This window comes from Pseudomonas sp. ok272 (genome assembly GCF_900109995.1).
GTDB lineage: Bacteria > Pseudomonadota > Gammaproteobacteria > Pseudomonadales > Pseudomonadaceae > Aquipseudomonas.
Map to the genome: position 1 here is coordinate 57,022 of NZ_FOCB01000007.1, position 113,946 is coordinate 170,967.

A 113,946-nucleotide genomic window follows, 5' to 3' on the forward strand; every position below is an offset into this window, starting at 1 on the left:
TGCCGTACAGGCAATGCCCGGCGTCGAGGTCCAACTGGCATCCGCCGTGGCGACCACCGCCGGGTCCGCGTGAGCCACGGCAACGCCGTGAACCTGCTGCAACCAGGCGGGTTGGACGGCGAAGTGCTCGGTCAGGCGCCGGCGATTCTCAGCCACGGCCTCGGGACTGTCCTCGACGTGATCGCCCAGGTTGAAGCTGTCGAACGGCGCCCGGCTGACGCCGCCCGCACGCGTGGTCACACAGGCCTTGACCCCGGCAGGCGCAGGCCAGTCGGGAATCAGCCAGTCCATCATCCGATGAACGCCTCACGGTCTTGCTTGAGCAGGGTCAGCAACCAGACGAAGTCTTCTGGCAGCGGCGATTCCCAGCTCATGCGCTGACCGGTCGTCGGGTGATCCAGTTCCAGGAAACGCGCATGCAGCGCCTGACGCGGGAAATGTTTCAACGACTCGACCATGGTCACACTGGCTGCCGGCGGGATACGGAAGCGACCACCGTAGGCAGGGTCTCCGACCAACGGGAAGTTGATGTGGGCCATGTGTACGCGAATCTGGTGGGTACGGCCGGTTTCCAGCTTGACCCGCACATGGGTGTGGGAGCGGAAGCGCTCAAGCACGCGGTAATGGCTCACCGCCTGCTTGCCGCCTTCCATCACCGCCATGCGCTGGCGCTGCTGGCCGTGACGACCGATCGGCGCGTTGATCTTGCCACCCGCCGTCACCACACCGATCACGATGCACTCATAGATGCGACTGACACTACGGCTCTGCAACTGTGTAACAAGTTGCGTCTGCGCCTGGATCGTCTTGGCCACCACCATCAAGCCGGTGGTGTCCTTGTCCAGGCGGTGCACGATGCCCGCACGCGGCACATTGATAATGTCCGGCACGTGGTGCAGCAAGGCGTTGAGCAAGGTGCCATCGGCATGACCGGCAGCCGGATGCACCACCAAGCCCGCAGGCTTGTTGATCACCAGGATGTCGTCATCTTCGTAGACGATGTCCAGTTCGATGTCTTGAGCGATCCATTCGCCCTGAGCTTCCTGCTCGGCAGTCAACTCAAGGACGGCACCACCATGGACAATGTCTCGCGGGCGGATAACCGCTCCATCCACAGTCAGGCGGCCGTCTTTGATCCAGGCGGAAAGGCGCGAGCGCGAGTGCTCAGCGAATAATTGTGCGGCGACTTGATCGAGGCGTTGGCCGCCCAATTCGGACGGCACCTCTGCGCGGAGTTCAATTTTATCGGACATGCTCAGACTAGGCGTCGGCACAGCCTTTGGTTTCGGCTGCGCGCTTGTGGTTAAATACGGCGTCTTTTGCCCCGAGGCTTTGCAACGGGGCGCCCATCATAACAGGACGGCCCCGCCCAAGACAGCGGCCGTCATAGGGACGCAAGCCGCCATGCAAGTGAAACACCTGCTGCTGATCGCCATCCTCGCATTGACCGCTGCTTGCTCATCGAAGGAAGTCGTAGACGAAAACCTGAGCGAAGTTGAGCTGTACCAGCAGGCTCAGACCGATCTGGACAATAACAGCTACACCAGTGCCACAGCCAAGCTCAAGGCCCTGGAGTCGCGTTATCCCTTTGGTCGCTATGCGGATCAGGCTCAACTCGAGCTCATCTATGCGAACTACAAGAACGCCGAGCCTGAAGCGGCCAAGGCAGCTGCCGAGCGCTTCATCCGCCTGCACCCGCAGCATCCCAACGTCGATTATGCGTACTACCTCAAGGGCCTGACCTCCTTTGACCAGGACGTCGGCCTGCTGGCGCGTTTCCTGCCGCTGGACATGACCAAGCGTGATCCGGGCGCCGCACGGGATTCGTACAACGAATTCGCCCAGCTCACCAGCCGCTTCCCCAACAGCCGCTACGCGCCGGATGCCAAGCAGCGCATGATTTACCTGCGCAACCTGCTGGCCGCCTACGAGATTCACGTAGCCGACTACTACCTGACCCGTCAAGCGTACGTGGCCGCAGCCAACCGGGGTCGCTACGTGGTGGAGAACTTCCAGGAAACCCCTTCGGTCGGTGACGGCCTGGCGGTGATGGTCGAGGCCTACCAGCGCCTGCACCTGGACGAGTTGGCCAACACCAGCCTGGAAACCCTGAAGCTGAACTACCCCGACAGCCCAAGCCTGGTGGATGGCCAGTTCGTGCCACGGGTTGCCGAAGCGGACAACCGCTCGTGGGCCAGCAAGGTCACGCTCGGCCTGATCGAGTCCAGCGCACCGTTGCCACCGGGTGAAACCCGCGCCAACCAGGACATCATGAAGCAGTACCAGGACGCCAAGGACGCCATCCCCTCCGATCTGAAGCCGGCAGATGGCGACGCCGCCCAGGAAGAAGATCACGAGGCGCTGGGCAACAACAGCGACCGTTCGTGGTTCAGCTACATGACCTTCGGCGCCTTCGACTGAATGCCCGCCAGGTAACCCAAAGGGAGACTTTCGAGTCTCCCTTTTTATTTCCGCGTTTTATTGCACTGTGCGCCTGTCGCGTCCTTGGCTAAACTGGCGAATCATTCGTCGAAAAGCCGCCTGCCATGCTTCGTTTACTGTTCTGGATTGCCCTGATTGCTGCTGCAGTATGGTTCTGGCGCAAGTTCAAGCGCCCCGCCAGCGCTGTTCGCCCCCCAAATGAACACGATGCCCCACCCATGGTTCGGTGCTCCCACTGCGGCGTACACCTGCCGCGCGACCGCGCCCTGAGCCTGCAACAACAGTGGTATTGCAGCCAAGCCCATCTCGAGCAGGGCCCAGGCTCCAGCCACCGCTGAGCCATCGACCACAAACGTTAGCCCAAGGATGGACACAACGTTGAAGACCCACCGCCCTCCCCCGACCGAGCGATGCCTGCTCGGCAACTCGCCCGCCATCTGCCGCCTGCGGGCGCAGATCGACAAACTGGCCCCGAGTCTGGCCTCGGTCTACATCAGTGGCGAATCAGGCAGCGGCAAGGAGCGCGTGGCGCGCTTGATCCACACGCAAGGACCACGCGCCAGCCAGCCATTTGTCGCGATCAACTGTGGGGCCATTCCCTCGGAACTGATGGAAAGCGAGTTTTTCGGCCATCTAAAAGGCAGCTTCAGTGGTGCCATCGAAGACAAGCCGGGGCTGTTTCAGGCGGCCAGCGGTGGCACCCTGTTGCTCGATGAAGTGGCTGACTTGCCACTGTCCATGCAGGTCAAGCTGCTGCGGACCCTTCAAGAGAAGACCATACGTTGCATCGGAGGACTGCGCGAAACCGTGGTCGATGTCCGCGTCCTCTGCGCCACCCACAAGGATCTGGGCGCAGAAGTGGCCGCCGGGCGCTTTCGCCAGGATTTGTACTATCGCTTGAACGTGATCGAGTTGCGCGTCCCGCCGCTGCGCGAGCGCCAGGACGACCTTGAGTTACTCGCCAACCATGTGCTCGAGCGGCTCGCGGCAGAACGCGACCTGCCAACGGCTCGCCTGCAAGCGCAAGCCCTGGAGGCGCTCAAGGACTATCCGTTCCCCGGCAACGTGCGCGAGCTGGAGAACATCCTCGAACGCGCGCACACCTTCTGCGAACAGCAACGGATAGACCTCGCCGACCTGGGCCTGGCCAGCGGCAATCGCCGTGCCCCCCCTCCGCTGCCGGACCTGGTGCAGGTCGACAACCTCGAACACTACCTGGAGACCGTCGAGCGCCAGGTGATCCTCCAGGCCCTGGAAGAGACCCGCTGGAACCGTACGGCGGCCGCCCTCCGACTGAATGTCTCGCTACGTTCGCTGCGTTACCGGCTGCGAAAACTCGCGCTCGATTGAGCCATCCGTTCAGATTCGTCCCGCCGGCGCATACGGCGCGGGGTCGATCACCGGCGTGCGCGCCAGCAGCACATCGGCAAACAGTTGGCAGGACGCGGGCGCCAGCACCAGGCCATTGCGGTAATGCCCGCAGTTCAGCCACAACCCGTCGACCCCAGGCACCGCGCCGATGTAGGGAATGCCTTCCGGCGAGCCCGGCCGCAACCCTGCCCAGTGCCCAACCACCTGTGCCTGGGCCAACTCGGGAATTAATTCCACGGCCGATGCCTTGAGGCTTTCCAGGGCGTTTTCGGTTGGCGTCTTATCGTACCCCTCATGCTCCAGGGTACTGCCGATCAGGATGTGCCCATCGCGTCGCGGGATAGCGTAGCGACCCTTGGCCAGAACCATGCTCGGCAGAAAGTCCGAAGCGCACTTGTAGAGAATCATCTGGCCTTTGACGGGCTCCACCGGCAACGTCAGCCCCAGCGTCTTGAGCAGTTCGCCGCTCCAGGCACCCGCGGTCAGTACCACATGGTCGCCATGGATCGGCCCGTCTGGCCCCTGGACCCCGACCACCCGCTCACCCTCACGAATGAAGCCGCTGACTTCGCACTGCTCGTGCACGGTCACGTTCGGTAGCGCCAGCAACGCCGCCTTGAGCGACTTCACTAGGCGCGGATTGCGCACGTTGGCCACATTGGCCATGTAGATCGCCCGGGAAAACCCTTTGCCCAATACCGGCACGGCATCGCGCACAGCGCAAACATCCACCGGGCTCAACGGACGGTTTTCCCGCCGGGCCCACGCCAGCGCCTGGGCCTCATCTTCCAGGTCCAGCCAGTACAGCCCCGTGGTGTGAACTTCGGGATCGATACCGGTAGCGGCAAACAACCGCTGTGCCAGCTGTGGATAAAAGTCCTGCGACCAGTGTGCCAGCGCCGTCACCGCCGGGCTGTAGCGCCACGGGTAGAGCGGCGAAACAATGCCACCGCCCGCCCAGGACGATTCCTGGCCAACGTGGGAGCGATCCAGCAGGGTCACGCTTTGCACATGGGGCGCCAGGTTAAACGCCGTCAGCAGGCCGATGACCCCGCCGCCGACAATCACCACTTGTTGTTGCTTGGCCATCATCTGATCCAGAACTAAAGAGACCGTGGGCGCAAACACGCCCGAGAAGAGAACTCAGCGCCCCCAGCATTCCTTGCTGGTCACGCCTTCCGCCGCATTGCTCATACCCAGCACTCCGGTGTTGGTGAGCGTGAGGTCGCCACACTTGTCACCGGCCATGCGTGAGTCAGCCTTGCGCACGGCCGTCAGCACGAAGCCCTGGTCGGCCAGGGTCGCGGTGATGGCGTACTGATCATTACCGGCACTCAAGCCCGTCGCGCCGGTGTAGGTATTGCCCTTGGAGTAGAACCGCTCCAGGACCTGCGCCTGCTCGGACAGCAACCCCGCGATCTCAGCGCGCTGGCCTTTCTTCACATACTCGGTAATCAGCGGAGCCGCTATGGTCGCCACAATACCGATGATCGCAATCACGATCATGATTTCGATCAGGGTAAAACCTCGGTTGTATCTGCGCATTGCTTCACGTCTCACTTACTGTATTTGTCGCCACATGATTCGGCGGCCGTTGTTGCCGCCCGTATTTTTTGCGCCATCGACGGAGGTCATGACATCGCCTGTGGACGTCTCAACCCGGCCGTCGCCTTGGGAGGCGAGTATCTTACCGTCGAACGTGGCATAGATGCTCTCCAGTACCGTTCGCGAGTGACCAACCCGGCCAACGGCCGTAATCCGGTACAACGTCACCGGCGTATCCGCAGGAAGATTCACCGCATTTGACGCACGCCCCACACTGTCCACGCGGTAGGCACCATCGCCCGCGGCAGCCCAGCTCGCATCAGCATCGTTCGGCGGGACGCACGGCGGGACACCGACACACCCCAACACGCGATGGGCGCCGCGCTGGACAGTCCCCTCCCCCGTTCTCAGCGCCGCTTCGGCACGCTGGAAAGACTGGTTGCGCCGCATGACACTGCCGGCCAGTTTTTCCTGGAGCGTGGCGCTCTGCATCGACGACACACCGATCAAGCTCAGCAACAACACCAGTACCAGGCTCATCAACAGCGCCATGCCCTGCTGATCAGCGCGCGTCAACGCCACCATCGACCGCCCACCTACAGCAACCGATTACGCAGGGCCGCGACCAGGCTGTACGTCTGGTCGCGCACACGCCCTTGCGGATCACTCAGGGTCAACCCCAACCGCACGCTGCGGATATGTGCCGGATCGACGGGATTACTGCTGTAGCGGGAGACCGCATTGTCGCTGGCGCCCACCGCCAGGCCAAAACTCACCTCGAATGCACTGACGTTATCCACCAAGACTGCGGTTGTGGCTCCGTTATCGCTCACCCTCAGTATTTGCCCGTTGTTGAAGCGATAGGCCAGTCGCCGGATCGCAAACCCCCATTGCCCGACAGCCGGTGCACGCGAGCCCGTGTAGGCGGTTGCCGTGGTTTGGCAGTCGGTAACCACTGTCCATGTCGGCGCCGTACCTGGGTTGCCTACGTCCGCAGTGACCAGGGTCAACTTGCGGGCCTGTTGATCCCAACGGATGGGCGCCAGATGACTGGCCGTGAAATCACCCGCCGAACTGGCATCGGTGACCACCCGCAAACAGCCGAACATTCCCACCATGCGGATCTCCTGTAGCAGTTTGCCCAGGACAAATCGCGCGTCTTCCTGCATGCCGGCGGCGAGACGCTGACTGACGTAGGTACTTTTCGCCGCAATAAACACCTGCACCATGCCCACCACCACACTCAGGCTGATCGCGAGTGCGAGCATCAATTCGATCAGCGTAAACCCACGCTGGCAACGGCTCATCGCGCCGCCTCGGAATCGACGCCAGCGCGACTGCTCAGGAGTAAGCTGCGACGCCCCCCAGCGGTGCCGGCTGCCCGCGAGTCATCCCAGGTGATCGCGAGCGTATACAGGCCCTGGTCCTGGCGGATGTGGCCCGTGGCGCTCGGACCACCGAAACCCAGGACACTCTGGTTAAAGTCATGCACGTCCTGATGATGGACGGGCGCCTGTCCCCCCGCGCCGGGTGACGCCAGGGCGTAGTCGGCCCCCGAGTTGGCGCGGATCCGGTCCAGCATGGCGTAGGCTATGAAACTCGCCTGGGTACTCATCAACGCACTGTCGGTGTACTTCAGCGCCTTGAGCTGGACCGCCGCAGCGCCCAGCAACCCCACGGAAAAAATCACCAACGCCACCAACACTTCGATCAGTGTCATGCCGTCCTGTGTATGCGCCCTTGCTTGTGTCATCCGTAACATCCACATGGCTCCAGAAGTCCCTCGACCCAAGACTAGTTCCAGCCCCCCATCGCTGCTGCCCCTCGGAACAAACCGAAATACATTGCCCCGATGCGCCCACGGTCCAGGGCTGCCTCACCGCCAGCGTGAAATGTTTTGCATGAAGATTGATCGCCGCGCATCACGGCCAACCGCTACACCTGAAGGACGCCCTCACACATTCAACCTCCAGGGAAGGAGTCCGTATGCTTGAAAAAGGCTTTAGCCTGATCGAACTGCTGGTGGCGCTGGCCATTGCCGCCATCGCGGTACAACTGGCCAGCCCGACGTTGAGTCGATACCGCGACTCGCTACGCCACGCGCATGCCGCACAAAGCCTGGCCGGTGCCTTGCGCTATGCGCGCACTGAGGCGTTGCTGCGCAATCAGAGGTTGGTGATTCATGGCTTGAACGGTGACTGGAGCCAGGGTTGGCGGATCACGCTGGACCTCAATGGCCGGGGGCACGAGGACACAGACAACCCACTCCTGCTCGAACATCAGGCCGCGTCCGGCGTGTCGATTGTCGGCAATCAATCGGTGAGAGACTTTGTACGGTTCAGCAGCCTGGGTGAGCCGTTGCTACCCAATGGCGGCTTTCAGGCCGGGACGCTGCACATCTGCGCGCGCCGCGAAGCGGTCAGCCAGCATCAGGTGGTGCTGTCCAGGACCGGCCGCGTCAGCGTACGCCACGACAAGGCCAAGCAGGCCTTGTGTGCGGGAAGCGACGCGTCAGATGGCGCGAACGCGTAGTTCCTTGGGCATGGAGAAGGTGATGTTCTCCTCGCGGCCCGCCAGTTCATCGGCCCCCGTGGCGCCCCAGGCGTGCAGTTGCTGGATCACGCCGCGCACCAGCACTTCCGGGGCCGAGGCACCGGCGGTGATGCCGATGCGCTCAACGCCATCGAACCAACTGCGCTGCAGGTCTTCGGCACCATCGATCAGGTAGGCCGGGGTCGACATCCGCTCGGCCAGTTCGCGCAGGCGGTTGGAGTTGGAGCTGTTCGGGCTGCCCACCACCAACACCACATCACATTCGTCAGCCAACTGCTTGACCGCGTCCTGGCGGTTTTGCGTGGCGTAGCAAATGTCATCCTTGCGCGGTCCACCGATCGCCGGGAAGCGCGTACGCAAGGCATCGATCACACGACTGGTGTCGTCCATCGACAAGGTGGTCTGGGTGACAAAGGCCAGGTTTTCCGGGTGACGCACCTGCAAGGAGGCCACGTCTTTTTCGTCTTCGACCAGATAGATCGCCCCACCCGTGCTGGCGTCGTACTGGCCCATGGTGCCTTCGACTTCCGGGTGGCCCGCGTGGCCGATCAGGATGCACTCGCGGGCGTCGCGGCTATAGCGCGCCACCTCGATATGCACCTTGGTCACCAACGGGCACGTGGCGTCGAACACTTTCAGGCCACGACCTGCGGCCTCGGAGCGCACGGCCTGGGAAACGCCGTGGGCGCTGAAGATCACGATGACATCGTCTGGCACCTGATCCAGCTCTTCAACGAAGATCGCCCCACGGGCGCGCAGGTCTTCGACGACAAACTTGTTGTGCACCACTTCGTGACGCACATAGATAGGCGGCCCGAATACTTCCAGGGCACGGTTGACGATTTCGATCGCCCGGTCCACGCCAGCGCAGAAGCCACGGGGGTTGGCGAGTTTGATTTGCATGCGGTGCCTCGTGTCTTGCGCGCAAGAGATAGCGAAAACAGTGAAAAGCTAGTCGTGGGAGCGAGCCTGCTCGCGAAAGCGTGTATCCGCCAACATCAACACTGGATGCGACAGCTGACTCGCGAGCAGGCTCGCTCCCACACTGGACTTGCGTTGTTGCCTAGAGCGCCTTGACGCCGATGATTTCGACATCAAAGGTCAATGTCTTGCCGGCCAGCGGGTGGTTGAAGTCGATGGTCACGTGCTCATCATCGAACTCTTTCACCACACCAGGCAGCTCAGTATTGGCCGCATCGTTGAAGATCACCAGCAAGCCCGGGGACAATTCCATGTCCTGGAACTGTTTACGCGGGATGATCTGGACGTTCTGCGGGTTGGGCTGGCCGAATGCGTTCTCGGGCTCGATGCTCAATGTCCGCTTATCGCCCGCCTTGAAGCCGAACAGCGCCACCTCGAAACCTGGCAGCAGGCTGCCATCACCGACCTTGAAGGTCGCCGGGGCTTTATCGAAGGTGCTGTCGACCGTGTCGCCGTTCTCCAGGCGCAATGCAAAATGCAAGGTGACTTCCGTGTTCTGACCGATGCGTTGCTCAGCCAATACCTGTTCAGTCATGAACGGTTTCTCCGGTTTTCTTACTTTTGAACATATCCAGCGCGAGCATCACGGCCCCGACGCTGATGGCGCTGTCGGCAAAGTTGAACGCTGGGAAGTACCAGCGGTTCTGCCAATGCACCAGAATGAAATCGATCACATGGCCCAGGGCAATGCGGTCGTACAGGTTGCCCAGTGCGCCACCGAGGACCAGCGCCAGCGCGACCGCCAGCCAGGTTTCGTTGCGCCCCAGGCGCTTGAGCCAAACCACCAGCACAGCGCTGACCACGATGGCGATCAGGGCGAACAACCAGCGCTGCCAGCCGGAGCTGTCAGCCAGGAAGCTGAAGGCCGCGCCCGTGTTGTAGGCCAGGGTCCAGCTGAAGTAATCGGGGATCACCACGATCTGCTGGTACATGCTCAGCGAGCCTTCGAAGTAGAACTTGCTGGCCTGGTCGATGACCAGGACCAGCAGGCTCAACCAAAGCCAGCCCAACCGTCCGAAACGGCTAGCCGCGTTAGGCATAGTGACGAACCTCGCCTGCGCCGCTGATGTTGTCGACGCAACGGCCGCAGATTTCCGGGTGCTCAGGGTTCACGCCGACGTCTTCACGGCAGTGCCAGCAACGGGCGCACTTGGCGAAGCTCGACTTGACGATCTGCAGCTTCAGGCCGCTGACTTCAGTCGCCACCGCATCCGCCGGGGCTTGCGCAAAGGGTGCAATGCTTGCGGTCGAGGTGATCAAGACGAAGCGCAGTTCGTTGCTCAGCTTGGCCAGGTCGGCGCCAAGCGCCTCCTCGGCATACAGCGTCACTTCGGCTTGCAGGTTGCCACCCACGGCCTTGGCCGCGCGCTGGATTTCCATTTCCTTGTTGACTGCCACCTTGACCGCCATGATCCGCTCCCAGTAGGCACGGTCCAGCTCGAAGCCTTGCGGCAACTCGCTCAGGCCTTCGTACCAAGTGTTGAGCATCACCGATTCATTACGCTCGCCCGGCAGGTACTGCCACAGTTCGTCGGCAGTGAAGGCCAGGATCGGCGCGATCCAGCGCACCAGCGCTTCAGAGATGTGGTACAGCGCGGTTTGCGCCGAGCGGCGCGCCTTGCTGTTGGCGCCGGTGGTGTACTGGCGGTCCTTGATGATGTCCAGGTAGAAACCGCCCAGCTCCTGCACGCAGAAGTTGTGCACCTTGGAGTAGACGTTCCAGAAGCGGTATTCGCCGTAGTGCTCTTGCAGCTCGCGTTGCAGCAGCAAGGTACGGTCCACGGCCCAACGGTCCAGCGCGAGCATTTCTTCAGCCGGCAGGATATCGGTGGCCGGGTTGAAACCGCTTAGGTTGGAGAGCAGGAAGCGCGCGGTGTTACGGATACGCCGATAGGCGTCCGCACTGCGTTGCAGGATCTGGTCGGAGACCGCCATCTCGCCCGAGTAGTCGGTGGAGGCCACCCACAGGCGCATGATATCGGCGCCCAGCGTGTCATTGACCTTTTGCGGCGCGATCACGTTGCCCAACGACTTGGACATCTTGCGGCCCGCTTCGTCGACGGTGAAACCGTGGGTCAGCAATTCGCGGTACGGCGCGTGGTTGTCGATGGCGCAACCGGTCAACAAGGACGAGTGGAACCAGCCACGGTGCTGGTCCGAACCTTCCAGGTACAAGTCGGCACGTGGGCCGCTTTCGTGGCCCATCGGGTGCGAACCGCGCAGGACGTGCCAATGCGTGGTGCCGGAGTCGAACCAGACGTCCAGGGTGTCGCTGATCTTGTCGTACAGCGGTGCTTCAGCGCCCAGCAATTCGGCGGCGTCCATCTTGAACCAGGCTTCGATGCCTTCGACTTCGACGCGCTTGGCAACTTCTTCCATCAACTCAACGGTGCGCGGGTGCAGTTCGCCGCTTTCCTTGTTCAGGAAGAACGGGATCGGCACGCCCCAGTTGCGCTGGCGGGAGATGCACCAGTCCGGGCGGTTGGCGATCATCGAATGCAGGCGCGCCTGGCCCCAGGCCGGAACGAACTGGGTGTCTTCGATCGCCTTGATGGCGCGCTTGCGCAGGGTGTCACCCGTCGCCGGCTCTTTGTCCATGCCGATGAACCACTGCGCGGTGGCGCGGTAGATCAGCGCGGTCTTGTGGCGCCAGCAGTGCATGTAGCTGTGTTCGATGACGGTGGTGTGCAGCAGCGCACCGACTTCGGTCAATTTGTCGACGATGGCCGGGTTGGCCTTCCAGATGAACTGGCCGCCGAAGAACTCCAGCGAAGGCACGTAGACGCCATTGCTCTGCACGGGGTTGAGAATGTCGTCGTTGACCATGCCGTAGGCTTTGCAGGTCACGAAGTCGTCAACGCCGTAGGCCGGGGCGGAGTGAACCACGCCCGTGCCAGCGCCCAGTTCAACGTACTCGGCCAGGTAAACCGGCGACAGGCGGTCGTAGAACGGATGGCGGAAGTTGATCAGCTCCAGCGCTTTACCGGTGGTGGTCGCGATGACCGAGCCTTGCAGGTCGTAACGCGCCAGGCACGACTCGACCAACTCTTCAGCCAGAATCAGCAGCTTGTCGCCGACATCGACCAGGGCGTAGTTGAATTCCGGGTGAACGTTCAACGCCTGGTTGGCCGGGATGGTCCACGCGGTGGTGGTCCAGATCACGATCGACGCCGGCTTGGCCAGCGACGGCAGACCGAAGGCGGCCGCCAGCTTGGCTTCGTCGGCAACCGGGAAGGCAACGTCGATGGTCGAGGACTTCTTGTTCTCGTACTCGACTTCCGCTTCGGCCAGGGCCGAGCCACAGTCGAAGCACCAGTTGACCGGCTTCAAGCCCTTGAACACGAAACCGCCCTTGACGATCTGCGCCAGGGCACGGATTTCACCGGCTTCGTTCTTGAAGTCCATGGTCTTGTACGGGTTGGCCCAGTCGCCCAGCACACCCAGGCGGATGAACTCGGACTTCTGGCCTTCGATCTGCTCGGCAGCGTAGGCACGGCACAGTTCGCGGGTTTTATCCGCGCCCAGGTTCTTGCCGTGGGTCACTTCGACCTTGTGCTCGATTGGCAGGCCGTGGCAGTCCCAGCCCGGGACATACGGCGCGTCGAAACCCGACAGGGTTTTCGAGCGCACGATCATGTCCTTGAGAATCTTGTTGAGCGCGTGACCGATATGAATGGTGCCGTTGGCATACGGAGGACCGTCGTGCAGGACGAACTTCGGACGATCCTTACCAATCTCACGCAACTTCTGGTACAGGCCAATGCTGTCCCAGCGCTGCAGAATCTGCGGTTCGCGCTGAGGCAGGCCGGCCTTCATTGGGAAGGCGGTGTCCGGAAGGTTTAGCGTGGCTTTATAGTCGGTCATTTAAGGCTCTTCATTAGCGATTGGCGCTAGGTGCGGCATAGGCACGGGCGGCGGCGACATCCGCATTGATCGCCGTCTTAAGCGCCTCCAGAGAGGCGAAACGCTGCTCTTCACGCAGCTTGTGGTGGAAAACCACCGTCAAACGCCGGTCATACAGATCGCCGGCAAAATCTAGAACATGCACTTCGAGGTGAGCTTTACCGTCACCCGCGACCGTTGGCCGAACGCCAATATTGGCAACCCCCGGCCAGGTCTTGCCGTCAATGTCGACGCTCACCAGGTAAACCCCGGTCAGCGGCACCCGACGACGCTTGAGTTGCACGTTGGCCGTTGGCGTGCCCAATTGGCGCGCCAGCTTCTGCCCGTGCAGCACCCGCCCGGCAATCCGGAACGGACGACCGAGCAAGCGCTCGGCCAATGCAAAATCAGCCGCCGCCAAGGCATTACGCACTTGGGTGCTACTGACACGGATACCTTCCAGCTCGACGGTCTGCGCCGCTTCGACGGTAAACCCCTGGACGATCCCGGCTTGTTGCAGGAAGTCGAAATCCCCTACCCGGTCACAGCCGAAGCGGAAGTCGTCACCGACCTCCAGATGCTGCACACCCAGGCCATCGACCAGGATGGTGTCGACGAACTCGGCCGCGCTGAGCTTGCTCAAGCGCTGGTTGAAGGCCAGGCACAGCACCCGGTCGACACCCGCTTCGGCCAACAATTGCAGCTTGTCGCGCAGACGGGCCAGGCGCGCCGGTGCGGTCTCGGGCGCAAAGAACTCACGGGGTTGCGGTTCAAAAATCACCACGCAGCTGGGTACACCCAACTCGAGCGCACGTTCACGCAGCCGGCCCAGGATAGCCTGGTGACCACGGTGAACACCGTCAAAGTTGCCAATAGTGGCGACGCAGCCCCGATGCTGGGGGCGCAGATTGTGGAGGCCTCTAACCAGCTGCATAACGCGCTTCTTGCTCATAAAGTGGCCGATTATAACCACACCCGGCGGCGTACGACAGGCAACACCGTAACCCAAAGTGATCGAACCGACAAAACCGACACTTGTCCCGCGATCAATGGCTCAGCTCAACGCCTTGCGATTGAAGTCGCGCAGACGAAAACCCAGCGCCGCCAACATGCCGAAATACGTAACGACACCGGCCGCCACCAACGCGCCCAGGCGCAGGAAACGCTCCAGCATGTGCCCCTCGCTCCAGGCCGGCATGAAGTGCATCACGCCCAGCAGCACCGCGGACATCACCGCCACCGCCAGCACCAGTTTGAGCCCGAACAGGCCCCACCCTGGCTGCGGCTGATACATGTTTTGCTTGCGCAACTGATAGAACAGCAGGCCGGCATTCAAGCAGGCACCGGCACTGATGGCCAGCGCCAGGCCGGCGTGTTTCAGCGGACCGATCAAGGCCAGGTTGAACAACTGGGTCGACACCAGGGTAAAGATCGCGATTTTCACCGGCGTGCGGATGTTTTGTTGCGCATAGAAGCCTGGAGCCAGCACTTTGATCACGATAATGCCGAGCAAACCAACCGAATACGCCACCAAGGCATGCTGGGTCATCAACGCGTCGTGCGCGCTGAACTGACCGTACTGGAACAACGCAACGGTCAGTGGCTCGGCCAGGATCCCCAGGGCCAGGGAGCACGGCAGCACCAGCACGAAACACAGGCGCAGGCCCCAGTCGAGGATGCGCGAGTACTCATGGCGGTCCTTGCTGGCGTAAGTCTTGGCCAGGGTCGGCAGCAGAATCGTCCCCAACGCCACACCCAATACCCCCGACGGAAGCTCCATCAAGCGGTCGGCGTAATACATCCAGGACACCGAGCCCGCTGCCAGGAACGAGGCAAAAATAGTGTTAATGATCAGGGAAATCTGGCTGACCGAGACCCCGAGGATCGCCGGCAGCATTTGCTTCATCACCCGCCACACTCCGCTATCACGCAGGTTCAGGCGCGGTAGCACCAGCATGCCAATCTTCTTCAGGTGCGGCAGTTGATAGAGCAACTGCGCCAGGCCACCCACCAGCACCGCCCAACCCAGCGCCATCACGGGCGGATCGAAGTACGGCGTCAGAAACAGCGCAAAGACAATCATGCTGACATTCAGCAGGGTCGGCACGAAGGCCGGCACCGAGAACCGGTTATAGGTATTGAGGATCGCCCCGGCCAGCGACGACAGGGAGATCAGCAAGATATAGGGAAAGGTCACTCGCAGCAGGCTGGAAGTGAGCTCAAACTTCTCCGGTGTAGTGGTAAAACCAGGGGCCGTGGCCCAGATCACCCAAGGGGCCGCGAGCATCCCCAGCACCGTGACCACCGCCAGCACCAGCGTGAGCAGGCCCGAGACATAGGCCACAAAGGTGCGTGTGGCCTCTTCGCCCTGCTGGCTCTTGTATTCCGCCAGGATCGGCACGAACGCCTGTGAAAACGCGCCCTCGGCAAAGATCCGGCGCAACAGATTGGGCAGCTTGAACGCGATGAAAAAGGCGTCCGTGGCCATGCCAGCGCCAAATATCCGGGCAATGAGGGTGTCACGAACGAATCCCAGAACCCGGGAAAGCATCGTGATAGAGCTGACGGCGGCCAACGATTTAAGCAAGTTCATTGAAGAGTTTTTTGCCTGTCGATAAACAGCAGGCGAACAACGCGCCCACTTATGCGATACTCCGCGCCGCAACAAACAGCACAGAGCCAAAGCTCGCGAGTTTACAGGTCACGCGCCGGAATGAAATATCCCAGCGCTTGATACCTACCACTTAGCGGAACGTCTCACCTGCCCTTGACAAGACTTCAACTCATCGGCATGATTCGCGGCCTATTTTGTTTGCTATTTCCCAAAAAGTCTTTCGAGGAGCTCGACGGTGGCCAACACACCTTCCGCCAAAAAACGTGCAAAACAGGCTGAGAAGCGTCGCAGCCACAACGCCAGCCTGCGTTCCATGGTTCGTACTTACATCAAGAATGTAATTAAAGCCATCGACGCAAAAGACGCTGAAAAAGCTCAAGCAGCTTACGTTCTGGCTGTGCCAGTTATCGACCGCATGGCCGATAAAGGCATCATCCACAAGAACAAGGCAGCTCGCCATAAGAGCCGTCTGAACGGTCACGTCAAGGCTCTGAACCTTGCTGTTGCCGCATAAGCGATAAGCTTGTGAAAAAAACCGACCTCCGGGTCGGTTTTTTATTGCCTGCGATTTAGTGAGCAGCGCAAAAAAATGTGGGAGCGAGCCTGCTCCGAACAAAACCATCAGCCGACATCAATGCGACTGACAACCCTCTTCGCGAGCAGGCTCGCTCCCACACATTTTGAGCTACGTTGTGATTAGTGAGCGCCCGGCCACGGCAAGATCGGAATCGCCGTCACCGCATTCTGCGGGCTGCCCTCGATCACGCGATCGCTATAGACCAGGTACACCAGGGTATTGCGCTTCTTATCGAGGAAACGCACCACCTGCATGGTCTTGAACACCAGCGACGTGCGCTCCTTGAACACTTCGTCGCCATCCTTGAGCTGACCCTTGAAGCTGATCGGCCCGACCTGGCGACAAGCGATGGACGCCTCCGCACGATCCTCGGCCAGGCCCAGGCCACCCTTCACCCCGCCCGTCTTGGCGCGAGACAAGTAGCACGTCACGCCATCAACCTTGGGATCATCGAAAGCCTCGACCACGATGCGGTCATTGGGGCCGACGAACTTGAACACCGTCGATACCTGACCAATCTCTTCTGCCGACGCCAGTAGCGGCATCGCCACCAGCAGGCCCAGCAATCCTTTTGCTATGCGCATGTGCATCTTCCTCAAACCAGAATCAGGTTATCGCGGTGAACCAGTTCCGGCTCCGCCATATACCCCAACAGACCGACAATCGCCTCAGACGATTGACCAATGATTTTTTGCGCTTCCAACGCGCTGTAGTTGGCGAGGCCACGGGCAATCTCTCGACCATCCGGCGCCACGCAGACCACCATCTCACCACGACGGAAGCTACCCTGAACCAACTTGACGCCAACCGGCAGCAAGCTCTTGTTACCCTGTGACAACGCAGAAACAGCGCCCTGATCCAGCACCAAGGTGCCACGGGTCTGCAGATGCCCCGCCAGCCACTGCTTGCGTGCCGCCAGCATGCCGCGCTCTGGCGACAACAGGGTGCCGATGCGCTCGCCCGCCTTCAGGCGATCCAGCACGCGCTCCAGGCGCCCACCGACGATGATGGTGTGCGCACCGGAACGCGCCGCCAACCGTGCCGCGCGCAATTTGGTCTGCATCCCGCCACGACCCAGCGCACCCCCGGTACTGCCTGCCACAGCATCCAGGGCCGGATCATCGGCGCGCGCCTCATAGATCAACTTGGCGTCGGGATTGTTGCGCGGATCGGCATCAAACATGCCATCACGGTCCGTAAGGATCACCAGCAAGTCAGCCTCGACCAGGTTGGCCACCAGCGCCGCCAGGGTATCGTTGTCACCGAAGCGAATTTCGTCAGTGACCACCGTGTCGTTCTCGTTGATCACCGGAATGACCTTGAGCTCGACCAGGGCACGCAAGGTGCTGCGGGCATTGAGGTAGCGCTTGCGATCAGACAAGTCGTCATGGGTCAGCAGAATCTGCGCGGTATGCCGGCCATGCTCGGCAAAACTCGACTCCCAGGCCTGGACCAGGCCCATCTGGCCGATGGCCGCCGCCGCCTGCAACTCATGCATCGCACTGGGTCGTACGGTCCAGCCAAGACGGCTCATGCCCGCGGCCACCGCCCCGGAGGACACCAGCACCAACTCAACACCCGCCTCGTGCAGCGCAACCATCTGCTCAACCCAGACACCCATTGCCGCGCGATCCAAGCCCTTGCCGTCAGCCGTCAGCAAAGCGCTGCCGATCTTCACGACCCAACGCTGCGCACCTGTCACCTTGCTCCGCATCATCTTCCAACCTATGCCGGCGAGCAGCGCGACCCAGCGCCACCCATGCGATTATTCGTAGTTATTTTTTTCAGATACTAAAACGCCGCTCAGTGAGCGGCGCTTGTAGTTTACTGCAACGAATCAGTCGCGGACGTAAATGATTTCCGGACCGTCTTCGTCATCCACATCTTCCTCATCCCAGTCATCATCACCGATGTCATGGACCGACTTCACGCCGCTGCGGCGCAGGGCACGCTGGTCGTCCAGCGCCTGCAACTGAGCCCGCGCTTCATCTTCGATGCGCTGATCGAGATCGGCCAACTCTTCACGGTAGACCGGATCGTTCGCCAGGCGATCGGCACGATCTTCCAGGTAACGCATGATGTCGCGGGTCAGGCGCTCGGTGCCTTCTTTGGCAATCGCCGAGATCACGTAGACCGGACCGGTCCACTCTAGGCGATCAACGATCTCCTTGACTCGCTCCTCATGCTCTTCTTCGAGGATCTGGTCGCACTTGTTCAGCACCAACCAGCGATCGCGCTCCGCCAGGGACGGGCTGAACTTGGTCAGTTCGCTGACAATCACTTCAGCCGCATCCGCAGGACTGGTTTCATCCAGCGGCGCCATGTCGACGAGGTGCAACAGCAGACGGGTACGCGACAAGTGCTTGAGGAAGCGAATCCCCAGGCCCGCGCCATCGGAAGCCCCTTCGATCAGGCCTGGAATGTCGGCAACGACGAAGCTTTTCCAGCGATCGACACTGACTACGCCCAGGTTGGGCACCAACGTGGTGAACGGATAGTCAGCCACTTTCGGCTTCGCCGCTGACACCGAACGGATAAACGTACTTTTACCCGCGTTCGGCAGACCCAACAGGCCCACGTCCGCCAGCACTTTCATTTCCAGCTTGAGGTCACGCTGCTCGCCAGGCTTGCCCGGCGTAGTCTGGCGTGGCGCACGGTTGGTACTGGATTTGAAACGGGTGTTGCCCAGGCCGTGCCAGCCGCCATGAGCCACCAGCAGGCGCTGACCGGCCTTGGTCAGGTCGCCAATGATTTCCTGGGTAGCCGAGTCGATCACCGTGGTACCAACCGGCACCCGCAACACCAACTCCTCACCTTTTTTACCCGTGCAATCGGTACTGCCGCCATTGGAACCGCGCTCAGCATCAAAGTGACGGGTGTAACGGTAGTCCACCAGGGTGTTGAGGTTTTCGTCGGCGACCATGTAGACCGAGCCGCCATCACCCCCATCACCGCCGTTAGGACCACCATTCTCGATGAATTTTTCCCGACGGAAACTCATGCAGCCATTGCCGCCGTCGCCAGCCTTTACTCGGATCGATACTTCATCAACAAACTTCATAACAAAACGCCTCTCGCCATACGGACGAGCCGAAAAACACTAAGACATAAGACTCTTGCAAAAATGAGCGCAGCGACCTCAATCAACGACCGAAAATCCAGCGCCGGAGCCCATTACAAACAGCTTTGCAAGAGACTCACCCCACAAACGAAAAAGCCCCGTCGCAAGACAGGGCTTTTCCAGCAACTACGTAATTATGCCGCGACGACTGGAGTCTTCGGGACAATGCTCACGTAACGGCGGTTGAAAGCGCCTTTTACTTCGAACTTGATCACGCCGTCGATTTTCGCGAACAGGGTGTGATCTTTACCCATGCCAACACCGTAACCGGCGTGGAATTGGGTGCCGCGCTGACGCACGATGATGTTGCCCGGAATGATAACCTGGCCGCCATACATCTTCACGCCAAGGCGTTTGGCTTCTGAGTCGCGACCGTTACGGGTACTACCACCAGCTTTTTTGTGTGCCATGAGTCAATTCTCCTAGTGAGGAATTAGGCTGAAATTAAGCCTGAATACCGGTGATTTTGATCTCGGTGTACCACTGGCGGTGGCCCATACGCTTCATGTGGTGCTTACGACGACGGAACTTGATGATGCGGACTTTATCGTGACGACCTTGGGAGATCACTTCAGCCACAACGGTAGCGCCAGCAACAACTGGAGCGCCGATGTTCACGTCATCGCCATTGGCGACCAACAGAACGCGATCGAAAGTCACGGATTCGCCGGTAGCGATTTCCAGTTTCTCGATCTTCAGGTATTCACCTGGGGCGACCTTGTATTGCTTGCCACCAGTAACGATTACTGCGTACGACATGGTATTTCTCCGATAATCCTGCTCACCCAGCGCTTTATAAGAAAAAGTATTGGCTGGCATGGCTGCATGGGATGGACGCCCCAAATGCAATTGCGTAAGGCAGGTGCTGCCCAGGAAGTTCAGGGTGCGCGATTGTACGCAAGGCACGAGCGCCTTGCAAGGGGCCGTCCATCGCGCCTTGACACCCGCGGGTGTGGGTCCTAGCATGCCGCGCAACCCTTCTGGAGCAACTGTCGCTGATGCAACCCCAAGCTTTCTACCGCGCGGTGGCGGACGATTTTAGCGCCGTCGACGGCATTATCAAGAAGCAGCTGACTTCCCGAGTACCGCTGGTATCGAAAATCGGCGACTACATTACCTCGGCCGGCGGTAAGCGCCTGCGTCCTTTATTAGTGTTGCTGTGTGGCAAGGCCCTGGGTCGCGAAGGCGACGACATGCGCCTGCTGGCCGCCACTATCGAGTTCCTGCACACCGCCACCCTGCTGCACGACGACGTGGTCGACATGTCCGGCATGCGGCGTGGCCGCTCGACCGCCAACGCCATGTGGGGCAACGCCCCGAGCGTGCTGGTGGGCGACTTCCTCTACTCGCGCTCCTTCGAGATGATGGTCGAACTGGGTTCGATGCCGGTGATGAAGATCCTGTCGCAAGCTACCCGGATCATCGCCGAGGGCGAAGTGCTGCAACTGTCCAAGGTACGCGACGCCAGCACCACCGAAGAAACCTACATGGAAGTCATCCGCGGCAAGACCGCGATGCTTTTCGAGGCTTCGACCCACAGCGCCGCGGCCCTGGCTGGCGCCACGCCGGAACAGAGTGAAGCGCTACGCACCTTCGGCGATCACCTGGGCGTGGCCTTCCAACTGGTCGACGACCTGCTCGATTACCGCGGCGACGCCGAGACCCTGGGCAAGAACGTCGGTGACGACCTGGCCGAAGGCAAGCCAACTTTGCCGTTGATCTACACCATGCGCGAAGGCACCCCGGAACAAGCCGCCTTGGTCCGCCAAGCCATCCAGAAAGGTGGTATCGAGGACCTGGAAAGCATCCGCGCTGCCGTCGAGGCCTCGGGCTCGCTGGACTACACCGCGCAACTGGCCCGCGATTACGTGGCCCGCGCGATCCAGTGCCTGGAAGCGCTGCCCGCCAGCGAGTACCGCGATGCCTTGGTCGAACTGAGCGAGTTCGCGGTCGCACGTACACACTGAAGCACTGCAAAACCCCGTGGGAACGAGCCTACTCCCCACGGGTTATCCCCCGCTACGCCCTCTCCCCGCTAAAACCCTATATAATGTGCGCTTTTAGCGATCCTGAATCCAAGGAGCCTTAGTGAGCACGTTGCCACCCTGCCCGAAATGCAGTTCCGAATACACCTACGAAGACGGCGCCCAACTGATCTGCCCGGAGTGCGCCCACGAATGGTCCGCCACGGGCGAAGCCGACGCTGCGTCCGATGAAACAGTGAAAAAGGACTCGGTCGGCAATGTCCTGCAAGATGGCGACACCATCACCGTGATCAAGGACCTCAAGGTCAAGGGCACCTCGCTGGTGGTCAAGGTCGGCACCAAGGTCAAGAACATCCGCCTGTGCGATGGCGACCATGACATCGACTGCAAGATCGACGGTATCGGCCCGATGAAACTCAAATCCGAGTTCGTCAGAAAAGTCTGAGCCCGCTGCATTCCATCCCACGCCCTGCGCGGGATGGAACCTACCCCCTCCTCCCCCTACTCGCACCCCGTCGCAGATCGCCAGACCCATTGATCTTGCCCAACTCCCGGGCACAACCCCGCAGAAACCGCCAATAGGCACTTGCTATTAATTGAATAAGAATTATTCTCATCGGACCATTCAAACGGAGATGAGCATCATGACTTACTTGATCGATGCCTGGCTGGACCGCCCACACCCTTACCTCAGGATCCTGCATCGGGAAACCGGGGAAGTCTGTGCGGTACTGGAAGAAGAAGCGCTAAGCGAGTTGCAAGACCAGGGCGACCTTGACCTCCACAGCCTGAGCTCCAGCGAGCCGGTGGTACTCAAGGAACTGGTGCGCAACCTGTTTCTATTCTGCTACGCCCGAGCCTTGCGCCCGGTGAGCGATTTGAACAGCACATTCCAGATATGAGCCACACAACACCCTGTAGGAGCGAAGCTTGCTCACGATGCAGGCGACTCGGTCTGGCTAGCAGATCGTATCGATGCGTTCGCGGGCAATCCCCACGCCTACAGGGTTAACGCAATTACAGAACGTCGAGCAGTTCGACGTCGAACACCAGAACGCTGTGCGGCGGGATGCTGCCAACGCCTTGAGCGCCGTAAGCCAGTTCGCTCGGCACGTACAGGCGCCATTTGCTACCGGCATTCATCAGTTGCAGGGCTTCGGTCCAGCCAGCGATCACGCCGCCAACCGGGAATTCTGCAGGCTGGCCACGATCGTAGGAGCTGTCGAACACAGTGCCGTCGATCAGGGTGCCGTGGTAGTGCGTACGCACGGTGTCTTCACGCGATGGCTTGGCGCCTTCGCCTGCGGTCAGGACTTCGAACTGCAGACCCGAAGCCAAGGTAGTGATGCCGTCACGCTTGGCGTTTTCAGCCAGGAATGCCAGGCCTTCGCCAGCCGCGGCTTCAGCCTTGGCTGCCGCTTCGGCTTGCATGATTTCACGGATAACCTTGAAGCTGGCAGACATCGCTTCCTGGCCAACACGGCTTTCCTTGCCGGCGAACGCGTCGGTCAGGCCGGCCAGGATCGCATCCAGGTTAACGCCCGGCGGGGGGTTGTCGCGCAGTTGGTCGCCCAACTGACGGCCAATGCCGTAGCTGACGCGCGTTTCGTCGGTAGACAGATTTACTTCGGACATGACACTGCTCCGCTGTGCGGACGGCCCGAGAGAGTACCGTGCGAGCACAGCCCATCCCGGAGCGCCCGGAACCAAAAGGGCGAGCAGACTAGCACACAAGCCCCGTCTTTGATCAGGGGGTGCCCTGTCAGGCCGAACCACACCGCGCGCCACCCACCTAGAGCGGCACCTTCAGGCTCTCTTCCACACTGGCCACCAGGCCGCACATCTCGTCATGCACCAAGGTGTGGATCAGATTGAATGACAACTTGGGGAAGGCATGCAGCACCTGCCGTGCATGCTCCACCGAACGCAGGCTCAACATCTGCCCATGGCCATCGCTGAGCGGATACGCCGCACCGTGCATCCGTGCTTCGAGCAGGTAGATCCCACCTTCCATCGAGATCAGATTCAGCTCATCGACCTTCCCGGCGATGGCATAGGCGTTCAACTCGTGCAGGTTCATGAGCGCACCCCTTGTAATGAACAGCCAAGACCCTTAGAGGGATATGCCTGGACGCCCAAAAGCACAAGCCACAAACGCCGCCGCCCGTCCGTTTTGCAACGGCCGGGCGGCAAAGTGATGCACGGGCGGGGTCAATCAGTGCTTGGTCAGCTTATCCAGGTAGCCCATGGCAAACGCCGAGATCACGAAGGTCATGTGGATAATCACGTACCACTTCAAGTGCTCTGGGTCGATGTTCTTGGCGTCCATGAAAATGCGCAGCAGGTGGATCGAGGAAATGGCCACGATGGAGGCCGCGACTTTCATCTTCAGGGACGAAGAGTCCATGGTGCCCAGCCAGTTGAGCTTTTCCTTGGAGTCATCGATATCGAGTTGGGACACGAAGTTCTCGTACCCGGAGATCATCACCATCACCAGCAGGCCACCCACCAGCGCCATGTCGATCAGCGACAGCAGCACCAGGATCAGGTCCGACTCAGCCATCGAGAACACGTTGGGAATAACGTGGAAGACTTCCTGAAAGAACTTCAGGGCCAAGGCCAACAAGCCCAGGGACAGGCCGAAGTAGATCGGTGCCAGCAACCAGCGCGAGGCGTACATTGCATTTTCGATAAAACGTTCCATTGAATCTCACACAAGGGCTGGAAATGGCGGCGAGTATATCAGCCGCTCAACCCCCCATAAACCACGGTAAATCCCGGTGCTGCACGTCCGGCCAGGCATTTTCTGCTAGTGTCCAAAGCATTCGCCCCTCATGTTGCGTCGCACGGGAAACCTGGAACATGGATTTGCGCTTGCCCTTGATGGTTGCTGGTCTTGGCTTGATCAGCCTGATCGGCGGCTGCTCGCCCAGCGATGAAAAACGCCCGCAGAGCCTGGAAGACAAGACCGCACAGTTCGAGCAGTCGCTGGACGCGATTGCCGACCCCAAGCTCAAGAGCGCCATCGCCAGCCTTGGCAGCTCGCTGCTGCTGCTTGAACGCGCCCAGCAAAAGCTCGCCAGCAAGCCGATCGAAACCGAGTACGGCGACGACAGCATGGCGTTGCTCAAGCACTATCCAACCCCGCAGGCGTTGGTCGATACCTACATCAACGGGTTGTTCGTCCTGCGCAAGGACTCCAGCTCCGATTACCTGACTGACCTGCAACCGGTGTTCCCCTTCAACTTCAACATACCCGCCGAGTTCCCCTTCCCCCACGGCCTGGAATGGCAATCGGTGACACTGAGCAACAAACAGGTCATCGCATTCCAACCCGAATGGTCGGAGACCGACCCGGGCATTCAGTTGAGCCCCTCCAGCTCCAGCCTGACCAATCCAGATGACCTGACGGTGGCCTATCCGTTTATCGAGGGGCTGGAAGTCGCCAACGCAAACCAGCCGCAGCCACAATCCCTGCAGGGCAAGGTCGAAATCATTGCGCCGCGCCGGGTGGTGACATTCAACCTGTCGAAAAAGGATCTCGGGCAAACCCGCAGCGATGACAACCTGCGCATCACCCTGCGAGCCCTGGAAAAGAACTATGCGCAAGTCGAGGTAACTAACAGCGCAGCCTTGGCCAGCGAGGTCAGCGACACGCCGCTCAACCCGCTGATCGTCCAGGCCAGGGACAAGACGGGGCAATTCCTGAGCCGCGCCGGTTCGATCAATGAAGGCCCTGAGCAAATTGCCTTCTACCAGACACAACTGGCCCAGATGCAAAAGCAAACGGCCTGGAGCGAGGCCTTCGAAAAGCAGCTGGACGAACAAACCCAAGCGTTTGAAAGCAAGCAGGTGAGCCATTACACCAAGGTGTACTTCAATGGCGTCATTGACACCCTGGAAGTCAACGTACTGGACTTTTCCAGCGTCACCGTCACCCGCAAGGACCTGGCGTTACCGGTGCGACGCTTCGACCGGGTCACCACCGACAAAACCATTCAGCCCCTCAACCTGCCCATAGTGGTGTATGACGACCAGGCCAGCACCTGGCTCAAGAGCGCGACACTGGATCAAGAGCAGTTGAAGAACAGCGTGCGTATCAGCCAATCGGTCGAAGACGCCAGCGCCGCACGCATCGAGTTCGATCATCCGAAAAGCTTCAACGACGAACTGCTCGGCGCCTCACTCAGCCCCGGCGACACGCCGCTGACCTTCTTTACCCAAAACGACCAGGGCAAGCTCGGCAAACCCATAGAACTACCGCCCGAAGCCTTCGTCATCGACCCCATCGCCGCCACCATCACCTACGACTTGACCCTGTTCCCGGAAACACCAGCGTATGCAGTGGGGTCGATGCCATTGTTCCTGGCCGACATCGAAAAAGGCAGCGTGGAGGCCAGCGCATTGCCCAAGGGGCTGGAACTCAAGGAAAACGCCCTGATCGTTGATCAAAAGCGCTTCCCCGCCCAGGACTGGCGCTTCTTTGCCAAGGATGGGAGTGGTCATTACCTGAAGGAGATCCTCACCGTCAGCCATGACGCTGGCGCGCAGGGACGCGATCTGTTCGATGTGCATTATTTCTATGGCAAGCCGACCACGCTGGAAACCTACCAGCGCACCGACCTGGAAACCGTCGAGTACGGTTTTGAGGTCAAGCTCGACAAGGCCGAAACCGCACCCCCTGCCGACTGAGCCATCAACCCAGGGTACGGCAGCGTCCGCCGTTTATTTCCCGCAGTTGGGCTTGCAGGTGCAGGCACCAGATTTGCGGATCGTCGGCAAGCTCGTATCCATTGAGGGTCAGGCTTTCGACGATGGTGTCCAGGATCGACTCCGCCACGAAGGGTCCATGAAACGGGCCCTGGGCCTTGATTGCGGAGGGCTGTTCGCCCGCCATGCCGGCGGCAAACAACAGGGTCCACATGCCCGTATCCCCGGCCAGCGGGCGGATACTGCATTCGATGCGGGTAACCAGGCCCAGGCATCGGCGGGTAAGGCAGAGGTTGCGCGACATGGCGGCGACCCTCGATAGATCCGGTATTCAGCTCCCACGCGGCAGCTGTCTCGATCCAGTGATGACTGTCGATATCCTAAACCTGAGCATAGAAGAAAAGTTGAATCAGCATGTTGCTGAACACCAACAGGCGCCGAATGGTCGCCTGTTGGTTTTTTGACGTCACGCTTGAAGGCGCGGGCCTACTCCCACGAGTCAGGCCGACTTGGCCGCCACCAGCGCTTCCTGGGCGAGTTCCTTCTCGGCCTCTTTCAAGTCCTCCTCGCTGATCATTTCGGCAATGACCCGCAAGCGCTCGACCACCCGCGCATTGACGCTGCCTTCCGGGAACTGGCCTTCCTCGTCCGGCGCCCCCGCCGGCTCGCCGACCAGCAGGCTCAATGCCTCGTCGGCCTGACGCACCGCGTAGACATGGAACTGCCCGGCACGCACCGCCGCCAGCACCTTTTCATCGAGCATCAGCGTGGCCACGTTGGCCTGGGGAATGATCGCCCCCTGCTCGCCGGTCAGACCACGCGCCTCGCAGAGACGGAAGAAGCCTTCGATTTTCTCGTTGACCCCGCCCACCGCCTGCACTTCGCCGAACTGGTTGATCGAGCCGGTGATCGCAAAGCACTGCTTGAGCGGGGTTTTCGACAACGCCGAAATCAGCGTGCACGCCTCGCCCAGCGACGCACTGTCGCCATCGACATAACCGTAGGACTGCTCCAGCGCGATGCTGGCCGAGATCGCCAGCGGGAACTCCTGGGCATACCGACTGCCCAGGTACCCGGTCAGGATCATCACGCCCTTGGAGTGAATCGGCTGCCCGAGGTTGACCTCACGCTCGATGTCGACGATGCCGCTGCCACCGGGGTAGACCGTGGCCGAGATTCGCGCGGGCACGCCGAAGGCCGAATCACCGACTTCCAGCACCGTGAGGCCGTTACACTTGCCCACCGCCGCGCCATCGGTATCGATCAGGATGATCCCGGCCAGCATGTCGTCGAGGATCCGCGCCGACACACGCCCGGTGCGGGTGGCCTTGGCCTTGAGCGCGCGTTCGATGTGCCCGGCATCGGTCATCTCGTCGGCGGCCAGGTGGCGAATGAAATCCGCCTCGCTGACCAACTGGAACAGGTCGCCGATCCGCGCCGACAACCGCTCCTGATGCTCGGCCAGCCGCGCACTGTAGGTCGCCAGGCGCGCCACCGCATCGGCGGTCAACGGCGCCATGCCTTCTTCCGAGGTGCGGGTCTTGAGCAACTGGGCGAACTGCTCCAGGCTCTCGTCGACCATCGGGATGTCTTCATCGAAATCCACCAGTACCCGAAACATCTCCTGGAAGTCCGGGTCCAGGTCCTGCAGCGTGTAGTACAACTGCCGCGCGCCGATGATGATGACCTTGACCTGCAGCGGAATGTGTTGCGGTGTCAGGGTCACCGTGGCCAGGCGCCCCAACTCGCCCAGCGGCGACTCCATCTTCAGTTTGCGCGACTGCAAGGCCCGCTTCAGCGCGTCCCAGACAAAGGGCTCGCTGAGCATCTTTTCCGCTTCCAGGATCAGGAAGCCACCATTGGCGCGGTGCAATGCGCCGGGGCGCAACTGCCGATACGTGGTGTACAACGCGCCCTGGTCGGTGCTGTATTCGATGCGGCCAAACAGGTTGTCGTAGGTTGGGTGCGGCTCGAACACCACCGGTGCGCCGCCGCTCAGTGGATGACCGACCACCAGGCTTGGGCAGTACTGTTCCTCCAGCAGCTTGCGGGCGACGGCGTCGGACTTGCTGTCGTCAACCAGTTGCTCGACCACGGTCTTGAGCAGGTACACCTGCATCGCCTGCAGGTAGCCGCAGACGGCGGCGTTTTCCGCGTATTTTTCCGACAGCGGCGACAGCAATGGCTGCAGCGCCAGGGTGATGGTTTCTTCGTTGAGGTGACGCAGTTGGTTGCTGGACTCGCGCTTCCACTGCGGCAGGCTGGCCAATTCTTCGTTCAACCGCTCCTCAAGCCCGGAAATATCCTCATGGAATTGCTCGCGCACCGCTTCTGGCAGTTGGGCGAACTCCGCTTCGTCCAGCGCCTTGCCTTCGCTCATCGGGGTAAAGGCGATGTTGGTGCTGTCGCGGTACAGCGCGACGTCCTTTTCCAGCGCCAGGCGCTCGATCACATCCAACGCACGGTCGTAGCGCTGGTTGAATGCGCGGTCGATGGCACTTTTCTTTTGCTGGTAGGACGGGTGCTCGAATACCGCAGGAAAGGTCGCCAGCAAGTTGTCGATCAAGCCATTGATGTCGGCGATGAAGGCGCTGCCGGTACCCGATGGCAACTCAAGGGCCCGGGGCTCGCGCGGATCATCGAAGTTATTGACGTAGACCCAGTCTGCCGGGGTCTGCAGGCGCTTGCCTTCGGCCTTTAAGTAGCGTTTGACGAAAGAAAACCGGCCAGTGCCGGGCTCACCCATGACAAACACGTTGTAGCCGGGGCGCGGCATGGCCACACCGAACTGCAAGGCTTCGACTGCACGCTCCTGGCCGAGCACACCGCGAAAAGGCTCCAGATCATTGGTGGTAGAGAAGCTGAACTGTTCAGCGGAAAACGGACGGGTCAGCGCTTCGGGCGCTAGACGCAAGCTGGCAGCAACAGGATCAGGCATCGGGCTTCCTTACATCAGGCGGGGCAGTGATGGGCATTCTGGCGCCGCCTGTACCTGACTGGCAAGGCGCACCCACGGTAAAAGCATAGGCAAGTGCCAAGGGCCAGGCGGGCCACCGCGAAATGCGCGGTTACCTGAATGTTTGCAAAAAAAAACGGAACCCTCGGATCGTGCCTAAACTCCAACGTGCGCGGCTGGATTAATAACCGGCCTGCTGGGGCCTATTTGGCACCAGCCCTCCTGTCCATTGGTATGCACATAAAGAGAACAAAGCTATGAAACGGATTCTTCTCGGTACTCTCTTCACCGTTGTATCCCTCAACGCCATGGCTCAAGCCCCAGGCGGGCCGGATTGCGGCTGGGGCAACATGCTGTTTGAAGGTCAGCGTGGCACTCCAGCCCACTTCCTCGCCTCCACCACCAACGGTACTTCAGGCAACGCCACCTTCGGCATGACCTCCGGCACCAACGGCTGTGCCACCAATGCGGCACTGACCTATGGCGGCAAGTCCTGGTTTGCCATGAACGGCATGATGAACGAACTGTCCGAAGACATGGCCAAGGGTCAAGGCGAAGCACTGACGACCTACGCGGTCGTCCTGGGTGTCGCGCCGGAGGATCGTGAGCACTTCGCCGCGGTCACCCACGAACACTTCCAGCAGATCTTCAGCAAGGCTGACGTGACCGCCGAGGATGTGCATACCAATACCCTGGCGATCCTCAAGAACGATCCTCGTCTGGCCAAGTACGCCACTCAAGCATAAGCTCGACCTGCCCGCTCCCTACCGGAGCGGGTTTTTATTTTTTGACCTGATCCACCTTGGGTCTTTTTTAATAATAAGTTGCCCACCATGCTCAAACGCCTCGCCTGTCTGGCGCTGATTGCCTGCGCCCCGCTGTCCGCCGCGCCCCTCCTGGACAACCAACGCTTGCAACAACTGGCCAACGATCCGTTCTGGCTTTCCCTGGGCCATTACGAGAGCGGCAAGCTGGGCGGCTGGCGCAGCTATGTCAGCGACAAGAAGTTCTTCCTGGCCCCCGATGGCGCCCACCACCCCGACCAGGAACTGGCCGCCACCGTCCAGGCGCTATACGCCCCGGCCAGCGCCGGCCAGCAACATGCCCAGTGCGTGTACCCCGCCCGTACCCGCTGGCTCCAGGCACAGCTCAACCTCAACGACTTGCCGGCGGTGGACTGCAGCGAGTTCAAGCAATGGTTCAAGGATGTCTCGCCCCACAGCGCGGTGATGATTTTCCCGGCGGCCTACCTCAATAGCCCCTCGTCGATGTTCGGCCACACCCTGCTGCGCATTGACCAGGCGGGTGTACAAAGCGACCACACCGCCCTGCTCAGCTACGCGATCAACTTCGGCGCCTACATCGAAGGCTCGGACAACAGCCTCCTGTACGCCTGGAAAGGCCTGATGGGTGGCTACCCGGGGCTGTTCGCGCTGGTGCCCTACCAGGAAAAACTCTCCGAGTACCGTAGTCTGGAGAACCGCGACTTGTGGGAATACCGCTTGAACCTGACCCAGGCGGAAACCGAGCGCATGGTCGAGCATGTCTGGGAGCTCAAGCAGATCCAGTTCGACTACTTCTTCTTCGATGAAAACTGCTCCTACCGCTTGCTCGAATTGCTGCAAGTGGCACGCCCGAGCCTCAGGCTCACCGAGCAGTTCCCGCTGACCGCGATTCCCACTGACACGGTCAAAGCCGTCAAGGATGCGGGGCTGGTGGAGAAAATCGACTACCGCCCCTCCCGCGAGCGAGAACTGCTGAGTCGCGCCGAGCCGTTGACCGACGACGAGCAGCAGTGGGTGCTGCAGATCAGCGCCGATCAACAGCAACTACAGGCTCCAGCCTTCAAGGCGCTGCCACGGGACCGCCAGGCGCTGATCATTGATGCCGCCTATCGCCTGGAGCGCTATCGCGCCAACGGCGAAGAGCGCGACCCGGCACGCGCGCAACGCAGTTTCGAATTACTGCGGGCGATCAACCAGAACCCGGCGCCCGAACTGTCCATCGAACGTCCCGGGCTGCCGGAAGACGGCCACCAGTCGCGCACCTGGCAAGCCGGGCTCGGCACTCGCGGTGACCGGGCGTTCGGCGAGTACGGCCTGCGCATGGCGTACCACGACCTCAACGACAACGCCCAGAGCTTCCCCCTCGGCGCACAGATTGAAATCCTGCAGATGAAGCTGCGCCAGTACGAAGGCAATCAGTGGCAATTGCAGCAACTGGACCTGGCGACCATTCGTTCGCTGACGCCTCGCAATGAGTTGCTGCAACCCTGGTCATGGCAAGTCACTGGTGGCCTGGAGCGGGTGCCGGGCAAGCATGATGACCAAACCCTGGTCAGCCACGTCAATGGTGGCGCGGGGGGCACCTGGCAGTTGGGCGAGGATGTGCTGGGCTTCGCCCTCGGTACGGTGCGGGTCGAACACAACAACGATTTCTCGGCGTTCGTCGCCCCCGCCGCCGGTTTCAACAGCGGTGTACTGTGGAAGAATCCACTGGGCAATTTCAGCCTGGAGAGCAAGGGCGACTTCTTCACCAACGGTGAAGTACGTCGTAGCCTGAGCCTGAACCAGCAGTGGGAGCTTTCGCAGAACCTCGGCCTACGCCTGAGCGCCCAACGGGAGTTCAGCCACATCGCCTCGCCGGAAAACGAGGTAATGCTGGAGCTGAAGTGGTATCACTACTGACCCACCCACCGGGGGAGATCGGCCATGAGCCGCGCTTTCGTCAATGAAGATAACGCCGCGGCCCAGGCCGATCAGCCGGTCGAGCGCCAGGTCAGCACGCAACCCAACTACGTGACGCCTGAAGGCCTGGGCTTGCTGCAAGACAAGGTCGCCGAACTGCAAAACCTGCACGCCGAGCAATCGGCCTTGGAAGACAAGGCCGACAAACAACGCCTGGCCGATCTGGAGCGCGATCTGCGCTACTACCACCAGCGCCTGCAAAGCGCCCAAGTCGTGCCGCTCGCCACCTCGACCGAGAAGGTGCAGATCGGCAGCTGGGTCACCTATGCCGACGAACAAGGCAGCGAGCACCGCGTGCAGTTGGTGGGCGAGGATCAAGCCGACGTCGCCCACGGCCTGATCAACTGGGGCTCGCCCCTGGGCCGGGCACTGCTGGGGGCACAACGCAATGACGAAGTGCTGTGGCAGCGGCCGGCCGGCGATCAGTTGATCGAGGTCATACGCATAGAACCGGCTTACACCACGCCCTGAGCCAGCATGGCGTCGGCGACCTTGACGAAGCCGGCGATATTGGCGCCCTTGACGTAGTTGATCCGCCCGTTTTCTTCACCGTAGTGCACACAGGCGTGATGGATCGACTGCATGATGTTGTGCAACTTGCTGTCCACCTCACCGGCGGTCCACAGCAGGCGCATGGCGTTCTGTGACATTTCCAGGCCACTGACCGCCACGCCACCGGCGTTCGAGGCCTTGCCCGGGGCGAACAAAATGCCCGCCTCGATAAAGATATCCACCGCCGCCAGGGTGGTCGGCATGTTCGCCCCTTCCGCGACGCAGACACAGCCGTTGCGCAGCAACGTGTGAGCATCGTCGGCATCCAGTTCGTTCTGTGTGGCACACGGCAGCGCGATGTCGCAGACCAGGTTCCACGGGCGTTGCCCGGCGCGGAACTCCAGGCCAAAGCGCGTGGCCAGCTCGCTGATCCGCCCGCGGGTGACGTTCTTCAACTCCAGCAGCGCCAGCCATTGCTCCTCGCTCAAGCCGCTCTCGCAGTACAGGGTCCCTTCGGAGTCCGACAGCGAGATCACCTTGCCGCCCAGGTCCATGACCTTGCGTGCGGCATATTGCGCGACGTTGCCGGAACCGGAGATGGCCACGCGCTTGCCTTCGACCCGTTCACTGCGACGCTTGAGCATTTCCTCGGCAAAGTACACACAGCCGAAACCGGTGGCTTCCGGGCGAATCAGGCTACCGCCGTAGCTCATGCCCTTGCCGGTCAGCACGCTGGTGAACTGGTTGCTCAAGCGCTTGTACTGGCCAAACAAGAACCCGATCTCCCGAGCGCCCACCCCGATATCGCCGGCCGGAACGTCCACGTCGGCGCCGATGTGGCGATACAACTCGCTCATGAACGCCTGGCAGAAGCGCATCACTTCGGCGTCGCTCTTGCCCTTTGGATCGAAGTCCGAACCGCCCTTGCCGCCGCCCATGGGCAGCGAGGTCAGGGAGTTCTTGAAGGTCTGCTCGAAGGCGAGGAACTTCAGCACCCCAAGGTTCACCGAACGATGGAAGCGCAGGCCACCCTTGTAGGGGCCGATAGCGCTGTTCATCTGGATACGGAACCCGCGGTTAACTTGCACGTTGCCCTGATCGTTGACCCAGGAAACCCGAAACACGATGGCGCGTTCAGGCTCACAAATTCGCTCCAGGATGCCGGACGTCAGGTAATGCGGATTGGCTTCGAGAAACGGCCACAAACTGCGCAGGACTTCTTCCACCGCCTGATGGAATTCTGGCTGGTCAGGGTCACGTTTTTTCAGACGGGCAAGGAAGGATTCGACGGATTCGATCATGGAAAAGTCTCGGCAAATTTATTGTCGTTAGAGATGATTGAGCCGGACTTTAGCAATTCGAACCGCACCGCGACAGCGCAAAATGTCGCTTTTATGAATTTAAATGGTGCATTGGATATAAATAGCTCGGCATTTTCGGGCTTTCTTGCACCCAAACAGGGATTCACCCGCCAACACCTGCACCCTCCGCGACAGCGCTTTCGCGAGCAGGCTCGCTCCCACATTTGCAATGCATTCGTCGTGTGGGGTGGGAGCGAGCCTGCTCGCGAAGACCACACCGCCGTCCCACTCAAAAAACCCATAAAAAAACGGAGCCCAAAGGCTCCGTTTCTCTATGCAACCAACCCGATATCAGGCCAGTTTCTTGTGGCGTACCCGGTGTGGCTGGGCAGCGGCTTCGCCAAGACGCTTTTTGCGGTCGGCTTCGTACTCGGTGTAGTTACCTTCGAAGAAGATCGCTTGCGAGTCGTCTTCGTACGCCAAGATGTGCGTCGCGACGCGGTCAAGGAACCACCGATCGTGAGAGATCACAATGGCAGCGCCCGGGAAGTCCAGCAGGGCTTCTTCCAGGGAACGCAGGGTTTCGACGTCGAGGTCGTTGGACGGTTCGTCGAGCAGCAGGACGTTGCCGCCCTCTTTCAAGGTCAGGGCCAGGTGCAAGCGACCACGCTCACCACCGGACAGGTCCTTGACGAACTTCTGCTGGTCGCCGCCCTTGAAGTTAAAGCGACCGACGTAGGTACGCGAGGGGATCTCGTAGCTGCCGATGCGAATCTGGTCGGAACCGTCGGAGATCTGCTGGAACACCGTCTTGCTGCCGTCCAGGTCTTCGCGGCTCTGGTCCACGCACGCCAGTTGCACGGTCTCGCCGACTTCGATGGTGCCCGAGTCCGGCTGTTCCTTGCCCATCAGCATGCGGAACAGGGTGGATTTACCCGCACCGTTACCGCCGATCACGCCAACGATGGCGCCTTTAGGCATGGAGAACGACAGGTTGTCGATCAACACGCGATCGCCATAGCCTTTGGTGACGTTCTTGAACTCGATGACCTTGTCGCCCAGGCGTGGGCCGGCCGGGATGTAGATCTCGTTGGTTTCGCTGCGCTTCTGGAATTCCTGCGACTGCATTTCTTCGAAGCGTTGCAGACGAGCCTTGGACTTGGACTGGCGGGCCTTGGCGCCTTTGCGCACCCACTCCAGTTCTTCTTTCATGGCCTTTTCGTGAGCCGACTGCTGCTTGGATTCGGCCGCCAGACGGTCGGACTTGGCTTCCAGCCAGCCCGAATAGTTGCCTTCGTAAGGAATGCCCGCGCCGCGGTCAAGTTCCAGAATCCAGCCTGCCACGTTGTCCAGGAAGTAACGGTCGTGCGTAATCGCGACCACGGTACCCGGGAAGTCGTGCAGGAAATGCTCCAGCCAGGCCACGGAATCGGCGTCCAAGTGGTTGGTCGGTTCGTCGAGCAGCAGCATGTCCGGGGCGGACAGCAGTAGACGGCACAAGGCCACGCGACGTTTTTCACCACCGGAGAGGAATTCGACCTTGGCATCCCAGGCCGGCAGGCGCAGCGCGTCGGCGGCGACTTCCAGCTGGCGCTCCAGGTTGTGGCCATCGCTCGCTTGCAGGATGGCTTCGAGCTTGGCCTGTTCGGCAGCCAGCTTGTCGAAGTCAGCATCCTCATCCGCGTAAGCCGCGTAGACCTCGTCCAGGCGTGCCTGGGCGTTCTTGATCACGCTGACCGCTTCCTCGACCACTTCACGCACCGTCTTGGTAGGGTCAAGAACCGGTTCTTGTGGCAGATAACCAATGTTCAGGTCCGGCATCGGACGGGCTTCGCCTTCGAACTCGGTGTCGACGCCCGCCATGATTTTCAACAGCGTGGACTTACCCGAACCGTTGAGGCCGAGAACGCCGATCTTCGCGCCAGGGAAGAACGACAGCGAAATATTTTTGAGGATTTCCCGCTTCGGCGGAACAACTTTGCCCAGCCGATGCATGGTGAAGACGTATTGAGCCATGGAGAACCTAGCGTCAGTAACAGTTGAATAAAGCGGGCCACGCCCGTGCCAAGCCATGCGCAGCGCGGACAGTTGATTGCAATCAATGTCAGCGAGCGTAGAAAAGCCTGAGTTTCTGGGGGCTGGAACGCCCTGCGTAACCGGTAAAGCTACCTCAATGCAGCATACCCGTCCAGCCGCAAGGGACTGGCACTTTGCCACAACTCAAGGCATGCTAGCCGCCCTCTGGGCGCGCGGCTTATAGTGCATATCGCGCCAGTCCAGCCCCACCGCAGGATTAACGATTGTCCAACGCCACCTCGCCCTCCTCCGCGCGCGCACTCCATCCTGCGACCGGATCGCCCCTGCGTGGCTCGCTCAAGGGCGCCTTGGCAACGCTGGTTCTACTGCTGCTCGGCCTGTTGTTCTGGCAGCTCCTGGACCAACTTCACGAAACCCAGAAAAGCCAGCGCCAGTACACCATCGACTACACCGCCGACCTGGCCGCGCAAGTCAGCCTGAACATGGCGCTCAACGCGCAGATCGCCCTCAATCTGCTGCCGATCGTTGAACAACCACAAACCGACGAGCAACAGCAGGCCGTGCTGCGCAAGCTGCAACAATCGCTGCCCGATGTCCTCAGCGTGGCGCTGCTCAGCCCCTCGGGCAAGGTGCTCAGCGACAGCGCCGAAGACAGCCAGGACGCCGACTATCTAAGCGAACTGGTCAGGCGCAGCCGCGCCCAGGCCCATTACTTCAGCAACGCCGACGACGGATCGGCGGTGCACTTGTTGCTGCATCAGGCCAGCGGCAGTACACGGGGCTTTTGGGTCCTGCGTTTGCGCCCGACCTTTTTCTCCTCCCTGACCAAGCAGAGCGACGTCAGCATCCGCCCGCTGTGGCTGGTGGAAAACCGCATCACCCAGCAGATCATCAGCCGCGACGACTTGTTGCCATCCGCTCACCCCAGCCAGCTGACCGAAGAGGACCACGCCAATACGGTGCTGGTCGTTCCCCTGAGCAGCAGCGACTGGCAGTTGCGCGGCTTGTTCGACCGGCAACGGGTGATCGAACAACTGCTGCCCGCCTTCATCGGCAAATGCCTGCTGGGGCTGGCGTTCTCGCTACTGCCACTGATCGCCTTGCTGAACATGCGTCGCCGCCAGGGCCAAGTGAACGAGGGACGCCGGCGCTATCAGGACATCTTCGACGGCACCGGTGTTGCGCTCTGCGTGCTGGATCTTTCCGGGCTCAAGGCGGCTTTCGGCAAGAGCCATCTGCAAACCGACGATCAGTTAAAGGCCTGGCTGGCCAATCCAGCGCAACGCCAGCAATTGCTACAGGAACTGCGCATCACCGAGGTCAACCAGGTCGCCTTGCACCTGCTCAATGTGCAGTCCCACGATCAGGCCTGGAAGCTGCTGATCGACGGCCAGCCACACGACGGCAATGCCATCGGCAATCAACTGCTCGAAGCCGTGTTCGCGCAACACAAGCAACTGGAACTGGAGATCACGCTCCAGGACACCCAGGGCCATGACCAACACCTGTGGCTGGTGCTGCGCTTTCCCGAAGACCCGCACGACTACAAGGCCGTGATCCTCAGCATCAACGACATCACCAGTCGCAAGTTGATCGAGCTGTCGCTGCTGGAGCGTGAGGGATTCTGGTCCGATGTGGTACGCACGGTGCCCGATCACCTGTATGTGCAGGACGTGATCAGCCTGCGCATGATTTTCAGCAACCACCACCTGGGGCAGACCCTGGGCTACAACAAGATTGAACTGCAGCAGATGGGCGAGTACTTCTGGGAGATCCTGCTCAACCCCGAAGACGCCGATCACTACCATCGCCTGCGCCAGGAACAACGCCAGGGCGGCTACACCCAGTTGTTGCGGTGTCAGTTGCGCTTCCGCCACCGTGATGGTGAGTGGCGCTGCTTTGAAGTCCGCGAACAGGCGCTCGCCCGGGACAAGCACGATCAGGTGACACGTATCATCGGCGTAGCCAAGGACATCACCGACCAGATCGAGGCCAGCGAGTCGCTGCGTGACAGCGAACAGCGCTACCGGATGCTCGCCGAAAGCATCAGCGACGTGATTTTCTCCACCGACAACCAGCTCGCACTCAACTACGTCAGCCCGTCGGTCCAGGCCGTGCTGGGCTATGACGCGCAGTGGATCTTTCAGAACGGCTGGCAATCGATCATCGCCAACCCGCAACAGTTGACCGGCATCTACAGCCTGATGGACCGCGTCAGCAAGGCCCTGAACAAACCCGAGCAACTGGCGCAACTGCGCAGCCAGGTGAAGACCCAACTGTTCCTGTTCGACAGCCTGCGCGCCGACGGCCGCAAGATTCCCATCGAGTTGCGCGTGGTGCTGGTGTGGGACGAACACGGCGCCTTCGAAGGTGTGTTGGGCGTCGGTCGTGACATCAGCCAGCAACGTCGTGCGGAAAAGGACCTGCGCATGGCCGCCACGGTCTTCGAACACTCGACCTCGGCCATCCTGATCACCGACCCGGCGGGGTACATCGTCCAGGCCAACGAGGCGTTCAGCCGCGTCAGCGGCTACGAAGTGGCCCAGGTACTCGACCAGTTGCCGAACATGTTGACCGTCGACGAACAGCAAGAAGCTCACCTGCGCTATGTGCTCAAGCAATTGCACCTGCACAACACCTGGGAAGGTGAAGTGCGGCTCAAGCGCCGCAACGGCGAGCACTACCCCGCCTGGGTCGGCATCACCGCCGTGCTCGACGATGAGGGCGACCTGGCCAGCTACGTGTGTTTCTTCAGCGATATCAGCGAGCGCAAGGCCAGCGAGCAACGAATTCACCGACTGGCCTACTATGACGCCCTGACCCACCTGCCCAACCGCACACTGTTTCAGGATCGCCTGCATACCGCCCTGCAAACGGCGCAGCGGCACAAGTCCTGGGTGGTGCTGATGTTCCTCGACCTGGACCGCTTCAAACCGATCAACGACTCCCTGGGACACGCCGCCGGCGACCGCATGCTCAAGGAGATGGCCACCCGCCTGCTGGCGTGCGTCGATGAAGACGACACCGTGGCACGCATGGGCGGCGACGAGTTCACCCTGCTGCTGCAACTGCGCACCACCCGTGAAGTGGCCTTGAACCGGGCAATCCATGTCGCCGAGCAGATACTCGCCAGCCTGGTCAAACCGTTTGTCCTGGAAGGTCGCGAGTTCTTCGTCACGGCCAGTATCGGTATTGCCCTGAGCCCGCAGGACGGCGACGAACTGAGCCAACTGATGAAAAACGCCGACACCGCGATGTATCACGCCAAGGAGCGCGGCAAGAACAACTTCCAGTTCTATCAGGCGGACATGAACGCCAGTGCCCTGGAACGCCTGGAGCTGGAAAGCGACCTGCGCCACGCCCTGGAACAAAACGAATTCGTGCTCTACTACCAGCCGCAGTTCAGCGGCGACGGCAAGCGCCTAACCGGTGCCGAGGCCCTGTTGCGCTGGCGCCATCCGCGTCGTGGCCTGGTGCCGCCTGGGGACTTCATCCCGGTCCTGGAAGAACTCGGGCTGGTCGTCGAGGCCGGCGACTGGGTGATCCGCGAAGCCTGCCACCAACTCAAGGCCTGGCACCAAGCCAATGTGCACGTCCCCAAGGTGTCGGTGAACATTTCGGCGCGACAATTCTCCGATGGCCAACTCGGTACGCGGATCGCCACCATCCTCAAGGAAGTCGACCTGCCACCGGCGTGCCTGGAACTGGAACTGACCGAAAGCATCCTGATGCGCGAAGTCAGCGAGGCCATGCAGATTCTCGCCGGGCTGAAACAGCTCGGCCTGAGCATCGCGGTCGACGACTTTGGCACCGGTTACTCGTCGCTCAACTACTTGAAGCAGTTCCCGATCGATGTGCTGAAGATTGACCAGACGTTCGTCGACGGCCTGCCGTCGGGCGAGCAGGACGCGCAAATTGCCCGGGCAATCATCGCCATGGCCCACAGCCTGAACCTGGCCGTGATCGCCGAAGGGGTGGAGACGCAGGAGCAACTCGACTTCCTGCGTGAACACGGCTGCGACGAAGTACAAGGCTACCTGTTCGGCCGCCCGATGCCAGCCGAACAGTTTGAAATCCAGGTCAGCCAGGACGCGCTGTTCGCGTTTGACTGAAAGGCCCTCGCGACACTGGCGACTGCTTCGCGGGCAAGCCTCGCGCCTACGGGTCTCACCGTCTGTAGGCGCGAGGTTTGCCCGCGAAAAAACCTGACCAGACACCGTACATCCGGTCATGAAAGCCACTTGTCTGCGACATGATGCCCTTTCATATGCCATCCAAAACCCATTGGGTTAGAATGCCCTCCTTTTCTGCCCCCCCGATCCTTGAGGACCGCCATGTTCAGCCGTGATTTGACCATTGCCAAGTACGACGCCGACCTTTTTGCCGCCATGGAGCAAGAAGCTCAGCGCCAGGAAGAACACATCGAGCTGATCGCTTCGGAAAACTACACCAGCCCAGCGGTGATGGAAGCTCAAGGCTCGGTACTGACCAACAAGTACGCCGAAGGCTACCCGGGCAAGCGCTACTACGGCGGTTGCGAGTTCGTCGACATCGTTGAGCAACTGGCCATCGACCGCGCCAAGGAACTGTTCGGCGCCGACTACGCCAACGTCCAGCCACATGCGGGCTCCCAAGCCAACAGCGCCGTGTACCTGGCCTTGCTGCAAGCGGGCGACACCATCCTGGGCATGAGCCTGGCCCACGGCGGTCACCTGACCCACGGCGCCAGCGTTTCCTCCTCCGGCAAGCTGTACAACGCGATCCAGTACGGCATCGACGGCAACGGCCTGATCGACTACGACGAAGTCGAGCGCCTGGCGGTCGAGCACCAGCCAAAAATGATCGTGGCCGGTTTCTCTGCCTACTCGCAGATCCTCGACTTCCCACGCTTTCGCGCCATCGCTGACAAAGTCGGCGCTTACCTGTTCGTCGACATGGCTCACGTCGCCGGCCTGGTCGCTGCGGGCGTGTACCCGAACCCGGTCCCATTCGCCGACGTGGTCACCACCACGACCCACAAGACCCTGCGCGGTCCACGTGGCGGCCTGATCCTGGCTCGCGCCAACGCCGAGATCGAGAAAAAGCTCAACTCCGCGGTATTCCCAGGTGGCCAGGGCGGCCCACTGGAACACGTGATCGCGGCCAAGGCGATCTGCTTCAAGGAAGCGCTGCAGCCTGAGTTCAAGACCTACCAGCAGCAAGTGGTGAAAAACGCCAAGGCCATGGCCGGCGTGTTCATCGAGCGCGGCTTTGACGTGGTCTCCGGCGGGACCGAGAACCACCTGTTCCTGCTGTCGCTGATCAAGCAGGACATCTCCGGTAAAGATGCTGACGCCGCCCTGGGCAAAGCCTTCATCACCGTGAACAAGAACTCGGTGCCGAATGACCCGCGCTCCCCGTTCGTCACCTCCGGCCTGCGCTTTGGCACCCCGGCTGTGACCACCCGCGGCTTCAACGAAGCAGACTGCAAGGAACTGGCTGGCTGGATCTGCGACATCCTGGCTGACCTTTCCAACGAAGCGGTGATCGACGCCGTTCGCGAGAAGGTCAAGGCCATCTGCAAGAAGCTGCCGGTATACGGTGCCTGATTGCAACTAGCGACATAAAAAGCCCGGCGAATTCGCCGGGCTTTTTTTCGCCTTTAATTTAACACTCAATCATTGATACAACCAACAACTCACCAAACAAACTCCCGCACCTACAAACCACCAACACACCGAAACACATAACAACTTTCACAACACTAAAAAAAGCTTACCCTCCAAACCTTAAACCCAAAGCACCCCATTAACTTAAGGATAAGTTTATGAGCACTAATCGCCAAAAATCGTTTATCGCCACACTGCAAATTGATAACGCCCACGTACAATCCCTTGGCGTTCTACATGGCGTTCCAGCCTTAAGGACCGAAACTTCTTTTTCGGGTGGCTGGTTCACCGGAGCCAAACGGACAAAAGACGACTCGCACCTGCTAGGCTGTCGGCCTATCGACGAAGTCAACAACACCACCCCCTGGACTATTTATTTCCGCTGCACAAACGACTACTACATCCTGTACATCCGTACTCACGAAACTTACACCGGGCTGTGCATCAGTAAGGACTCGCAGGGCATGCTAGGCGCCCTCGATCCCGACGAGAATGACATCACATCGTTCAATATCCTTAATTTGAACAACCGCATTATCACCCTGCAAGACATGCCCCGCGGTGTTCATTATGTTCGACTCAAAGCTCGAAACTCAGAGCGTATCGGCTCAATTAGGCGCAACGGAGCGCCCTACAATTATTTCTGTGAAACTCCCTACGCCGGCCAGGTATTCAAGTCAACCATTCTTGAACGTAACGCCTCTTACATAAGTAATCCGGACGAAGTCTGACAGGCACCACGGCCACGACCGATTACTTACAACTCGCGAAGTACCCACATAAATAAAGATCAACAACACGCCATTATTGCGACATTCCGCACACGCGCCAGTTGCTGAGAACAGAACGTAACTGCGGTGATTTTGATTCAATAATGGGCACGCTTGTTCGCACTAATCGCCAGCAGCGTACATCGGCCCTGAACTTCACCTTCATTATCATTCAGCGCACTGCGTCCAACTAAACTCGGCGTCACCTATTGCACAGCACACAGCAGTGCCCTCGCGCTCAGGCAGGGCACTGCCATCGACCCTCACGCCACCTGAATCGCAGCGAACCCCTGGCGGATTCGTTCTTGCGGCAACTCATCGGCGATAAACACGATCACGCTTTCCCGCACCTCGCCGTCGGCCCATTCGCTGTCCCAGTCAAACCCGTACAGCTTGAGCACGCCCTGGAACACCAGGCGCCGAGACTCACCCGCAATGCTCAACACACCTTTGTAGCGCAGCAACTGCTTGCCATGCTCTTCCAGCAGTTGGTTCATGAACTCGCTGAGCTTATCGATATCCAGCGGTTGGTCAGTGCGTAACACCAGGCTGGATATCCGGTCGATGGACGGCGCCTTGCTCACCGGACGCAGGCTCAACCCCGCGCCCAGGTCGGCATTGAGATTGAAACCACGAATGTCCAAAAGCTCGGCCAGGTCGATCCGGCCGTGGTCGACCACCCGGATCGACGCACGCCGATTGATCCGCGCCAGCCGTTCGCTCAAGGCCTCGAAGGTCGACGCGTCCACCAGGTCGCACTTGCTCACCAGCAACCGGTCGGCGAAACCGATCTGCGCCTGGGCGATGGTCTGGGTCAGGTGGACATCGGCGTGGGCGGCATCGACCAGGGTCAGGATGCCATCGAGGATATAGCGCTCGCGCAGTTCTTCATCGATGAAAAACGTTTGCGCCACAGGTGCCGGATCGGCCAGGCCGGTGCATTCGATGACCAGGCGATCGAACGCGATCTCGCCACTGTCCAGGCGCTCCAGCAGCAGGTACAGCGCGCGGGTCAGGTCGGTATGGATGGTGCAGCAGACGCAGCCGTTGGCCAGCGTCATCACCTGGACCGGCTCGTCGCCCAGCAGTTGGGTGTCGATGCCGGCATCACTGAATTCGTTTTCGATCACGGCGATCTTCAGGCCGTGCTCGGCCTTGAGCAGGTGGCGCAGCAGCGTGGTTTTGCCAGCGCCGAGAAAGCCGCTGAGGATCGTGACCGGAATGGGAGAGGACAAAAGCAGTTCTCCTGATGACTGAAGGATTTCAAAACAAATGTGGGAGCGAGCCTGCTCGCGATAGCGGACTGTCAATCAACACCGAGGTTGAAGGCAAGACCGTCATCGCGAGCAGGCTCGCTCCCACTGGGAGGTCACACCAACCCGCTTACCGAGTCAGCAGCACTTCGGGCCACCCTTGCCGCCGTAACGCGCTTCCTGACGTTCCCGGAAGAACATCTCGTAGCTCATCACCGGCTTGTCCGGGTGTTTGGTTTGCATATGCTCGACGTAAGTGTCGTAGTCAGGCATGCCGACCATCAGGCGCGCGGCCTGACCGAGGTATTTACCGAGGCGACTCAGGTCATTGAACATGCTGCAATCCTCACGTTATGCATCCGGCAGCGCCTGGAATGGCGATTCCTTATCCGTACGCTCCTTGCTGCCCCAGGCACGAACACCGACCTTGAGCGCATAGAACAGGATACTGAAGACCACGAACAGGAACAGCGCCGTCAGCGTGGCGTTGGTGTAGGCGTTGAAGATCACGTGCTGCATCTGCGAGATGTCCTTGGCCGGGGCAATGATCTGTCCGTTGGCCAGGGCATCGCTGTACTTCTTGGCCAGCGACAGGAAGCCGATCGCCGGGTTGGCGTCGAACAGCTTGATGAAGCCTGCGGTGGTGGTGCAGATCAGCAGCCATACCGCGGGCAGCATGGTCACCCAGATGTAGCGTTGGCGCTTCATTTTGATCAACACCACCGTGGCGAGCATCAGCGCGATACCGGCCAGCATCTGGTTGGAGATGCCGAACAGCGGCCACAAGGTGTTGATCCCGCCCAGCGGATCGACCACGCCCTGGTACAGCAACCAGCCCCACATCGCCACACAACCGGCGGTGGCGATCAGGTTGGCGGTCCAGGACTCGGTACGCTTGAGCGCAGGGACGAACGAACCGAGCAAATCCTGCAACATGAAACGCCCGGCACGGGTGCCGGCGTCCACCGCCGTCAGGATGAACAGCGCCTCGAACAGGATTGCAAAGTGGTACCAGAACGCCATGGTGTTTTCACCCGGCAGGACACTGTGCAGGATCTGCGCGATACCGACCGCCAGGGTCGGCGCACCACCGGCACGGGCCAGGATCGTGGTTTCACCGATGTCATGGGCCACCGCTTGCAGCGCTTCCGGGGTAATCATGAAGCCCCAGCTGCTGACGGTTTGCGCCACGCTCACCACATCACTGCCCACCACGGCGGCTGGGCTGTTCATCGCGAAGTACACGCCTGGCTCGATGACCGAGGCGGCAACCATGGCCATGATGGCCACGAAGGACTCCATCAACATGCCGCCGTAGCCGATGTAGCGGGCGTTGGTTTCGTTATCCAGCAGCTTGGGCGTGGTGCCCGAGGAAATCAGCGCGTGGAAACCCGAGACCGCACCGCACGCAATGGTAATGAACAGGAACGGGAACAGACCGCCTTTCCATACCGGGCCCGTGCCATCGACGAACTGGGTCAGTGCCGGCATTTTCAGCTCGGGCATGGTCACCAGGATACCGATGGCCAGCGCAATGATCGTGCCGATCTTGAGGAAGGTAGAGAGGTAGTCACGGGGGGCCAGGATCAGCCACACCGGCAACGATGCCGCGACAAAGCCGTAGCCGACCAGCATCCAGGTGATTTCGATCCCGGTGAAGGTGAAGGCCTTGGCCCATACCGGGTCAGCGGCAATCTGCCCGCCCAGCCAGATGGAACCCAGCAGCAGCAGCACACCCACGATCGAGATTTCGCCGATGCGCCCCGGACGGATGTAGCGCATGTAGATGCCCATGAACATCGCGATCGGGATGGTCGCCATCACCGTGAAGATGCCCCATGGGCTTTCGGCCAGGGCCTTGACCACGATCAGCGCCAGCACCGCGAGGATGATGATCATGATCAGGAAGCAGCCAAACAGCGCAATCGTGCCGGGGATACGGCCCATCTCCTCACGGACCATGTCACCCAGGGAGCGACCGTTGCGGCGAGTGGACATGAACAGGACCATGAAGTCCTGGACCGCACCCGCCAGCACCACACCGGCGATCAGCCACAAGGTGCCAGGCAGATAGCCCATCTGCGCAGCCAGGACCGGGCCGACCAACGGGCCGGCGCCGGCGATTGCCGCGAAGTGGTGACCAAAAAGAATGTGTTTGTTGGTCGGCACATAGTCCAGACCGTCGTTATTGAGCACCGCGGGAGTCGCTCGCCGTGGATCCAGTTGCATCACGTGAGTCGCGATGAACAGGCTGTAGTAACGATACGCAACCAGATAAATGGCCACTGCCGCGACCACAATCCACAAGGCGTTGATCGCCTCGCCCCGCCGCAACGCAACGACACCCAGGGCACCCGCCCCAATGATTGCCAGCAGCAGCCAGGGTAGATGGCGTAGCAGGCTATTATTATTTTTCATGTTTGTATTCCAGCCAGGTGGACTTGAGATAAAGCCACCCCGAGTTTAGCGCCGATTACCCCAAAGACCATACCCCGACGTTGGTCTAGCACGCCGCCTGGGTGGCAGCCCTGGCGGATGCGGGTCTATAGTCAGCAGACCATCCAAGGGACCGCGCCATGAGCAAGCAAGCTGCCAATCGCCGCCGCTTCAAACGTATCGCGTTCGATGCCAGGACCGAGCTTCTCCAGGGTTCGCACCGCTGGCCGGTCAAGCTGATCGACCTGTCGCTCAAGGGTTTGTTGGTCGAACGCCCGGAGCCTTGGCTCGGTGACCAGACGCAGATTTTCTCGGTCGATATCCATTTGAGTGAGGACGTCGAGATCCGCATGGACGTGCAACTGACTCACGAAGATCATGGCCAGTTGGGATTTGTCTGTCGCTACATCAGCCTGGAATCCATCAGCAGCCTGCGACGGCTGATCGAGTTGAACCTGGGCGACCAGGCCGCACTCGAGCGTGAGCTGGGCGCGCTGATCGATATCTGACCGCCGCCGTCATTCATGCGGGCTTACTCGAACAGTGCGTCCAGGGCTTGTTCCAGGCGCGTCACCGCGATGATCTTCAACCCGGCCGGCGCCTCTTTCGGCGCATTGCCCTTGGGCACGATGGCGCGTTTGAAGCCGTGCTTGGCGGCTTCCTTCAAGCGCTCCTGGCCGCTGGGCACCGGCCGCACCTCGCCAGACAAGCCGACCTCACCGAACACCAGCAAGTCGTGGGGCAACGGCCGATTGCGCAGGCTGGACATCACCGCCGCCATCAACGCCAGGTCGGAGGCTGTTTCCAGCACCTTGACCCCGCCCACCACGTTGAGGAACACATCCTGATCGTGCGTTGGAATCCCACCGTGACGATGCAACACGGCCAACAGCATCGCCAGGCGGTTTTGATCCAGGCCCAGCGTCACCCGCCGCGGGTTGGCCAAGTGGCTATCATCCACCAGCGCCTGCACCTCGACCAGCATCGGACGCGTGCCCTCCCATGTCGCCATCACCACACTGCCGGGCACTTCTTCCTGGGCACGCGTCAGAAAAATCGCCGAGGGGTTGGAGACTTCTTTCAGGCCTTTGTCGGTCATGCCAAACACACCCAACTCATTGACGGCGCCAAAGCGGTTCTTCACCGCTCGCAGCAGTCGCAAGCGACCATCGGACTCACCTTCGAAATACAGCACGGTATCGACCATGTGCTCCAGCACCCGGGGACCGGCCAGTGCGCCTTCCTTGGTCACATGCCCCACCAGGAAAATCGCCGTGCCACTTTGTTTCGCGTAGCGCACCAACAGCGCCGCACTCTCGCGCACCTGGGACACGCCGCCCGGGGCCGACTGCAACTGTTCAGTGAAAATGGTCTGGATCGAGTCGATCACCATGACCTTGGGCTTTTCCACGCGAGCCGTGGCGATGATGGTTTCGATGCAGGTTTCGGTCATCACCCGCAACTGGCCCTGGGGCAATCCCAGGCGGCGGGCACGCATCGCCACTTGTTGCTGGGACTCTTCGCCCGTGACGTACAACGCCGGCATGCGCGTGGCCAGGCTGCACAGGGTCTGCAGGAGAATGGTCGACTTGCCGATGCCTGGATCCCCGCCGATCAGCACCACCGAGCCATCCACCAAGCCGCCGCCCAACACCCGGTCCAACTCACCCGAGGCAGTGGAGAAACGCGGGATCTCCGCAACGCTGACTTCGGCCAGGGTCTTGATCTGCGCCTGCTGCCCAGTCCAACCGGTACGGCCGCTGGGGGCCGCGGCACCGCCGCTTTCCACCAGGGTTTCGGTCAGGGTGTTCCAGGCCCCGCATTCACCGCACTGGCCAGCCCACTTGGGAAAGGTCGAGCCACACTCGGTGCAGCCGTACATGCGCTTTGCCTTGGCCATCTGAACTCCGGGAAAAAACCGCGATGATAGCTCAGTTAGTCAGGCACGGTGAGCGGTCGGGACAACCACCGTTCTAAATGACGCCCTTCATACTGTATTGTTTAAACCGCTGGACTTCCCACCCCAAACACCCAAGACCTACTATTCATTTATTTAGAGGCAATCATTTATGACATTTCCTTACTTAAATGCTGAATAAATGAATCAAGCGCCCCACCGCCCAGAAAATTGTACAAACGTTATACCAAGTGCCGCCACACGCATAACTTCCTCCCGTGCAACACCCATACTTACGTGACCGCCGAGCGCCGACGCTCAATCAGGAGATACGCTTTCAATACTGTGCTCTTACTTGAGTTTCACCCCTTCCTGCCCATAGAGACCCAGGCTCACAACCCTGAGCCGAGCATCTCACCGTTGCATCAGCCACCTCCAGAGGGCTTCCACGAAAATCGACAGCCCTCTGAAGGCTGTTTTCCCGTACACGGGGCAACGGCCGCACACGCCAGGCGCACATCTGCCGAGCAAGACCCGGTTTGCTGAATTACACTGCCTGTACCAACCTCATCTGTAACAAGGAATAACCTATGGGCGTGTTAAGTGAGTTCAAGGCCTTCGCGGTCAAAGGGAACGTAGTCGACATGGCCGTCGGTATCATCATTGGCGCTGCGTTCGGCAAGATCGTTTCGTCGTTTGTCGGCGACGTGATCATGCCACCCATCGGCCTGCTGGTCGGCGGGGTGAACTTCGCGGACCTGGCGGTCACGCTCAAGGCGGCACAAGGTGATATCCCGGCCGTGGTGCTGGCCTACGGCAAATTCATCCAGAGCATCATCGACTTCCTGATCGTCGCGTTCGCGATCTTCATGGGCGTGAAGGCGATCAACCGCCTCAAGCGCGAAGAAGCCGTGGCGCCAACCCTGCCGCCGGTTCCCACCAAGGAGGAGGAGTTGCTGGGAGAAATCCGCGACTTGCTCAAGGCGCAGAACAGCAAGCCCTGAAAGCAGTAAGAAGATAAGAAAACGGCGCTTGCAGCGCCGTTTTCTTTACCAGTAGTTTTCCACGGCAACCTGGCCGGGGCGGCGGCTCAAACTCAACCGCATCTCCCGTGCCTTGAGCAGGTTACGGGTGTCCTCGATCATCTGCGGATTGCCGCACAACATCACCCGCGAATGTTCGGCCGTCATGTCGACGCCTGCGGCCCGCTCTAACTCGCCGTTTTCAAGCAACAGGGTAATTCGACCATTCAATGCCCCTGGGTGCGGCTCCCGGGTCACGATAGGGATGAACTGCAGTTTGTGGGCGTGTTCAGCCAGGTAGTCGCGATCCGCCAACCCGTCAATCAGCGCCTGATACGCCAGCTCCCTGGCCTCGCGCACGCTGTAAACCAGGATGATCCGCTCGAACTTCTCCCAGACCTCAAAGTCCTGCAGGATCGACAGGAACGGCGCAACCCCCGTGCCGGTGGACAACAGCCACAGGTCACGCCCGTCGACAAAGCGATCAAGGGTCAAGTAACCGAAGGCCTGGCGGTCGACCATCAGGGTATCGCCCACCTCCAGGCGGCTGAGTTCACTGGTGAACTCGCCTCCCGGCACCACGATGGAAAAGAACTCGAGAAACTCATCAAATGGCGACGACACCATGGAGTAGGCACGCCACACCGTGCTGCCATCGGCCTTGGTCACCCCCAGCCGGGCAAACTGTCCGGCCCGGAAGCGAAAGCCGGCGTCTCGCGTGGTTCGTAGCGTGAACAGGCTTGGGGTCAAGGGCTGAACGTCAAGCAGGGTCTGGCGGGTGAACTTCTCTTCGCTGGCGCTCATGAGCGGCTCCGTTGGTCTGATCGGCCCAGTGTCCCGCAAAGCGCCGCGAAGAAACACCGTGGATGTGTAGTGGTATTAACCGCTTGCCCCCTTGCACTTACAAACCGGGGAACACATTCAATGACATGTCACATGTCCACACTAATAACGCGTCTATTCTTTATCCCCCCAACGAACAGTACACTTCAACTACTCACATGACATATGGCATATAAAAGCCATCACTCAAGACGGACTATTCCATAACCCTTTATCAAGTTAAAGAATCGACTAATAGCAAAAAAATAGGATCCAATCCATAAGAAAAATCCTACACTTCATGACGCCCCAGCCTTCGGATGCGACTGAGACTGAAAAAATAGTGTAGGAGAGTAACCGATGGAGATCTGGAAACACGTCCAACTCAAGCAGCTAACCCACGAGTCGAATATTGAAACCGCCTATAAGCTCGCACAAAGTTTTTTCTATAGTCTTGGATATGAATATTGTGGATTCTCAATAACTTCCCCACCCACTGGGCAATACTTCGACAGGGTCAATCTGAACAACTACCCACATGACTGGAATAAACAATATGAACAAAATGATTATAAGTCGATCGATCCATTAGTAGCTCACTGCCAGCGTTCAATGCTGCCCATCGTCTGGGACCGCGAGACCTTTGCGCAGGTGCCCGAGCTTTGGCAGGCGTTGATGGATCAAGGCCTGCAGTACGGCTGGTCACAGCCGGTGCACGATCTCGACAACCACGTCACTGGCATGCTGAGCATGGCCCGCAGCACCGGCCGGATCAGTGCCTATGAGCTCTACGACGACCTCGGGTATGCACTGATCATCAGCCAGAAACTGCATGCGCTGGCCTTGCAAGCGCGACGCAGCGAACAGCCGCACGGCATTGACCATGGAGAGCTGTCACCGCGCGAGACTGAGATCCTCAAATGGTCATCCCACGGCAAGACCGCCTCCGACATCGCGACTATCCTCAACCTGAGCGAGCGCACGGTGAACTTTCATGTCAGCCGTGCGATCAAGAAACTGGGCGTGACCAACAAGATCTCGGCCGTAGTGATGGCTGCCAGGGGCCGCCTCATCTAAGTCACTGGCCAGGGAACTGATCGCCTAAAAACCAGCGGGTAATCCAGCGGAAAAAAACGTACCATCCGTCCTCTCCGAGTGATAACGCCAGAACCGGTGTTGCAGTCCACCCGGGGGGTCCCGCCAGCATCAAGCCCATGCCTACCCGCGGGACATCCGTTGATTATCCAGAGTCCCCGCCCCATGCCCCTGCTTGAAACCCCGTTCGCCCAACTCGACCTGATTCGCCAGCCGGAACAGCCAAACGAACCGCTGCAAGCCTTTGATGCAGCCGATGAGTACCTCCTCGCGCACCTGGCCGCGCAACAGCCCACGGTCGACACGCGGGTACTGGTGCTCAACGACAGCTTTGGCGCGTTGGCGGCGAGCCTGCTGGGCAAGGTGGCGCTGACCAGCAGTGGCGACTCCTATCTGGCGGCCCTGGCCCTGGAGAAGAACCTGATCCGCAATGGCCAGCCCTTTGACGCCGCTCGTGTGCTGCCCGCCAGTGAACCGCTGGTCGGGCCGTTCGACCGGGTGCTGATCCGGGTCCCCAAGACCCTGGCCCTGCTCGAAGAACAACTGATCCGCCTGCAAGGCCAACTGGCCCCCGGCGCCCAGGTGATTGCCGGGGCCATGGTCAAGCACCTGCCACGGGCGGCAGGCGACCTGCTGGAGCGCTACATCGGCCCGATGCAGGCCTCCCTGGCCGTCAAGAAGGCACGCCTGCTGATCGCCACTGTCGATGACCGGCCTGTTGCCCCCTCGCCCTACCCAACGCGCTATCGGCTCGACGAGCCGGCTATCGAGTTGCTCAACCACGCCAACGTTTTCTGCCGTGAAGGCCTGGACATCGGCACGCGGGCGTTTCTCCCGCACCTGCCGAAAAACCTTGGCAGCGCCAGGGTCGCGGACCTCGGTTGCGGCAACGGCATACTCGCCATCGCCAGCGCCCTGCACAACCCGCAAGCCCATTACACCCTGGTGGACGAATCCTTCATGGCGGTGCAGTCAGCCCGGGAAAACTGGCAGGCGGCCCTTGGCGAACGTGACGTGATCGTGCGTGCCGACGATGGCCTGGCCGGCCAGGAACCCCAATCACTCGACGTGGTGCTGTGCAACCCGCCGTTCCACCAACAGCAGGTAGTAGGCGACTTCCTCGCCTGGCGGATGTTCCAGCAGGCACGCGAAGCGCTGGTGGTGGGTGGGGCGTTGTACATCGTCGGCAACCGCCACCTGGGCTACCACAGCAAGTTGGCCCGTCTGTTCCGGGGCGTCGAGCAGGTGGCCACCACGCCGAAGTTCGTGGTCCTCAAGGCCCGCAAGTAACGCCAACGGCCAGGTAAAAAAAACCCTGCAATCATCGCAGGGTCATAAAACCGTGCCGCAAGGCAACGGGATGGGATGTCCAGGTATTCAGTGTGTGCTCAAGCCTGCGGCGTTCATGAACAGGCGCATCAGGCTGGCAACGATGAAAAGCGCCAGCACGCTGCCCACCCAAATCCCGGCCAGCCAGCCAAGCCGCTGCCACAGCGGCTTTTTTTCAGCCTGTTCAATGTCATCCAACGAGTGTTTGTTCGCCATTGCTCGAATCCTTGGTCAGGGTTAGCGGTGGATGACGCCTGTCAGGGCGCCATCGCGAGCACGCCTTGCGCCGACTAGTGATAGCCGTCCTCATGAGTCACCTTGCCGCGGAACACGTAGTAGCTCCAGAAGGTGTAGCCCAGGATGAACGGGATGATGAACAGCGTACCCACCAGCATGAAGCCTTGGCTTTGCGGCGGTGCGGCCGCGTCCCAGATGGTGATCGACGGCGGCACGATGTACGGCCACACGCTGATCCCCAGCCCGCTGTAACCCAGGAAGATCAACACCAGGGTCAGCAGGAACGGCGTGTAGTGGGCATTGCGCGCCACCGCCCGCAGCAAACCGTAAAAGGTCACCAGCACCAGGATCGGCACCGGCAGGAACCAGAACAGGTTCGGCAGGGTGAACCAGCGTGCGGCAATCTCGGCATGGGCAATCGGGGTCCAGATGCTGACGGCACCAATCACCGCCAACAGTACCAACGCCAGCGGCCGGGCCAGGTCGTGCATCTGCTCCTGCAACTTGCCTTCGGTCTTCATGATCAGCCACGTGCACCCCAGCAGCGCATAGGCCACCACCAGCGCCAGGCCGCAGAACACGGTGAACGGCGTCAGCCAGTCCAGCGTCCCGCCGGCGAACTGCCGGTTGACCACCGGGATGCCATCGATGAACGCCCCGAGCGCCACGCCCTGAAAGAAGGTTGCCGTCAGCGAACCGCCAATGAAGCACTTGTCCCAGATGTGTCGCTTGTGGTCCTTGGCCTTGAAGCGAAACTCAAAGGCCACGCCCCGGAAGATCAAGCCAATCAGCATCAGGATCAGCGGCAGGTACAGCGCCGACAGCACCACCGAATAGGCCAGTGGAAAGGCCCCGAACAGCGCCGCCCCCCCGAGTACCAGCCACGTCTCGTTGCCGTCCCAGACCGGGGCGACGGTGTTCATCATCACATCACGGTCGCTGTCGCCCTTGATGAACGGGAAGAGAATCCCGATCCCCAGGTCGAAACCGTCCATGACCACGTACATCATGATGCCGAAGATGATGATCACGGCCCAGATCAGCGGAAGATCAATACCCATGACTCAATTCCCCTTGTTCAGGCGGTGGTCGCTTTCGGTGCCGTCATCGGCAGCGGAAAGCGGACGGGCCGGCGTGCGATGCTGGCCAGGGCCACCGTGATTCTGCTCGGCGCCTTCGTCGAGCGTCGGCCCCTTGCGCACCAGGCGCATCATGTAGCCAATCCCCACGCCAAACAGCGAGAAGTACACCACGACGAACAGCGCCAGGGTGATGCTCATCTGCACCACGCTGTGGTTGGACGACGCATCGGCCGTGCGCATCAAGCCATACACCACCCACGGCTGGCGGCCGATTTCAGTGGTGAACCAGCCGGCCAGGATCGCGATCAGGCCCGATGGCCCCATCCATAGCGCCAGGTACAGGAACGCACGGTTCGAATACAGCGTGTCACGCTTGCGCAGCCACAGGCTCCACAACCCGGTGAAGATCATCAAGAAGCCCAGGCCGACCATGATCCGGAACGACCAGAACACAATGGTCGAGTTTGGCCGGTCTTCAGGTGCGAACTCCTTGAGCGCCGGCACCTGTTTGTCCAGCGAGTGGGTCAGGATCAGGCTGCCCAGGTACGGGATCTCCAGCGCGTACTTGGTCGTCTCTGCCTTCATGTCCGGCCAGCCGAACAGGATCAGCGGGGTCGGTTCGTCGCCGACGTTTTCCCAGTGGCCTTCAATCGCGGCGATCTTTGCCGGCTGGTGCTTGAGGGTGTTGAGGCCGTGGAAGTCACCGATGACCGCCTGGATCGGCGCAACAATCAGCGCCATCCACATGGCCATCGACAGCATGGTGCGGATCGCCGGGTTGTCACGCCCGCGCAGCAGGTGCCAGGCGGCGGACGAACCGACGAAGAACGCTGTCGCGACAAAGGCCGCCGTGGCCATGTGCGCCAGGCGGTAGGGGAACGACGGGTTGAAGATCACCGCGAGCCAGTCCACCGGAATCACCTGGCCGTTGACGATCTCGTAACCCTGCGGGGTTTGCATCCAGCTGTTGGACGCCAGGATCCAGAACGTCGAGATGATCGTGCCAAGGGCCACCATCAGCGTGGCGAAGAAGTGCAGCCGGCGCCCCACCTTGTTCCAGCCGAACAACATGACCCCCAGGAAGCCGGCTTCGAGGAAGAACGCCGTGAGCACCTCATAGGTCAGCAAGGGACCGGTCACGGAACCGGCGAAGTCCGAGAAACGACTCCAGTTGGTACCGAACTGATAGGCCATCACCAGGCCCGACACCACGCCCATGCCGAAGTTGACGGCAAAGATCTTCGACCAGAAGTGGTAGAGGTCCCGGTAGGTGTTGTTGTGGGTCTTGAGCCACAAGCCTTCGAGCACTGCCAGGTAACTCGCCAGGCCGATGGTGATCGCCGGGAACAGGATGTGGAACGAGATGGTGAACGCGAACTGAATTCGGGCGAGATCAAGTGCCTCCAAACCGAACATAAGTCTTCCTCTGTCAGGTAAAACGGCTACAGGCTCATGGCCTGCACCCACCGCCCCTACGGGTATGGTGTGCGGCGAATTCAAATTCGTTCTTTTTGTACAACACGTCACGACGCAGGGAGTCTGGCCTTCCGGCCACCAGCGCAACGCCACCAAGGGCCTTGATCTGGATCAAGTAACGATCAAAGAGTAGTCCGATTTTCGCGCGCAGGCCGTGTGGTCTTTTGCCGCGTGACAGGTTGTCTCAGGCGAGGAATGGCCCCTGGCGTCGGAGCTGCGCAACTTTTGGTTACAGGTTGATGATAATCTCGGCCTTTCCTCGACCAGATTCGCGCGCCAATGCCCAGTCCAGAGCCCTTGTTGTTACGCCACCAGCGCCCCTTCATCGCGTTCTGGCTGGCGCGGATTTTCACCGCCAGCGGCTTTCAGATGCTCACCGTGGCCATTGGCTGGAACCTCTACCAACTCACCGGCAATGTGCTGGATTTGGGCCTGGTTGGGCTGGTGGAGTTTGTGCCGCGGGTGCTGTTCATGCTGCACACCGGCCACGTGGCGGACAAATACGACCGACGCAAAGTCGCCGCCCTGTGCCAATCGCTGCAAGCGTTGATCGCCCTGGCGCTGGCCATTGGCAGCGCCACCGATCACATCACCCGCGAGATGATCTTCGTCCTGGCCTTCCTGCTCGGCGCCGCACGCTCGTTCGAGATGCCGACCACCCAGGCCCTGCTGCCCAGTATCGTGCCCGCGGCGCTGTTCCCCCGCGCAGTCGCCGCCGCCCAATCGGCGCAGCAATCGGCCACCATTGTCGCCCCGGCGCTGGGCGGGCTGCTCTATGCCTTCGGCAGCGTCTGGGTGTATGGCCCGACCGTCATCCTGTACCTCATCGCCTGCACCCTGATGCTCAATCTGCCGGCACGGCAAACCCCGCTGAACAAAGGCAAGGCGACCCTGGATTCGCTGCTGGCGGGGGTGCGCTTCATCCGCAGCCGCCCGGACATCCTCGGGGCCATTTCCCTGGACCTGTTCGCCGTGCTGCTGGGCGGCGCCACGGCCTTGCTGCCGGTGTTTGCCAAGGACATCCTGCTGACCGGCCCCTGGGGCCTGGGCCTGTTGCGCTCGGCACCCGCGGTGGGGGCATTGTTGATGTCACTGTGGCTCGCGCGGTTCGCCGTGGAGCGCAAGGTCGGCCGCGTGATGTTCACCGCCGTCGGCGTGTTTGGCGTGGCAACCATCGCCTTCGGCCTGTCGACCTCGTTCTGGTTCTCGCTGGCGGTGCTGGTGGTATTGGGGGCGGCAGACATGATCAGCATGGTGATCCGTGCCTCGTTCGTGCAACTGGAAACCCCCGACGAAATGCGCGGCCGGGTCAGCGCCGTGAACGGTCTGTTCATCGGCGCCTCGAACCAGTTGGGCGAGTTCGAGTCCGGCCTCACCGCCCACTGGTTCGGCACCGTGCCCGCCGTGGTGATGGGCGGGATCGGCACGCTGCTGGTCACCGGCACCTGGATCAAACTGTTCCCGACCCTGGCCAACCGTGACCACATGCATGTGCCGGTGGATGAGGCGAAGTGAGCCCTACTTGATCGACAGCTGCGTCGACAGCACATTGCCCGGCGCATTGATCGAGGTGTTGCGGAAGGTGAACGTGCCGCGCTGCTTGCCGGCCATGTCGAAGATGTACAGCCAGCCGACGACTTTGCTGACCATGCCGGCGCAGTCGGTCAGGTTGCCATTATCGAAGGCACAGACCCGGGTGCGCACGCCATCGATGTCGGCACCGTCCAGCCCCGCCTGAGGGCCGCGCCCGTACCCGACTTCCAGCACGTAGATCTTGATGTTCGGCCCTTGGTGATCGCACTTCGTCTCGGTCTGCCCCGGGGCAATGTCCTCCAGACCACAGGACGCCGACTGCACCTTGAGCACCTTGACCTCGGTCAGCGGTGGCGCCGAGGCGGCCGTGGCGGTGTGCATGCCTAACAACCAGGCGCCAAACACGCCAAAAACCAGTACCCACCCACTCTTTATAGAAGACATAACCACTCCCGAGACCAGCGCGCAGTATGCCCCACTCCCATCAACGGCAAAACATCGTCAACGAACACGGCCATTTAGCAGCCACAGGCCGGCGCTGCTGGTATGATGCGCGGCTTTTTCCGACAGACAGAAAATTCCCGGGCACCTTTGGTAGCCTGTGCTTTGCTGTTCAAGTCGATACATTCACGGCGCCAAAGAGCGCCACGGGGAGCGGACATGCTGGAAAGGCTGTTTCAACTCAAGGCACACAACACCAACGTGCGCACCGAGATTCTTGCGGGCGTCACCACGTTCCTGGCCATGGCCTACATTCTGTTCGTCAACCCGAGCATCCTCGGCGGGACTGGCATGGACAAGGGCGCGGTGTTTGTCGCGACCTGCCTGGCGGCAGCCTTCGGCTCCACCGTGATGGGCCTGATCGCCAACTACCCGATTGCCCTCGCGCCGGGCATGGGCTTGAACGCCTTCTTCACCTACACCGTGGTCCTGCACATGGGCCATACCTGGCAAGTGGCGCTGGGTGCGGTGTTCATCTCGGCGGTGTTGTTCTTCATCCTGTCGATCTTTCGTATCCGTGAATGGATCATCAACAGCATCCCGCTGCCGCTGCGTTCGGCGATTGCCGCCGGTATCGGCTTGTTCCTGGCCCTGATTGCCCTGCACAACGCCGGCATCGTGGTCAGCAACCCGGCCACCATGGTTGGCCTGGGCGACCTGAAACAACCGGCACCGATCCTGGCGACCCTGGGCTTTGCCCTGATCGTGGCCCTGGAAGCCCTGAAAGTCCGCGGCGCGGTGCTGATCGGTATCCTGGCCGTGACCATCGCCTCGATCTTCATGGGCTACACGCCGTTTGGCGGCGTGATGTCGATGCCGCCTTCGCTGGCCCCGACCTTCCTGCAACTGGACATCAAGGGCGCGCTGGACATCGGCCTGGTCAGCGTGATCTTCGCCTTCCTGTTCGTCGACCTGTTCGACAACTCCGGCACCCTGATCGGCGTCGCCAAGCGCGCCGGCCTGATGGGCAAGGACGGCCACATGCCAAAAATGGGCCGTGCCCTGATCGCCGACAGTACCGCGGCCATGGCCGGTTCCCTGCTGGGCACCTCGACCACCACCAGCTACATCGAGTCAGCCGCGGGCGTCAGCGCCGGCGGCCGTACCGGCCTGACCGCCATCGTGGTGGCCATCCTGTTCCTGCTGGCGCTGTTCTTCTCGCCACTGGCCGCCAGCGTTCCTGCCTTCGCCACCGCACCGGCGTTGCTGTTCGTTGCCGTGCTGATGACCTCGGGCCTGGCAGAAATCGACTGGGACGACATCACCGTCTCGGCACCGGTGGTGATCACCGCCCTGGCGATGCCATTCACCTACTCCATCGCCAACGGCATTGCCTTCGGTTTCATCGCCTGGACCGCCATCAAGCTGCTGTCCGGCCGCTACCGTGAGCTGAACCCGGCGCTGGTGGTCCTGTCGATTCTGTTCGTGATCAAGTTGGGTTGGTTCAACGCATGACATTCGATTCAACCGCCTACGCCGCCCAGCTCGAAGACAAGGTCACGCGCTTGCGTGACCTGCTGGCGCCGTTCGATGCCCCGGAGCCTGCGGTGTTCGACTCGCCGCTGGCCAACTTCCGCCTGCGCGCCGAGTTCCGCCTGTGGCGCGAAGCCGGTGAGCGGCACTACGCGATGTTCTCCCAGGAGGACAAGCGCACGCCGATCCTGATCGACGCATTCCCGATTGCCAGCCTGCGCATCAACCAGCTGATGCCGCAGCTCAAGGCCGCCTGGCAAGCCAGCGCCGCCCTGAGCCACAAGCTGTTCCAGGTGGAGTTCCTGACCACCCTGGCGGGCGATGCGATGATCACCCTGTGCTATCACCGTCCGCTGGACGAGCACTGGCACGCGGCAGCGTCGAAGCTGGCTGCCGACCTGAATGTCAGCGTGATCGGCCGCTCCAAGGGCAAGCGTGAAGTGATCGGCCTCGATTACGTGGTGGAGAAACTCGACGTCGGCGGTCGTACCTTCAGCTATCGCCAACCCGAAGGCGCGTTCACCCAGCCCAACGGCACGGTGAACCAGAAGATGCTCAACTGGGCGTATGATGCCCTGGGCGAGCGATCCGACGACTTGCTGGAGTTGTACTGCGGCAACGGCAACTTCACCCTGCCGCTCGCTACCCGCGTGCGCAAGGTGCTGGCCACCGAGATCAGCAAGACCTCGGTGAATGCCGCCTTGAGCAACCTCAGCGAAAACGCGGTGGATAACGTCACCCTGGTGCGATTGTCGGCCGAGGAATTGACCCAGGCGCTGAATGAAGTGCGCCCATTCCGCCGCCTGCACGGCATCGACCTCAAGAGCTACCAATTCGCCAGCGTGTTCGTCGACCCGCCGCGGGCCGGCATGGACCCGGACACCTGCGAGCTGACTCGACGCTTCGATAACATCCTGTACATCTCGTGCAACCCCGAGACATTGGCCGCCAACATCGCCCAATTGCACGACACCCACCGCATCACCCGCTGTGCGCTGTTCGACCAGTTCCCGTGGACCCACCACATGGAATCCGGGGTGTTGCTGACCCGTCGCTGAACGCCCGTCCGTTGCCCGCAAACAGCCGTCGTCATGACGGCTGTTTGCGTTGTGGACAACGGTCTGGAACTGGGCTGCCATACTGGCGTCTGACGACCGGGCTGGCGACTCGCCCATTGACCAGCAACACTCACCACCACCCGCTACTTCGAGGATTCCCACATGCTATGGAAAAAAGGCCGCCGCAGTGACAACGTGGTCGATGCACGCGGCGACAGTGGCGGTGGCGGCGGCATGCGGTTTGGCGGCGGCAAGGGCTTGAGCCTGACGGCCATCGTACTGATCGTCGGCATCGGCTGGATCACCGGGCAAGACCCGATGCAGATTCTCGGGCAACTGGCCGGGCAAATGGACTCGTCCGCCCCGGCCACCTCCCAGACCCAGACCCGTCAGGCGCCGGCCAACGACCAGGAGGCCGAGTTTGTCGCGCGGATCCTGGGCGATACCGAGGACACCTGGAACCAGATCTTTCAACAAGCCGGGCGCCAGTACGCGGCGCCCAAGCTGATGCTGTTCAGCGGGCGGATCAACTCGGCCTGCGGCGGTGCCACCTCGGCCACCGGCCCGTTCTATTGCCCCGCCGATCAACGGGTGTACCTGGACATGAGCTTCTTCAAGGAAATGGCCCAGCGCTTCGGCGCCGCCGGCGACTTCGCCCAGGCCTACGTGATCGCCCATGAAGTCGGTCACCATGTGCAAACCCTGCTCGGCGTCTCCAGCAAGATCCAGGCTGCACGCCAGCAAGGCCAGCGCATGGAGGGCGACGGCGGCCTGCTGGTGCGTCAGGAACTGCAGGCCGATTGCCTGGCGGGGGTGTGGGCCAACAACGCGCAAAAGCGCTTGAACTGGCTGGAACCGGGCGACATCGAGGAAGCCCTGAACGCCGCCAACGCCATCGGCGACGACCGCTTGCAACAGCAGGGCCAGGGCCGCGTGGTCCCGGACTCCTTCACCCACGGCACCTCGGCGCAACGCGTTCGCTGGTTCAAGACCGGCTTCGCCCAGGGTCAGGTCAACCAATGTGACACCTTCTCGGCGAAGAGCCTGTAGGTGACTCAACCCTGGCTGGCCACCTGTCTGCTGCTCCTGGGCAGCGCTTGCGTGCAGGCCGCCGACCATGGGCTCAAACAGATCAGCCCAGGCCGCCTGGCTGATCGCCAGCAATACCCGGCCCTGGACAAGGGCTGCGCGGCCGAGACCCAGGGCGCGTCGCGGTTGATTCGTGGGCACACCTACTTCGACTACCTACAGCGCCGTCATCCGCCTGGCTTGAATCAACGGCTGATCGAAGTACCGGGCGTGGGGCACAACGGCGACAAGGTGTTCACCTCGCCAGAGGGGATGAAAGCGGTGTTTGGCGGATAGGCATTGCCTGACTTGCACCGAACCCTGTGGGAGCGGGCTTGCCCGCGATGGCGTCGGTACAGTCAATGGTGATGTTGAATGTGATGGCCTCTTCGCGGGCGAGCCCGCTCCCACCCTGGTCCACGCTGAACACCCATCCCGTGTCAGGCCCGGATTCCTGGTAGGAGCGAGGCTTGCCCGCGAAGGCGGTAAACCTGACGACATTGATGTTGGATGGACTGGCCGGTTCGCGGGCAAGCCTCGCTCCTACGGGCTCAACCCAGATTCCTGCTCGCAATGGCGGACGAGCGGCATGGCTAAGACAGTTGCTCCCACAGAGGTCCGGGGTGAAGACAAAGCTTGAGCCCAACCCCAATTCCCCGTGGGAGCGAGCCTGCTCGCGATCAGGTATTCAGGCCAACAGCATCTGCCGCAACGCCACGCAATCGGCTGCATGCCAGTCGACCAGCTCAGGCCACGGGTTGTCCGGCAGGTTGACCAGCACCGTGCGCGCGCCCGCGGCTCGGCCACAATCGAGGTCGTAGCGGTAGTCGCCTACCATCACCATGTCCCGGGGCTCGACCTTCCAGGCCTGGGCCAGTTTCAACAAGCCGTCGGGGTCGGGCTTGGGGGTCGCGTCGTCGCGGCCCAGCACATCCTCGATGGCGAAACAGTCCGCCAGGCCAATGGCCTGCAGCGTGATGTAGGCCAGTTCGCGGGTATTGCGCGTGAGGATGCCCAGGCGATAACCCCGCTCGGCCAGCTCACGCACCAGCTCCACCGCGCCGCGAGCGGGTTTTGAGCCCAGGGCCAGGTCACGCTCATGCTCCAGCAGCCACGCGTGCTTGGCCGCGCCTTCCTCGGCCGGCAGCGTCGCAAGGTGGGTGAGAATGTCGTCTTCGGGCGGGATGCCCAGTGCCTCGCGGATGGCCGCGAAGTCGTGCACGGCCACGGTCAGCGTGCCGTCCATGTCGAACACCCAGTGATCGATGTGCGAAAGACTCATGCCCAATCCTTGCGATGACGAATCAAGCCTTCCTGGGTCACCGAGGCCACCAACTTGCCGGCGCGGTTGTACACGCTGCCGCGGGAAAACCCGCGCGAGTTACCGGCCCACGGGCTGTCCATCGCGTAGAGCAACCAGTCGTCGGCCCGCAGGTCGGCATGGAACCACAGCGCATGGTCGAGGCTGGCGACCTGCATATCCTTCTGCCACACCGACTTGCCGTGGGGCAGCATCGAGGTGGTCAGCAGGCCGAAGTCCGAGGCGTAGGCCAGCAGGTATTTGTGCAGCGCCGGCGAGTCGGCCAGGGCACCGTCGGCACGAAACCACACGTACTTGATCGGGTCGGCCGGTTGCGGGTTGTAGGGGTCTTTCTCGGTCACCGGGCGCACTTCGATCGGCTTGGGGCACAACAGTTTCTCGCGCATGTGCTCGGGGATCAGGTGGGCCATGCGCTGGGTGATCTCCAGCTCCGAGGGCAGGTTCTCCGGGCCGACCACTTGCGGCATCGCGGTCTGGTGCTCGAAACCTTCTTCGTCGTACTGGAACGAGGCGCTGCAGGTGAAGATCGGGTTGCCCTTCTGGATCGCCGTCACCCGCCGGGTGCTGAAGCTGCCGCCGTCACGCACGCGGTCAACCTGGTAGACCACTGGCAAGCTGGCGTCCCCCGGACGCAGGAAGTAACCGTGCAGCGAGTGCACGTGGCGTGCCTCTTCCACCGTCTGGCTGGCCGCCGAAAGCGACTGGCCCAAGACCTGGCCACCGAACAACTGGCGGAAACCCAAGTCCTGGCTGCGACCGCGAAACAGGTTTTCTTCGATCGGTTCAAGGGTCAACAGATCGACCAGATCATCCAGTACATGGCTCATTCAGACTCTCCTCACACAACGCGGTACCCCGCGGTCTTGGCCGCGCGGTCAATTCAAGTGTCGGCACACGCCAACGATGGGCATATTGTAAACGTCCCGGGCGGCTTAGCCATGCAAGGTTTGCAGCCACTGCTCTCGACTGATGCGGTACAACACGTGGGGACGCAACGGATGACCGGGCTCAAGCCGGGGGTGGTCGAAGTCCCCCAGCGGGTCCGGGTGCATGCCGATGGCCTGCATGACTTTTTGCGACGGCAAGTTGCTGTGGCTGGTAAAGGCCACCACCTGATCCAGCGCCAAACGGTCGAAGGCGCAGCGCAGAGCGGTCCACGCCGCTTCACTGGCAAAGCCCAGGCCCCAATGCTCGCGCGCCAGGCGCCAGCCGATTTCCACTGCGGGCACGAACGGCGCGTCGAAGCCTACGTGCATCAGGCCGGTCAGGCCGATGAATTCGCCCGTGTCCTTGCGTTCCAGTGCCCACAGGCCGAAACCATGCTCGGCGAAATGGCCCCTGATTCGCCCGATCAATGCGGCGCTGTCCAGGCGACTCAAGGGTGCCGGAAAGTAGCGCATCACCTGCGGGTCGGCGCACATCGTCGCAAAGGCCGGCAAATCCTCGTCACGCCACTGGCGCATCAGCAACCGTGCACTCTCCAGCGTCAGTATCGGCTCCATCGGTCCCCTCCGTTTTCCTGCGGCCAGTCTACATCGCTGGTAGGATCCGTCCGTCATTCACGCCATGAAATCACCATGCCATTGCCGCTGATCTACCACGAAGACTACAGCCCCGAATTCCCGGCGGAGCATCGCTTCCCCATGGACAAGTTCCGGCTGCTGCGCGATCACTTGGTCGACAGCGGCCTGACGTCGGACCCGCAACTGCTGCGCCCGCCCATCTGCCCTCCCGAGATCCTGGCCCTGGCCCATGACCCGGGGTACATCGAGCGCTACATGGGCGGCGAGTTGTCCCGCGAAGACCAGCGCCGCCTCGGCCTGCCCTGGAACGAAGCGCTGGCCCGACGCACGGTACGCGCGGTGGGTGGCTCGATCCTCGCCGCCGAACAGGCGCTGGAGCACGGCCTGGCCTGTCATCTGGCCGGCGGCACCCACCATGCCCACTACGATCATCCGGCGGGCTTCTGCATCTTCAACGACCTGGCCGTGATCAGCCACTACCTGTTGGCCAGCGGCCGGGTCGGGCGGGTGCTGATTTTCGACTGCGACGTGCACCAGGGCGACGGTACGGCACGCATCCTGGAACATACCCCGGACGCGGTGACGGTTTCCCTGCACTGCGAGAAGAATTTTCCGGCACGCAAAGCCAGAAGCGACTGGGACATTCCACTGCCCATGGGCATGGGCGACGGCGACTACCTGAAGGTGGTCGACGACGCGCTCAACTACCTGCTGCCGCTCTACCAACCGGACCTGGTGTTGTATGACGCCGGCGTCGACGTGCACCAGGACGATGCCCTGGGCTACCTCAAGCTCACCGACGCCGGCGTTGCTGCCCGCGATGAAAGCGTCCTGCGCCACTGCCTGGGCCGCGACATCCCGGTGGTCGGGGTGATCGGCGGCGGCTACAGCAAGGACCGCCAGGCCCTGGCCCGGCGCCACGGGATTCTGCACCACAGCGCGCAACGGGTGTGGACGTCATCAGGTTGTCACTGAGCTGTGGATAGGTTACCCACAATGGCTGTGGAGCGGCCTGTGGATAACCTGAGTGAAAGGGACTACAGCCCTTGCTGTACATGACCTGCAGGACGATGGTTGTTTTTTGATCAACGCCCAGTCCCTCCGACAAACGCCCTGGCTGGTAGAATGCCCGCCCTATCCCGCCATACCGCAGCGCAGACCATGACTCAACCCGCCTCGCCTCTTTCCAAACACGTCGCCATCATCGGTGGCGGCCCCGCCGGCCTGATGGCCGCCGAGGTGTTGAGCCAGGCCGGCGTGCGGGTCGATCTCTACGACGGCATGCCCTCGGTGGGGCGCAAATTCCTGCTGGCCGGGGTCGGCGGCATGAACATCACGCACTCCGAAGCCTACCCGGCCTTCCTGTCGCGCTATGCCGAGCGCGCCCCGCACATCGCGCCACTGCTACGCGAGTTCGGCGCTGAGGCCTTGTGCGAATGGATTCACGGCCTGGGCATCGACACCTTCGTCGGCAGTTCCGGTCGGGTGTTTCCTACCGACATGAAGGCCGCGCCCCTGCTGCGCGCCTGGCTCAAGCGCCTGCGCGACAGCGGCGTGGTGATCCACACCCGCCACCGCTGGCTGGGCTGGAATGACGACGGCAGCCTGCGTATTGCCCGTCCCGAGGGCGAGATAGCCATCAACCCCGATGCAGTGCTGTTGGCGTTGGGCGGCGGCAGTTGGTCGCGCCTGGGCTCGGACGGTCGCTGGATGCCGTTGCTGGAGCAGCGCGGCGTCAGCCTGGCGCCGATGCAGCCCAGCAATTGCGGCTTCGAGGTGCAGGCCTGGAGCGAACTGATGGTCAGTAAATTCGCCGGCGCGCCGCTGAAGAACATCGCCATCGGCGTGAACGACGACAGCCCACGCCTGGGCGAGTGCGTGATCACCGCCACGGGCATCGAAGGCAGCCTGATCTACGCGCTGTCCGCGCCAATCCGCGAAGCCATCAACCGGACGGGCTCCGCCACGGTGCATATCGACCTGTTGCCCGGCCGGCTTGTGGATAAGATCCACGCGGCACTGAGCAAACCCCGCGGCTCGCGCTCCATGGCCAAGCACTTGCACAGTCAACTGGGCCTGGATGGCGTCAAGGCCGCCCTGCTCCGTGAACTGACGCCGGCCGAGTCCTTCGCTGATCCGCTGTCGCTGGCCAAGGCGATCAAGGCCCTGCCCCTGACACTGGTCAAGGCCCGTCCACTGGACGAAGCCATCAGCAGCGCCGGTGGCGTACTGTTCGAGGCGATGGATGAACACCTGATGCTCAAGCCATTGCCCGGCGTGTTTTGCGCAGGCGAAATGCTCGACTGGGAAGCACCGACGGGCGGCTACCTGCTGACCGCGTGCTTTGCCAGCGGGCGGGTGGCGGGGCTGGGGATGGTGCAGTGGTTGCGGCGCCAGGGTTGAAGACCGGGGCGCGCTTTTCGCCGGCAAGCCGGTGGGTCAGTCAGCCTTGATGTCGACTGTACGGGCCTCTTCGCGGGCAAGCCCGCTCCCACAGGAATCTGGGTTGAGCCCGTAGGAGCGAGGCTTGTCCGCGAACCGGCCAGTCCATCCAACATCAATGTCGTCAGGTTTACCGCCTTCGCGGGCAAGCCTTAATGCCAGTCAGTTAAGGCGCCAAACCTGTGGGAGCGAGCCTGCTCGCGAAGACGGCAACACAGCCAACATCTCCGTTGACTGACCTACTGCTATCGCGAGCAGGCTCGCTCCCACGCGGGTTTCGCTTAACTGACTGGCATTAGGGCAAGCCTCGCTCCTACAAGGAATTGAGCTGCCCCCGGATGTGTGTTCGCCGTGGACCAGGATGGGGCTCGCCCGCGAAGAGGCCGGCACAGTCAACATCATCATTGACTGACCCACCGCTTTCGCGAGCGGGCTCGCTCCCACGGGGATCCGTGTCGAGCGCCGGATTTGCATTCGCTGAGGACCCGCGTGAGAGCGAGCCCGCTCGCGAAGGCGCTGTATCAGTCGGCATCTCAGTCAGCTGACAGGCTGCATTCGCCGGCAAACCGGTCTCGCTCCCACAGGAATCTGGGTTGAGCCCGTAGGAGCGAGGCTTGCCCGCGAACCGGCCAGTCCATCCAACATCAATGTCGTCAGGTTTACCGCCTTCGCGGGCAAGCCTCGCTCCTACAAGGAATCCGGGCCTGACACGGGATGGGGGTTCACCGTGGACCAGGGTGGGAGCGGGCCTGCCCGCGAAGGCGGTCTGACTGGCGCCGAACCGCTTAAGGCTTACGCTTGCGCGGCCCGGTGTTGAACACCGGCACTTTGCGCACCGGCTTGACCGGGACATCCGCCACGGTCTCGCCGCTGTCGACCCATTTGCCCAGGTTGCGCTTGGCACCGCCGGCGGCCTTGGGTTTCTTTGGCTTCTTCGGCTTCTTGATCACCAGGCCACTGGCGTCGGTGTCCGGCACCCGGTGCTCGGGCTCGAAGTCCTGCTCCAAGTGCCGGTTCAGGCCCTGGCGCGTGAGCATTTCGATGGCCGACAGCAGGTTCACTTCATCGGCACACACCAGGGAAATCGCCTCGCCCGTCGCGCCGGCACGACCGGTACGGCCGATGCGGTGGATGTAGTCCTCGGCCACGATTGGCAGGTCGAAGTTCACCACCAGCGGCAGGTCTTCGATATCCAGGCCACGGGCAGCAACGTCGGTGGCCACCAGGATCTGCACTTCGCTGGCCTTGAAGCGGTCCAGGGCGCGCTGGCGCGTGGCCTGCGGCTTGTCGCCGTGAATGCCGTCGGCGTTGACGCCCAGGCCCTGGAGCTTCTCGACCAACGCATCGACGCCATTGCGGGTCTTGGCGAACACCAGGACCTGCTTCCACTTGTGCTTGCGCATCAGGTGCACGAACAGCTCGGCCTTGCGCTTCTTGTCCACCGTGTACAACCACTGCTTGACGGTGTTGGCCGCCACGTTGCGCGGGCTGACTTCGATGCTCAGCGGGTCGTTGAGCATCTGCCCGGCCAACAGGCGGATTTCATCGGAGAAAGTCGCGGAGAACAGCAAGGTCTGGCGCTTTTTCGGCAGCACCCGGTAGATGTTCGCCAGTTCTTCGGAGAAGCCCAGGTCGAGCATGCGGTCGGCTTCGTCCAACACCAGGGTTTGCAACTGGTTGAACTTCAGCGCGTTCTGGCGGAACAGGTCCAGCAGGCGGCCGGGGGTGGCCACCAGCAGGTCGACGCCTTTGCGCAGCTTCATCATTTGCGGGTTGATGCTGACGCCGCCGTACACCGCGTAGGTGCTCAGCGGCAGGTGCTCGGCGTACTGGCGCACGCTTTCATGCACCTGTTCGGCCAGTTCGCGGGTCGGCACCAGGATCAGCGCACGCACCGAGTTCGGCGTGACTTTCGGCCCTTCCATGGCCAGCAACTGCAACAGCGGCACGGCAAAGCCGGCGGTCTTGCCGGTGCCGGTCTGGGCCGCAGCCATCAGGTCGCGACCGGCCAGCACCGCCGGAATGGCTTGCGCCTGGACCGGCGTCGGGGTCTGGTAACCGAGCGTCTCAAGGGCGCGCAGCAAGGGTTCGATCAGGCCAAGAGTGGCGAAAGTCATGGAGATACCGTAGGAGAAATCAGCGCAGGTGTGCAATGCGCCGCAGTTTACCCTAAATCACTGCGGTTTCTGCTTACGCCACTGCGGCAAGCCGATCAACACCACGGCGCTGATGATCACCGTCATCGCCAAGGCCTCTTCCCACCCGATGGTTTCACCGGCAAACACGATCCCCAACAGCACCGCCACCGCCGGGTTGACGTAGGCATAGCTGGTGGCCGCCGCCGGGCGGACGTGCTTGAGCAGGTACATGTAGGCGTTGAACGCCACGATAGAACCGAACACCACCAGGTACATCAAGGCGGCCCATCCTTCGACCGGAGGCACGCTGTGCAGGCGCTCGCCGGACAGCGCACTGGCGATCAACAGCACCACGCCGCCCACCAGCATTTCCGCGGCACTGGCCATCGCCCCCTGGGGCAGCGGCAGATGCTTGCTCCACACCGAGCCGAACGCCCAGGCCGCGGCTGCAAAGATCAACAGCATGGCGCCCAGCGGGCTCGACTGCAGGTTGGACCCCAGGTTGAGCATGCCGATGCCCACCAGGCCCAGCGCAATCCCCGCCCACTCCAGACGGGTATTACGCGCGCCCCAGAAATAACCACAGAGCAAGGTAAACAATGGCACCGTCGCCACCGCCAACGCCGCCACACCGGAGGTCACGCCCGCATGTTCGGCGACGGTCACCGCGCCATTGCCGCAACTGAGCAGCAACACGCCGATGGCGGCCGCGGCCTTCCATTGCGGCCAGGTCGGCGCGGGAGCACCCCGCCAACGGAGAAAGGCGTACAGCAAGGTGCCGGCAATCACGAAGCGAACGCCCCCGAGCATCAGCGGCGGCCAATACGCCACGCCAATGCGGATCACCAGGTAGGTTGAACCCCAGATCACATACAGCGCAAAAAAGGCACCAATCAGCGGTAACGGGAAGCGGCGAAGGCCAGGCATGGGATGCTCTAAGACAGGACAAGGGGAGCGTTATTCTAGAAACCCGACAGGCGGAATTTAAGTTACAAAACCTGTTTATAAGGGCCATACACTTTTCAAAGCACGGAGTTCACGGCTATAAACCATGCTTTCGAAAGCCTGTGGTTCCAGGAGCCTGTTGATGGACAAATACGATCGAATGCTGCTCAGCGCCCTCATGGAAAACGGCCGGGCGTCCTATGCCGAGCTGGCGCGCAAGGTCAACCTGTCGGCGCCGGCGGTGGCCGAGCGGGTGGCCAAGCTGGAATCGAGCGGGGTGATCACCGGCTACCAGGCCAACGTCGACTTGGCCAAGGTCGGCCTGCCGATCCAATGCATGATCGAACTGCGCCTGACCCAGCACGGCAACCAGAAAGCCTATGACGAAATGGTCAATATCCCCCAACTCACGGAATGCCATCGCGTGACCGGCGACTCGTGCGTGATCATGCGCGGCGCAGTCGCCTCGATGATCGAGCTTGAGGCACTGATCAACCGCGTGGCCCGCTTCGGCTCCAGCAAGACCTCGATCGTGCTCTCCAGCGCCTTCGAAAAGCGCGTGCCGCTGGGGCAGTTGGAGGGCAATGGCAAAGCCTGAAGCGGCGCGACCGTTGCGGGCCGAGCGGCCTCTTCGCCAGCAAGCCGGTCTCGCGCCCACACAAATCTACGGCGAACACACATCCTGCTCCCGACCCAGATCCCTTGTGGGAGCAACTGTCTTAGCCATGCCGCTCGTCACCACCATCGCGAGCAGGAATCTGGGTTGAGCCCGTAGGAGCGAGGCTTGCCCGCGAACCGGCCAGCCCATTCAACATTGATGTCGCCAGACTTACCGCCTTCGCGGGCAAGCCTCGCTCCTACAAGGAATCCGGGCCTGACACGGGATGGGTGTTCACTGTGGACCAGGGTGGGAGCGGGCTTGCTCGCGAAGGCGGCGTATCAGTCAGCACATGCATCAACTGGCGCACTGCCTTCGCGAGCAAGCCCGCTCCCACAGGGGTATTGATTCTCGCAGGGTTAGTCGTGTGCTTTAAAACCCGCGATGGCGCTTGAGGTGTTCGTTGATTTTCGCCGCCGGCACTTTCTGCAAGCTGCGCAGCAGGTCGTGGGACAGCTCGCGCAAGCCGTGTTTGCTGCGCAGTTCAGCGGCCAGGTGGGTCGTCAGGTTGGCGGCCATTTCCGCATCGGCCATGGCCCGGTGAGCCTGGCCGGTGTGCGGCAGGTGGGCGAAGCTGGTGAGGGTGCCGAGCTTGTGGTTGGGCGCGGCCGGCATCAGGCGCCGGGCCAACAGCAGCGAACAGGCAAAGTGCTGCAGGCGGGTGCGTTTGATTCGTCCCAGCTCGAAGTCCCAGAACTTCTGGTCGAAAGCGGCGTTGTGCGCCAGCAACGGCGTGGTGCCCACGAATTCGTTGACCTCATTCATCACCTGCTCGGCCGAGGGCGCGGTGCGCAGCATCGCGTTGCTGATCCCGGTCAGTTGCTCGATGAACCCGGGCACCCGCACACCGGCATTCATCAGGCTCTGGTAACGCTCCACGATCTGGCCTTTTTCCAGGATCACCACGGCGATTTCCGTGGCCCGGCAACTGCTGCTCGGGGAGATCCCGGTGGTTTCAAAGTCGATGACGGCTATGCGTTCCAAACCTGTTCCTTGCGTGTAATGGGTGGTCAGTTTTTAAGCAGCAACGCGCCTTCGATCGGCACGTAGCGGCTGGCGGCGCGAATCAGCGAGTTGGCCGTGAGCCCGGGCACGCCATAGGCGACCGCCGTGACCCCGTGCTTGGCGATGATACGCTCCAGCAGCATGTCGAAATCGCCATCACCGGAGGCCAGCACCACTTCGTCGACATGATCGGCGGCGTCCATGATGTCCAGGGTGATGCCCACGTCCCAGTCGCCCTTGGCCGAGCCGTCGCTGCGCTGGATGTAGGGCTTGAGCTTCACGATGAAGCCCAGGTTGCGCAGGATCTGCTGGAACTGCTGCTGCTTGCTGTCGCCACGGTCGATGGCGTAGGCATAGGCCTCGACGATCTCGCCCTGTTTGCTGATATCAGCCCACAAGGCGGCGTAGTTGAAATGGCAACCATAGGCCTGGCGCACGGTGTAGTAGAGGTTCTGGACATCGGCGAACACTGCGATCTTCTTCACCGCAAATCCTCATGGCGCAGGCGATAGATCGGGCTCAGGGCCCGAAAAGTCGCCCAGTATGCCAGCCACGGGGAAGCTTGCGTGAATCATCCGTCCGGGGCGGCCCAAGGCCCCGGACGAATGGCGAGTCAGACGAAGGAATCGTCGTCGCCAAACAACGATGAGCTGTCATCGCCATAGTCCGTGTCCGCGAAGCCAGCCTGATCATTGCCGGCCATGCGCGCGTCGTCGCCCCAGCCATTGCCGCTGGTGTCGTTGACCTGGGCCGGTTGTTCCTTGATGACTTCGACGATTTCCTGGGGCTGTTGGTTGCTGTGGAACAGGCTGCTGATGCCCTGGGCGAGCATCACGCCGCCGGCCACACCGGCGGCGGTTTTCAGGGCGCCACCGAGGAAGCCGCTGCCCGCTGCCGGAGCCGCTTGCGTGGGTGGCGCATAGTTTTGTTGTGGCGCGCCATAGCCCGGTTGCGGGGCACTGTAGGTGGGTTGCGGCGCCTGATTGGGCGCCGGCCGCCCCGGCTCGCGCCAACCGTTGCCCGCGAACGTCGGAGCGCTTTGCGACGGTGCCGGCTGTGGATCGCGGGCGCCACCAAAGAGGCTGGAGAGAAACCCGCCGCCAGTGCCTGGCGCGGGCGCAGCGGTCTGGGCAGTCGCCTGTTGCAATTGCGCCTCCAACTGTTGAACCTGCTGGGCCAGCTGTTTGTTCTGCTCGTCAAGGTGCTTGATCGTGGCCTCTTGCACCAGAATCGCCTGAGTCATGAAATACCCCGCCGCCGGCTGGCGACCCAGGTGTTCCTTGATCCGCGCCTCGGCCTGGGCATCACGCGGGGCGGAGTCCGTTTCGGCCTGCTGCAGCCGTGAAAACAGTCCATCGATCAGGGTTTGTTCTTCGCTGTTCATGGCGACCTCATAGATTGCCGGAAATCGGTGCCTTCCCCCTTATGAGGGCAGGTGCTCTCCAGTAATGGGGCAGTCACCGATTGTTTCAATGAGGTTTACCGAAGGTTTACCTTGGTTCAGCTTTTGTTCAGCCACCGGCCGCATCGGTTACAGTGGCGACATCTCCTGTAACCGGTGAAGGCGACCGATGAATCCGTTCGAAGTACTGCGCGACTCCCTCTATTTCTTCCAGCGCAACCTGGGCCGCATCGCGGTGCTGTGCCTGCCGTTGGTGATCCTTGAAGCCCTGCTGCAATTACTGGTCGATCACAGCCAGGGGCCGGAGGCCTTTCCCGGTTTCAGCGTGGTGGTCGGGTTGCTGGTGTATCCGCTGTACACCGGCGCGCTGATCCTGTTCCTCGATGCTCGCAGCCGGGGCGAATCCCCGAGCACCATGGCGTTGCTGTCCGCTGCTGCCCGCCTGTGGCCGCGCTTTGCCCTGCTGACGGCGGTCAGCACGTTGCTGATCCTGGTGGGGTTGTCGCTGTACTTCCTGCCGGGGATCTGGCTGATGGTGATGCTGGCGTTCGCCGAGTATTTGCTGGTGCTGCGCAATATGCAGCCATTGGCCGCCATGCGTGAAAGCATGCGCCTTGTTCGCGGTAACTTCCTACGGATCCTGGTGTGCATTCTTTGCGTGATGGGCCCGTTGTGGCTGCTGCGGGGGGCGACGATGTCGATCTACCCGCCGCCGCAGAACCCGATGCTGACGCTGGTCATCGAAAGCGCCCACAGCTTCCTGCAACTGTTCACCAGCGTGGTGCTGTTCCGCCTGTTCATGCTGATCGGCCAAACCCCTGACAAGCCCGAGGGAGGTATCTGACCCCACGGCCCTTGGGATCAGGCCGCGCGCTCGGTTATGCTCGGGGTCACCTTGGTCACACTAAGTCAGTCGAGCCATGTACCGTCTATTGCGCTATACGCTGTTGAGCCTGCTGGTCGTCGTCGCGCTGCTCTACAGCCTGACCTGGCGCCCCGACGCCAAGGAAACGCTGCCCATGCGCTGCGCCGCCGATGCGCCGGTGCTGGTTCCCGGCCAGGCGTTAAAAGTCATGACCTGGAACGTGCAGTACCTGGCGGGCAAACGCTATGTGTTCTGGAATGACCTGGCCCAGGGCACCGACGAAGCGCCAACCCCCGCGGACATGGCCTTCAGCCTGGACGAAGTGGCGCGGGTGATCCGTGACGAACAGCCGGACCTGGTGCTGCTCCAGGAGTTGGATGACAACGCCAAGGCCAGCGACTACCAGGATCAACTCAAGCTGCTGCGTGAACGCCTGACCGACCTCTACCCCTGCTCCACCCAGGCCTTCGACTGGAAAGCCGACTTCGTCCCCAACCTGCATATCTTCGGCAGCGTCGGCCGGCAATTGGCGACCTTGAGCCGCTACCACATCGAACACGCCGAACGCCTGCAACTGCCCGAAACCCAGGGCAACGTCATCAGCCGCCAGTTCCAACCCCGCAATGCCCTGTTGGTGAGTTACCTGCCGCTGCGCGATGGGGGGCAACTGGCGGTGCTCAATACCCACCTCGACCGGGCGCTGCAACCGGACGACACCCTGCAGGACAAGGTGGTCGCCGTGGCCAAGGTGCTGGACAAATACGAGGCCCAGGGAACCGCGTGGTTGATCGGTGGCGACTTCAACCTGTTGCCGCTGGGGCAATATCAGCGCCTGGCCGCCGAACAACGCACGCCCTACTCTGCCGACAGTGCGTTGCACCGGCTGTGGGATAAGTACCCGATGATCCCCACCAATAATGAGGCCAGCGGCGCCGATCGCGACCAGTGGTTGACCCACTACCCCAACGATCCCGGCCTCAACGGTCCGGACCGCACCGTCGACTACCTGTTCTACAGCCCAAAAATCAAGCGGGTGCAAGCCCGGGTGCGGCAGGACGACACCTTGCGCATCTCCGATCACTTGCCGGTGATTGCACGGTTCTTGTTGCCGGCGACACCGTAGATCCCGCGTCCATAACTGTCCCTGTGGGAGCGGGCTTGCTCGCGAAAGCGGTGGGTCAAGCACCCTTGATGCTGAATGTGCTGGCCTCTTCGCCGGCAAGCCGGTCTCGCTCCCACAAAGGGATTTATGGCGTGACACACATCCCGCACCCGACCACCCACCTCTGTGGGAGCGGGCTTGCTCGCGAAAGCGGTGGGTCAAGCGCCCTTGATGTTGAATGTGCTGGCCTCTTCGCGAGCAAGCCCGCTCCCACGAGGGTGAACACATGGCCTAGGCCCAGTCAAAATCCTTTGTTGGCGGATCGTTTCAGGGCTTGCGCGGTTTGATCCGTGCCGTCGCCTCGGCCACCAGCGGGTCATCCGGCCAATAGTGCTTGGGGTAGCGTCCCTTCAGGTCTTTCTTCACTTCGGCGTAGGTGCTGCGCCAGAAGTTGGCCAGGTCCTGGGTCACTTGCACCGGGCGACGGGCTGGTGACAGCAGGTGCAGCTTGACCACCTGCCGCCCGCCGGCGATGCGCGGGGTCTCGGCCAGACCGAACAGTTCCTGCAGGCGCACCGCGAGGATCGGTGGCTGCTCGCTGTAGTCCAGGCGGACCGACGAGCCGGATGGCACGCTCAGGTGATGGGGCGCCTGTTCGTCCAGGCGCTGCGGCAGCGGCCAGGGCAGCAGGTTACGGACGATGCTGGACAGGTCCAGGTTGGCGAAGTGACTGAGGCGCGAGACCCGCGCCAGATACGGCATCAACCACTGTTCCAAGCCCGCCAGCAACGCCGCGTCACTGACATCCGGCCACTGGCTTTCGCCCTGTTGGTCCAGGTCCAACTGACGCAACAGCGCCACCCGCGCTTGCCACTGGCGCAGCTCCGGGGTCCAGGGCAACAGTTCCAGGCCCTTGCGCCGCACCAGGTTGACCAGCGCCTGGCTGCGCGCGCTTTCGTCCAGCCCGGTCAACGGTTCACGGCTGAGCACCAACTCGCCGACCTTGCGCTGGCGCTCGGCGCGCAGCACGCCTTCGCGCTCGTCCCAATCCAATTGATCGACACAGCGCACCTGCTCGGCCAGCACCGAGTCGAACAGCGCCGGATCAAAGTCCGCCGCCAGGTAGATCCGCTCTTCACGCTGGCCCTGGCGGCTGCCCAGGTCGGCGATCACCAGCCAGGTCTGTTTCATCAGGCTGTCGGCCTCGGCGAACAGTGCGGCACGCCCGTTGGCCAGGCGATACTCGGCACCGCCGGCGCGCCGCTGCTGAGCCACCCGGTCTGGATAGGCCAGCGCCAACAGCGCACCGAGCCAGCGCGGATGGTCGGGGTCGGCCACCGGCTGTTCGGCCTTGCCCCGCAGATAGCCGCGATACTGGCGGGCCAACTGCCGCGCCCGCTGCACGCCACCCTGCGCACCGCGAGCGGCGCGTTCTTCGCCCGACAACAGCACCAGGCGGCTATGCAGGTCAGCGCCAGCGCCACGCAAAATGTCCCGCTCGCCGAGCAGCGCCGCGACGTCGCACGCCATGCTCGCCAACCCCAGCGCCTGCCCACGCAACAGCAAATGGGCAATCCGTGGATGGGCCGGCAGCTCCGCCATCGCCTGGCCGTGGCGGGTCAGGGTCTGGTCATCCAGGGCGCCGAGGCGTTGCAGCAACTCCTGGGCCTGGGCATACGCGGCGGCCGGTGGCACGTCGAGCCACACCAGTTGCGTCGGCAAAACACCCCAGCGCCCGAGCTGCAGCGCCAGGCCGGCGAGGTCCGCCGAGAGGATTTCCGCGCTGGCGTAGGCCGCCAGTTGTTCGTGCTGGTCCTGGGACCACAATCGATAACACACCCCCGGCTCCAACCGCCCGGCCCGACCCGCGCGCTGGGTAGCGCTGGCGCGGGAGATGCGCTGGGTGTCGAGGCGGGTCATGCCACTGCCGGGATCGAATCGGGGGACACGCGCCAACCCCGCATCGATCACCACCCGCACGCCATTGATGGTCAAGCTGGTCTCGGCGATGTTGGTCGCCAGCACCACTTTGCGCTGCCCGGGCGGTGCCGGGTCGATGGCCGCACGCTGGGCCGCCAGGTCGAGTTCGCCATGCAGCGGACACAGCAGCACCGGGGAACGCTCACCCAGGGCGTCGATCAGTTGTTGATGGACCCGACGGATTTCCGCCTGCCCGGGCAGGAACACCAGCACGCTGCCGCGTTCATCGTTCAACGCGTCAAGGATGGTCTGCACCACCCGCGGCTCGATGAACTCGCCGCTCTGGAACGGCCGGCCCCAACGCATCGCCACCGGGAACATGCGGCCTTCGCTGCGCAGGATCGGCGCATCGCCCAGCAACCCCGCCAGGCGCTCGCCCTCAAGGGTCGCCGACATCAGCAGGATCTTCAGCGGCTGGTCGTCCCGAAACAGCTCGCGGCCATTGAGGCTCAGGGCCAGGGCCAGGTCCGCATCGAGGCTGCGCTCGTGGTATTCGTCGAAGATCAGCAGGCCCACGCCGTCGAGCGCCGGGTCGTCCTGCAGGCGGCGGGTGAGGATGCCTTCGGTGACCACTTCGATGCGGGTGTTGGGCCCGACCTTGCTGTCCAGGCGGATCCGGTAGCCCACGGTGTCGCCGACCTTTTCCCCCAGCTCGCTGGCCAGCCGCTCGGCCGCCGCCCGCGCCGCCAGCCGGCGTGGTTCGAGCATCAGGATGGTTTGCCCGGCCAGCCACGGCTCGTTCAACAGCGCCAGCGGCACCCGGGTGGTCTTACCGGCGCCGGGCGGTGCTTCGAGCACGGCTTCGTGGCGTGTCGCCAGGGCGTCACGCAGCGCGGGTAGAACGTCATCAATCGGCAGTGAGATCATGCTGGCTCCAAAACAGAGGGCCGAGTATAACGGCGAACTGTTTGGCGTAGTCTGTACTCCAACCGGCAACACTTCGTTTCAAGCTAGCTCAGGAGATTCCCCATGCGTGCTCCCTTTCGCCTGATCGGCGGTGTATTGGTCGCGGCCCTGCTGACCCAAATGACCGCTTGCGGTTCGATTTTCTACCCGGATCGGCGTGGCCAGATCGACGGCAAGATCGACCCGGCCATCGCCGTGCTCGATGCCGTGGGCCTGTTGTTCTATGTGATCCCGGGGCTGATCGCCTTCGCCGTCGACTTCACCACCGGCGCGATCTACTTCGAACCGGGCAAGACCGCCCAGGTTGATCCACAGACGCTCAAGCCAGCGGTGAATGCCGACGGCACGGTCGACCCTCACAAGCTGCAGGCGATTCTTCAAAGCGAGTTGGGCCGCAACCTGCCGCTGGACGACCCACGCCTGATCCAGCACAAGGGCAGCGCCCAGCAACTGGCGATGTTCGGCCTGCAGCCAGCCGCATAGGGAACACGTGAGCGATGAGCAACAGCCCCGAACACGCTCGCCTGTTACGCCTGGCCACCCGCGCCTCGGTGGCGGTGGCCTGCACTCTGATTGTGGCCAAGGCGATTGCCTGGTGGTTCAGCGGCTCGGTGAGCATGCTCGCCGGGTTGACGGACTCGGCACTCGATGGCGTGACCTCGCTGCTCAATCTGCTGGCGGTGCACTACGCGTTGCGCCCCGCCGATGACGACCACCGTTACGGACACGGCAAGGCTGAATCCCTGGCCGGCATGGCGCAGGCATTGTTCATCGCCGGCAGTGCCATGTTGATCGCCTTCCAGGCCTTCGAACGGATCAAGAACCCCGAGCCGGTGGGTGCGCCGTGGCTGAGTATCGCGGTGATCGTATTGTCCCTGGCCCTGACCGCGGCGCTGCTGACCCTGCAACACCGGGTCATCCGCGAAACCGGCTCCACGGCGGTGCGGGCCGACTCGCTGCACTACCGTTCCGACCTGCTGCTCAACGGCAGTATCCTGCTGGCCCTGGTGTTGGCCGGTTTTGGCTGGCACCAAGTGGATGCGTGGTTTGGCCTGGGCATCGCGGTCTACATTTTGTGGAGCGCGATCCAGATCGCCCGGGAAAGCTTTACCGTGCTGATGGATGAAGAGCTACCGTCCGAGGTCAGCCAGCACATGCTGGAGCTGGCGTGCAGCGTGCCGGGGGTGCTCGGCGCCCACGACCTGCGCACGCGGGTCTCGGGCAATCACTGGTTCGTCCAGTTGCACCTGGAGTTGCCGGGAGCGTTGACCCTGTCGGTGGCCCACGCCATCAGCGACCAGGCCGCCGATGCGATCCATGCCGCCTACCCGCGGGCCGAAGTGCTGGTGCACGCCGACCCGCAGGACGTGGTCAAGGCCGCCCGGACTCAGTAATTGACCTGATAACCCCGCGCGCTCAGGCAATTGCTCTGGGCCTGGCGGTAGGCCTGCACCACTTGTGGTGCAGGCTGATATGTCGCCGCCTGTGGATCGAAACCACTTTGCTGCACCGCCCAGCGATAGCAGTCCTGCCCGTCCTGGGCGACTTGCTGCGGCGACTGCCCATTGGCCGGATACGCCACCACGTCATACCCATTGCCCTGCGGCTGCGGCGCGGGCACCCCGACCGGTTGCTGCACCACCACATAATCCTGGGTCGCGGGTTGGTAGCTGTAATAAGCGCCGGCGGCGAGGAAGAACAACGCCCCGCCGATCCAGACTTCCTGGGCGTAATCCGGCAGGTAACCGACCCGGATCCCGTAGGGCGGGCGGACGACGACGTAGCGCGGACCTTGCGGGCGATACCAGTAGCCACCCGAGAAGAAGTAGTCCTGGCCGCGGTAGGGCACGCGGAAGTTGCGATCAGGAAAACGCTCGGTCACGTACCCCGGCCGATACTGCGGACCGGGTCCCCAGCCATTGCCATGACCATTGGGACGACCCGGCCACTGCTGGTCATGGCTCGGACGCGGGCCTTGATAACCACCCTGTCCATGGCCGTTGTAATCGTTGCGCCGAGGCACGTCCTGGTAGTAACCGCGTTGCGGCTCCTGGGTCTGGTGCACCGTGTCCGGGCGCCCTTGGATCGGCAGGCTACTGGGCGATGGCGGCGCAGGCCGGTTCTGGACCTGGCCATTGGGCGCTTGCGGCGCACGCCCCTGGCCATTGCCACCGCCCTGGTTGTGCCCGTTGTGTTCGAACGGCTGGCTATTGCCGCCCTGTGGACGCGGTTCGTTATTTTGTGGCCGAGGCTGATTGTTTTGCGGGCGCGGTTGATTGTTGCCCTGATGGCCCTCGCCACCCCCGTGCTGGCCACCCCCGTTGTTATGTTGCTGGGGGTGCGGCTCTTCCCCCTGGTTTTCGGCCAGCAAGGGTGTGCTGACACTGACACACAACAAACCCACACCTGCCATACGCCAGATGCTCGACTTCATGCTATTCCTCACTGCGACTGATGACCTTGTTAGATAAGACTGGAAAAGCACAGGCCGGTTCTGCGACAGGTTATCAGTCAGCCGACTTATTTCTCAGGCATAAAAAAGGGAGACCCGTCGGCCTCCCCTTGAGAACTTCGTCCGTGCTCGACGCTTGTGGCGCCGGCTCACCTCACGCCGTCTTCTGGACAGTGTGTAGCCCGGGGGCCAACTCAGCTCCGGTGGGAGCGGTGGCCGCGGCTGGCCTGATTCGGCGGGCCGCTGTGGACTGTGTGTCCGGGCAGTGATTCTGGTAATAAGAATAGGCCTGGGGCTGCAGCAGAGGATTGCGAAGATTGCTCAAACAAACATGACTTGCGCAATTTTTAACCCTGGATAGATAATTGGCCGCAATTGATACGAGAAAGGCATCATTCATGAGCAAACTTGACCGATACGACTTGAGCATTTTGGCGGAATTGCAGCGTGACGCGCGCATCTCCAACCAGGAACTGGCCGAGCGCATCGGCCTGTCGCCATCCCCGTGCTCACGGCGCGTCAAACAACTGGAAGACGACGGGTTCATTTCGCGGCAGGTTGCGCTGCTGGATCGCAAGTTGCTCGGCCTGAGCCTGACGGCCTACGTGCTGATCGGCATGGACCGCCACACCCCCGAGCGCTTCGAAAACTTCGAGGCGGCCATCCGTACCCTGCCCCAGGTGCTCGAATGCAGCCTGGTCACCGGGGTGGATGCCGACTACCAACTCAAGGTCGTCGTGCCGGACATGGACCATTACCAGAAGCTGCTGCTCGGCCACCTGACCCGCATCGAAGGCGTCACCAGCGTGCGCTCGAGCTTCGTGCTCAACCAGGTGCTCAACAGCACCGAGCTGCCGCTGACTCACCTGCGCGGCTGAACAGCGGAATCGACGGTAACCAGCGGCCCCTGTGGGAGCAACTGTCTTAGCCATGCCGCTCGTCACCTCCATCGCGAGCAGGAATCTGGGTTGAGCCCGTAGGAGCGAGGCTTGCCCGCGAACCAGCCAGCCCATCCAACATCAATGTCGCCAGACGTACCACCTTCGCGGGCAAGCCTTAATGCCAGTCAGTTAAGGCGCCAAACCTGTGGGAGCGAGCCTGCTCGCGAAGACGGCAACACAGCCAACATCTCCGTTGACTGACCTACTGCTATCGCGAGCAGGCTCGCTCCCACGTGGGTTTCGCTTAACTGACTGGCATTAGGGCAAGCCTCGCTCCTACAAGGAATCCGGGCCTGACACGGGATGGGTGTTCACCGCTCCCACAGGGGCGTCGCCGGCACAGGCGATAAGGCGCTGCGACAGACCGACGCACGTCAATGCCCGCCAATAATCATTGGCGTATACTGCGCGCCGTCTTGGCGCCGCCCTGTTGGCCCCGTCCCTGTCCGAGAGACCCAATGAATTCCATTGATCCCGCATTGCTTGAAGAATGGATGATGACTGGCCTGGTCACCATCCTGATTATTTTCATGGGCTTCATCGTCTGGGACCTGGCGAAGAAATCCAAGGCCGGGCGCTTTGGTTCGTTCATCCTGTTCTTTGTGCTGGGCCTGGGCGTCGCGGCGTTCATCATCAAGAGCGTGGTGATCGGCCTGATCGAGTCCGGCGTCTTATAGTTTGGCCGGCACTTCCCGGTACTGCCCCTGATCGAGCCCCTCGATCGACCACTGGCCGATCCGCACGCGCACCAGGCGCAGGGTCGGCAGGCCCACGGCGGCGGTCATGCGCCGCACCTGGCGATTGCGCCCTTCGCGAATCACCAACTCCAGCCAATGGGTCGGCACGCTCTTGCGAAAGCGCACCGGCGGATTGCGTGGCCACAACTGCGGCTCATCCAAGGCTCGGGCCTCGGCGGGCAAGGTCATGCCGTCATTGAGTTCGACGCCGTCACGCAGGCGCTGCAACTGCTCGGCGCTGGGCTCACCTTCCACCTGCACCCAATAAGTCTTGGCCAGCTTGTGCTTGGGGTCGGCAATCCGCGCCTGGAGCTGGCCATCATTGGTCAGCAGCAACAGGCCTTCGCTGTCACGGTCCAAGCGGCCGGCCGGGTAGATCCCGGGGATGTCGATGAAATCCTTGAGCGTCGCCCGCCCTTCACCGTCGCTGAATTGCGTCAGCACATCGAAGGGTTTGTTGAACAGGATCAGTTTCGGCTCCGCAGGCGGGGCCTTGGCCACGCGACGCGGGGCTGAAGACGAGGGCTTGGCGCCTGGGTGGCGCGACGGTGGACGTGGAGGACGGGACATGGACTGCGCAACATCTAACGGTCAGGGCTGCTCATGCTAGTGCCCCGACCGTCAAATGACCACGACAACTGTCAGCGGAATGGCGGCTCGTCGAAGCTGCGCAGCTTGCGCGAGTGCAGCGAGTTGAGTTCGGTGCGCAGCAGGTCCACGGCCTCGATGCCAATTTTCAGGTGCTGGCTGACGGCACGCTCGTAGAACGCGTTGGCCGAACCCGGCAGCTTGATCTCACTGTGCAACGGCTTGTCGGAGACACACAGCAAGGTGCCGTAGGGCACCCGCAGCCGGTAGCCCTGGGCGGCGATCGTGCCGCTTTCCATGTCTACCGCCACCGCGCGCGACAGGTTGATCAGCGGCCGTTCCTGGGCCCAGCGCAGCTCCCAGTTGCGGTCGTCGTAGGTCAGCACGGTGCCGGTGCGCAGGCGTTTCTTCAGTTCTTCGCCCTTCTCGCCCGTGACGTTGGCGGCCGCTTGCTGCAGCGCCATCTGCACCTCGGCCAGGGCCGGGATTGGAATGTTCGGCGGCACCACCCGGTCGAGAATCCCGTCGCGGCGCATGTAGGCGTGGGCCAACACGTAGTCGCCGATGGTCTGCGATTGGCGCAGGCCGCCGCAGTGACCGATCATCAGCCAGCAGTGCGGGCGCAAGACCGCCAGGTGATCGGTGATGTTCTTGGCGTTGGACGGGCCGACGCCAATGTTGACCAGGGTCACGCCGTGGCCGTCGGAGGCCAGCAAGTGGTAGGCCGGCATCTGGTAACGGTGCCAGACCACGCCCGCGGCAATGGCCGACGCTTCGCCGTGATCCATGCTCTTTTCGATGATCACGTTGCCCGGCAACACCATGCGCACAAAGCGGGGGTCGTTGCGCAACCGCTCCAGGCCATGGACGATGAACTGGTCGACATAGCGGTGGTAGTTGGTCAGCAGGATCCACGGCTGCACATGGCGCCAGTCGCTGCCGGTGTAATGCACCAGGCGCCGCAGGGAGAAGTCCACCCGGGCCGCATCGAACAGCGCCAGGGGCAGCGGATCGGTGTTTTCCCAATCGTAGAGGCCGTCGGCAATGCCATCGGTGGCCGCCGACAGGTCGGTGCTGGGGAACACCCGCGCCAGCACTGCGGCAGTCACGCCGGAACCGGCCAACTCATCGCCCTGCTCGACCACGTAGGGGTACGGGATGTTCTGCTCGCTGACGCCCACTTCCACCGTCACGGTGAAGTCGTGCATCAGCGGCACCAGTTGCTCCAGCAAGTATTTACGGAAGGCGGCGGGATGGGTGACGGTGACGCTGTAGGTGCCCGGCAACTGCACCTTGGCGTAAGCCCGAGTGGTTTGTGGGACTTCGCCCTGGCACAGGTAAGTCAGGCGCAATTGCGGGTAGCGAAACATGGCGCGCTGTTCGGCATCGGGCTCGACACGGTCCTTCAGGTAGCGCTTGAGCGCCTGGCTCAAGGCCGTGGTGGCTCGCTCGTGCAGAGCGGCAAGCCGGTCCACGGCTTGTTCAGCGGTTTGAACGACAACAAAGGCTTCGGTCACGATCAGCTTCCTGTGTTCTGGCTTGCAGGCGTTCATCTTGCCTGCATCGTTGCGTCACGGGAACCGTCGTGTGTGAGCCATGCGTCAATCCATGAGCCACCCATGCCACCTGTGGGAGCGGGCTTGCTCGCGAAGGCGGTGTGTCAGTCACCTGTCGATCAACTGACAGATTGCCTTCGCGAGCAAGCCCGCTCCCACAAGGGGTGTTGTGGTGTTCGCTGATCCGTGGTCAAAAACCCTGCGGGGTCGAACGGGCGACGATGGCTTGCACCTCGACGCCTCGCGGCAAGGTGCCATACGCCCGGCCCGACGCATCCCCCAAGCGACTGGCAATAAACCCGTCACTCACCGCCGCATTCCCCGCCTCCAGCAGCAACTTGGCCTGCAACCCCAGGGCAATGTCCTCGGTCAGTTGCCGGGCGCGGTACTGGATGTCGCCGGTGTCCTTGAACGCGGCGTGCAACTGGCGGATGTGGGCGGCCAGGCGCTTGTCGCCATGACCGTCGCCCAACTCATCGAACAACGCATCCAGCACGCCCGGCTCTTTGGACAAGGCACGCAGCACATCCAGGCACTGCACGTTGCCGGAGCCTTCCCACGTCGAATTCACCGGGGCCTCGCGGTACAGACGCGGCAGGATGCTGTCCTCGACGTAACCGGCGCCGCCCATGCATTCGGCGGCTTCATTGATCATGGCCGGGGCGCGCTTGCAGATCCAATACTTGCCCACTGCCGTGACCAGGCGGGCGAACTTGTCTTCCTGGGCATCCGCCAGATGGTCCAGCGCCCGGCCCATGCGCAGGCTCAGGGCCAGGGCGGCTTCGCTTTCCAGGGCCAGGTCGGCCAGGACGTTTTGCATCAGCGGCTGCTCACTGAGCAGCTTGCCGCTCACCCGGCGGTGCGCGCAGTGATGGCTGGCCTGGGTCAGCGCCTGGCGCATCAAGGCACTGGAGCCGACCATGCAATCAAAACGGGTCATGGCCACCATCTCGATGATGGTCGGCACACCGCGCCCCTCCTCGCCAATCATCCAGGCCAGCGCCCCACGGAACTCGACTTCGCTGGAGGCATTGGAGCTGTTGCCCAGCTTGTTTTTAAGGCGTTGGATATAGAACTGGTTACGCGTGTCATCCGGACGATGGCGCGGCAGCAGGAAACAGGTCAGGCCTTTGTCGGTTTGCGCCAGGGTCAGGAACGCATCACACATCGGCGCCGAGCAGAACCACTTGTGGCCGACCAGCTCATAGGCCTGCCCCGGGCCGGCGGCGCCCACGGGATAGGCCTTGGTGGTGTTGGCCCGCACGTCGGTGCCGCCCTGTTTCTCGGTCATCGCCATACCAATCGTGACCCCCGCCTTGTGGGCCATGCCGACATTGCGTGGGTCGTATTCGGTGGCGAGGATTTTCGGCAGCCACCGCTTGGCGATGTCCGGTTGCAGGCGTAAGGCCGGGACACTGGCGAAGGTCATGGTCAGCGGGCAGCCACTGCCGGCTTCGGCCTGACTGTGCAGGTAGCTCATGGCGGCGCGGGCGACATGGGCGCCGGGTTGCGGATCGGTCCAGGGCAAGGAGGTCAGGCCGTGCTCGATCGCGGTGCGCATCAGCTCATGGTAGGCGGGGTGAAACTCCACCAGGTCGAGGCGATGACCGTAGCGGTCATGGCTGGAGAATACCGGTTTGTTCTGGTTGGCCAGGAACCCCGCCGCCATCAGCGGCCCACCCGCCAGCGCGCCATAGGCGTCAATCCGCGCGTCCGCCCAACCGGCCCCGAACGCCCGCGACCATGCCTGCAGCGGCAGGTCGATGCGGTACAGGTTGGTGCCGTCCAGCGACGGCGGCTGATTGGTGACTTCGTGGGTTTCGGCGAACTGATGCAGGTTCATGGCGGGCCTCCTTGGGTCAGTTGGACCCTCAGTTAAGCACCGCCTCGATCGGCAAAAAAGTGGCGTATACGCCTAATTGCCGGCGCTTTCGCCTTGCCTATGACAAAGCACCCGGCGATACAGCGCGGCCTGCAGCTCCTCGAACTTCACCGGTTTGCCCAGGTAGTCGGTCAGTCCTGCCTCCAGGTCAAAGCCCTGGGTCGAGGCCACCGCGACCAGCACCGGCAACTCGGCGTGGCCCGGCAGCGCGCGGATCTGGGCACATACCGATACCCCGTCGATGGGCGGCAGCGGGCAATCGAGCAACACCCCGTCAAACACGTCGCGACGCAGGCATTCCAGCGCCGCCGGACCGCTGTCGACACTGCGCACCTGATAACCCAGCTTGAGCAACATGCCACGTACCACCAACTGATTGATGCGGTTGTCGTCGACCAGCAGTACCCGGCAATCCTGCGGCAAGCGCAAGCCCGCAAGCGGCTTGGCCTGGTCCGCGACCGGTTGCTCACTCACCACCTCGAACGCCACGTCCAGCTGAAACCGACTGCCCTGGCCGGGCTCGGAACGATGGGTCAAGCGCCCATCGATCAGCTCGACCAATTGCCGACAGATCGCCAGCCCGATCCCCAGCCCGCCGTACTCGCGGGTCATCGAGCCGTCGAGCTGGAAGAAACGCTGGTACATGGTGGCCTCGCCCAGGTCGGTGAAGCCAATGCCGGTGTCGATCACCGCGAAGGACACTAGCTGCCGTCCCGCCTCGCCCGGCTGGCCGCTGACCCGCAAGGCCAGCCCGCCGACACGGGTGAACTTGATGGCGTTGTCCAGCAGGCACTCCAGGCACTGCGCCAGCTTGTCACTGTCACCGTACAGCCGGTCCGGCAGCCCCGCCACGACCTCGACCTTGAACTCCAGCGCCTTGCCTGCGGCGTTGGCGGCGAACTGCTGTTGCAGGGTGTTGACCACCGAACGCAGGCTGAACGCTTGCGGGTAGGTCTTGAGCCGGCCGGCCTGCAGTTCAGTGAGGGTCAGGATGCCGTTGACCATGCGCATCATGTCTCGCGCCGCACCCGCGGCCGTTTGTTGGTACTGCTCGAGTTCCGGGTCAAGCTCGACGGTCTGCATCAACTCCAGGGAACCGATCACGCCGTTCATCGGGGTGCGCAATTCGTGGGTCAGCGTCGCCAGGAACTCGTCCTTGAGCTGGTTGCTATGGGCCAGTTGCTGGTTCAGCACTTCGAGCTTCTGCCCGGCGTCGAACAGCGTCTGCGCTTGTTGCTCACGCATAGCATTGATGCGGTCGGCCAGGGCCAGGGACAGCAGCGCCACTTCAATGGCCGAGCCGATCTGACTGGCGTACATGGTCAGGAACACATTGGGCAAGTAGCCCAGGACCATCAGGGTGTTGACGATGCCGCCGAGCAGGAACGCCGACCAGGCAATGATGAAATACCGCGCCACCCGCTGCCCACGCCACCAGGCGAAGATCCCGGCGGCAAAGATCACCACGGTGAACACCAGTGCCAGCACGGTCGCCAGGCGCAGGGCCAAGGCATAACTGGTCATCAGCGACAGGCCGACGACCAACGCACTGTAGGCAACCAACGCCAACAGCAGCCGATCGAGCCAGCGTGTGTGACTGGCGGTTTGCAGGAAGCTGCGGGCGAACTGGCTGCCGAACAGCCCGGCACAGCCAATGAAAAAGGGGGTCGAGGCGTTGGTCCACCAGGGATTGTTCGGCCAGAAGTACTGCGCCGCGGCGCCGTTGACCGACAGTTGGTAGAGACCGAACGAGGCTATATAGAGGATGTAATAGAGATAACTGGTGTCACGCACGCTCAGATAAATGAACAGGTTGTAGACCAGCATGCCCAGCAGCACACCGTAAATCAGCCCCAGGACATACAGGCGCAACGGCTGGTCTTCCAGGTAGGCGGTACTCGACCACAACGTCACCGGGGCTTGGATCGAGCCCTCGCTTTGCAGGCGCATATAGAGGGTTTTCTGTTCATTGGCGGCAAAGTCGAGCCCGAACAGGTAGTTGTTCTGACGAATCTCGCGGCTGGCGAACGGCAAGGCATCGCCGGTGCTGCGGGCCAGTTGATAGGCGCCGCTGCTGTCCGGCTGGTACAGATCAACGTGGTCGAGGGGCGGATAGGCCAGTTCCAACAACCAGGTGCGCTGGGCGGCCGGGTTGTAGGGGCGATAGCGCAGGTCGATTTTCAACCAGAACACCGAACGGGAGTAACCGGCATTCAGCGTGGCTTTGTCGTGGGCTTTGAAGTGGCCGGCAGCGGCTTGCGCCAGGACATCGGCGATGGTCGCAGTGCCTGCGACGTCCTCGTAGACCTGCAGACTGCGCCCCAAAGGAAGGCTTTGGGTGAACTCATCAAAATCGGCCGCGCTCGCCAATAGGGGCAAGCACAATAGCAACATCAGCAAATAGCGCATAAAGCCCCAGCGTGGCCTGTCCGGTTGTGTCAGGAAGCCCCCATTCCTTTTGAGCAGACGTAAAACCGGCATTACCTGTTATTAATTTGGATCCACTCTAGCATAGCCGTTGCTGGCCATTGAACACCACTGAGAATATTAGTTAAAAGGCTCTAGAACGGTACTTTCAGAACATTCAAAACGAACAATAGCGGTGAATCCGGGCAGATTCTGCCCCGCCTCCCCCGGCATCCCCCTCATCGCGGAACGCTCCGCGCCTGGGCAGCGGCGGCAAGGACGGAGTCATGACCGGGTGGCGCACCGAATAAATCTGTTTGGTGGTAAGCTCGCGCACCATGAATATCTACAGCTCTCGCCCCGTTGTCCTCTGTCTCTCCGGCCATGATCCAAGTGGTGGTGCCGGCTTGCAGGCAGATATCGAAGCCCTGCTCGCACAGGGCTGTCATGCGGCCCCGGCCGTCACCGCCTTGACTGTGCAAGACACGGTCAACGTCAGTGATTTCCGCGTCCTCGACCGTGAGTGGGTGTTGGCTCAAGCCAATGCCGTGCTCAACGACTCGCAGGTTGCAGCGGTCAAGCTGGGCATGCTCGGCTCACTGGAAATGGTCGACACCGTGGTCGAACTGCTCAAGGCGCATCCACACCTGCCCGTGGTCTGCGACCCGGTGCTGCGCGCCGGCGGCGGCGGACGTCTGGGCAAGGACGAAGTCGGCTACGCCATGCGCGAACGCCTGCTGCCATTGGCAATCATCGCCACCCCCAACCTCCCGGAAGCACGCATCCTGGCCGAACTGCCCGACGGCAGCGCCGATGAGTGCGCAGAAAAACTGCTGCCCTACGTCAAGCACCTGCTGATCACCGGCGGTCACGGCGACGAACACGAAGTCCATAATCGCCTGTACAGCCGTGATGGCCGCAGTGAAACCTTTACCTGCCAGCGCCTGCCCGGCAGCTACCATGGTTCCGGCTGCACCCTGGCCAGCGCCTTGGCCGGTCGCCTGGCCCAGGGCGAACACCTGGCAAGCGCGGTCAAGTCGGCACTCGATTACACCTGGCGCACCCTGCGCGATGCCGAACAGCTGGGCAAAGGCCAGTTCGTTCCGCGCCGCCTGCCGCTGGATTTCTGCTCGTAACGCCATGAGGCCTGCCCGATGAAATTACGTGGCCTATACGCCATCACCGACAGCGCGTTACTGGACGGCAAACTCCTGTCGTACGTGGAGGCCGCGCTGGACGGCGGTGTCACGTTGCTGCAATACCGCGACAAAAGCACCGATGAGGCCAAGCGCCTGCGTGAGGCACAAGCCTTGCGTGAGTTGTGCGAGCGCTACCAGACCCAACTGATCATCAACGACGACGCCGAACTGGCCGCGCGCCTGGGCGTCGGCGTGCACCTGGGGCAAACCGACGGCCCGCTGACCCCGGCGCGCTCACTGCTCGGGGCCACAGCGATCATCGGCTCGACCTGCCATGCGCAACTGGCGCTGGCCGAACAGGCCGCCCGTGAAGGCGCCAGCTATGTCGCCTTCGGTCGCTTCTTCAATTCCACCACCAAGCCTGGCCCCCCCACTTGCAGCCTCGCCCTGCTCGACCAGGCCCGCAGCACGCTGGCGCTGCCAATCTGCGCGATTGGCGGCATCACCCTGGACAACGCCGCGCCCCTGGTGGCCCACGGGGTGGATCTGCTGGCGGTGGTTCACGGCTTGTTTGGTGCCGACAGCCCACAAGCGGTGACCCGTCGCGCCCGCGCCTTCAACGATTTGTTCAAATCCTGATGTTTGAGAGCCCAATCATGTCTCGTTCCGAAACCCTGTTTGCCAATGCCCAGAAACACATCCCCGGCGGTGTGAACTCGCCCGTTCGTGCGTTCAAGAGCGTGGGGGGCACCCCGCTGTTCTTCAAGCACGCCGAAGGCGCCTACGTCACCGACGAAGACGACAAGCGTTATGTCGACTACGTCGGTTCGTGGGGGCCGATGATCCTCGGCCACAGCCACCCGGATGTGCTGGACGCGGTGCGCAAGCAGCTGGAGCACGGCCTGTCCTACGGCGCGCCGACGGCGATGGAAACCGAGATGGCCGACCTGGTCTGCTCGATCGTGCCATCGATGGAAATGGTGCGCATGGTCAGCTCCGGCACCGAAGCCACCATGAGCGCCATTCGCCTGGCCCGCGGCTTCACCGGCCGTGACAGCATCATCAAGTTCGAAGGCTGCTACCACGGCCACTCCGACAGCCTGCTGGTCAAGGCCGGCTCTGGCCTGCTGACCCAGGGCGTACCCAGCTCGGCCGGCGTCCCCGCAGACTTTGCCAAACACACCCTGACCCTGCCGTTCAACGACATCGATGCGGTTGAAAAGATGCTCGGCGAAGTCGGCCAGCAAGTGGCGTGCATCATTGTCGAGCCGGTGGCCGGCAACATGAACTGCGTACCGCCGGCGCCAGGCTTCCTCGAAGGCCTGCGCCGCCTGTGCGACCAACATGGCGTGGTGCTGATTTTCGACGAAGTGATGACCGGGTTCCGCGTGGCCCTCGGCGGCGCCCAGGCGCACTACGGCGTGAGGCCGGACCTGAGCACCTTCGGCAAAATCATCGGCGGCGGCATGCCGGTTGGCTGCTTCGGCGGCAAGCGCGACATCATGTCGTGCATCGCGCCGCTGGGCCCGGTGTACCAGGCGGGCACCCTGTCGGGTAACCCACTGGCGATGGCCGCTGGCCTGACTACCCTGCGCCTGATCAGCCGCCCGGGTTTCCACGCCGAGCTCAGCGACTACACCCGCCGCCTGCTCGACGGCCTGCAACAACGTGCCGACGCTGCCGGCATCCCATTCGTGACCACCCAGGCGGGCGGCATGTTTGGCCTGTACTTCAGCGGTGCCGACGACATCGTCACGTTCGACGACGTCATGGCCAGCGATGCCAACCTGTTCAAGCGCTTCTTCCACCTGATGCTCGAAGGTGGCGTGTACCTGGCGCCAAGTGCCTTTGAAGCCGGCTTCACCTCCATCGCCCATGGCGAAGCGGAGTTGAAACTGACCCTGGACGCCGCCGAACGCGCATTCGCTGCCCTGAAATAAGTCGTCCACGCTGACGTCGACGATTGTTGACGTCAGCCTTATCCTACATAACGACGTATTTTCTGACTCCGGCGCCTTAAATCTCCGTAAAAGCGGTCGATATAGCCTCCACAGGGCAGAAAAACGAGTAAAGACTTTGTAAGGAAGGTCCTGCTTATTTCATAATGCGCGCTTATTGGATCCCTCGACGGGTCCACGCGCCCTTCAGAGGTAAGTCGATTCTCATGAACCGCACCGGCCGCACCCTTGCCTTGGGCTGCCTGTTGCTCCTTCAGCCGCTGCTCGTGCATGCACAGGAAGGCGGCAACTCGCTGTTGATTCCGGCAATGGGTCGTTGCACCCTCAATACCCAGCCTGAAGACCTGAAGGAGGCACTCCAAGCCTGCCAGACTGCGTCGGACGCCGGGGATGCGGAGGCGCAATACGAGTTGGGCGAGTTCTACTACGAAGGCAAAAGCGCGCCGCGCGATCTCAACCTGGCCCTGAGCTACTTCGAAAAAGCCTCCCTGCAAGGCCACGCCCAGGCGCAATTCAAACTCGGCACCATGTTCTTCCACGGCGAAGGCGTGCCGGCCAACAACGTTCAGGCCTACATCGTGCTGAAAATGGCCGCGGTCAACGGCGCCGAAGAAGCCCTGGACACCGCCGACGAAGTCGCCGAGCACATGCAGCGCGATGAACTGGAAGTCGCTACCCAGGTGCTGGGGCAAATTTTCCGCAAGTACCTGCTGGAGCTGCAAAGCGCGGATGGGCGTACGCCGTTCTCACCGCTGCCCTAAGCCTTCATCTGGTGCAGGCTGGGCATGCTTTTGCATTATCCTGATCAACATCAGCACGCATCCCGTAAGCGAGCCCATGCTCTGGAGCCTCAGATAAAAACTTATATCCGGGGCGCCTGCGCTTAAAAAGTAAATAACCGGAAGCAGCACACACAACATTATAAAAATCATAATCAACTGAGGCGTCAAGGTATCGTGCAGCCCCCGCAAATGAGCCGCGCACAACGCAAGTAAAGCACCACTTATTAAAAAGACAGAAACAGTCAAATAAGCACTCAGATCAACCGCCACCACATCCCCCCCCATCAAAAAGAACAAGTCCCGTCCGAAACACCACACTCCAAACAGTATAAAAGCCATCAACCCAGCCAACCCTATCAGCGCTTTTAAATAGGCGTCAGATCGTTCTAGTGGATGAGTACTCACGTACAGGCTATGGGCTTGCGCACAGGCTAAAACAGGCACCATCAACAACCCTATAACTGACATGAACACCGCAAGCTGAGCAACCCGTGTCGGCGCCAACACCGCCAGCCTTTCATTTAGTAAATAAAAATAGATTTTCTGCCCCGCCAACCCTATTGCAATAGGTGCACCCAGCACCAGAACACGACGCACAATACGCCGACAACACTCCGGATAAAAATCAAACCCACGAGTACGAGAAAGCAACACAAGACAAAATAAAAACAAACACTCACTCAGCGTGAAATACCCCATCCCCCAAAGATAAAAACCTTCAGCACTGCTTATAAAATAGGCCACCAACACATACACGCAGGAAAACAGCACGACACAAAACCGTATCAAGGCACACACTTTCGCACGACCCGTGGACTCATGAAAAGCATGCAAAAATGTGTTCACCACCAATAAAGGTACCGCACATACATACACCACAGACAACACACCAACTTCCTCCGCCCCTATCAATTGGGCGCCGGAAAACGACTTAACTTCAGCCACTAATACCGCACACAGCACTCCAGCAAACACCCCAAGGCAGAATGCCAGGGTAAATCCATTACGAAACAAAAGCCTGCTGCGCAACTCATCAACAGCGACCTCAGCACTTAAATTACCAACGCCCCCCAACAACATCGAGACCAGTGCAGAAACCACCGAAAAAAAAGCCAGAACGTAACTAAACAGCACCAAGCCCGCGGCACTCTTATGCGCCACAAGCGCCAGTACAAAAGAAACACCGAAGAACGGAACAATACGACTTAACAAAAAGGGAACGAAAGACACTCTCATGTATTCAAAATAAGACATTCAGTGCATCTCCCAAATAGACACCATCCTTTCCCCGAACTCCAACTCATGCAAATGCTGAATCACCTCGAATGCAACTTCCAGGCGCCTCAAATCCTGATCATCTCGAACGCCAAAATAGGGGTAGTGATGAAAATAATATCCGAAAATACGCTGGCAATCGGCCTCGTATTGACGAGTGTCTAATATATGCTGATGCCAAACCTCATCAACCTCCAGCATCGGAGGAAGAACCGGATAATCACTTAAGTACTTTTTATTCAAGAAGAGAACGTTTCTATAATACTGAACTGCTATTTCCGCTTCGACTTCCGACCACTTTCGGCACAACAACCTATCTCCCGACACGAGCTTCTCCTGGATAAGATGGAAGTCCATACCATTGATATAAACCACCGCTCCCTCAAGGGTCGGGCATATCAGCCCATCTGATCGCCGCATTGAGTGAGGCAGTGTTTTGGTTATCGCCTCGTAACCATATCTAGATCCTCCACTTTAAGTATTAGCCGCATTAAATGCCGGCAAACAAACAATACTCAATCACACAGGAAGCGCACATAAGACCGAAGCTACAAATACGCCAGTATTATCCCAAGCAACTGCACTAAACCTCTTACATGAAGTACCCGTTATTCAACAGACAGACGAGGAAGTCATAGCTCGCCACTTGCGTGGCAGGGGATAACTTTTCCCAACGCGCAGAAAATCCCGCTCGCCGTCGCCGTCAATGGCCGCGGGCAGAATCATCTGATGCAAAACGAAAGGTTTTTTAAATGAGAGGTTGTTGCTGTCAAGCACGGTGACACGCCCACCATCGCCCCCCTGTAGCAAAGGGGGCGAGGCCATGTGACGGCAACAGGTGCCGTCAGCGCGCTATTGGCAAAACCCTACTTCTCAGGCATTGGCATCGGAAACGGCATGACGTTGCCGACCGCGCCGCGGGCTTCGCTGATTTTCGGGGTGCCCAGGCGTTCGACTTCGTCGATCCGCACAATCGAATGCATCGGCACGAAACTGCGCACCACGCCTTCGAACTGCGCCTTGAGTTTCTCTTCGCTCGGATCGACGACCACTTGCGTGCGCTCGCCAAAGACGAACTCTTCCACTTCCAGGAAGCCCCACAGATCGCTTTGATAGATCTGCTTGGCGTACATTTCGAACACCTGGCCCTGATTGAGGAAAATCACCTTGTAGATTGGGGCTTCACGTTTGGTCATGGTGGGCGGGCAACACATCGGGGGATAAAAATGAGGGCGCGAACTATAGCATAGCCGCTGGACGCACAGCGGTAGGAACCTGGACACATGTTCCCTATAATGCGCGGTTCTTTGAATCGCGTGATGATCCCGTCCATGGCCAAGAAGCTTTACATCGAAACCCACGGTTGCCAGATGAACGAGTACGACAGCTCGCGCATGGTCGATCTGCTGGGTGAACACCAGGCCCTGGAAGTCACCGCCCGCGCGGAAGACGCCGACGTGATTCTGCTCAACACCTGCTCGATCCGCGAGCGCGCCCAGGACCGGGTGTACTCCCAACTGGGCCGCTGGCGCGAGCTGAAGCTGGCCAACCCGGAGATGGTCATCGCCGTCGGCGGTTGCGTGGCCAGCCAGGAAGGCGCCGCCATCCGCGATCGCGCCCCGTACGTAGACGTGGTGTTCGGCCCCCAGACCCTGCACCGCCTGCCGGAAATGATCGACGCCGCACGCCTGACCAAGCTGCCGCAAGTCGATGTCTCGTTCCCCGAGATCGAAAAGTTCGACCACCTGCCCGAACCACGCGTCGATGGCCCGAGCGCCTATGTGTCGGTGATGGAGGGGTGCAGCAAGTACTGCACGTTCTGCGTGGTGCCCTACACCCGCGGCGAAGAAGTCAGCCGGCCGTTCGACGACGTGATCGCCGAGATCATTCACCTGGCCGAGCACGGTGTGCGTGAAGTCACCTTGCTGGGACAGAACGTCAACGGCTATCGCGGCACAACCCACGACGGGCGCCTGGCAGATTTGGCCGAGCTGATCCGCGTGGTGGCCGCCGTCGACGGTATCGACCGCATCCGCTACACCACCTCACACCCGCTGGAGTTCTCCGACAGTCTGATCCAGGCCCACGCCGACGTGCCAGAACTGGTCAAGCACCTGCACTTGCCGGTGCAATCGGGTTCGGACCGGATCCTCTCGGCGATGAAGCGCAACCACACTGCACTCGAATACAAATCCAAGCTGCGCAAACTGCGGGCCGCCGTGCCGGGCATCTGCATCAGCTCGGACTTCATCGTCGGCTTCCCCGGCGAGACCGAAAAAGACTTCGAACAGACCATGAAGCTGATCGAGGACGTCGGCTTCGACTTCTCCTACTCGTTCGTCTATAGCCAGCGCCCGGGCACCCCGGCCGCCGACCTTGCCGACGACACCCCGGAGGAGCTGAAAAAGCAGCGTCTGAACGCCCTGCAACATCGCCTCAACCAACAGGGCTTCGAGATCAGCCGACAAATGGTCGGTTCGACCCAGCGCATCCTGGTCACCGATTACTCGAAAAAAGACCCGGGCGAACTGCAGGGCCGTACTGAAAACAACCGTATCGTCAACTTCCGCTGCGACAATCCGACCCTGATCGGCCAGTTCGCCGACGTGCACATCGATGCCGCGCAGCCACACTCGTTGCGAGGGTCGCTGATCCAGTAACACCGCAGATCACTGTAGGAGCCGAGCGTGCTCGGCGCCTACAGGTCCGGTGTTCGACATTGGGATATTTAAGAGCTTTCGCACCCAGGCCTCTGGCGTTATCCTTGATTTCATCTTAATTACCCAAGGGCGGCTGAAAACAACCTTGAACGCACCCATCGAACCCCATCGTTTTATCCTCGAGCCCTTTGAGGCTCATCGCTTCGCCAACCTGTGCGGGCAATTCGACGAGCATTTGCGCTTGATCGAACAACGCCTGGCGATCGTGATTCGCAATCGCGGCAATCAGTTCGAACTGATTGGCGAGCTCAAGCACACCACCTCCGCCGAATCCCTCTTGCGCCGCCTCTACCGTGAAACCCAGGGTAGCGAGCTGTCGCCAGACATGGTCCACCTGTACCTGCAGGAGTCGGCCGTCGAAGAACTGGACAATCCAGCCCCCGCCGAAGCCGCCGTCGCCCTGCGCACCAAAAAAGGCATGATTCGCCCTCGCGGCTTGAATCAGCAGCGTTACGTGAAGGAAATCCTCGGTAACGACATCAACTTCGGCATCGGCCCGGCCGGTACCGGCAAGACCTACCTGGCGGTGGCCTGCGCGGTCGATGCGCTGGAACGCGAGCAGATCCGCCGCATCCTGCTGGTTCGCCCGGCGGTCGAGGCGGGCGAGAAACTCGGTTTCCTGCCTGGCGACCTGTCGCAGAAGATCGACCCGTACCTGCGCCCTTTGTATGACGCACTGTACGAAATGCTCGGTTTTGAATACGTGGCCAAGCTGATCGAGCGCCAGGTGATCGAAGTCGCGCCCCTGGCCTACATGCGCGGTCGCACGCTGAACAACAGCTTCATCATCCTGGACGAAAGCCAGAACACCACGGTCGAGCAAATGAAGATGTTCCTGACCCGGATCGGCTTTGGCTCGACGGCGGTGATCACCGGCGACATCACCCAGGTCGACCTGCCCAAGGGCACCAAGTCCGGGCTCAATCATGTGATTGAGGTGCTCAAGGACGTACCGGGCATCAGCTTTACCCACTTCAAGCCCAAAGACGTGGTGCGCCATCCACTGGTACAGCGCATTGTCGAAGCCTATGAGCGCTTCGAAAACCGCGCGGCCGATGAAGCTCCCAAGGATAGCCACCGCAATGCTTGAGCTTGACCTGCAACGGGCGACCGACAAGGCCGTCCCCAGCGAAGACCAGTTTCGCCAATGGTGCGAACTGGCCCTGCGCCAGCGTACTGCCGACTCGGAGATGACCATTCGCCTGGTCGACGAAGCCGAAGCGCGTGAACTCAATCACACCTGGCGTCAAAAAGATTACGCGACCAACGTCCTGTCGTTCCCGGCCGACGTGCCCGACGAGTTTCTCGACATTCCGCTGCTGGGCGACCTGGTGATCTGTGTCGCCGTTGTCGAGCGTGAAGCGGCCGAGCAAGGCAAGGCGCTACAGGCCCACTGGGCACATCTGGTGATTCACGGCTGCTTGCATCTATTGGGTTACGACCATATAGATGATGAAGAAGCTGAGGAAATGGAAGCACTGGAACGAACGTTGCTTGCAGAACTGGGTCATCCCGACCCTTATGCGGACGACGAAACCGAAACATCCCCTATCGTTACAACAAAGGATTCAGAGTAATCGCTATGAGCGAAGATCGATCGAGCAACGGGCAGAAGTCATGGCTGGGTAAGCTCACCCAGGCTTTTGCCCACGAGCCGAAGAACCGCCAGGAGCTGCTGGAGCTCCTGCGTGATGCCCACCAGAACAAATTGCTGGACAGCGAAGCGCTGGCCATCGTCGAAGGCGCCATCCAGGTGGCTGACCTGCAAGTGCGCGACATCATGGTCCCGCGCTCGCAAATGGTCAGCATCAAGGCGACCCAGACACCCCGCGAGTTCCTGCCCGCCGTGGTCGACTCGGCCCACTCCCGCTACCCGGTGATTGGCGAAAGCCACGACGACGTGATGGGCGTGTTGCTGGCCAAGGACTTGCTGCCGTTGATCCTCCAGGAGAACGGCGACCGCTTCAACATCAAGGACCTGCTGCGCCCGGCCACCTTCGTGCCCGAGTCCAAGCGCCTGAACGTGTTGTTGCGCGAGTTCCGCGCCAACCATAACCACATGGCCATCGTCATCGACGAGTACGGCGGCGTGGCCGGCCTGGTGACCATCGAGGACGTGCTGGAGCAGATCGTCGGCGACATCGAAGACGAGCACGACGTCGAGGAAGACAGCTACATCAAGCCGTTGCCCAGCGGCGACTTCCTGATCAAGGCCCTGACGCCGATCGAGAACTTCAACGAGTTCTTCGACAGCGAGTTCTCCAACGACGAGTTCGATACCGTTGGCGGCCTGGTGATGAGCGCGTTCGGGCACTTGCCAAAACGCAATGAAATCACCGAAATTGGCGCCTATCGCTTCCGTGTCCTGAACGCGGACAGCCGGCGCATTCACTTGCTGCGCCTGACACCTATTGCCCGGTAACCCTAAGGATTGAAATGCGCTGGATGACCCGCCCCGGCTGGCCCGGTAACTTGCTGGCCGTGGCGGCCGGTGCAATCACCACCCTGGCGCTGGCGCCGTTCGATATCTGGCCGCTGGCACTGCTGGCGGTCGGACTTTTCTATGCAGGCCTGCGCGAACTGACACCCCGTCAGGCGCTGGGTCGTGGTTGGTGCTTCGGCTTTGGCCTGTTTGGCGCGGGCACCAGCTGGATCTACTACAGCATCCATCACTTCGGTGGCGCCTCGGTGCTGCTGGCCGGACTGCTGATGCTGGCGTTCACCGCCGCCATCGCCTGGTTCTTCGCCCTGCCCACCGGGATCTGGGCACGCTGGTTGCGCCGCAACGAAGCACCCGTGGCCGATGCCCTGGCCTTCGCGGCGCTGTGGGTCGCCCAGGAAGCGTTTCGTGGCTGGTTTCTCACCGGTTTCCCGTGGCTTTACTCCGGCTACAGCCAACTCGACGGCCCGCTGGCCGGGCTCGCGCCGGTTGGCGGAATGTGGCTGGTGTCGTTCGCCATTGCCTTGACGGCCGCACTGATCTGCAACGCTCCCCGCCTGCTGCGCACCCGGCGCAAGGGCTTCATCGCCGCCGGCATCTTGCTGCTGGCCGGCCCATGGGTCGCAGGCTTTGCCCTCAAGGGCCATGCCTGGACCAGCCCATCGGGCGATCCGCTGAGCGTGGCCGCCATCCAGGGCAACGTCGAGCAAAGCATGAAATGGGACCCGGCCCAGCTCAACGCACAGCTGGCGCTGTACCGCGACATGAGCATGGATTCCAAGCCGGTCGACCTGTTGATCTGGCCGGAAACCGCCGTCCCGGTGCTCAAGGAGTCCGCCGAGGCCTACCTGACCACCATGGGGAACTTCGCCGCCGAGCGTAATTCCGCGCTGATCACCGGGGTGCCGATCCGCCAGATCGTGCACAACGAAAGGCGCTTCTACAATGGCATCACCGTGCTGGGCGAAGGCGACGGCACTTACCTCAAGCAAAAACTGGTGCCATTCGGCGAGTACGTGCCGTTGCAGGACGTACTGCGCGGACTGATTGCCTTCTTCGACCTGCCGATGTCGGACTTCGCCCGCGGCCCGGCCGACCAACCGTTGCTCCAGGCCAAGGGCTACCAGATTGCCCCGTTCATCTGCTACGAAGTGGTGTACCCCGAGTTCGCCGCCAGCCTGTCGGCCCGCAGCGATCTGCTGCTGACCATCAGCAACGACACCTGGTTCGGCACCTCTATCGGTCCCTTGCAACACCTACAGATGGCGCAGATGCGCGCCCTGGAAGCCGGACGCTGGATGATCCGCGCCACCAACAACGGCGTGACCGGGCTGATCGACCCTTTCGGCAAGATCACCGCGCAGATCCCACAGTTTGAACGCGGCATCCTGTACGGCGAGGTCGTGCCGATGCACAACCTGACACCGTACCTGCAATGGCGTTCGTGGCCGCTGGTCATCCTGTGCCTGCTGCTGTTTGGCTGGGCGCTGCTGGCCAATCGAATTGCCAAGACGGTGTGATCGACAACACACAAACTTATAGGTAGGAGCGAGCCTGCTCGCGAAAGCGGGGTGTCACGCGACATCATCAGAGCCTGACACAACGCATTCGCGAGCAGGCTCGCTCCCACCAGTATCAATCTTTGCGATAGAACACCGAATACCCCGCCTGCCCCACCGCCTCATTGAGCAACTGCCCGGAGCGCCAGAACGACTTGACCGTCGGTATCCAGCCCCCAAAGGGCTCACCGTTGTCAGTCCCCAAAAAGCCCATCGGCGCCGGCACCACCGTCAGCCCGGCTTGTTCGAAGCTCCAGACCGCGCGCGGCATATGCCAGGCCTGCGTCACGACCACCACACGCTTGATCCCCTCGGGTTGCAGCAACTCGGCGCTGAACCGGGCGTTCTCCCACGTCGTGCGACTGCGCCCTTCCTGCCAGCGCACGCTCACGCCAAAATCATCCTGTAACGAATCCGCCATCAGCTTGGCTTCGGTCGGCGGCGTGCCGTAATGCAGACCGCCGCTGGTCAGCACCGGCAAGCCCGAGGCCTTGGCCAGTCGGGCGGCATAGCGCTCGCGCTCCAGGGCCACGCCGGTGGGCTGATCGCTGCCCCAGGCCAGGTCACCCCGCTCACGCCCGGCCCCCAGCACCACGATCACATCGGCCCGCTCGGCCAGGGTTGCCCATTCACTGCGGGCCAGCGCCGGCTCACGTTCGAGCGCCTTGGCGCCCCATTGCACGACCACCGGCAGGCTCATCAGCCAGAACCCACCCACGCCCAGCGCGAAGCACAACCCCGCCAGTCGCGGCCTTGACCGGCGCAACCACCAGGCAATGACCAGCAACAGCAAGAGAATGCCGGGGGGCATCAACAGTTGTTTGACGAGATAGCGAAAAGGCATCGAGCATCTCCAAAAGATGCCCGAAGCCTAAGTGGATTGAAACAAAGCGACAACCAAGGTGATGGGACTTCCGTTGAAAAAGCCATCACGGGTGACTTCACGCGCCCGCATGGGGCGACCAACACGGGACTGCTCACTTACTTGACCAGCAGCGACCGGACCTTTACCGCGCCCCTGCCAGGTGCTTTGTCCTTCAACCAGATGATTTGCGCCGAGCGCGGGGCATCCTTGGGTGCCACAGCAGCCAACACGCTGCCTCGTGCCTCGCGATCATTGCGGTCCAGGTAAGCCTGGATCAGTTCGAACTCTGCGCGGCTCAACCCGCGAAGTTCCAGCTCCAGCGGCCACTCATCGCGCAATCGGCCTGCGGTCTTTACCGCATCCAGCGCCAATCCCAGACGATCGATCAGTTTTTCGTATAACTCGGGTTTCGTGATTTTTGTTTGTGGCTCAAGCATCCCTCACCTCATTGAAGATAAGTCCCACTCCCCAAACTAGAGCTTAGCTTCGCTGAACAAACCGGCTGTGCGCCGCGACCAACGGCCCGCATGGGGCCTGGGCTACGCAATCAGGGTTTCCCTAGGCCGAGCGCGGTCATGTATGCTACGGCGCTTCCTGTAACTCCACTTCCAGCTTGGCTGGGCATCGAAAACGCCACAGGTGGCGCAATCCAGGTCCAGCGTTGCATTGAAGAGGATTAGGCCACCCCTAATCAGTTAAAAAGTAGCCATGCACGAACAATATCAGCCCCGTGAAATCGAAGCCGCCGCCCAATCATTCTGGGACGAGCAAAAGTCCTTTGAAGTCAGTGAACAGCCAGGCAAGGAGACTTTCTATTGCCTATCGATGTTCCCTTACCCTAGCGGCAAGCTACACATGGGGCACGTGCGCAACTACACCATCGGCGACGTGATCTCCCGCTACCAGCGCATGCTCGGCAAGAACGTCCTGCAACCCATGGGTTGGGACGCCTTCGGCATGCCGGCGGAAAACGCCGCGATGAAGAACAACGTCGCACCGGCCAAGTGGACCTACGAAAACATCGCCTACATGAAGACCCAGCTGCGTAGCCTGGGCCTGGCGGTCGATTGGTCGCGCGAAATCACCACCTGCAAGCCCGACTACTACCGCTGGGAACAATGGCTGTTCACTCGCCTGTTCGAAAAAGGCGTGATCTACCGCAAGAACGGCACCGTGAACTGGGACCCGCTCGACCAGACCGTCCTGGCCAACGAACAGGTGATCGACGGTCGCGGCTGGCGCTCCGGCGCGCTGATCGAAAAGCGCGAAATCCCGATGTACTACTTCAAGATCACCGCCTACGCGGATGAGCTGCTGGAGAGCCTCGACGACCTGCCGGGCTGGCCTGAACAGGTCAAGACCATGCAGCGCAACTGGATCGGCAAGTCGCGCGGCATGGAAGTACAGTTCCCGTACAACGTCGACTCCATCGGCGAAGCCGGCACCCTGAAAGTCTTCACCACCCGTCCGGACACCCTGATGGGCGCGACCTATGTCGCCGTGGCTGCCGAGCACCACCTGGCCAGCCTGGCTGCCAAGAACAACCCTGAGCTGCAAGCGTTCATCGCGCAATGCAAAGGCGGCAGCGTTGCCGAAGCCGACGTCGCCACCCAAGAGAAAAAAGGCCTGCCGACCGGCCTGTTCGTCGAACACCCGCTGACCGGCGAAAAACTCCCGGTATGGGTCGCCAACTATGTACTGATGCACTACGGCGATGGCGCCGTGATGGCCGTGCCGGCTCACGACGAGCGCGACTTTGAGTTCGCCACCCAGTACAATCTGCCGATCAAGTCGGTGGTGCGCACCAGCTCCGGCGACACCAATCCCGCCCCGTGGCAAGACGCCTACGGCGAGCACGGCACGCTGATCAACTCCGGCGAGTTCGACGGCCTGGACTTCCAGGGCGCGTTCGACGCCATGGAAGTGGCGCTGATCAAGAAATCCCTCGGTGCCTCGCGCACTCAGTTCCGCCTGCGCGACTGGGGCATCAGCCGCCAGCGCTACTGGGGCTGCCCGATCCCGATCATCCACTGCGACACCTGCGGTGATGTGCCTGTACCAGAAGACCAGTTGCCCGTCGTGCTGCCCGAAGACGTGGTACCGGACGGCGCCGGTTCGCCGCTGGCGCGCATGCCCGAGTTCTACGAGTGCAGCTGCCCGAAATGCGGTGCACCGGCCAAGCGTGAAACCGACACCATGGACACCTTCGTCGAGTCCTCGTGGTACTACGCCCGCTACGCCTCGCCGCACTATGAAGGCGGCCTGGTCGAGAAATCGGCGGCCGACCACTGGTTGCCGGTGGACCAGTACATCGGCGGTATCGAACACGCCATTCTTCACCTGCTGTACGCGCGTTTCTTCCACAAGCTGATGCGCGACGAAGGCCTGGTCAGCTCCAACGAGCCGTTCAAGAACCTGCTGACCCAAGGCATGGTGATCGCCGAGACTTACTATCGTCGCGAGGCCAATGGTGCCTACACCTGGTTCAACCCGGCGGACGTGGAACTTGAGCGTGACAGCAAGGCCAAGGTCATCAGCGCCAAGCTGATCGCCGACGGCCTGCCGGTAGAGATCGGCGGCACCGAGAAGATGGCCAAGTCCAAGAACAACGGCGTCGACCCACAGTCGATGATTGACCAGTTCGGCGCCGACACCTGCCGCCTGTTCATGATGTTCGCCTCGCCGCCCGACATGAGCGCGGAATGGTCCGACTCCGGCGTCGAAGGTTCGCACCGCTTCCTCAAGCGCGTCTGGCGCCTGGCGCAAGCCCACGTCAATCAAGGCCTGCCAGGGAAACTGGACATCGCCAGCCTGAACGACGAGCAGAAAGTCATTCGCCGCGCGATCCACCTGGCCATCAAGCAGGCCAGCCACGACGTGGGCCAGAACCACAAATTCAACACCGCTGTCGCCCAGGTGATGACGCTGATGAACGTGCTGGAAAAGGCCCCGCAAGGCACCGACCAGGATCGTGCGCTGGTCCAGGAAGGCCTGGAAGCCGTCACGCTGCTACTAGCGCCGATCACCCCGCACATCTGCCACGACCTGTGGGATCGACTGGGTCACACGGAACCGGTGATCGACGCCGGCTGGCCGGTGCAGGATGACAGCGCGCTAGTACAGGACAGCCTGACCCTGGTGATCCAGGTCAACGGCAAGTTGCGCGGCCAGATCGAAATGCCAGCCAGCGCCACTCGCGAAGAAGTCGAAGCGGCCGCACGGGCCAACGAGAACGTACTGCGCTTCGTCGACGGCCTGACGATTCGTAAAGTGATTGTGGTGCCAGGCAAACTGGTCAACATCGTCGCCAGCTAAATTGGACCAGGCGCCAGGTGAGCCTGGCGCCGAGTAAAACCTTTCGGGCCGCACGGTCGGCCCACACGGTTTCAAGGGGAGCAACAAGATGATCAAACGCAATTTGCTGGTGATGGGCCTTGCCGTCCTGCTGAGCGCCTGTGGTTTCCAGCTGCGCGGTACCGGCACCTCGGAACTGGCGATCAAGGAAATCGACCTGAGCGCCCGTAACGCCTATGGCGACACCATCACGATGATGCGCCAGACCCTGCAAAGCAGCGGCGTCAAGGTCATCGCCGGTGCACCGTACAAACTGGTGTTCACCAATGAACAGGACAGCTCGCGCATCCTGAGCTACGTTGGCGGTTCGCAAACCGGCGAGTATGAGCTGTCGACCGTGCTGAACTACGAGATCGTGGGCAACAACAACCTGTCGCTGCTCAACGACAAGCTGCAAGTACGCAAAGTCGTGATGCATGACGGCAGCAACATCACCGGTTCCGTCCAGGAAAACGACGAGGCCCGCAAGGAGATCCGTCGCGACCTGGTGCAACGCATGATGCTGCGCCTGCAACAGCTGACGCCGGCGCAACTGGATGCCCTGCAACAGACCGCCGATGCACGCGCCAAGGCTGAAGCCGATGCGCTGCGAGCGGCCCAGAACGCTGAAGCGAACACCCCGCGCCAGTCGCCGCTGCAAGTACCTGCCGAGTAAGCCTTACGGGGCGCCCCGGCGCCCCGTTTGCCCCGCCTTATGAAACTCGCCCCCGCCCAACTCGCAAAACACCTGCAAGGCAGCCTTGCGCCTGTGTACATCATCAGCGGCGACGACCCGCTGCTGTGCCAGGAAGCCGCCGATGCCATTCGCGCGACTGCCCGCCAGCAGGGCTTTGACGAACGCCAAGTATTCAGCGCCGATGCCAGCTTTGATTGGGGCACGTTGCTGCAAGCCGGTGCGAGCATGTCGCTGTTCGCCGAGAAACGCCTGCTCGAACTGCGCTTGCCGTCCGGTAAGCCCGGCGACAAGGGCGCGGCGGCGCTGATGGAATACTGCTCACGCCCGGCCGAAGACACACTTTTGCTGATCAGCCTGCCCAAGTTGGACGGCAGCGCGCAGAAGACCAAGTGGGGCAAGGCGTTGGTCGAAGGTGCGCAGACCCAGTTCGTGCAGATCTGGCCGGTGGATATCGGCCAGTTGCCACAGTGGATTCGCCAGCGCCTGTCCCAGGCCGGGCTGAGCGCCAGCCAGGACGCCGTGGAACTGATCGCGGCCCGGGTCGAAGGCAACCTGCTGGCGGCCGCCCAGGAAATCGAAAAGCTCAAGCTGATGGCCGAGGGTGGGCAGATCACCGTCGAGACCGTGCAGGGCGCCGTGGCCGACAGTGCGCGCTTCGATGTGTTCGGGCTCACCGACGCGATCCTCAATGGCGAAGCCGCCCACGCCCTGCGCATGCTCGAAGGCCTGCGCGGCGAAGGCGTGGAGCCACCGGTGATCCTCTGGGCCCTGGCCCGGGAACTGCGCCTGCTGGCCAACCTGTCACTTCAATTCAGCCAGGGCGTGCCGTTGGACAAGGCCTTCAGTCAGGCTCGACCGCCGGTGTGGGACAAGCGCAAACCGCTGATGAGCAAGGCCCTGCAACGCTACTCGGCGCCGCGCTGGGCGCAACTGCTGCTCGAAGCGCAACGCATCGATGCACAAATCAAGGGCCAGGCCGCCGGATCGCCGTGGATGAGCCTTAGCCGTCTGTCGCTGTTGATGGCCGGGCAGCGCCTGAGTTTGCCGGCCGAGTAAGGCGCTCGACCGCGTGGCCTTTGTTCGCGGGCAAGCCTCGCTCCTACAAGGCACGTCGACAACCAAGGAGCGAGGCTTGCCCGCGAACAGCGCACGAAAGGTCCTACACATTGTAGGGACTAGACAGAATCCTCTCTTCGGCCGATCATTCCCCCCGCTACCCCCCACCTCAAAGAGAGTACCGCCCATGAGCACAAAAAAGCGGCCCAACAAGGCCAAGTCCATCGTCGCCCAGCCATTGTTCCGCAGCCGCCAGGAACAGCCGGCCAAAGGCAAAGGCAGCTACCGCCGCGAAGCCTTCCAGTCTAAAAGCTGGGAGGCTTCTTACTTTCTGGCGGCTTAAAGCACAGCACCCCCGCTCCATGTTAAGGTCGGCACCTGATTCGTATTCTCTGGACCTGTGCATGCCCCTTTGTATTTCCCGTCGTTGGCACCTACGCCAACTGATCGCTGCCACAAGCCTCGTTCTGCTTGTCGCCTGCGCGGAAAAACCCACCGCCGCCGACGCCCAACCGCTGCAAACCGTCCCTGTCTCCGTGGCCCCGGCCATTGTCCCGCCTGTGGTACCCACCGGTGACAACCTGGCGATCCAGCCCACCCAGACCTTTGCCGAATGGCAAGCCGGCTTTCGCGTGGACGCCCTCGCCGCCGGGATCCGCCCCGAACTGTTCGACCGCGCCTTTGCCGGGGTCACGCCGGACATGAGCGTGATCCGCGCCGACCGCAGCCAGCCCGAGTTCTCCCGCCCGGTGTGGGAATACCTCGACGGCGCCTTGTCCGCCATTCGCGTGCGCAAGGGCCAGGCACTGCTCGATCAATACGCCGAGACCCTGAGCGCCATCGAGCAACGCTATGGCGTCGACCGCCAGGCGCTGGTGGCCGTGTGGGGCATGGAAAGCAACTTCGGCAGCTTCCAGGGCGACAAGTCGGTGATTCGCTCCCTCGCGACCCTGGCCTATGAAGGCCGCCGCCCGGGCTTCGCTCACGCCCAACTGCTGGCCGCGCTGCAGATCCTGCAACAAGGCGACATCACGCCCGAGAAGATGCTCGGTTCCTGGGCCGGCGCCATGGGCCAGACTCAATTCATTCCAACCACCTACAACACCCACGCCGTGGACTTCGATGGCGATGGCCGGCGCAACATCTGGGACAGCCCGGCCGATGCGCTGGCCTCCACCGCCCATTACCTGCAAAGCTCGGGCTGGCAGAAAGGCCAGCCGTGGGGCTTCGAGGTGGCGGTGCCGAGTGGTTTCAACTACTCGTTGGCCGACGGCGCGATCCGCAAGAGCGTCGCCGAATGGCTGCAACTGGGGGTGACGCTGCCCGCAGGAGCGAGTGTGCCGCCCGGTGCCGAGCAACTGTCCGCCACCCTGCTGCTACCGGCCGGCTATCGCGGCCCGGCGTTCCTGCTGCTGGACAACTTCCGGGCAGTGCTCAAGTACAACAACTCGTCGTCCTATGCCCTGGCCGTGAACCTGTTGTCGGAGCGTTTCAGTGGCGCAGGCATGATCCGCGGCGAGTGGCCCAAGGATGACGTGCCCTTGAGCCGATCCGAGCGCATCGAGTTGCAGAGCCTGCTGAGTGCCCACCAATACGACGCAGGCAACGCCGATGGCATCATCGGCGCCAACACCCGCAAGGCGATCCGCGCCGCACAGGAGTCGTTTGGCTGGCCGGCCGATGGCTATCCGACGCACAAATTGCTGGAAGGCTTGCGTAAGCGCTAAACGCTTCGCGAGCAGGCTCGCTCCCACAAGGTTGTGTGTTGACTCAGAGAATGTGAGCAACACTGATTACTGTGGGAGCGAGCCTGCTCGCGATGACTGACTGTCAGGCAAAGAACTGCTAGGCCCTGACCACCACATCCTGCTCCAACACCAACGACTGCCCCCCCGCATCCAGGGTCACCAACGCGCCCATCGGCAATGTCAGGTTCGGGTCGCAATGACCGCTGCGCCAGCCCGCCAGCACCGGGATCCGGAAGGGCTCGAACGTCTGCTTGAGCAACCGCGCCAGCGCCTCGCTGTCCACTCCCGCCACATCCCCCACCAAGACCCCGCGCAAGCGGCTCAGCTTGCCCGCCAGGCGCAAGTGCGTCAGCAGGCGGTCGATGCGATACAGCGGCTCGTTGACGTCCTCGATAAACAGAATGACGCCGTCGGCATCGATTTCGAACGCCGTGCCCAGCGTGGCCGCGATCATCGACAGATTGCCCCCCAGCAGGCGGCCGTGAGCGATGCCAGGCGAGAGGGTGGTCAACGGGTAGGCCACCGGGTGCGCCAGTAGACTCCCGGCCGTCAGTTGCCCCCTGAGCAGGCTGAACAACGATGCCTCGGTCGGCGCCTGCTTGTCCCCCAGCAGATCGGCGTTGAGCATCGGCCCGTGAAAGGTCACGAACCCCGCATAACGGCTGATCGCCAGGTGCAGCGCGGTGATATCGCTGTAGCCGACAAACGGCTTGGCATTGCGCCGCAGCAACTCATAGTCGATCTGGTCCAGCAGGCGCGGGCTGCCGTAGCCTCCCCGCAAGCACAGGATGGCGTCGATGGCCGGGTCGGCAAACGCCGCGTGCAGATCGCGCAAGCGCACCTCATCACTGCCAGCCAGGTAGCCGTCCCGCTCCGTGACCCCCGGGAAGATCCGCAGCGAGTAGCCCCGCGAGCGCATCCAATGCAAGGCCTTTTCGGTATCCAGTGCCGCCGGGCCGGCCGGCGCGATCACGCCAATCAGCCCTTCGGCCGGCAACGCCGGGACCGGGGAATGTTCGGTAAGGATTGGGGTGGAGCGCGTGGTCATCCGTGATTCTCCCTGCGTGACGGTTGCCACACACAGTAGTCAGGAACGGGGACAAACAGAAGAGGCTTGGCCGTACCAAAAGTTTCAGACAAAACAACGCCCGCAAGGCTTGGAGGCCTTGCGGGCGTTTTTCACGCGCTGGATCAGGACGACATCAGTTCGGCCTTGACCAGCTTCGCCTGCTCGTCGGCGTGGTACGAAGAACGTACCAACGGCCCGGACGCGACGTTCTTGAAGCCCATCTTGTAGCCTTCCTCGGCGAACCAGGCGAAGGTGTCCGGGTGCACGAAACGCTGCACCGGCAAGTGGCTGCGCGACGGCTGCAGGTACTGGCCCAGGGTCAGCATGTCGATGTCGTGCTCACGCATGCGCTGCATGACTTCGATGACCTCTTCGTCGGTTTCGCCCAGGCCCAGCATCAAGCCGGACTTGGTCGGAATGTGCGGCATCATCTGCTTGAACTTCTGCAGCAGGGTCAGCGACCACTGGTAGTCCGAACCCGGACGTGCGGCCTTGTACAGGCGGGGCACGGTTTCCAGGTTGTGGTTGAACACATCCGGCGGCTCGGCGGCGGTGATTTGCAGCGCCACGTCCATCCGGCCGCGGTAGTCCGGCACCAGGGTCTCCAGTTGCACGTTCGGCGACAGCTTGCGGATCTCGCGGATGCAGTCGGCAAAGTGCTGGGCACCGCCGTCACGCAGGTCGTCGCGGTCCACCGAGGTGATCACCACGTACTTGAGCTTCAGGTCAGCGATGGCGATAGCCAGGCTCTCGGGCTCATTGACGTCCAGCGGCTTCGGCCGACCGTGGCCAACGTCACAGAACGGGCACCGGCGGGTGCAGATGTCGCCCATGATCATGAAGGTCGCGGTGCCACCGGAGAAGCATTCGCCCAGGTTCGGGCAGGAGGCTTCTTCGCAGACGCTGTGCAACTTGTGCTTGCGCAGCAGGGCCTTGATCCGGTCGACTTCCGGCGACACCGGGATGCGCACGCGAATCCAGTCGGGCTTCTTGGGCAGTTCAGTGGTCGGAATGATCTTCACCGGGATGCGTGCAACCTTCTCGGCGCCGCGCAGCTTGACGCCGGCCTCGACCTTGGCACGCGGGGCCGGACGCTCGGTGACATCCAGCGTGGGGATCATGGTTTGCACTGCATCAGTAGTCATATCAGTCGATTCCGCCCGTTAGGGTCGTCTGCTCAGCATAGTCGAGGTGTTTGACGAGCTGCGCGCGCAGCCGGGCACTTACCTCGGCAAATTCAATCGGCCCTGTATGGTCGCGCAACTGGGTCATTGCCAACCCGGCGTAGCCACAGGGGTTAATCCGTCGGAACGGTTCCAGGTCCATGTCCACGTTCAGGGCCAGGCCATGAAAGGAACAACCGTGGCGGATGCGCAGGCCCAGGGACGCAATCTTCGCCCCGTCGACATACACACCCGGCGCATCGGCCTTGGCCACGGCGGTCACGCCGTAGCTGGCCAGCAGCTCGATCAGGCAGGCTTCCATGCGGCTGACCAGGTCACGCACGCCAAACCCCAGCTTGCGCACATCCAGCAGCAGATAAGCCACCAACTGGCCCGGGCCGTGATAGGTCACCTGGCCACCGCGATCGACCTGCACCACCGGGATTGCCCCCGGCAGCAGCAGGTGCTCGGCCTTGCCGGCCTGGCCCTGGGTGAACACCGACGGGTGCTCCACCAGCCAGATCTCGTCGGCGCGCGTACTGCCACGCTCGTTGGTGAACCGCTGCATGGCATGCCAGACCGGCTCGTAGGCCAGTTGGCCCAGCTCGCGAAAGCCCAGCGGCTCGGCCATCACAGCACCATGTGCACGAAGCCGGTAGCCCGCAATTCGCTGTTGATGTTGTACAGCTGGTCTTGGTCGGTGGCGACGATGTGCAACTGGATAGTGGTGTATTTACCGTTGGTGCTTTGGCGCTCATCGATACGTTCATGGTTGATCGTCGCGTGTTTCTTGACGATCTCGATGATCTTGTCCTTGTTGCCCACACCGGTATCGCTGATCACCTTAACCGGGTAATCCACGTTGGGGAATTCGATCTTTGGCGCCTTTACTTCGGTATCGGTCATGGCGTAACGGCCTCGTAAGCCTGGGCGACGAACAAGGCCCCGCGCCGGATCAGCACGGGGCCTTGCGGGGCGCCACTATCAGTTGAACAAGCCGTAGAAGAATAGACGGATGCTATCCCACATGCGACGCAAGATTCCACCTTCCTCGACCGCGTCCAGGGCGATCAGATCGGCGCTGTGCACCACTTTGTCGTCCAGTTTCACTTCGACTTTACCGATCACATCGCCCTTGGCGATAGGTGCGATCAGTTGTGGGTTCATGGTCATGCTGGCCGCGAGCTTTTTCAGCTGGCCTTTTGGCAGGGTCATGGTCAGGTCTTGCGCCAGGCCGGCCTTGACCTGGTTGGTGGTGCCCTTCCATACCGGGGCCTGGGCCAACTCGGCACCCTTCTGATAGAAGGTCTGGGTTTCGAAGAAGCGGAAACCGTAGGTCAGCAGCTTCTGGGTTTCCGCGGCGCGGGCCGATTCGCTGTTGGTACCGAATACCACGGCGATCAGGCGCATGCCATCACGTACCGCCGAGGACACCATGCAGTAGCCGGCTTCGTCGGTGTGGCCGGTCTTCAGGCCATCGACGGTCTTGTCACGCCACAGCAGCAGGTTGCGGTTGGGCTGCTTGATGCCGTTCCAGAAGAACTCTTTCTGCGAGTAGATCGCGTAGTGAGCCGGGTCTTCGTGGATGATCGCGCGCGCCAGTGTCGCCATGTCGTGCGCCGAGGAGTAGTGCTCGGGGTTCGGCAGGCCGGTCGGGTTCATGAAGTGGCTGTTGGTCATACCCAGGTCGGCCACGGTTTTGTTCATCATGTCGGCGAAAGCGTCTTCGCTGCCGGCGATGTGCTCGGCGAGCGCAACGCTGGCGTCGTTGCCCGACTGGATGATGATGCCGTGCAGCAGGTCGCTGACGGTGACCTGCGAGCCGACCTTGATGAACATCCGCGAACCGCCGGTGCGCCAGGCGTTCTCGCTGACGGTCACCGGATCGTTCTCACCGATCTGGCCGCGACGGATTTCCAGGGTCGCGATGTAGGCAGTCATCAGCTTGGTCAGGCTGGCAGGCGGCAGGCGCTGGTCACCGTTGTTCTCGACCAGCACGTTGCCACTGCTGGCGTCCATCAGCACGTAGGCCTTGGCAGCCAGTTGCGGTGGCGACGGCATCATCTCGACCGCGAACGCGGCCGGAGACAGGAGTAGCGGGACTAACAGGAACAGGCGTTTGGCAAAGGTGGTGATGTTCATCCGTCTCTCGAAATCGCTAATGGAAACTGCCCAAAGGCAAAACTAATCTGACAACCCTAGGGGCTATCGCGTGTTCAGTCGTTCACTCATCAACCCTTGCCGGGCTTTTGTTGTACGGCGAGCCAACAACTCAGGTCCGCCCCCCAATACCGCAAGCGAACCTTGAATCAGGAATTACTTATTCAGCCGTCACCAGGCTCGGCGAACCGAGATTGGCCAGGCGTACGCTGTTCTGCACCTGGCTGATTTCGCCCGGCGAACCGATTGGCCCCAGGCGTACCCGGTGCAGCGTCTGTTGATTGCGCACGATCGAGCTGATGAACACCGGCGCGCTCACCATCGTGCTCAACTTCGATCTCAGGAGTTCTGCAGCGTCCGGGTTGGCGAACGCGCCCACTTGCAGATACTGGCCAGAGGCTGGTACCGCAGCGTTCTTTCTTGCATCCATCGGCACCGGTACGACGGCCGCCGCGTGTTGCTGCGCCGGTGGTGTCCACTGCTCGACCTTGCCGGTCGAGGCGGTGATGACCGGGCCGCCATTTTGCGCGATTTGCGGTTCGTTGAGCATCAACGGCGCCGGCCGGCCCTTGGCCGCCCACCACTCTTGCGGGTCGATGCCTTCGACCTTGACCCGCGCCGTGCCGCTTTCGGCGTAACCGAGCTTCTTGGCGGCGGCGTAGGACAAGTCGATGATACGGTCGGAATAGAACGGGCCACGGTCGTTGACCCGCAGGATCACCGAGCGATTGTTGTCCAGGTTGGTCACGCGAACATAGGCCGGCAGCGGCAGGGTCTTGTGCGCGGCACTCATGCCGTACAGGTCATAGACCTCGCCATTGGCGGTGTTCTGGCCATGGAACTTGGTGCCATACCAGGACGCCGTGCCAGTCTCGACATAGCGCTTGGATTCGGGCATCGGGTAGTAGGTCTTGCCCAGTACGGTGTACGGGTTGGCCTTGTAGTTCCCGGTGTGCAGGGTCGGTGTCGCGTCAGGAATGCGCGCGATGTCCACGTCCCACCACGGCGCACCGTCCTTGTGGGCCCGGTTGATGTCCAGGCCGGGCGTGGCGCGTATGGCCGTCGGGGCCTTGGCGGGTTGTGGCGCGCGACTGGTCGAACAACTGACCATGAGCAACGACAGCGCGGTGAACGCCACCAGCTTCAGGGGTTTGCGAATTGGCGATGCCAGCATTACTTGACGCCCCGTGCTTGGACCAGCTGTTCAGACAACTGATGTACGGCCATGGCGTACATCACGCTGCGGTTATAACGCGTGATCGCGTAAAAATTCTTCAGGCCCATCCAGTATTCGGGGCCATTGTCGCCTTCCAGGCGAAACGCGGTGACCGGCATATCGTCACGCAGCGCATCATGACTCGACCAGCCCAGGGCTCGCAACTCCCCGACGGTCTTCGTCGGCTCGATGCCCGTGGTCAAACCGGCGTCAACCTGGTCGCCACGCACCTCGGCGCGACTGACCACCGGTTGCCCGGCCTCCCAGCCATGACGCTTGAAGTAACTGGCAACGCTGCCAATGGCGTCGTCGGCGTTGGTCCAGATATTGATGTGACCATCGCCGTCGAAATCCACCGCGTAGGCGCGAAAGCTGCTGGGCATGAACTGCGGCAAACCCATGGCGCCGGCGTACGAGCCTTTGAGTGTCAAGGGGTCGATCTGTTCCTCACGGGCCAGCAACAGGAACTCACGCAACTCTTTGCGGAAGAACTCGGCGCGTGGAGGATAGTCGAAACCCAGGGTCGACAAGGCGTCGATCACCCGGTAACTGCCGGTATTGCGGCCGAAAAAGGTCTCAACGCCGATGATCGAGACGATCACCTGGGCGGGCACACCGTATTCCTGCTCGGCGCGGGTCAGTGCGGCCTCATGCTGGCGCCAGAAATCCACGCCGCGGGCAATCCGCGCATCGGTGAGGAACATCGGGCGATATTCCTTCCACTGCTTGACGCGCTCGGCGGGCCGGGAGATCGCGTCGAGAATCGACTGCTTGCGCTCGGCCTCGCGGAACACGCCCATCAGCTGCTCACCGGCAAAACCGTAGTCACGGGTCATTTCGCCGACAAACTCGGCCACCTGGGGCGAACCTTCATAGTCGCCGGCGACCACCTGGGGCGCTGCGCCAAGGATGCTTGCCAGACCGACCCACGGAGCGTATCGAGTCGCCCAGCCACGCATTGCTTGCATTGAAATCTTCACCTTATTCAAACCTGCGCGATCCACTTACGATGGGTATGGATCGACATCAAAACCCCAAACGCTGACAGCAGGGTCACCAGCGAAGTTCCGCCGTAGCTAATGAACGGCAACGGCACCCCCACCACCGGCAACAGGCCACTGACCATACCGATGTTGACGAAAACATAAACAAAAAACGTCATGGTCAGGGCACCGGCCAGCAATTTGCCAAACAATGTCTGGGCCTGGGCGGTGATCACCAGCCCACGGCCGATCAACAGCAGGTAAATCAGCAACAGTGCGCAGATCCCCACCAGGCCGAACTCTTCGCCCATCACCGCGATGATGAAGTCCGTGTGGCTTTCGGGCAGGAAGTCCAGGTGCGACTGGGTGCCCAGCAACCAGCCCTTGCCGAACACGCCGCCGGAGCCGATGGCCGCCTTGGACTGGATGATGTTCCAGCCGGTGCCGAGCGGGTCGCTCTCCGGATCGAGGAAGGTCAGGATCCGCTGCTTCTGGTAGTCATGCATGATGAAGAACCACATGGCCACGGCCACCGGGATCACGGCGACCAGCACACTGACAATCCAGCGCCAGCGCAGCCCGCCCATGAACAGCACGAACGCACCGCCCGCCAGGATCAGCAGACCGGTGCCCAAGTCAGGCTGGCGCACGATCAGGATGAACGGGATGCCGATCAGGACCAGGCTGACCCCCACGTGCTTGAGTTGCGGCGGTAAGGTGCGCTTGGCCAGGTACCAGGCAATGGTCGCCGGCATGATGATCTTCATGAACTCCGACGGCTGGAAGCGGATCACCCCGGGGATGTTGATCCAGCGTGTCGCCCCCATGGCGTTGTGGCCCATGACGTCCACCACCACCAGCAACACCACGCCAAGCACATAGCCCAGCGGTACCCAGCGCGCCATGAAGCGCGGTTCGAA

105 protein-coding genes and 3 pseudogenes (2 of these 108 cut by a window edge) are annotated in these 113,946 nt (G+C 61.7%); 47 read left to right on the forward strand and 61 right to left on the reverse strand.

The genetic code is table 11. The features are described from left to right. Together pgeF and rluD are read right to left on the reverse strand one after the other, a co-directional pair. On the reverse strand, window positions 1–294 hold the start of the coding sequence (gene pgeF / locus BMW74_RS12235) for a peptidoglycan editing factor PgeF (protein ID WP_093419657.1). 432 nt of this gene lie to the left of the window's left edge; the window shows 294 of its 726 coding nt (coding positions 1–294); it begins with the start codon at window positions 292–294; the stop codon falls past the left edge of the window. Continuing rightward, on the reverse strand, window positions 291–1,253 hold the full coding sequence (gene rluD / locus BMW74_RS12240; RefSeq protein WP_093419665.1) for a 23S rRNA pseudouridine(1911/1915/1917) synthase RluD: 963 nt from the start codon (window positions 1,251–1,253) through the stop codon (window positions 291–293). The genes pgeF and rluD overlap by 4 nt, the downstream gene beginning before the upstream one ends. 151 nt (window positions 1,254–1,404) lie before the next feature. Between rluD and BMW74_RS12245 the strand changes: the two genes are divergently transcribed. The 3 genes and pseudogenes from BMW74_RS12245 to BMW74_RS12255 all read left to right on the forward strand — a co-directional run. Then, window positions 1,405–2,421 (forward strand): outer membrane protein assembly factor BamD, encoded by a 1,017-nt coding sequence (locus BMW74_RS12245; RefSeq protein ID WP_093419668.1) that lies wholly within the window; start codon window positions 1,405–1,407, stop codon window positions 2,419–2,421. A 125-nt stretch (window positions 2,422–2,546) separates the two neighbouring features. Then, a complete protein-coding gene (locus tag BMW74_RS25465; protein WP_093419671.1) occupies window positions 2,547–2,780 on the forward strand; it encodes a PP0621 family protein in 234 nt (77 codons plus the stop codon). 67 nt (window positions 2,781–2,847) lie between these two features. Continuing rightward, window positions 2,848–3,792 (forward strand): annotated as a pseudogene (locus tag BMW74_RS12255) (sigma-54 interaction domain-containing protein); the annotation flags it as partial. Window positions 3,793–3,801: 9 nt separating this feature from the next. Here the strand turns inward: BMW74_RS12255 and thiO are convergent. The 5 genes and pseudogenes from thiO to pilV all read right to left on the reverse strand — a co-directional run bounded on the left by thiO (window position 3,802) and on the right by pilV (window position 7,111). Beyond that, window positions 3,802–4,902: a glycine oxidase ThiO gene (thiO, locus tag BMW74_RS12260; RefSeq protein WP_093419681.1), complete on the reverse strand. Its 1,101-nt coding sequence runs from the start codon at window positions 4,900–4,902 to the stop codon at window positions 3,802–3,804. A gap of 54 nt (window positions 4,903–4,956) precedes the next feature. Further along, a complete protein-coding gene (locus BMW74_RS12265) occupies window positions 4,957–5,358 on the reverse strand; it encodes a type IV pilin protein (RefSeq protein ID WP_093419686.1) in 402 nt (133 codons plus the stop codon). A 150-nt stretch (window positions 5,359–5,508) separates the two neighbouring features. Further along, window positions 5,509–5,943 (reverse strand): annotated as a pseudogene (locus tag BMW74_RS12270) (PilX N-terminal domain-containing pilus assembly protein); the annotation flags it as partial. Window positions 5,944–5,954: 11 nt separating this feature from the next. Next, window positions 5,955–6,665, reverse strand: coding sequence for a PilW family protein (locus tag BMW74_RS12275; protein ID WP_093419691.1), 711 nt, complete (start codon window positions 6,663–6,665; stop codon window positions 5,955–5,957). Next, on the reverse strand, window positions 6,662–7,111 hold the full coding sequence (pilV, locus tag BMW74_RS12280; RefSeq protein ID WP_093420494.1) for a type IV pilus modification protein PilV: 450 nt from the start codon (window positions 7,109–7,111) through the stop codon (window positions 6,662–6,664). Before pilV ends, BMW74_RS12275 begins: the two co-directional genes overlap by 4 nt. A gap of 233 nt (window positions 7,112–7,344) precedes the next feature. Between pilV and BMW74_RS12285 the strand changes: the two genes are divergently transcribed. Further along, entirely contained in the window at window positions 7,345–7,890 is a 546-nt protein-coding gene (locus BMW74_RS12285) for a GspH/FimT family pseudopilin (protein WP_093419695.1), read from the forward strand. Here the strand turns inward: BMW74_RS12285 and ispH are convergent. The 6 genes from ispH to murJ all read right to left on the reverse strand — a co-directional run bounded on the left by ispH (window position 7,870) and on the right by murJ (window position 15,367). Beyond that, complete coding sequence (ispH, locus tag BMW74_RS12290) at window positions 7,870–8,814, reverse strand: 4-hydroxy-3-methylbut-2-enyl diphosphate reductase (protein ID WP_093419699.1); 945 nt, start codon at window positions 8,812–8,814, stop codon at window positions 7,870–7,872. The genes BMW74_RS12285 and ispH overlap by 21 nt on opposite strands. A 160-nt stretch (window positions 8,815–8,974) precedes the next feature. Then, window positions 8,975–9,412, reverse strand: a complete 438-nt coding sequence (gene fkpB / locus BMW74_RS12295; RefSeq protein WP_175479210.1) for an FKBP-type peptidyl-prolyl cis-trans isomerase — start codon at window positions 9,410–9,412, stop codon at window positions 8,975–8,977. Between the two features lie 7 nt (window positions 9,413–9,419). After that, complete coding sequence (gene lspA, locus BMW74_RS12300) at window positions 9,420–9,932, reverse strand: signal peptidase II (RefSeq protein ID WP_093419710.1); 513 nt, start codon at window positions 9,930–9,932, stop codon at window positions 9,420–9,422. Continuing rightward, window positions 9,925–12,756 (reverse strand): isoleucine--tRNA ligase, encoded by a 2,832-nt coding sequence (gene ileS / locus BMW74_RS12305; RefSeq protein WP_093419715.1) that lies wholly within the window; start codon window positions 12,754–12,756, stop codon window positions 9,925–9,927. Before ileS ends, lspA begins: the two co-directional genes overlap by 8 nt. Before the next feature lie 13 nt (window positions 12,757–12,769). Beyond that, window positions 12,770–13,708, reverse strand: a complete 939-nt coding sequence (gene ribF, locus BMW74_RS12310) for a bifunctional riboflavin kinase/FAD synthetase (RefSeq protein ID WP_093419720.1) — start codon at window positions 13,706–13,708, stop codon at window positions 12,770–12,772. A 120-nt stretch (window positions 13,709–13,828) separates the two neighbouring features. Continuing rightward, on the reverse strand, window positions 13,829–15,367 hold the full coding sequence (gene murJ / locus BMW74_RS12315) for a murein biosynthesis integral membrane protein MurJ (protein WP_093419725.1): 1,539 nt from the start codon (window positions 15,365–15,367) through the stop codon (window positions 13,829–13,831). Between the two features lie 256 nt (window positions 15,368–15,623). On the opposite strand from murJ, the gene rpsT reads away from it, so the two are divergent. Next, entirely contained in the window at window positions 15,624–15,902 is a 279-nt protein-coding gene (rpsT, locus tag BMW74_RS12325; RefSeq protein WP_093419728.1) for a 30S ribosomal protein S20, read from the forward strand. Between the two features lie 182 nt (window positions 15,903–16,084). Here rpsT and BMW74_RS12330 read toward each other — a convergent pair whose 3' ends face one another. The 5 genes from BMW74_RS12330 to rplU all read right to left on the reverse strand — a co-directional run bounded on the left by BMW74_RS12330 (window position 16,085) and on the right by rplU (window position 19,845). Continuing rightward, on the reverse strand, window positions 16,085–16,549 hold the full coding sequence (locus tag BMW74_RS12330) for a CreA family protein (protein ID WP_093419731.1): 465 nt from the start codon (window positions 16,547–16,549) through the stop codon (window positions 16,085–16,087). 11 nt (window positions 16,550–16,560) lie between these two features. Then, complete coding sequence (gene proB / locus BMW74_RS12335; RefSeq protein ID WP_093419735.1) at window positions 16,561–17,679, reverse strand: glutamate 5-kinase; 1,119 nt, start codon at window positions 17,677–17,679, stop codon at window positions 16,561–16,563. 123 nt (window positions 17,680–17,802) lie between these two features. Continuing rightward, entirely contained in the window at window positions 17,803–19,026 is a 1,224-nt protein-coding gene (gene cgtA, locus BMW74_RS12340; RefSeq protein ID WP_093419740.1) for an Obg family GTPase CgtA, read from the reverse strand. A 194-nt stretch (window positions 19,027–19,220) separates the two neighbouring features. Then, the gene (gene rpmA, locus BMW74_RS12345) at window positions 19,221–19,496 is read right to left on the reverse strand and encodes a 50S ribosomal protein L27 (protein ID WP_093419745.1); all 276 of its coding nucleotides are present in this window, start codon (window positions 19,494–19,496) and stop codon (window positions 19,221–19,223) included. Window positions 19,497–19,530: 34 nt separating this feature from the next. Beyond that, a complete protein-coding gene (rplU, locus tag BMW74_RS12350) occupies window positions 19,531–19,845 on the reverse strand; it encodes a 50S ribosomal protein L21 (RefSeq protein ID WP_003176051.1) in 315 nt (104 codons plus the stop codon). Between the two features lie 239 nt (window positions 19,846–20,084). On the opposite strand from rplU, the gene BMW74_RS12355 reads away from it, so the two are divergent. The 3 genes from BMW74_RS12355 to BMW74_RS12365 all read left to right on the forward strand — a co-directional run bounded on the left by BMW74_RS12355 (window position 20,085) and on the right by BMW74_RS12365 (window position 21,973). After that, window positions 20,085–21,053, forward strand: a complete 969-nt coding sequence (locus BMW74_RS12355; protein WP_093419749.1) for a polyprenyl synthetase family protein — start codon at window positions 20,085–20,087, stop codon at window positions 21,051–21,053. 121 nt (window positions 21,054–21,174) lie between these two features. Beyond that, window positions 21,175–21,516, forward strand: a complete 342-nt coding sequence (locus tag BMW74_RS12360) for a zinc ribbon domain-containing protein YjdM (protein WP_093419754.1) — start codon at window positions 21,175–21,177, stop codon at window positions 21,514–21,516. Between the two features lie 199 nt (window positions 21,517–21,715). Continuing rightward, a complete protein-coding gene (locus BMW74_RS12365) occupies window positions 21,716–21,973 on the forward strand; it encodes a PA4570 family protein (protein WP_093420499.1) in 258 nt (85 codons plus the stop codon). 115 nt (window positions 21,974–22,088) lie between these two features. On the opposite strand, the gene BMW74_RS12370 is transcribed toward BMW74_RS12365, so the two are convergent. The 3 genes from BMW74_RS12370 to BMW74_RS12380 form a co-directional block, all read right to left on the reverse strand. Then, window positions 22,089–22,706 carry a BamJ family beta-barrel-assembly machinery protein gene (locus BMW74_RS12370; RefSeq protein ID WP_093419759.1) on the reverse strand — a complete coding sequence of 206 codons (618 nt, stop codon included), beginning with the start codon at window positions 22,704–22,706 and terminating at the stop codon, window positions 22,089–22,091. Between the two features lie 157 nt (window positions 22,707–22,863). Next, on the reverse strand, window positions 22,864–23,151 hold the full coding sequence (locus BMW74_RS12375; RefSeq protein WP_093419765.1) for a DUF6482 family protein: 288 nt from the start codon (window positions 23,149–23,151) through the stop codon (window positions 22,864–22,866). 135 nt (window positions 23,152–23,286) lie between these two features. Next, a complete protein-coding gene (locus BMW74_RS12380) occupies window positions 23,287–23,775 on the reverse strand; it encodes a TIGR00645 family protein (RefSeq protein ID WP_093419769.1) in 489 nt (162 codons plus the stop codon). Window positions 23,776–23,933: 158 nt separating this feature from the next. On the opposite strand from BMW74_RS12380, the gene BMW74_RS12385 reads away from it, so the two are divergent. Beyond that, a complete protein-coding gene (locus tag BMW74_RS12385) occupies window positions 23,934–25,763 on the forward strand; it encodes a hypothetical protein (protein WP_093419774.1) in 1,830 nt (609 codons plus the stop codon). Window positions 25,764–25,767: 4 nt separating this feature from the next. Here BMW74_RS12385 and BMW74_RS12390 read toward each other — a convergent pair whose 3' ends face one another. Both BMW74_RS12390 and BMW74_RS12395 read right to left on the reverse strand, forming a co-directional pair. Further along, the gene (locus tag BMW74_RS12390; protein ID WP_093419779.1) at window positions 25,768–26,085 is read right to left on the reverse strand and encodes a PA4575 family protein; all 318 of its coding nucleotides are present in this window, start codon (window positions 26,083–26,085) and stop codon (window positions 25,768–25,770) included. 195 nt (window positions 26,086–26,280) lie between these two features. Then, on the reverse strand, window positions 26,281–28,719 hold the full coding sequence (locus tag BMW74_RS12395) for a Lon protease family protein (protein WP_093419784.1): 2,439 nt from the start codon (window positions 28,717–28,719) through the stop codon (window positions 26,281–26,283). Window positions 28,720–28,994: 275 nt separating this feature from the next. Between BMW74_RS12395 and BMW74_RS12400 the strand changes: the two genes are divergently transcribed. The 3 genes from BMW74_RS12400 (at window position 28,995) to BMW74_RS12410 (ending at window position 31,955) form a co-directional block, all read left to right on the forward strand. Beyond that, window positions 28,995–29,483 carry a DUF3015 domain-containing protein gene (locus BMW74_RS12400; RefSeq protein ID WP_093419789.1) on the forward strand — a complete coding sequence of 163 codons (489 nt, stop codon included), beginning with the start codon at window positions 28,995–28,997 and terminating at the stop codon, window positions 29,481–29,483. An 87-nt stretch (window positions 29,484–29,570) separates the two neighbouring features. Next, window positions 29,571–31,424 carry an Lnb N-terminal periplasmic domain-containing protein gene (locus BMW74_RS12405; RefSeq protein ID WP_093419794.1) on the forward strand — a complete coding sequence of 618 codons (1,854 nt, stop codon included), beginning with the start codon at window positions 29,571–29,573 and terminating at the stop codon, window positions 31,422–31,424. A gap of 24 nt (window positions 31,425–31,448) precedes the next feature. Then, window positions 31,449–31,955 (forward strand): GreA/GreB family elongation factor, encoded by a 507-nt coding sequence (locus BMW74_RS12410; RefSeq protein ID WP_093419799.1) that lies wholly within the window; start codon window positions 31,449–31,451, stop codon window positions 31,953–31,955. Here BMW74_RS12410 and gdhA read toward each other — a convergent pair. Both gdhA and ettA read right to left on the reverse strand, forming a co-directional pair. Then, window positions 31,940–33,277 carry an NADP-specific glutamate dehydrogenase gene (gdhA, locus tag BMW74_RS12415; RefSeq protein ID WP_093419804.1) on the reverse strand — a complete coding sequence of 446 codons (1,338 nt, stop codon included), beginning with the start codon at window positions 33,275–33,277 and terminating at the stop codon, window positions 31,940–31,942. The two genes, BMW74_RS12410 and gdhA, sit on opposite strands and share 16 nt — an antisense overlap. Window positions 33,278–33,628: 351 nt before the next feature. After that, window positions 33,629–35,293, reverse strand: a complete 1,665-nt coding sequence (ettA, locus tag BMW74_RS12420; protein WP_093419809.1) for an energy-dependent translational throttle protein EttA — start codon at window positions 35,291–35,293, stop codon at window positions 33,629–33,631. A gap of 284 nt (window positions 35,294–35,577) precedes the next feature. On the opposite strand from ettA, the gene BMW74_RS12425 reads away from it, so the two are divergent. From BMW74_RS12425 to BMW74_RS12435, 3 genes are all read left to right on the forward strand, one after another. Continuing rightward, window positions 35,578–39,426 carry a bifunctional diguanylate cyclase/phosphodiesterase gene (locus BMW74_RS12425; protein WP_093419814.1) on the forward strand — a complete coding sequence of 1,283 codons (3,849 nt, stop codon included), beginning with the start codon at window positions 35,578–35,580 and terminating at the stop codon, window positions 39,424–39,426. Between the two features lie 222 nt (window positions 39,427–39,648). Continuing rightward, window positions 39,649–40,902 carry a serine hydroxymethyltransferase gene (gene glyA, locus BMW74_RS12430; RefSeq protein WP_093419818.1) on the forward strand — a complete coding sequence of 418 codons (1,254 nt, stop codon included), beginning with the start codon at window positions 39,649–39,651 and terminating at the stop codon, window positions 40,900–40,902. Window positions 40,903–41,120: 218 nt separating this feature from the next. Next, window positions 41,121–41,693, forward strand: coding sequence for a hypothetical protein (locus BMW74_RS12435; RefSeq protein WP_093419823.1), 573 nt, complete (start codon window positions 41,121–41,123; stop codon window positions 41,691–41,693). 302 nt (window positions 41,694–41,995) lie between these two features. On the opposite strand, the gene yjiA is transcribed toward BMW74_RS12435, so the two are convergent. The 3 genes from yjiA to BMW74_RS12450 form a co-directional block, all read right to left on the reverse strand. After that, window positions 41,996–42,967: a GTPase gene (yjiA, locus tag BMW74_RS12440; protein WP_093419828.1), complete on the reverse strand. Its 972-nt coding sequence runs from the start codon at window positions 42,965–42,967 to the stop codon at window positions 41,996–41,998. Window positions 42,968–43,123: 156 nt separating this feature from the next. Continuing rightward, a complete protein-coding gene (locus BMW74_RS12445; protein ID WP_003228401.1) occupies window positions 43,124–43,321 on the reverse strand; it encodes a YbdD/YjiX family protein in 198 nt (65 codons plus the stop codon). Between the two features lie 15 nt (window positions 43,322–43,336). Continuing rightward, window positions 43,337–45,403: a carbon starvation CstA family protein gene (locus BMW74_RS12450; protein WP_093419831.1), complete on the reverse strand. Its 2,067-nt coding sequence runs from the start codon at window positions 45,401–45,403 to the stop codon at window positions 43,337–43,339. A 158-nt stretch (window positions 45,404–45,561) separates the two neighbouring features. Between BMW74_RS12450 and BMW74_RS12455 the strand changes: the two genes are divergently transcribed. Further along, window positions 45,562–45,930 carry a PilZ domain-containing protein gene (locus tag BMW74_RS12455; protein WP_093419834.1) on the forward strand — a complete coding sequence of 123 codons (369 nt, stop codon included), beginning with the start codon at window positions 45,562–45,564 and terminating at the stop codon, window positions 45,928–45,930. A 23-nt stretch (window positions 45,931–45,953) separates the two neighbouring features. On the opposite strand, the gene radA is transcribed toward BMW74_RS12455, so the two are convergent. Continuing rightward, window positions 45,954–47,321, reverse strand: coding sequence for a DNA repair protein RadA (gene radA, locus BMW74_RS12460; protein WP_093419837.1), 1,368 nt, complete (start codon window positions 47,319–47,321; stop codon window positions 45,954–45,956). A gap of 587 nt (window positions 47,322–47,908) precedes the next feature. Here radA and mscL point away from each other — a divergent pair. After that, the gene (mscL, locus tag BMW74_RS12465) at window positions 47,909–48,322 is read left to right on the forward strand and encodes a large-conductance mechanosensitive channel protein MscL (protein ID WP_093419840.1); all 414 of its coding nucleotides are present in this window, start codon (window positions 47,909–47,911) and stop codon (window positions 48,320–48,322) included. A gap of 45 nt (window positions 48,323–48,367) precedes the next feature. Here the strand turns inward: mscL and BMW74_RS12470 are convergent, their stop codons facing one another. After that, window positions 48,368–49,144 carry a ferredoxin--NADP reductase gene (locus BMW74_RS12470; RefSeq protein ID WP_093419844.1) on the reverse strand — a complete coding sequence of 259 codons (777 nt, stop codon included), beginning with the start codon at window positions 49,142–49,144 and terminating at the stop codon, window positions 48,368–48,370. Between the two features lie 378 nt (window positions 49,145–49,522). On the opposite strand from BMW74_RS12470, the gene BMW74_RS12475 reads away from it, so the two are divergent. Continuing rightward, on the forward strand, window positions 49,523–50,239 hold the full coding sequence (locus BMW74_RS12475; RefSeq protein ID WP_093419849.1) for an autoinducer binding domain-containing protein: 717 nt from the start codon (window positions 49,523–49,525) through the stop codon (window positions 50,237–50,239). Window positions 50,240–50,422: 183 nt separating this feature from the next. Continuing rightward, window positions 50,423–51,547, forward strand: a complete 1,125-nt coding sequence (locus BMW74_RS12480) for a methyltransferase (RefSeq protein ID WP_093419853.1) — start codon at window positions 50,423–50,425, stop codon at window positions 51,545–51,547. Window positions 51,548–51,634: 87 nt separating this feature from the next. Here BMW74_RS12480 and BMW74_RS12485 read toward each other — a convergent pair whose 3' ends face one another. The 3 genes from BMW74_RS12485 to BMW74_RS12495 form a co-directional block, all read right to left on the reverse strand. Further along, complete coding sequence (locus BMW74_RS12485; RefSeq protein ID WP_093419857.1) at window positions 51,635–51,802, reverse strand: DUF2474 domain-containing protein; 168 nt, start codon at window positions 51,800–51,802, stop codon at window positions 51,635–51,637. 74 nt (window positions 51,803–51,876) lie between these two features. Then, window positions 51,877–52,884 (reverse strand): cytochrome d ubiquinol oxidase subunit II, encoded by a 1,008-nt coding sequence (cydB, locus tag BMW74_RS12490; protein ID WP_093419862.1) that lies wholly within the window; start codon window positions 52,882–52,884, stop codon window positions 51,877–51,879. A gap of 3 nt (window positions 52,885–52,887) precedes the next feature. Further along, window positions 52,888–54,321 (reverse strand): cytochrome ubiquinol oxidase subunit I, encoded by a 1,434-nt coding sequence (locus tag BMW74_RS12495; protein ID WP_093419866.1) that lies wholly within the window; start codon window positions 54,319–54,321, stop codon window positions 52,888–52,890. Window positions 54,322–54,660: 339 nt separating this feature from the next. Here BMW74_RS12495 and BMW74_RS12500 point away from each other — a divergent pair, with 339 nt between their 5' ends. Beyond that, entirely contained in the window at window positions 54,661–55,896 is a 1,236-nt protein-coding gene (locus BMW74_RS12500; protein ID WP_093419869.1) for an MFS transporter, read from the forward strand. 3 nt (window positions 55,897–55,899) lie between these two features. Here BMW74_RS12500 and BMW74_RS12505 read toward each other — a convergent pair whose 3' ends face one another. Further along, the gene (locus tag BMW74_RS12505) at window positions 55,900–56,358 is read right to left on the reverse strand and encodes a DUF4879 domain-containing protein (protein WP_093419874.1); all 459 of its coding nucleotides are present in this window, start codon (window positions 56,356–56,358) and stop codon (window positions 55,900–55,902) included. A 216-nt stretch (window positions 56,359–56,574) separates the two neighbouring features. Between BMW74_RS12505 and BMW74_RS12510 the strand changes: the two genes are divergently transcribed. From BMW74_RS12510 to BMW74_RS12525, 4 genes and pseudogenes are all read left to right on the forward strand, one after another. Next, window positions 56,575–57,870 carry an NCS2 family permease gene (locus tag BMW74_RS12510; protein ID WP_093419879.1) on the forward strand — a complete coding sequence of 432 codons (1,296 nt, stop codon included), beginning with the start codon at window positions 56,575–56,577 and terminating at the stop codon, window positions 57,868–57,870. Further along, on the forward strand, window positions 57,867–58,946 hold the full coding sequence (gene trmA / locus BMW74_RS12515) for a tRNA (uridine(54)-C5)-methyltransferase TrmA (protein WP_093419884.1): 1,080 nt from the start codon (window positions 57,867–57,869) through the stop codon (window positions 58,944–58,946). Before BMW74_RS12510 ends, trmA begins: the two co-directional genes overlap by 4 nt. Window positions 58,947–59,108: 162 nt before the next feature. Beyond that, window positions 59,109–59,996, forward strand: a complete 888-nt coding sequence (locus tag BMW74_RS12520; RefSeq protein ID WP_093419888.1) for a KPN_02809 family neutral zinc metallopeptidase — start codon at window positions 59,109–59,111, stop codon at window positions 59,994–59,996. A 114-nt stretch (window positions 59,997–60,110) separates the two neighbouring features. Further along, window positions 60,111–60,311, forward strand: a pseudogene (locus BMW74_RS12525) (alpha/beta hydrolase); the annotation flags it as partial. A gap of 391 nt (window positions 60,312–60,702) precedes the next feature. On the opposite strand, the gene BMW74_RS12530 reads toward BMW74_RS12525, so the two are convergent. The 3 genes from BMW74_RS12530 to BMW74_RS12540 form a co-directional block, all read right to left on the reverse strand. Then, window positions 60,703–61,296, reverse strand: coding sequence for an HAD family hydrolase (locus BMW74_RS12530; RefSeq protein WP_093419893.1), 594 nt, complete (start codon window positions 61,294–61,296; stop codon window positions 60,703–60,705). Continuing rightward, entirely contained in the window at window positions 61,293–62,162 is an 870-nt protein-coding gene (gene tesB / locus BMW74_RS12535) for an acyl-CoA thioesterase II (protein WP_093419898.1), read from the reverse strand. Before tesB ends, BMW74_RS12530 begins: the two co-directional genes overlap by 4 nt. A 105-nt stretch (window positions 62,163–62,267) precedes the next feature. Beyond that, entirely contained in the window at window positions 62,268–62,837 is a 570-nt protein-coding gene (locus BMW74_RS12540; protein WP_093419903.1) for a GNAT family N-acetyltransferase, read from the reverse strand. A 75-nt stretch (window positions 62,838–62,912) separates the two neighbouring features. On the opposite strand from BMW74_RS12540, the gene BMW74_RS12545 reads away from it, so the two are divergent. Beyond that, window positions 62,913–63,833 carry a histone deacetylase family protein gene (locus tag BMW74_RS12545; protein ID WP_093419908.1) on the forward strand — a complete coding sequence of 307 codons (921 nt, stop codon included), beginning with the start codon at window positions 62,913–62,915 and terminating at the stop codon, window positions 63,831–63,833. 186 nt (window positions 63,834–64,019) lie between these two features. Continuing rightward, window positions 64,020–65,261, forward strand: coding sequence for a TIGR03862 family flavoprotein (locus BMW74_RS12550; protein ID WP_175479211.1), 1,242 nt, complete (start codon window positions 64,020–64,022; stop codon window positions 65,259–65,261). An 824-nt stretch (window positions 65,262–66,085) separates the two neighbouring features. On the opposite strand, the gene BMW74_RS12555 is transcribed toward BMW74_RS12550, so the two are convergent. Together BMW74_RS12555 and yedA are read right to left on the reverse strand one after the other, a co-directional pair. Next, entirely contained in the window at window positions 66,086–67,417 is a 1,332-nt protein-coding gene (locus tag BMW74_RS12555) for an RNA helicase RhlE1 (RefSeq protein ID WP_093419918.1), read from the reverse strand. Between the two features lie 57 nt (window positions 67,418–67,474). Further along, window positions 67,475–68,365 carry a drug/metabolite exporter YedA gene (gene yedA / locus BMW74_RS12560; protein ID WP_093419923.1) on the reverse strand — a complete coding sequence of 297 codons (891 nt, stop codon included), beginning with the start codon at window positions 68,363–68,365 and terminating at the stop codon, window positions 67,475–67,477. 160 nt (window positions 68,366–68,525) lie between these two features. On the opposite strand from yedA, the gene BMW74_RS12565 reads away from it, so the two are divergent. Further along, the gene (locus tag BMW74_RS12565; protein ID WP_093419928.1) at window positions 68,526–68,981 is read left to right on the forward strand and encodes an Lrp/AsnC family transcriptional regulator; all 456 of its coding nucleotides are present in this window, start codon (window positions 68,526–68,528) and stop codon (window positions 68,979–68,981) included. 432 nt (window positions 68,982–69,413) lie between these two features. Here the strand turns inward: BMW74_RS12565 and BMW74_RS12570 are convergent, their stop codons facing one another. The 3 genes from BMW74_RS12570 to BMW74_RS12580 all read right to left on the reverse strand — a co-directional run bounded on the left by BMW74_RS12570 (window position 69,414) and on the right by BMW74_RS12580 (window position 71,430). Beyond that, window positions 69,414–70,025: a 3'-5' exonuclease gene (locus BMW74_RS12570; protein ID WP_093419933.1), complete on the reverse strand. Its 612-nt coding sequence runs from the start codon at window positions 70,023–70,025 to the stop codon at window positions 69,414–69,416. Between the two features lie 26 nt (window positions 70,026–70,051). Next, window positions 70,052–70,531, reverse strand: a complete 480-nt coding sequence (locus BMW74_RS12575) for a LabA-like NYN domain-containing protein (protein WP_093419936.1) — start codon at window positions 70,529–70,531, stop codon at window positions 70,052–70,054. Between the two features lie 128 nt (window positions 70,532–70,659). Then, window positions 70,660–71,430 carry a DUF2076 domain-containing protein gene (locus tag BMW74_RS12580; RefSeq protein WP_093419940.1) on the reverse strand — a complete coding sequence of 257 codons (771 nt, stop codon included), beginning with the start codon at window positions 71,428–71,430 and terminating at the stop codon, window positions 70,660–70,662. A gap of 187 nt (window positions 71,431–71,617) precedes the next feature. On the opposite strand from BMW74_RS12580, the gene BMW74_RS12585 reads away from it, so the two are divergent. After that, a complete protein-coding gene (locus BMW74_RS12585) occupies window positions 71,618–72,292 on the forward strand; it encodes a YciC family protein (protein ID WP_093419945.1) in 675 nt (224 codons plus the stop codon). A gap of 76 nt (window positions 72,293–72,368) precedes the next feature. Then, window positions 72,369–73,436, forward strand: coding sequence for an endonuclease/exonuclease/phosphatase family protein (locus BMW74_RS12590; RefSeq protein WP_093419950.1), 1,068 nt, complete (start codon window positions 72,369–72,371; stop codon window positions 73,434–73,436). A gap of 306 nt (window positions 73,437–73,742) precedes the next feature. Here BMW74_RS12590 and hrpB read toward each other — a convergent pair whose 3' ends face one another. After that, window positions 73,743–76,262, reverse strand: a complete 2,520-nt coding sequence (hrpB, locus tag BMW74_RS12595) for an ATP-dependent helicase HrpB (RefSeq protein ID WP_093419956.1) — start codon at window positions 76,260–76,262, stop codon at window positions 73,743–73,745. 102 nt (window positions 76,263–76,364) lie between these two features. Between hrpB and BMW74_RS12600 the strand changes: the two genes are divergently transcribed. Together BMW74_RS12600 and BMW74_RS12605 are read left to right on the forward strand one after the other, a co-directional pair. After that, window positions 76,365–76,784, forward strand: coding sequence for a polyribonucleotide nucleotidyltransferase (locus BMW74_RS12600; protein WP_093419961.1), 420 nt, complete (start codon window positions 76,365–76,367; stop codon window positions 76,782–76,784). 14 nt (window positions 76,785–76,798) lie between these two features. Then, window positions 76,799–77,695: a cation diffusion facilitator family transporter gene (locus BMW74_RS12605; RefSeq protein ID WP_093419965.1), complete on the forward strand. Its 897-nt coding sequence runs from the start codon at window positions 76,799–76,801 to the stop codon at window positions 77,693–77,695. On the opposite strand, the gene BMW74_RS12610 is transcribed toward BMW74_RS12605, so the two are convergent. Beyond that, window positions 77,689–78,735 (reverse strand): DUF6515 family protein, encoded by a 1,047-nt coding sequence (locus BMW74_RS12610; RefSeq protein ID WP_093419971.1) that lies wholly within the window; start codon window positions 78,733–78,735, stop codon window positions 77,689–77,691. The two genes, BMW74_RS12605 and BMW74_RS12610, sit on opposite strands and share 7 nt — an antisense overlap. Before the next feature lie 416 nt (window positions 78,736–79,151). Between BMW74_RS12610 and BMW74_RS12615 the strand changes: the two genes are divergently transcribed. Together BMW74_RS12615 and BMW74_RS12620 are read left to right on the forward strand one after the other, a co-directional pair. Further along, the gene (locus BMW74_RS12615) at window positions 79,152–79,631 is read left to right on the forward strand and encodes an Lrp/AsnC family transcriptional regulator (RefSeq protein WP_093419977.1); all 480 of its coding nucleotides are present in this window, start codon (window positions 79,152–79,154) and stop codon (window positions 79,629–79,631) included. 530 nt (window positions 79,632–80,161) lie between these two features. After that, window positions 80,162–80,371 carry a DUF2788 domain-containing protein gene (locus tag BMW74_RS12620; protein WP_093420504.1) on the forward strand — a complete coding sequence of 70 codons (210 nt, stop codon included), beginning with the start codon at window positions 80,162–80,164 and terminating at the stop codon, window positions 80,369–80,371. Here the strand turns inward: BMW74_RS12620 and BMW74_RS12625 are convergent. The 4 genes from BMW74_RS12625 to BMW74_RS12640 form a co-directional block, all read right to left on the reverse strand. Further along, window positions 80,366–80,932, reverse strand: a complete 567-nt coding sequence (locus BMW74_RS12625; RefSeq protein ID WP_175479212.1) for a pseudouridine synthase — start codon at window positions 80,930–80,932, stop codon at window positions 80,366–80,368. The two genes, BMW74_RS12620 and BMW74_RS12625, sit on opposite strands and share 6 nt — an antisense overlap. A 140-nt stretch (window positions 80,933–81,072) precedes the next feature. Further along, entirely contained in the window at window positions 81,073–82,572 is a 1,500-nt protein-coding gene (gene amn / locus BMW74_RS12630) for an AMP nucleosidase (protein WP_175479204.1), read from the reverse strand. A 193-nt stretch (window positions 82,573–82,765) separates the two neighbouring features. Next, on the reverse strand, window positions 82,766–84,418 hold the full coding sequence (locus BMW74_RS12635) for an acyl-CoA dehydrogenase family protein (protein ID WP_093419987.1): 1,653 nt from the start codon (window positions 84,416–84,418) through the stop codon (window positions 82,766–82,768). A gap of 72 nt (window positions 84,419–84,490) precedes the next feature. Next, entirely contained in the window at window positions 84,491–86,866 is a 2,376-nt protein-coding gene (locus BMW74_RS12640; RefSeq protein WP_093419991.1) for a hybrid sensor histidine kinase/response regulator, read from the reverse strand. Window positions 86,867–87,201: 335 nt separating this feature from the next. On the opposite strand from BMW74_RS12640, the gene BMW74_RS12645 reads away from it, so the two are divergent. The 4 genes from BMW74_RS12645 (at window position 87,202) to BMW74_RS12660 (ending at window position 90,721) form a co-directional block, all read left to right on the forward strand. Further along, window positions 87,202–87,999 carry a hydroxymethylpyrimidine/phosphomethylpyrimidine kinase gene (locus BMW74_RS12645; protein ID WP_093420512.1) on the forward strand — a complete coding sequence of 266 codons (798 nt, stop codon included), beginning with the start codon at window positions 87,202–87,204 and terminating at the stop codon, window positions 87,997–87,999. An 18-nt stretch (window positions 88,000–88,017) separates the two neighbouring features. After that, entirely contained in the window at window positions 88,018–88,641 is a 624-nt protein-coding gene (thiE, locus tag BMW74_RS12650) for a thiamine phosphate synthase (RefSeq protein ID WP_093419996.1), read from the forward strand. 17 nt (window positions 88,642–88,658) lie between these two features. Further along, the gene (gene hemL / locus BMW74_RS12655; protein ID WP_093420001.1) at window positions 88,659–89,942 is read left to right on the forward strand and encodes a glutamate-1-semialdehyde 2,1-aminomutase; all 1,284 of its coding nucleotides are present in this window, start codon (window positions 88,659–88,661) and stop codon (window positions 89,940–89,942) included. A gap of 224 nt (window positions 89,943–90,166) precedes the next feature. Next, window positions 90,167–90,721, forward strand: coding sequence for a tetratricopeptide repeat protein (locus BMW74_RS12660; RefSeq protein ID WP_093420005.1), 555 nt, complete (start codon window positions 90,167–90,169; stop codon window positions 90,719–90,721). Here BMW74_RS12660 and BMW74_RS12665 read toward each other — a convergent pair. The 3 genes from BMW74_RS12665 to BMW74_RS12675 form a co-directional block, all read right to left on the reverse strand. Continuing rightward, complete coding sequence (locus tag BMW74_RS12665) at window positions 90,707–91,996, reverse strand: hypothetical protein (RefSeq protein WP_093420010.1); 1,290 nt, start codon at window positions 91,994–91,996, stop codon at window positions 90,707–90,709. The two genes, BMW74_RS12660 and BMW74_RS12665, sit on opposite strands and share 15 nt — an antisense overlap. Further along, entirely contained in the window at window positions 91,997–92,392 is a 396-nt protein-coding gene (locus BMW74_RS12670; protein ID WP_218189037.1) for a glycine-rich domain-containing protein, read from the reverse strand. Window positions 92,393–92,883: 491 nt separating this feature from the next. Continuing rightward, window positions 92,884–93,213 (reverse strand): DUF1820 family protein, encoded by a 330-nt coding sequence (locus tag BMW74_RS12675; RefSeq protein WP_003185742.1) that lies wholly within the window; start codon window positions 93,211–93,213, stop codon window positions 92,884–92,886. 135 nt (window positions 93,214–93,348) lie between these two features. On the opposite strand from BMW74_RS12675, the gene miaB reads away from it, so the two are divergent. From miaB to lnt, 5 genes are all read left to right on the forward strand, one after another. Further along, window positions 93,349–94,677, forward strand: a complete 1,329-nt coding sequence (gene miaB / locus BMW74_RS12680; protein WP_175479205.1) for a tRNA (N6-isopentenyl adenosine(37)-C2)-methylthiotransferase MiaB — start codon at window positions 93,349–93,351, stop codon at window positions 94,675–94,677. A gap of 145 nt (window positions 94,678–94,822) precedes the next feature. Then, window positions 94,823–95,827, forward strand: coding sequence for a PhoH family protein (locus BMW74_RS12685; RefSeq protein WP_093420025.1), 1,005 nt, complete (start codon window positions 94,823–94,825; stop codon window positions 95,825–95,827). Next, the gene (gene ybeY, locus BMW74_RS12690; protein ID WP_093420029.1) at window positions 95,820–96,314 is read left to right on the forward strand and encodes an rRNA maturation RNase YbeY; all 495 of its coding nucleotides are present in this window, start codon (window positions 95,820–95,822) and stop codon (window positions 96,312–96,314) included. The genes BMW74_RS12685 and ybeY overlap by 8 nt, the downstream gene beginning before the upstream one ends. Before the next feature lie 5 nt (window positions 96,315–96,319). Next, entirely contained in the window at window positions 96,320–97,159 is an 840-nt protein-coding gene (locus BMW74_RS12695; RefSeq protein ID WP_093420034.1) for an HlyC/CorC family transporter, read from the forward strand. Window positions 97,160–97,173: 14 nt separating this feature from the next. Further along, window positions 97,174–98,697: an apolipoprotein N-acyltransferase gene (lnt, locus tag BMW74_RS12700; RefSeq protein ID WP_093420039.1), complete on the forward strand. Its 1,524-nt coding sequence runs from the start codon at window positions 97,174–97,176 to the stop codon at window positions 98,695–98,697. Window positions 98,698–98,812: 115 nt separating this feature from the next. On the opposite strand, the gene BMW74_RS12705 is transcribed toward lnt, so the two are convergent. Then, the gene (locus BMW74_RS12705) at window positions 98,813–99,580 is read right to left on the reverse strand and encodes a YdcF family protein (RefSeq protein ID WP_093420043.1); all 768 of its coding nucleotides are present in this window, start codon (window positions 99,578–99,580) and stop codon (window positions 98,813–98,815) included. A gap of 137 nt (window positions 99,581–99,717) precedes the next feature. Beyond that, window positions 99,718–100,038 carry a hypothetical protein gene (locus BMW74_RS12710; RefSeq protein ID WP_093420047.1) on the reverse strand — a complete coding sequence of 107 codons (321 nt, stop codon included), beginning with the start codon at window positions 100,036–100,038 and terminating at the stop codon, window positions 99,718–99,720. A gap of 271 nt (window positions 100,039–100,309) precedes the next feature. Between BMW74_RS12710 and leuS the strand changes: the two genes are divergently transcribed. The 5 genes from leuS to BMW74_RS12735 all read left to right on the forward strand — a co-directional run bounded on the left by leuS (window position 100,310) and on the right by BMW74_RS12735 (window position 106,414). Then, on the forward strand, window positions 100,310–102,916 hold the full coding sequence (gene leuS / locus BMW74_RS12715) for a leucine--tRNA ligase (RefSeq protein ID WP_093420051.1): 2,607 nt from the start codon (window positions 100,310–100,312) through the stop codon (window positions 102,914–102,916). Between the two features lie 88 nt (window positions 102,917–103,004). Beyond that, window positions 103,005–103,610, forward strand: a complete 606-nt coding sequence (lptE, locus tag BMW74_RS12720) for an LPS-assembly lipoprotein LptE (RefSeq protein WP_093420055.1) — start codon at window positions 103,005–103,007, stop codon at window positions 103,608–103,610. A gap of 39 nt (window positions 103,611–103,649) precedes the next feature. After that, on the forward strand, window positions 103,650–104,687 hold the full coding sequence (gene holA / locus BMW74_RS12725; protein ID WP_093420059.1) for a DNA polymerase III subunit delta: 1,038 nt from the start codon (window positions 103,650–103,652) through the stop codon (window positions 104,685–104,687). Between the two features lie 187 nt (window positions 104,688–104,874). Next, a complete protein-coding gene (gene arfA, locus BMW74_RS12730; protein WP_093420065.1) occupies window positions 104,875–105,030 on the forward strand; it encodes an alternative ribosome rescue factor ArfA in 156 nt (51 codons plus the stop codon). 61 nt (window positions 105,031–105,091) lie between these two features. Next, window positions 105,092–106,414: a lytic murein transglycosylase gene (locus tag BMW74_RS12735; RefSeq protein ID WP_093420069.1), complete on the forward strand. Its 1,323-nt coding sequence runs from the start codon at window positions 105,092–105,094 to the stop codon at window positions 106,412–106,414. A 118-nt stretch (window positions 106,415–106,532) separates the two neighbouring features. Here the strand turns inward: BMW74_RS12735 and BMW74_RS12740 are convergent, their stop codons facing one another. The 8 genes from BMW74_RS12740 to rodA all read right to left on the reverse strand — a co-directional run. Further along, window positions 106,533–107,483: a S66 peptidase family protein gene (locus BMW74_RS12740; protein WP_093420073.1), complete on the reverse strand. Its 951-nt coding sequence runs from the start codon at window positions 107,481–107,483 to the stop codon at window positions 106,533–106,535. Window positions 107,484–107,626: 143 nt separating this feature from the next. Beyond that, the gene (gene lipA / locus BMW74_RS12745) at window positions 107,627–108,649 is read right to left on the reverse strand and encodes a lipoyl synthase (protein ID WP_093420077.1); all 1,023 of its coding nucleotides are present in this window, start codon (window positions 108,647–108,649) and stop codon (window positions 107,627–107,629) included. 1 nt (window position 108,650) lies between these two features. Beyond that, on the reverse strand, window positions 108,651–109,298 hold the full coding sequence (gene lipB, locus BMW74_RS12750) for a lipoyl(octanoyl) transferase LipB (protein ID WP_093420081.1): 648 nt from the start codon (window positions 109,296–109,298) through the stop codon (window positions 108,651–108,653). After that, window positions 109,298–109,573 (reverse strand): DUF493 domain-containing protein, encoded by a 276-nt coding sequence (locus BMW74_RS12755; protein WP_093420086.1) that lies wholly within the window; start codon window positions 109,571–109,573, stop codon window positions 109,298–109,300. The genes lipB and BMW74_RS12755 overlap by 1 nt, the downstream gene beginning before the upstream one ends. Window positions 109,574–109,651: 78 nt before the next feature. Next, window positions 109,652–110,809 carry a D-alanyl-D-alanine carboxypeptidase family protein gene (locus BMW74_RS12760; RefSeq protein WP_093420091.1) on the reverse strand — a complete coding sequence of 386 codons (1,158 nt, stop codon included), beginning with the start codon at window positions 110,807–110,809 and terminating at the stop codon, window positions 109,652–109,654. A 178-nt stretch (window positions 110,810–110,987) separates the two neighbouring features. Beyond that, window positions 110,988–112,001 (reverse strand): septal ring lytic transglycosylase RlpA family protein, encoded by a 1,014-nt coding sequence (locus BMW74_RS12765; protein ID WP_093420095.1) that lies wholly within the window; start codon window positions 111,999–112,001, stop codon window positions 110,988–110,990. Then, a complete protein-coding gene (gene mltB, locus BMW74_RS12770; RefSeq protein ID WP_093420100.1) occupies window positions 112,001–113,011 on the reverse strand; it encodes a lytic murein transglycosylase B in 1,011 nt (336 codons plus the stop codon). The genes BMW74_RS12765 and mltB overlap by 1 nt, the downstream gene beginning before the upstream one ends. 17 nt (window positions 113,012–113,028) lie before the next feature. Next, window positions 113,029–113,946, reverse strand: the 3' portion of a protein-coding gene (gene rodA / locus BMW74_RS12775) for a rod shape-determining protein RodA (RefSeq protein WP_093420516.1). Its footprint extends 186 nt past the window's final position; 918 of the gene's 1,104 nt are visible here — the last part of the coding sequence; its start codon lies off the right edge, out of view — the gene reads right to left on this strand; its stop codon occupies window positions 113,029–113,031.

Coding starts and splice junctions, on each gene's coding strand:
- rluD (WP_093419665.1), bottom strand. CDS start 1,253: ATGTCCGATAAAATTGAACTCCGCGCAGAGGTGCCGTCCGAATTGGGC.
- BMW74_RS12245 (WP_093419668.1), top strand. CDS start 1,405: ATGCAAGTGAAACACCTGCTGCTGATCGCCATCCTCGCATTGACCGCT.
- BMW74_RS25465 (WP_093419671.1), top strand. CDS start 2,547: ATGCTTCGTTTACTGTTCTGGATTGCCCTGATTGCTGCTGCAGTATGG.
- thiO (WP_093419681.1), bottom strand. CDS start 4,902: ATGGCCAAGCAACAACAAGTGGTGATTGTCGGCGGCGGGGTCATCGGC.
- BMW74_RS12265 (WP_093419686.1), bottom strand. CDS start 5,358: ATGCGCAGATACAACCGAGGTTTTACCCTGATCGAAATCATGATCGTG.
- BMW74_RS12275 (WP_093419691.1), bottom strand. CDS start 6,665: ATGAGCCGTTGCCAGCGTGGGTTTACGCTGATCGAATTGATGCTCGCA.
- pilV (WP_093420494.1), bottom strand. CDS start 7,111: ATGACACAAGCAAGGGCGCATACACAGGACGGCATGACACTGATCGAA.
- BMW74_RS12285 (WP_093419695.1), top strand. CDS start 7,345: ATGCTTGAAAAAGGCTTTAGCCTGATCGAACTGCTGGTGGCGCTGGCC.
- ispH (WP_093419699.1), bottom strand. CDS start 8,814: ATGCAAATCAAACTCGCCAACCCCCGTGGCTTCTGCGCTGGCGTGGAC.
- lspA (WP_093419710.1), bottom strand. CDS start 9,932: ATGCCTAACGCGGCTAGCCGTTTCGGACGGTTGGGCTGGCTTTGGTTG.
- ileS (WP_093419715.1), bottom strand. CDS start 12,756: ATGACCGACTATAAAGCCACGCTAAACCTTCCGGACACCGCCTTCCCA.
- ribF (WP_093419720.1), bottom strand. CDS start 13,708: ATGCAGCTGGTTAGAGGCCTCCACAATCTGCGCCCCCAGCATCGGGGC.
- murJ (WP_093419725.1), bottom strand. CDS start 15,367: ATGAACTTGCTTAAATCGTTGGCCGCCGTCAGCTCTATCACGATGCTT.
- BMW74_RS12330 (WP_093419731.1), bottom strand. CDS start 16,549: ATGCGCATAGCAAAAGGATTGCTGGGCCTGCTGGTGGCGATGCCGCTA.
- proB (WP_093419735.1), bottom strand. CDS start 17,679: ATGCGGAGCAAGGTGACAGGTGCGCAGCGTTGGGTCGTGAAGATCGGC.
- cgtA (WP_093419740.1), bottom strand. CDS start 19,026: ATGAAGTTTGTTGATGAAGTATCGATCCGAGTAAAGGCTGGCGACGGC.
- rpmA (WP_093419745.1), bottom strand. CDS start 19,496: ATGGCACACAAAAAAGCTGGTGGTAGTACCCGTAACGGTCGCGACTCA.
- rplU (WP_003176051.1), bottom strand. CDS start 19,845: ATGTCGTACGCAGTAATCGTTACTGGTGGCAAGCAATACAAGGTCGCC.
- BMW74_RS12355 (WP_093419749.1), top strand. CDS start 20,085: ATGCAACCCCAAGCTTTCTACCGCGCGGTGGCGGACGATTTTAGCGCC.
- BMW74_RS12365 (WP_093420499.1), top strand. CDS start 21,716: ATGACTTACTTGATCGATGCCTGGCTGGACCGCCCACACCCTTACCTC.
- BMW74_RS12370 (WP_093419759.1), bottom strand. CDS start 22,706: ATGTCCGAAGTAAATCTGTCTACCGACGAAACGCGCGTCAGCTACGGC.
- BMW74_RS12375 (WP_093419765.1), bottom strand. CDS start 23,151: ATGAACCTGCACGAGTTGAACGCCTATGCCATCGCCGGGAAGGTCGAT.
- BMW74_RS12380 (WP_093419769.1), bottom strand. CDS start 23,775: ATGGAACGTTTTATCGAAAATGCAATGTACGCCTCGCGCTGGTTGCTG.
- BMW74_RS12385 (WP_093419774.1), top strand. CDS start 23,934: ATGGATTTGCGCTTGCCCTTGATGGTTGCTGGTCTTGGCTTGATCAGC.
- BMW74_RS12390 (WP_093419779.1), bottom strand. CDS start 26,085: ATGTCGCGCAACCTCTGCCTTACCCGCCGATGCCTGGGCCTGGTTACC.
- BMW74_RS12395 (WP_093419784.1), bottom strand. CDS start 28,719: ATGCCTGATCCTGTTGCTGCCAGCTTGCGTCTAGCGCCCGAAGCGCTG.
- BMW74_RS12400 (WP_093419789.1), top strand. CDS start 28,995: ATGAAACGGATTCTTCTCGGTACTCTCTTCACCGTTGTATCCCTCAAC.
- BMW74_RS12405 (WP_093419794.1), top strand. CDS start 29,571: ATGCTCAAACGCCTCGCCTGTCTGGCGCTGATTGCCTGCGCCCCGCTG.
- BMW74_RS12410 (WP_093419799.1), top strand. CDS start 31,449: ATGAGCCGCGCTTTCGTCAATGAAGATAACGCCGCGGCCCAGGCCGAT.
- gdhA (WP_093419804.1), bottom strand. CDS start 33,277: ATGATCGAATCCGTCGAATCCTTCCTTGCCCGTCTGAAAAAACGTGAC.
- ettA (WP_093419809.1), bottom strand. CDS start 35,293: ATGGCTCAATACGTCTTCACCATGCATCGGCTGGGCAAAGTTGTTCCG.
- glyA (WP_093419818.1), top strand. CDS start 39,649: ATGTTCAGCCGTGATTTGACCATTGCCAAGTACGACGCCGACCTTTTT.
- BMW74_RS12435 (WP_093419823.1), top strand. CDS start 41,121: ATGAGCACTAATCGCCAAAAATCGTTTATCGCCACACTGCAAATTGAT.
- BMW74_RS12445 (WP_003228401.1), bottom strand. CDS start 43,321: ATGTTCAATGACCTGAGTCGCCTCGGTAAATACCTCGGTCAGGCCGCG.
- BMW74_RS12450 (WP_093419831.1), bottom strand. CDS start 45,403: ATGAAAAATAATAATAGCCTGCTACGCCATCTACCCTGGCTGCTGCTG.
- BMW74_RS12455 (WP_093419834.1), top strand. CDS start 45,562: ATGAGCAAGCAAGCTGCCAATCGCCGCCGCTTCAAACGTATCGCGTTC.
- radA (WP_093419837.1), bottom strand. CDS start 47,321: ATGGCCAAGGCAAAGCGCATGTACGGCTGCACCGAGTGTGGCTCGACC.
- mscL (WP_093419840.1), top strand. CDS start 47,909: ATGGGCGTGTTAAGTGAGTTCAAGGCCTTCGCGGTCAAAGGGAACGTA.
- BMW74_RS12470 (WP_093419844.1), bottom strand. CDS start 49,144: ATGAGCGCCAGCGAAGAGAAGTTCACCCGCCAGACCCTGCTTGACGTT.
- BMW74_RS12475 (WP_093419849.1), top strand. CDS start 49,523: ATGGAGATCTGGAAACACGTCCAACTCAAGCAGCTAACCCACGAGTCG.
- BMW74_RS12480 (WP_093419853.1), top strand. CDS start 50,423: ATGCCCCTGCTTGAAACCCCGTTCGCCCAACTCGACCTGATTCGCCAG.
- BMW74_RS12485 (WP_093419857.1), bottom strand. CDS start 51,802: ATGGCGAACAAACACTCGTTGGATGACATTGAACAGGCTGAAAAAAAG.
- cydB (WP_093419862.1), bottom strand. CDS start 52,884: ATGGGTATTGATCTTCCGCTGATCTGGGCCGTGATCATCATCTTCGGC.
- BMW74_RS12495 (WP_093419866.1), bottom strand. CDS start 54,321: ATGTTCGGTTTGGAGGCACTTGATCTCGCCCGAATTCAGTTCGCGTTC.
- BMW74_RS12500 (WP_093419869.1), top strand. CDS start 54,661: ATGCCCAGTCCAGAGCCCTTGTTGTTACGCCACCAGCGCCCCTTCATC.
- BMW74_RS12505 (WP_093419874.1), bottom strand. CDS start 56,358: ATGTCTTCTATAAAGAGTGGGTGGGTACTGGTTTTTGGCGTGTTTGGC.
- BMW74_RS12510 (WP_093419879.1), top strand. CDS start 56,575: ATGCTGGAAAGGCTGTTTCAACTCAAGGCACACAACACCAACGTGCGC.
- trmA (WP_093419884.1), top strand. CDS start 57,867: ATGACATTCGATTCAACCGCCTACGCCGCCCAGCTCGAAGACAAGGTC.
- BMW74_RS12520 (WP_093419888.1), top strand. CDS start 59,109: ATGCTATGGAAAAAAGGCCGCCGCAGTGACAACGTGGTCGATGCACGC.
- BMW74_RS12530 (WP_093419893.1), bottom strand. CDS start 61,296: ATGAGTCTTTCGCACATCGATCACTGGGTGTTCGACATGGACGGCACG.
- tesB (WP_093419898.1), bottom strand. CDS start 62,162: ATGAGCCATGTACTGGATGATCTGGTCGATCTGTTGACCCTTGAACCG.
- BMW74_RS12540 (WP_093419903.1), bottom strand. CDS start 62,837: ATGGAGCCGATACTGACGCTGGAGAGTGCACGGTTGCTGATGCGCCAG.
- BMW74_RS12545 (WP_093419908.1), top strand. CDS start 62,913: ATGCCATTGCCGCTGATCTACCACGAAGACTACAGCCCCGAATTCCCG.
- BMW74_RS12550 (WP_175479211.1), top strand. CDS start 64,020: ATGACTCAACCCGCCTCGCCTCTTTCCAAACACGTCGCCATCATCGGT.
- BMW74_RS12555 (WP_093419918.1), bottom strand. CDS start 67,417: ATGACTTTCGCCACTCTTGGCCTGATCGAACCCTTGCTGCGCGCCCTT.
- yedA (WP_093419923.1), bottom strand. CDS start 68,365: ATGCCTGGCCTTCGCCGCTTCCCGTTACCGCTGATTGGTGCCTTTTTT.
- BMW74_RS12565 (WP_093419928.1), top strand. CDS start 68,526: ATGGACAAATACGATCGAATGCTGCTCAGCGCCCTCATGGAAAACGGC.
- BMW74_RS12580 (WP_093419940.1), bottom strand. CDS start 71,430: ATGAACAGCGAAGAACAAACCCTGATCGATGGACTGTTTTCACGGCTG.
- BMW74_RS12585 (WP_093419945.1), top strand. CDS start 71,618: ATGAATCCGTTCGAAGTACTGCGCGACTCCCTCTATTTCTTCCAGCGC.
- BMW74_RS12590 (WP_093419950.1), top strand. CDS start 72,369: ATGTACCGTCTATTGCGCTATACGCTGTTGAGCCTGCTGGTCGTCGTC.
- hrpB (WP_093419956.1), bottom strand. CDS start 76,262: ATGATCTCACTGCCGATTGATGACGTTCTACCCGCGCTGCGTGACGCC.
- BMW74_RS12600 (WP_093419961.1), top strand. CDS start 76,365: ATGCGTGCTCCCTTTCGCCTGATCGGCGGTGTATTGGTCGCGGCCCTG.
- BMW74_RS12605 (WP_093419965.1), top strand. CDS start 76,799: ATGAGCAACAGCCCCGAACACGCTCGCCTGTTACGCCTGGCCACCCGC.
- BMW74_RS12610 (WP_093419971.1), bottom strand. CDS start 78,735: ATGAAGTCGAGCATCTGGCGTATGGCAGGTGTGGGTTTGTTGTGTGTC.
- BMW74_RS12615 (WP_093419977.1), top strand. CDS start 79,152: ATGAGCAAACTTGACCGATACGACTTGAGCATTTTGGCGGAATTGCAG.
- amn (WP_175479204.1), bottom strand. CDS start 82,572: ATGAACGCCTGCAAGCCAGAACACAGGAAGCTGATCGTGACCGAAGCC.
- BMW74_RS12635 (WP_093419987.1), bottom strand. CDS start 84,418: ATGAACCTGCATCAGTTCGCCGAAACCCACGAAGTCACCAATCAGCCG.
- BMW74_RS12640 (WP_093419991.1), bottom strand. CDS start 86,866: ATGCGCTATTTGCTGATGTTGCTATTGTGCTTGCCCCTATTGGCGAGC.
- BMW74_RS12645 (WP_093420512.1), top strand. CDS start 87,202: ATGAATATCTACAGCTCTCGCCCCGTTGTCCTCTGTCTCTCCGGCCAT.
- thiE (WP_093419996.1), top strand. CDS start 88,018: ATGAAATTACGTGGCCTATACGCCATCACCGACAGCGCGTTACTGGAC.
- hemL (WP_093420001.1), top strand. CDS start 88,659: ATGTCTCGTTCCGAAACCCTGTTTGCCAATGCCCAGAAACACATCCCC.
- BMW74_RS12660 (WP_093420005.1), top strand. CDS start 90,167: ATGAACCGCACCGGCCGCACCCTTGCCTTGGGCTGCCTGTTGCTCCTT.
- BMW74_RS12665 (WP_093420010.1), bottom strand. CDS start 91,996: ATGTCTTATTTTGAATACATGAGAGTGTCTTTCGTTCCCTTTTTGTTA.
- BMW74_RS12675 (WP_003185742.1), bottom strand. CDS start 93,213: ATGACCAAACGTGAAGCCCCAATCTACAAGGTGATTTTCCTCAATCAG.
- miaB (WP_175479205.1), top strand. CDS start 93,349: ATGGCCAAGAAGCTTTACATCGAAACCCACGGTTGCCAGATGAACGAG.
- ybeY (WP_093420029.1), top strand. CDS start 95,820: ATGCTTGAGCTTGACCTGCAACGGGCGACCGACAAGGCCGTCCCCAGC.
- BMW74_RS12695 (WP_093420034.1), top strand. CDS start 96,320: ATGAGCGAAGATCGATCGAGCAACGGGCAGAAGTCATGGCTGGGTAAG.
- lnt (WP_093420039.1), top strand. CDS start 97,174: ATGCGCTGGATGACCCGCCCCGGCTGGCCCGGTAACTTGCTGGCCGTG.
- BMW74_RS12705 (WP_093420043.1), bottom strand. CDS start 99,580: ATGCCTTTTCGCTATCTCGTCAAACAACTGTTGATGCCCCCCGGCATT.
- BMW74_RS12710 (WP_093420047.1), bottom strand. CDS start 100,038: ATGCTTGAGCCACAAACAAAAATCACGAAACCCGAGTTATACGAAAAA.
- leuS (WP_093420051.1), top strand. CDS start 100,310: ATGCACGAACAATATCAGCCCCGTGAAATCGAAGCCGCCGCCCAATCA.
- lptE (WP_093420055.1), top strand. CDS start 103,005: ATGATCAAACGCAATTTGCTGGTGATGGGCCTTGCCGTCCTGCTGAGC.
- holA (WP_093420059.1), top strand. CDS start 103,650: ATGAAACTCGCCCCCGCCCAACTCGCAAAACACCTGCAAGGCAGCCTT.
- arfA (WP_093420065.1), top strand. CDS start 104,875: ATGAGCACAAAAAAGCGGCCCAACAAGGCCAAGTCCATCGTCGCCCAG.
- BMW74_RS12735 (WP_093420069.1), top strand. CDS start 105,092: ATGCCCCTTTGTATTTCCCGTCGTTGGCACCTACGCCAACTGATCGCT.
- BMW74_RS12740 (WP_093420073.1), bottom strand. CDS start 107,483: ATGACCACGCGCTCCACCCCAATCCTTACCGAACATTCCCCGGTCCCG.
- lipA (WP_093420077.1), bottom strand. CDS start 108,649: ATGACTACTGATGCAGTGCAAACCATGATCCCCACGCTGGATGTCACC.
- lipB (WP_093420081.1), bottom strand. CDS start 109,298: ATGGCCGAGCCGCTGGGCTTTCGCGAGCTGGGCCAACTGGCCTACGAG.
- BMW74_RS12755 (WP_093420086.1), bottom strand. CDS start 109,573: ATGACCGATACCGAAGTAAAGGCGCCAAAGATCGAATTCCCCAACGTG.
- BMW74_RS12760 (WP_093420091.1), bottom strand. CDS start 110,809: ATGAACATCACCACCTTTGCCAAACGCCTGTTCCTGTTAGTCCCGCTA.
- BMW74_RS12765 (WP_093420095.1), bottom strand. CDS start 112,001: ATGCTGGCATCGCCAATTCGCAAACCCCTGAAGCTGGTGGCGTTCACC.
- mltB (WP_093420100.1), bottom strand. CDS start 113,011: ATGCAAGCAATGCGTGGCTGGGCGACTCGATACGCTCCGTGGGTCGGT.